92 protein-coding genes, 2 tRNA genes and 5 pseudogenes (1 of these 99 running past the window's edge) are annotated in these 102,232 nt (G+C 70.8%); 45 read left to right on the top strand and 54 right to left on the bottom strand.

Going from position 1 to position 102,232, the window contains the following annotated elements; all coding sequences use genetic code 11:
• Window positions 1–23 precede the first annotated feature (23 nt).
• From ACFP2V_RS07870 to ACFP2V_RS07810, 13 genes are all read right to left on the bottom strand, one after another.
• Entirely contained in the window at window positions 24–656 is a 633-nt protein-coding gene (locus ACFP2V_RS07870; protein WP_381207458.1) for a fumarylacetoacetate hydrolase family protein, read from the bottom strand.
• 254 nt (window positions 657–910) lie between these two features.
• Window positions 911–2,107 carry an acyl-CoA dehydrogenase family protein gene (locus ACFP2V_RS07865; protein WP_381207455.1) on the bottom strand — a complete coding sequence of 399 codons (1,197 nt, stop codon included), beginning with the start codon at window positions 2,105–2,107 and terminating at the stop codon, window positions 911–913.
• The gene (locus tag ACFP2V_RS07860; RefSeq protein ID WP_381207452.1) at window positions 2,104–2,700 is read right to left on the bottom strand and encodes a flavin reductase family protein; all 597 of its coding nucleotides are present in this window, start codon (window positions 2,698–2,700) and stop codon (window positions 2,104–2,106) included. The genes ACFP2V_RS07865 and ACFP2V_RS07860 overlap by 4 nt, the downstream gene beginning before the upstream one ends.
• Window positions 2,701–2,790: 90 nt before the next feature.
• On the bottom strand, window positions 2,791–4,164 hold the full coding sequence (locus ACFP2V_RS07855; protein WP_381207572.1) for a cytosine permease: 1,374 nt from the start codon (window positions 4,162–4,164) through the stop codon (window positions 2,791–2,793).
• A gap of 159 nt (window positions 4,165–4,323) precedes the next feature.
• A complete protein-coding gene (locus ACFP2V_RS07850) occupies window positions 4,324–4,725 on the bottom strand; it encodes a RidA family protein (RefSeq protein ID WP_381207450.1) in 402 nt (133 codons plus the stop codon).
• Window positions 4,726–4,736: 11 nt separating this feature from the next.
• Window positions 4,737–6,290 carry an aldehyde dehydrogenase family protein gene (locus tag ACFP2V_RS07845; RefSeq protein WP_381207447.1) on the bottom strand — a complete coding sequence of 518 codons (1,554 nt, stop codon included), beginning with the start codon at window positions 6,288–6,290 and terminating at the stop codon, window positions 4,737–4,739.
• Window positions 6,291–6,344: 54 nt separating this feature from the next.
• Entirely contained in the window at window positions 6,345–6,767 is a 423-nt protein-coding gene (locus tag ACFP2V_RS07840) for a cupin domain-containing protein (protein WP_381207444.1), read from the bottom strand.
• Window positions 6,768–6,770: 3 nt separating this feature from the next.
• A complete protein-coding gene (locus ACFP2V_RS07835; protein WP_381207441.1) occupies window positions 6,771–7,523 on the bottom strand; it encodes an RraA family protein in 753 nt (250 codons plus the stop codon).
• Window positions 7,520–8,455: a VOC family protein gene (locus ACFP2V_RS07830; protein ID WP_381207438.1), complete on the bottom strand. Its 936-nt coding sequence runs from the start codon at window positions 8,453–8,455 to the stop codon at window positions 7,520–7,522. The genes ACFP2V_RS07835 and ACFP2V_RS07830 overlap by 4 nt, the downstream gene beginning before the upstream one ends.
• Window positions 8,456–8,568: 113 nt before the next feature.
• Complete coding sequence (locus ACFP2V_RS07825; RefSeq protein ID WP_381207435.1) at window positions 8,569–10,134, bottom strand: 4-hydroxyphenylacetate 3-hydroxylase N-terminal domain-containing protein; 1,566 nt, start codon at window positions 10,132–10,134, stop codon at window positions 8,569–8,571.
• Window positions 10,135–10,572: 438 nt separating this feature from the next.
• A complete protein-coding gene (locus tag ACFP2V_RS07820) occupies window positions 10,573–11,478 on the bottom strand; it encodes a LysR family transcriptional regulator (protein WP_381207432.1) in 906 nt (301 codons plus the stop codon).
• Window positions 11,479–12,214: 736 nt separating this feature from the next.
• The gene (locus tag ACFP2V_RS07815) at window positions 12,215–14,785 is read right to left on the bottom strand and encodes an SUKH-4 family immunity protein (RefSeq protein ID WP_381207429.1); all 2,571 of its coding nucleotides are present in this window, start codon (window positions 14,783–14,785) and stop codon (window positions 12,215–12,217) included.
• Between the two features lie 9 nt (window positions 14,786–14,794).
• On the bottom strand, window positions 14,795–15,781 hold the full coding sequence (locus ACFP2V_RS07810) for an SMI1/KNR4 family protein (RefSeq protein ID WP_381207426.1): 987 nt from the start codon (window positions 15,779–15,781) through the stop codon (window positions 14,795–14,797).
• Between the two features lie 353 nt (window positions 15,782–16,134).
• On the opposite strand from ACFP2V_RS07810, the gene ACFP2V_RS07805 reads away from it, so the two are divergent.
• Together ACFP2V_RS07805 and ACFP2V_RS07800 are read left to right on the top strand one after the other, a co-directional pair.
• Window positions 16,135–16,653 carry a YwqJ-related putative deaminase gene (locus tag ACFP2V_RS07805; protein ID WP_381207423.1) on the top strand — a complete coding sequence of 173 codons (519 nt, stop codon included), beginning with the start codon at window positions 16,135–16,137 and terminating at the stop codon, window positions 16,651–16,653.
• A 125-nt stretch (window positions 16,654–16,778) separates the two neighbouring features.
• Complete coding sequence (locus ACFP2V_RS07800; RefSeq protein ID WP_381207420.1) at window positions 16,779–17,312, top strand: SUKH-3 domain-containing protein; 534 nt, start codon at window positions 16,779–16,781, stop codon at window positions 17,310–17,312.
• A gap of 138 nt (window positions 17,313–17,450) precedes the next feature.
• Here the strand turns inward: ACFP2V_RS07800 and ACFP2V_RS07795 are convergent, their stop codons facing one another.
• A complete protein-coding gene (locus tag ACFP2V_RS07795; RefSeq protein WP_381207417.1) occupies window positions 17,451–18,770 on the bottom strand; it encodes a sensor histidine kinase in 1,320 nt (439 codons plus the stop codon).
• A gap of 161 nt (window positions 18,771–18,931) precedes the next feature.
• Between ACFP2V_RS07795 and ACFP2V_RS07790 the strand changes: the two genes are divergently transcribed.
• The 7 genes from ACFP2V_RS07790 (at window position 18,932) to ACFP2V_RS07760 (ending at window position 24,727) form a co-directional block, all read left to right on the top strand.
• A complete protein-coding gene (locus tag ACFP2V_RS07790) occupies window positions 18,932–19,810 on the top strand; it encodes a hypothetical protein (protein ID WP_381207414.1) in 879 nt (292 codons plus the stop codon).
• Window positions 19,811–19,821: 11 nt separating this feature from the next.
• Window positions 19,822–19,892, top strand: a tRNA-Gln gene (locus ACFP2V_RS07785).
• Window positions 19,893–20,026: 134 nt separating this feature from the next.
• Window positions 20,027–21,475, top strand: a complete 1,449-nt coding sequence (gene glmU, locus ACFP2V_RS07780) for a bifunctional UDP-N-acetylglucosamine diphosphorylase/glucosamine-1-phosphate N-acetyltransferase GlmU (RefSeq protein ID WP_381207411.1) — start codon at window positions 20,027–20,029, stop codon at window positions 21,473–21,475.
• 144 nt (window positions 21,476–21,619) lie between these two features.
• Complete coding sequence (locus ACFP2V_RS07775) at window positions 21,620–22,600, top strand: ribose-phosphate diphosphokinase (protein ID WP_381207408.1); 981 nt, start codon at window positions 21,620–21,622, stop codon at window positions 22,598–22,600.
• Between the two features lie 240 nt (window positions 22,601–22,840).
• Complete coding sequence (locus ACFP2V_RS07770) at window positions 22,841–23,428, top strand: 50S ribosomal protein L25/general stress protein Ctc (protein WP_381207405.1); 588 nt, start codon at window positions 22,841–22,843, stop codon at window positions 23,426–23,428.
• 115 nt (window positions 23,429–23,543) lie between these two features.
• Window positions 23,544–24,140 (top strand): aminoacyl-tRNA hydrolase, encoded by a 597-nt coding sequence (pth, locus tag ACFP2V_RS07765; RefSeq protein ID WP_381207402.1) that lies wholly within the window; start codon window positions 23,544–23,546, stop codon window positions 24,138–24,140.
• 98 nt (window positions 24,141–24,238) lie between these two features.
• On the top strand, window positions 24,239–24,727 hold the full coding sequence (locus ACFP2V_RS07760; protein ID WP_381207399.1) for a hypothetical protein: 489 nt from the start codon (window positions 24,239–24,241) through the stop codon (window positions 24,725–24,727).
• A 95-nt stretch (window positions 24,728–24,822) separates the two neighbouring features.
• Here ACFP2V_RS07760 and ppc read toward each other — a convergent pair whose 3' ends face one another.
• On the bottom strand, window positions 24,823–27,564 hold the full coding sequence (gene ppc / locus ACFP2V_RS07755) for a phosphoenolpyruvate carboxylase (RefSeq protein WP_381207396.1): 2,742 nt from the start codon (window positions 27,562–27,564) through the stop codon (window positions 24,823–24,825).
• A gap of 289 nt (window positions 27,565–27,853) precedes the next feature.
• Here ppc and ACFP2V_RS07750 point away from each other — a divergent pair, with 289 nt between their 5' ends.
• The 4 genes from ACFP2V_RS07750 to ACFP2V_RS07735 are packed head-to-tail and all read left to right on the top strand — an operon-like array spanning window position 27,854 to window position 30,097.
• Window positions 27,854–28,885 carry an acyl-CoA desaturase gene (locus ACFP2V_RS07750; protein WP_381207393.1) on the top strand — a complete coding sequence of 344 codons (1,032 nt, stop codon included), beginning with the start codon at window positions 27,854–27,856 and terminating at the stop codon, window positions 28,883–28,885.
• The gene (locus tag ACFP2V_RS07745) at window positions 28,882–29,559 is read left to right on the top strand and encodes a TetR family transcriptional regulator (RefSeq protein ID WP_381207390.1); all 678 of its coding nucleotides are present in this window, start codon (window positions 28,882–28,884) and stop codon (window positions 29,557–29,559) included. Before ACFP2V_RS07750 ends, ACFP2V_RS07745 begins: the two co-directional genes overlap by 4 nt.
• 41 nt (window positions 29,560–29,600) lie before the next feature.
• Window positions 29,601–29,852 (top strand): type II toxin-antitoxin system Phd/YefM family antitoxin, encoded by a 252-nt coding sequence (locus ACFP2V_RS07740; protein WP_355890342.1) that lies wholly within the window; start codon window positions 29,601–29,603, stop codon window positions 29,850–29,852.
• The gene (locus tag ACFP2V_RS07735) at window positions 29,849–30,097 is read left to right on the top strand and encodes a type II toxin-antitoxin system RelE family toxin (RefSeq protein WP_381207386.1); all 249 of its coding nucleotides are present in this window, start codon (window positions 29,849–29,851) and stop codon (window positions 30,095–30,097) included. The genes ACFP2V_RS07740 and ACFP2V_RS07735 overlap by 4 nt, the downstream gene beginning before the upstream one ends.
• A 6-nt stretch (window positions 30,098–30,103) precedes the next feature.
• Here the strand turns inward: ACFP2V_RS07735 and ACFP2V_RS07730 are convergent, their stop codons facing one another.
• Window positions 30,104–30,931 carry a trans-aconitate 2-methyltransferase gene (locus ACFP2V_RS07730; protein ID WP_381207383.1) on the bottom strand — a complete coding sequence of 276 codons (828 nt, stop codon included), beginning with the start codon at window positions 30,929–30,931 and terminating at the stop codon, window positions 30,104–30,106.
• A gap of 148 nt (window positions 30,932–31,079) precedes the next feature.
• Between ACFP2V_RS07730 and ACFP2V_RS07725 the strand changes: the two genes are divergently transcribed.
• The gene (locus tag ACFP2V_RS07725; protein WP_381207380.1) at window positions 31,080–31,577 is read left to right on the top strand and encodes a MarR family winged helix-turn-helix transcriptional regulator; all 498 of its coding nucleotides are present in this window, start codon (window positions 31,080–31,082) and stop codon (window positions 31,575–31,577) included.
• Here the strand turns inward: ACFP2V_RS07725 and ACFP2V_RS07720 are convergent.
• Window positions 31,536–32,303, bottom strand: coding sequence for a response regulator transcription factor (locus ACFP2V_RS07720; RefSeq protein ID WP_381207376.1), 768 nt, complete (start codon window positions 32,301–32,303; stop codon window positions 31,536–31,538). The two genes, ACFP2V_RS07725 and ACFP2V_RS07720, sit on opposite strands and share 42 nt — an antisense overlap.
• Before the next feature lie 327 nt (window positions 32,304–32,630).
• On the opposite strand from ACFP2V_RS07720, the gene ACFP2V_RS07715 reads away from it, so the two are divergent.
• Entirely contained in the window at window positions 32,631–33,104 is a 474-nt protein-coding gene (locus ACFP2V_RS07715; RefSeq protein ID WP_381207373.1) for a GNAT family N-acetyltransferase, read from the top strand.
• Window positions 33,105–33,683: 579 nt separating this feature from the next.
• Window positions 33,684–33,974 (top strand): hypothetical protein, encoded by a 291-nt coding sequence (locus ACFP2V_RS07710; RefSeq protein ID WP_381207370.1) that lies wholly within the window; start codon window positions 33,684–33,686, stop codon window positions 33,972–33,974.
• Between the two features lie 348 nt (window positions 33,975–34,322).
• On the opposite strand, the gene galK is transcribed toward ACFP2V_RS07710, so the two are convergent.
• Genes galK through galT form a run of 3 tightly spaced genes read right to left on the bottom strand, consistent with a single transcriptional unit; the run spans window position 34,323 to window position 37,568 of the window.
• Window positions 34,323–35,501 (bottom strand): galactokinase, encoded by a 1,179-nt coding sequence (gene galK / locus ACFP2V_RS07705; protein ID WP_381207367.1) that lies wholly within the window; start codon window positions 35,499–35,501, stop codon window positions 34,323–34,325.
• A 37-nt stretch (window positions 35,502–35,538) separates the two neighbouring features.
• A complete protein-coding gene (gene galE / locus ACFP2V_RS07700) occupies window positions 35,539–36,510 on the bottom strand; it encodes a UDP-glucose 4-epimerase GalE (RefSeq protein ID WP_381207364.1) in 972 nt (323 codons plus the stop codon).
• Complete coding sequence (gene galT, locus ACFP2V_RS07695) at window positions 36,507–37,568, bottom strand: galactose-1-phosphate uridylyltransferase (protein WP_381207361.1); 1,062 nt, start codon at window positions 37,566–37,568, stop codon at window positions 36,507–36,509. The genes galE and galT overlap by 4 nt, the downstream gene beginning before the upstream one ends.
• Before the next feature lie 407 nt (window positions 37,569–37,975).
• Between galT and ACFP2V_RS07690 the strand changes: the two are divergent.
• A pseudogene (locus ACFP2V_RS07690) lies at window positions 37,976–38,193 on the top strand (Na+/galactose cotransporter); the annotation flags it as partial.
• Between the two features lie 68 nt (window positions 38,194–38,261).
• Here ACFP2V_RS07690 and ACFP2V_RS07685 read toward each other — a convergent pair.
• From ACFP2V_RS07685 to ACFP2V_RS07670, 4 genes are all read right to left on the bottom strand, one after another.
• Window positions 38,262–38,954: a response regulator transcription factor gene (locus ACFP2V_RS07685; protein ID WP_381207358.1), complete on the bottom strand. Its 693-nt coding sequence runs from the start codon at window positions 38,952–38,954 to the stop codon at window positions 38,262–38,264.
• Window positions 38,955–39,239: 285 nt separating this feature from the next.
• On the bottom strand, window positions 39,240–41,354 hold the full coding sequence (locus ACFP2V_RS07680; protein WP_381207355.1) for an outer membrane protein assembly factor BamB family protein: 2,115 nt from the start codon (window positions 41,352–41,354) through the stop codon (window positions 39,240–39,242).
• Window positions 41,355–41,466: 112 nt separating this feature from the next.
• Window positions 41,467–43,308 (bottom strand): outer membrane protein assembly factor BamB family protein, encoded by a 1,842-nt coding sequence (locus tag ACFP2V_RS07675; RefSeq protein ID WP_381207352.1) that lies wholly within the window; start codon window positions 43,306–43,308, stop codon window positions 41,467–41,469.
• A 347-nt stretch (window positions 43,309–43,655) separates the two neighbouring features.
• Window positions 43,656–45,476 (bottom strand): ABC-F family ATP-binding cassette domain-containing protein, encoded by a 1,821-nt coding sequence (locus ACFP2V_RS07670; protein ID WP_381207349.1) that lies wholly within the window; start codon window positions 45,474–45,476, stop codon window positions 43,656–43,658.
• Window positions 45,477–45,621: 145 nt separating this feature from the next.
• On the opposite strand from ACFP2V_RS07670, the gene ACFP2V_RS07665 reads away from it, so the two are divergent.
• Window positions 45,622–46,227 (top strand): Uma2 family endonuclease, encoded by a 606-nt coding sequence (locus ACFP2V_RS07665; protein WP_381207346.1) that lies wholly within the window; start codon window positions 45,622–45,624, stop codon window positions 46,225–46,227.
• An 8-nt stretch (window positions 46,228–46,235) separates the two neighbouring features.
• Here ACFP2V_RS07665 and ACFP2V_RS07660 read toward each other — a convergent pair whose 3' ends face one another.
• The 4 genes from ACFP2V_RS07660 to rsmI form a co-directional block, all read right to left on the bottom strand.
• On the bottom strand, window positions 46,236–47,132 hold the full coding sequence (locus ACFP2V_RS07660) for a 4-(cytidine 5'-diphospho)-2-C-methyl-D-erythritol kinase (protein WP_381207343.1): 897 nt from the start codon (window positions 47,130–47,132) through the stop codon (window positions 46,236–46,238).
• Window positions 47,129–48,079: a 16S rRNA (adenine(1518)-N(6)/adenine(1519)-N(6))-dimethyltransferase RsmA gene (gene rsmA, locus ACFP2V_RS07655; RefSeq protein WP_381207340.1), complete on the bottom strand. Its 951-nt coding sequence runs from the start codon at window positions 48,077–48,079 to the stop codon at window positions 47,129–47,131. The genes ACFP2V_RS07660 and rsmA overlap by 4 nt, the downstream gene beginning before the upstream one ends.
• A 33-nt stretch (window positions 48,080–48,112) precedes the next feature.
• Window positions 48,113–49,006 (bottom strand): TatD family hydrolase, encoded by an 894-nt coding sequence (locus ACFP2V_RS07650; protein WP_381207337.1) that lies wholly within the window; start codon window positions 49,004–49,006, stop codon window positions 48,113–48,115.
• 222 nt (window positions 49,007–49,228) lie between these two features.
• Window positions 49,229–50,077 (bottom strand): 16S rRNA (cytidine(1402)-2'-O)-methyltransferase, encoded by an 849-nt coding sequence (gene rsmI / locus ACFP2V_RS07645; RefSeq protein WP_381207334.1) that lies wholly within the window; start codon window positions 50,075–50,077, stop codon window positions 49,229–49,231.
• 133 nt (window positions 50,078–50,210) lie between these two features.
• On the opposite strand from rsmI, the gene ACFP2V_RS07640 reads away from it, so the two are divergent.
• The 4 genes from ACFP2V_RS07640 to ACFP2V_RS07625 all read left to right on the top strand — a co-directional run bounded on the left by ACFP2V_RS07640 (window position 50,211) and on the right by ACFP2V_RS07625 (window position 54,958).
• Window positions 50,211–51,953 carry a dolichyl-phosphate-mannose--protein mannosyltransferase gene (locus ACFP2V_RS07640; RefSeq protein ID WP_381207331.1) on the top strand — a complete coding sequence of 581 codons (1,743 nt, stop codon included), beginning with the start codon at window positions 50,211–50,213 and terminating at the stop codon, window positions 51,951–51,953.
• A 638-nt stretch (window positions 51,954–52,591) separates the two neighbouring features.
• Entirely contained in the window at window positions 52,592–52,948 is a 357-nt protein-coding gene (locus ACFP2V_RS07635; RefSeq protein ID WP_381207327.1) for a DUF805 domain-containing protein, read from the top strand.
• Window positions 52,949–53,317: 369 nt separating this feature from the next.
• A complete protein-coding gene (locus ACFP2V_RS07630; protein WP_381207324.1) occupies window positions 53,318–53,632 on the top strand; it encodes a hypothetical protein in 315 nt (104 codons plus the stop codon).
• A 633-nt stretch (window positions 53,633–54,265) separates the two neighbouring features.
• Window positions 54,266–54,958 (top strand): formylglycine-generating enzyme family protein, encoded by a 693-nt coding sequence (locus ACFP2V_RS07625; protein WP_381207321.1) that lies wholly within the window; start codon window positions 54,266–54,268, stop codon window positions 54,956–54,958.
• A 59-nt stretch (window positions 54,959–55,017) separates the two neighbouring features.
• Here the strand turns inward: ACFP2V_RS07625 and ACFP2V_RS07620 are convergent, their stop codons facing one another.
• A complete protein-coding gene (locus tag ACFP2V_RS07620) occupies window positions 55,018–55,467 on the bottom strand; it encodes a hypothetical protein (protein ID WP_381207318.1) in 450 nt (149 codons plus the stop codon).
• A gap of 534 nt (window positions 55,468–56,001) precedes the next feature.
• Between ACFP2V_RS07620 and ACFP2V_RS07615 the strand changes: the two genes are divergently transcribed.
• Together ACFP2V_RS07615 and ACFP2V_RS07610 are read left to right on the top strand one after the other, a co-directional pair.
• A complete protein-coding gene (locus ACFP2V_RS07615; protein ID WP_381207315.1) occupies window positions 56,002–57,654 on the top strand; it encodes a penicillin-binding transpeptidase domain-containing protein in 1,653 nt (550 codons plus the stop codon).
• A gap of 155 nt (window positions 57,655–57,809) precedes the next feature.
• The gene (locus tag ACFP2V_RS07610; protein ID WP_381207313.1) at window positions 57,810–59,480 is read left to right on the top strand and encodes a penicillin-binding transpeptidase domain-containing protein; all 1,671 of its coding nucleotides are present in this window, start codon (window positions 57,810–57,812) and stop codon (window positions 59,478–59,480) included.
• A 92-nt stretch (window positions 59,481–59,572) separates the two neighbouring features.
• Here ACFP2V_RS07610 and ACFP2V_RS07605 read toward each other — a convergent pair whose 3' ends face one another.
• Window positions 59,573–59,944: an SsgA family sporulation/cell division regulator gene (locus ACFP2V_RS07605; protein WP_381207310.1), complete on the bottom strand. Its 372-nt coding sequence runs from the start codon at window positions 59,942–59,944 to the stop codon at window positions 59,573–59,575.
• A gap of 167 nt (window positions 59,945–60,111) precedes the next feature.
• Between ACFP2V_RS07605 and ACFP2V_RS07600 the strand changes: the two genes are divergently transcribed.
• The 6 genes and pseudogenes from ACFP2V_RS07600 to ACFP2V_RS07575 all read left to right on the top strand — a co-directional run bounded on the left by ACFP2V_RS07600 (window position 60,112) and on the right by ACFP2V_RS07575 (window position 65,298).
• Window positions 60,112–61,200 (top strand): energy-coupling factor ABC transporter permease, encoded by a 1,089-nt coding sequence (locus tag ACFP2V_RS07600; protein ID WP_381207307.1) that lies wholly within the window; start codon window positions 60,112–60,114, stop codon window positions 61,198–61,200.
• Window position 61,201: 1 nt separating this feature from the next.
• The gene (gene cbiQ, locus ACFP2V_RS07595; RefSeq protein ID WP_381207304.1) at window positions 61,202–61,963 is read left to right on the top strand and encodes a cobalt ECF transporter T component CbiQ; all 762 of its coding nucleotides are present in this window, start codon (window positions 61,202–61,204) and stop codon (window positions 61,961–61,963) included.
• The gene (locus ACFP2V_RS07590) at window positions 61,951–62,718 is read left to right on the top strand and encodes an energy-coupling factor ABC transporter ATP-binding protein (protein WP_381207301.1); all 768 of its coding nucleotides are present in this window, start codon (window positions 61,951–61,953) and stop codon (window positions 62,716–62,718) included. The genes cbiQ and ACFP2V_RS07590 overlap by 13 nt, the downstream gene beginning before the upstream one ends.
• Before the next feature lie 299 nt (window positions 62,719–63,017).
• A complete protein-coding gene (locus ACFP2V_RS07585; RefSeq protein ID WP_381207298.1) occupies window positions 63,018–63,485 on the top strand; it encodes a MarR family winged helix-turn-helix transcriptional regulator in 468 nt (155 codons plus the stop codon).
• A 100-nt stretch (window positions 63,486–63,585) separates the two neighbouring features.
• The gene (locus ACFP2V_RS07580; protein WP_381207295.1) at window positions 63,586–64,038 is read left to right on the top strand and encodes an organic hydroperoxide resistance protein; all 453 of its coding nucleotides are present in this window, start codon (window positions 63,586–63,588) and stop codon (window positions 64,036–64,038) included.
• 80 nt (window positions 64,039–64,118) lie between these two features.
• Window positions 64,119–65,298: pseudogene (locus ACFP2V_RS07575) on the top strand (serine hydrolase domain-containing protein).
• A 129-nt stretch (window positions 65,299–65,427) separates the two neighbouring features.
• On the opposite strand, the gene ACFP2V_RS07570 reads toward ACFP2V_RS07575, so the two are convergent.
• From ACFP2V_RS07570 to ACFP2V_RS07550, 5 genes and pseudogenes are all read right to left on the bottom strand, one after another.
• Window positions 65,428–65,712 (bottom strand): DUF1876 domain-containing protein, encoded by a 285-nt coding sequence (locus ACFP2V_RS07570; RefSeq protein WP_381207292.1) that lies wholly within the window; start codon window positions 65,710–65,712, stop codon window positions 65,428–65,430.
• A gap of 202 nt (window positions 65,713–65,914) precedes the next feature.
• A pseudogene (locus ACFP2V_RS07565) lies at window positions 65,915–66,285 on the bottom strand (EamA family transporter); the annotation flags it as partial.
• 209 nt (window positions 66,286–66,494) lie between these two features.
• Window positions 66,495–66,623, bottom strand: a pseudogene (locus tag ACFP2V_RS07560) (EamA family transporter); the annotation flags it as partial.
• A 280-nt stretch (window positions 66,624–66,903) separates the two neighbouring features.
• The gene (locus ACFP2V_RS07555) at window positions 66,904–69,150 is read right to left on the bottom strand and encodes an MMPL family transporter (protein WP_381207289.1); all 2,247 of its coding nucleotides are present in this window, start codon (window positions 69,148–69,150) and stop codon (window positions 66,904–66,906) included.
• A gap of 165 nt (window positions 69,151–69,315) precedes the next feature.
• Window positions 69,316–69,912, bottom strand: a complete 597-nt coding sequence (locus ACFP2V_RS07550; protein WP_381207569.1) for a TetR/AcrR family transcriptional regulator — start codon at window positions 69,910–69,912, stop codon at window positions 69,316–69,318.
• Window positions 69,913–70,172: 260 nt separating this feature from the next.
• On the opposite strand from ACFP2V_RS07550, the gene ACFP2V_RS07545 reads away from it, so the two are divergent.
• Window positions 70,173–73,622 carry a S41 family peptidase gene (locus ACFP2V_RS07545; protein ID WP_381207286.1) on the top strand — a complete coding sequence of 1,150 codons (3,450 nt, stop codon included), beginning with the start codon at window positions 70,173–70,175 and terminating at the stop codon, window positions 73,620–73,622.
• A 58-nt stretch (window positions 73,623–73,680) separates the two neighbouring features.
• Here ACFP2V_RS07545 and ACFP2V_RS07540 read toward each other — a convergent pair whose 3' ends face one another.
• The 4 genes and pseudogenes from ACFP2V_RS07540 to ACFP2V_RS07525 all read right to left on the bottom strand — a co-directional run bounded on the left by ACFP2V_RS07540 (window position 73,681) and on the right by ACFP2V_RS07525 (window position 77,535).
• Entirely contained in the window at window positions 73,681–73,869 is a 189-nt protein-coding gene (locus tag ACFP2V_RS07540) for a hypothetical protein (RefSeq protein ID WP_381207283.1), read from the bottom strand.
• Between the two features lie 185 nt (window positions 73,870–74,054).
• Window positions 74,055–74,939: pseudogene (locus ACFP2V_RS07535) on the bottom strand (SDR family oxidoreductase); the annotation flags it as partial.
• Window positions 74,936–75,889 carry an alpha/beta fold hydrolase gene (locus ACFP2V_RS07530; RefSeq protein ID WP_381207280.1) on the bottom strand — a complete coding sequence of 318 codons (954 nt, stop codon included), beginning with the start codon at window positions 75,887–75,889 and terminating at the stop codon, window positions 74,936–74,938. The gene ACFP2V_RS07530 and the pseudogene ACFP2V_RS07535, both read right to left, overlap by 4 nt.
• Window positions 75,886–77,535 (bottom strand): flavin-containing monooxygenase, encoded by a 1,650-nt coding sequence (locus ACFP2V_RS07525; RefSeq protein ID WP_381207277.1) that lies wholly within the window; start codon window positions 77,533–77,535, stop codon window positions 75,886–75,888. The genes ACFP2V_RS07530 and ACFP2V_RS07525 overlap by 4 nt, the downstream gene beginning before the upstream one ends.
• Window positions 77,536–77,718: 183 nt before the next feature.
• On the opposite strand from ACFP2V_RS07525, the gene ACFP2V_RS07520 reads away from it, so the two are divergent.
• Entirely contained in the window at window positions 77,719–78,339 is a 621-nt protein-coding gene (locus ACFP2V_RS07520) for a MerR family transcriptional regulator (RefSeq protein WP_381207566.1), read from the top strand.
• 32 nt (window positions 78,340–78,371) lie between these two features.
• On the opposite strand, the gene ACFP2V_RS07515 is transcribed toward ACFP2V_RS07520, so the two are convergent.
• A complete protein-coding gene (locus ACFP2V_RS07515; protein WP_381207274.1) occupies window positions 78,372–78,863 on the bottom strand; it encodes a cupin domain-containing protein in 492 nt (163 codons plus the stop codon).
• A gap of 168 nt (window positions 78,864–79,031) precedes the next feature.
• Here ACFP2V_RS07515 and pdxR point away from each other — a divergent pair, with 168 nt between their 5' ends.
• A complete protein-coding gene (gene pdxR, locus ACFP2V_RS07510; RefSeq protein ID WP_381207271.1) occupies window positions 79,032–80,474 on the top strand; it encodes a MocR-like pyridoxine biosynthesis transcription factor PdxR in 1,443 nt (480 codons plus the stop codon).
• A gap of 147 nt (window positions 80,475–80,621) precedes the next feature.
• Here pdxR and ACFP2V_RS07505 read toward each other — a convergent pair whose 3' ends face one another.
• Window positions 80,622–81,431 (bottom strand): exodeoxyribonuclease III, encoded by an 810-nt coding sequence (locus tag ACFP2V_RS07505; RefSeq protein WP_381207268.1) that lies wholly within the window; start codon window positions 81,429–81,431, stop codon window positions 80,622–80,624.
• Between the two features lie 80 nt (window positions 81,432–81,511).
• Here ACFP2V_RS07505 and ACFP2V_RS07500 point away from each other — a divergent pair, with 80 nt between their 5' ends.
• A complete protein-coding gene (locus ACFP2V_RS07500; RefSeq protein ID WP_381207265.1) occupies window positions 81,512–81,988 on the top strand; it encodes a GNAT family N-acetyltransferase in 477 nt (158 codons plus the stop codon).
• Window positions 81,989–82,034: 46 nt separating this feature from the next.
• Here ACFP2V_RS07500 and ACFP2V_RS07495 read toward each other — a convergent pair whose 3' ends face one another.
• From ACFP2V_RS07495 to ACFP2V_RS07480, 4 genes are read right to left on the bottom strand one after another with little or no spacing between them, the layout of a single operon-like run.
• Window positions 82,035–82,361, bottom strand: coding sequence for a hypothetical protein (locus ACFP2V_RS07495; protein ID WP_381207262.1), 327 nt, complete (start codon window positions 82,359–82,361; stop codon window positions 82,035–82,037).
• Complete coding sequence (locus ACFP2V_RS07490; RefSeq protein WP_381207259.1) at window positions 82,358–82,834, bottom strand: hypothetical protein; 477 nt, start codon at window positions 82,832–82,834, stop codon at window positions 82,358–82,360. The genes ACFP2V_RS07495 and ACFP2V_RS07490 overlap by 4 nt, the downstream gene beginning before the upstream one ends.
• Window positions 82,831–83,163 (bottom strand): hypothetical protein, encoded by a 333-nt coding sequence (locus ACFP2V_RS07485; RefSeq protein WP_381207256.1) that lies wholly within the window; start codon window positions 83,161–83,163, stop codon window positions 82,831–82,833. The genes ACFP2V_RS07490 and ACFP2V_RS07485 overlap by 4 nt, the downstream gene beginning before the upstream one ends.
• Window positions 83,163–83,498: a hypothetical protein gene (locus tag ACFP2V_RS07480; RefSeq protein ID WP_381207253.1), complete on the bottom strand. Its 336-nt coding sequence runs from the start codon at window positions 83,496–83,498 to the stop codon at window positions 83,163–83,165. The genes ACFP2V_RS07485 and ACFP2V_RS07480 overlap by 1 nt, the downstream gene beginning before the upstream one ends.
• Window positions 83,499–83,681: 183 nt before the next feature.
• Between ACFP2V_RS07480 and ACFP2V_RS07475 the strand changes: the two genes are divergently transcribed.
• Genes ACFP2V_RS07475 through ACFP2V_RS07465 form a run of 3 tightly spaced genes read left to right on the top strand, consistent with a single transcriptional unit; the run spans window position 83,682 to window position 84,618 of the window.
• Complete coding sequence (locus tag ACFP2V_RS07475) at window positions 83,682–83,954, top strand: winged helix-turn-helix domain-containing protein (protein WP_381207250.1); 273 nt, start codon at window positions 83,682–83,684, stop codon at window positions 83,952–83,954.
• Between the two features lie 32 nt (window positions 83,955–83,986).
• Complete coding sequence (locus ACFP2V_RS07470; RefSeq protein ID WP_381207248.1) at window positions 83,987–84,331, top strand: hypothetical protein; 345 nt, start codon at window positions 83,987–83,989, stop codon at window positions 84,329–84,331.
• The gene (locus ACFP2V_RS07465) at window positions 84,274–84,618 is read left to right on the top strand and encodes a DUF1330 domain-containing protein (protein WP_381207245.1); all 345 of its coding nucleotides are present in this window, start codon (window positions 84,274–84,276) and stop codon (window positions 84,616–84,618) included. The genes ACFP2V_RS07470 and ACFP2V_RS07465 overlap by 58 nt, the downstream gene beginning before the upstream one ends.
• 597 nt (window positions 84,619–85,215) lie before the next feature.
• Here ACFP2V_RS07465 and ACFP2V_RS07460 read toward each other — a convergent pair.
• The 7 genes from ACFP2V_RS07460 to galU form a co-directional block, all read right to left on the bottom strand.
• Window positions 85,216–85,289 (bottom strand) — tRNA-Ala (locus ACFP2V_RS07460).
• An 82-nt stretch (window positions 85,290–85,371) separates the two neighbouring features.
• On the bottom strand, window positions 85,372–86,670 hold the full coding sequence (sepX, locus tag ACFP2V_RS07455; protein ID WP_381207242.1) for a divisome protein SepX/GlpR: 1,299 nt from the start codon (window positions 86,668–86,670) through the stop codon (window positions 85,372–85,374).
• Window positions 86,671–86,851: 181 nt separating this feature from the next.
• Complete coding sequence (locus tag ACFP2V_RS07450) at window positions 86,852–87,502, bottom strand: GNAT family N-acetyltransferase (RefSeq protein WP_381207239.1); 651 nt, start codon at window positions 87,500–87,502, stop codon at window positions 86,852–86,854.
• 17 nt (window positions 87,503–87,519) lie between these two features.
• Window positions 87,520–88,065, bottom strand: coding sequence for a MogA/MoaB family molybdenum cofactor biosynthesis protein (locus ACFP2V_RS07445; RefSeq protein ID WP_381207236.1), 546 nt, complete (start codon window positions 88,063–88,065; stop codon window positions 87,520–87,522).
• Entirely contained in the window at window positions 88,062–88,625 is a 564-nt protein-coding gene (moaC, locus tag ACFP2V_RS07440; RefSeq protein ID WP_381207233.1) for a cyclic pyranopterin monophosphate synthase MoaC, read from the bottom strand. The genes ACFP2V_RS07445 and moaC overlap by 4 nt, the downstream gene beginning before the upstream one ends.
• Before the next feature lie 84 nt (window positions 88,626–88,709).
• Window positions 88,710–90,032: a molybdotransferase-like divisome protein Glp gene (gene glp / locus ACFP2V_RS07435; RefSeq protein ID WP_381207230.1), complete on the bottom strand. Its 1,323-nt coding sequence runs from the start codon at window positions 90,030–90,032 to the stop codon at window positions 88,710–88,712.
• On the bottom strand, window positions 90,029–90,940 hold the full coding sequence (gene galU, locus ACFP2V_RS07430; RefSeq protein ID WP_381207227.1) for a UTP--glucose-1-phosphate uridylyltransferase GalU: 912 nt from the start codon (window positions 90,938–90,940) through the stop codon (window positions 90,029–90,031). Before galU ends, glp begins: the two co-directional genes overlap by 4 nt.
• Window positions 90,941–91,107: 167 nt before the next feature.
• On the opposite strand from galU, the gene ACFP2V_RS07425 reads away from it, so the two are divergent.
• On the top strand, window positions 91,108–91,650 hold the full coding sequence (locus ACFP2V_RS07425; RefSeq protein WP_381207224.1) for a 5-formyltetrahydrofolate cyclo-ligase: 543 nt from the start codon (window positions 91,108–91,110) through the stop codon (window positions 91,648–91,650).
• Window positions 91,651–91,754: 104 nt separating this feature from the next.
• Here the strand turns inward: ACFP2V_RS07425 and ACFP2V_RS07420 are convergent, their stop codons facing one another.
• Window positions 91,755–94,586: a penicillin acylase family protein gene (locus ACFP2V_RS07420; RefSeq protein WP_381207221.1), complete on the bottom strand. Its 2,832-nt coding sequence runs from the start codon at window positions 94,584–94,586 to the stop codon at window positions 91,755–91,757.
• Between the two features lie 246 nt (window positions 94,587–94,832).
• On the opposite strand from ACFP2V_RS07420, the gene ACFP2V_RS07415 reads away from it, so the two are divergent.
• From ACFP2V_RS07415 to mscL, 6 genes are all read left to right on the top strand, one after another.
• A complete protein-coding gene (locus tag ACFP2V_RS07415) occupies window positions 94,833–96,359 on the top strand; it encodes a potassium/proton antiporter (RefSeq protein ID WP_381207218.1) in 1,527 nt (508 codons plus the stop codon).
• A gap of 397 nt (window positions 96,360–96,756) precedes the next feature.
• Window positions 96,757–98,049 (top strand): MFS transporter, encoded by a 1,293-nt coding sequence (locus ACFP2V_RS07410; RefSeq protein ID WP_381207215.1) that lies wholly within the window; start codon window positions 96,757–96,759, stop codon window positions 98,047–98,049.
• A gap of 276 nt (window positions 98,050–98,325) precedes the next feature.
• A complete protein-coding gene (locus tag ACFP2V_RS07405) occupies window positions 98,326–98,685 on the top strand; it encodes an FmdB family zinc ribbon protein (RefSeq protein WP_381207212.1) in 360 nt (119 codons plus the stop codon).
• Between the two features lie 78 nt (window positions 98,686–98,763).
• Entirely contained in the window at window positions 98,764–99,606 is an 843-nt protein-coding gene (locus ACFP2V_RS07400) for an S-methyl-5'-thioadenosine phosphorylase (RefSeq protein WP_381207209.1), read from the top strand.
• 363 nt (window positions 99,607–99,969) lie between these two features.
• The gene (locus ACFP2V_RS07395; protein ID WP_381207206.1) at window positions 99,970–100,476 is read left to right on the top strand and encodes a hypothetical protein; all 507 of its coding nucleotides are present in this window, start codon (window positions 99,970–99,972) and stop codon (window positions 100,474–100,476) included.
• Between the two features lie 143 nt (window positions 100,477–100,619).
• Window positions 100,620–101,108: a large conductance mechanosensitive channel protein MscL gene (mscL, locus tag ACFP2V_RS07390; protein WP_381207203.1), complete on the top strand. Its 489-nt coding sequence runs from the start codon at window positions 100,620–100,622 to the stop codon at window positions 101,106–101,108.
• A 27-nt stretch (window positions 101,109–101,135) separates the two neighbouring features.
• Here mscL and ACFP2V_RS07385 read toward each other — a convergent pair whose 3' ends face one another.
• A complete protein-coding gene (locus ACFP2V_RS07385; protein WP_381207200.1) occupies window positions 101,136–101,312 on the bottom strand; it encodes a hypothetical protein in 177 nt (58 codons plus the stop codon).
• Window positions 101,313–101,409: 97 nt separating this feature from the next.
• On the opposite strand from ACFP2V_RS07385, the gene ACFP2V_RS07380 reads away from it, so the two are divergent.
• Window positions 101,410–102,232 carry the 5' portion of a P1 family peptidase gene (locus tag ACFP2V_RS07380; protein ID WP_381207197.1) on the top strand. The gene runs 203 nt beyond the window's last position, so the window shows 823 of its 1,026 coding nt (coding positions 1–823); its start codon is at window positions 101,410–101,412; its stop codon lies beyond the right edge, outside the window.

The raw sequence follows: 102,232 nt of genomic DNA, 5'->3' as shown, positions 1-102,232 counted from the left end.
CGCACGACGCCCCGGCCCAGCGCTCAGATGATCGGCGTCGACACCGCGCCGATACCGTCGATGGCCACCTCGACCAGGTCCCCGGGCTTCAGATACCGCTGCGGGGTACGAGCCCTCCCCACTCCTCCGGGGGTGCCGGTCAGGATCAGGTCTCCGGGGCGGAGCGGCAGCATGGTGGACACATACGCGACCAGGTGAGCAGGAGTGAACAACAGGTCCGCGATCCGGTGTTCCTGGACCGGATCGCCGTTGAGCGTCGTACGCAGAACGGCGGTTGCGGGATCGAATTCATCGGGAGTGGCCAGAACCGGGCCGACCGGGGTGGAACGCGCCCAGATCTTTCCCTGGAGCCACTCCGTCGAACGGTATTGCCACCCCCGCATCGAGATGTCGTTGGCCACCGTGTAGCCGGCGATGCACTCTCCCGCCTCCGCCTCACTCACCTTGTACGCGGTCCGCCCGACGACGACGGCGAGTTCACCCTCCCAGTCCATCTCCGGGTCCTCCGCCACGGCCGCGACCGCGTCGGTGGGGCCGGTCAGGGTGTCGGCGAACTTCGCGAAGAGAGTGGGGTACGCCGGGAGATCCCGGCCCATCTCCTGGATGTGGCTCGTGTAGTTGAGGCCGGTGCACAGCACCTTCGACGGGTTCGGCACGACTGTCCGGAGCTCGACATCGCCCCTGCGGTGCCGGGCCCCGGTGGCATTCCTCGCGATCCGTTGCCAGTCGTCGTTCGCCAGCAGAGAACCGACGTCGGCATGACCGGGGATCTCGGTGAGTTCCCCACCGTCCAGGCGGGCCGCGCTCGTCCCCCCCGGGGGGTACGCACGGTTGCCAGTTTCATGTCTCTCCTTTCCGGTTGCGCCGTCCCCCTTGCCTGCCGCCGGGTCCCGCGGTCGGACCCACCGCCTCAGGCACCGACGGCGGTCTGCTCGGGAACGACGAGATCGAAGAACCCCCAGTGCGATCCGGCGGGCAGAGTGCCCGACAGGATCCGGCCGCACTTCTGCGTCACGATGTGCGAGGAGCCCCGGTGCTGGCTTCCGGCATGGCTGTCGCGGAAGAAGCGTTGCAGCGCGCCGTCCCGCATGACCTGGGCCCCCGCGAAACGGTGCACGAGCTGACTGATCTCCAGCGCGGTCCGCGTGGCGAGGCTGCAGGCGAGCCGCGACATCGTCTCCTGCTCGTCGTTCAGTCGGGCCTGCGCCGCGAGCGTCGACTCGTTCTCGCACCAGGTCTCGCGCAGCAGTGCCATCGTGCCCCGGACGTGCGAGAAGTGCCGTGCGTACTCCGCGAAGAACTCGTCGCTGGTGACCGGGGACCCTGCGGCGGGATCCTTGCGCTGCGTCAGCTCGCGCAGTTCGTCGAGCATGCGCCGCCCGACCCCCTGCGACCAGGCCGCCTGGTGCAGGCCGGCCAGCAGAGCAGGACTCAGGCCGTGCAGGGAACGGCCCCGTCGGGCGTGCTCCGGGCCGGGGCGGAAGACGTAGGCGTCCTTGATCAGCAGGTCTTCGGCCCGGTAGTCGAGGCTCGCGGTCGCCCGCAGCCCGAGCATGTCCCAGTTGTCGCTGATCCGCAGGGCCGAGCGGGGAACCAGGCAGACCAGCCGCTCTCCCGTCCCGTGGACCGTCACCGCGAGATTGAGGTGCGTGGCCATGGACACCCCGGGCGCGAACTGCCAGGCCCCGTTCACCCGGTAGCCGCCGTCCTCCCGTACGGCCCGGCCGGTGAACGACGTGGACTGGCCCGCCACCAGGGGGAACGTGTCCTCGGTGAAGAGTTCGGCCACCGCCTCGTCGCCCAGGTACGTGGCCGCGACCGCCGTCTCGCTCGTCACGGCGCGCACCAGCCACCCCAGCGAGGCATCGGCGTGGGACAGCTTCTCCATCACCTGCAGGATCTGCAGGGGGGACGCCTCCATGCCGCCGAGTTCGGCCGGCACCATCAAGGTGAAGACTCCGCTGTCGCGGAGCACGTCCTGCACCACCGGAGTCGGACGCCGCAGGCGCTCGCCGTCCGCGGCCTCGCTCTGCAACAGGGGGTAGATCGCGTCCAGTTGCTTCAGCAGCCCGGAGAAGTCCTCGTTCACCTGGGTCTGGACCGTCATGACCGGCTCCTCTCCGACTGCGCACCGCCGCCGGCGGTTCCGCTCTCCTGGGCCAGTGCGCTCCACTGACCGCGGTAGAAGAGCAGGGGGTTGGTGTCGTCCTGCTGGCCGTAGGACATCACGCGCCCGAGGACCAGGACGTGGTCCCCGCCGTCGTAGCCCGCCCACGGAGTGCACTGGAAGTACGCCAGCGAACCGTTGATCCGCGGCGCGTTGTCGTCGTCGACCCACTCGATGAGGTGGGCGTCCTGCGGCTTGCCCGCGAAGTGGAGCGCGGTGTCGAGCTGGTTGTCGCCGAGCACGTTGACCGCGAAGGGCCGCTCGAGCAGATAGGTCAGGGCCCTCGAGTTCCGCTGCATCGAGACCAGCAGCAGCGGCGGATCCAGGGACACCGAGGTGAAGGAGTTCACGGTGACGCCGTAGTAGCTGTCGCCGGATCGGTACGTGAGCACGACGACGCCCGTGGCGAAGTTGCCCAGGGTGTTGCGAAGCAGGCGGGGATCGGCGAGCGAGGGGATCGCGGCGCTCGACGCAAGGGTCTTCGCGTCGGCGGCCTTCTCATAGATCTCGGAGTCCCACATGATGTCGGTCATCCCGAACCTCCTGGAAATCGTGGGTTCGGCCCCTGCGGGCCGGGGTGGGCCGGCGGCCACGTGCCGTGGAATCGTGGCCGCCGGCCGGGGTCAGACGGCCTCTTCGACGGCTTCCTCACCCGCGACGAACGTGGTGCCGGTGCCTTCGGGCAGCAGGCTCCGCAGGGCCGGGTAGGCGGCCAGGGCCAGTACGAACGACACCAGGAAGCCGAGGGCGAAGACGTCGGTGGCCATCAGGACCGTGCCGACGGCGGCGGACAGCACCAGCGTGATGACGCCGGCCCAGTTCCACTTCTCCACCCGGTGGGTGGCCCGGTCGTACCGCGCGCGCCGCACCAGGTAGTAGTCCGCGATCATCACGCCGCACATGCCGAGCGTCATGGAGCCCAGGTACGCCAGGTAGGCGGCGAACTGCTCCAGGATGCCGGCGGCGATCATCACCAGGGCGATGACGTTTCCGATCACCACCATCGCCGCCCGGCCCGGCTTCCACCCGGTGAGGGAGTCGATCAGGTTGACCAGCGACAGCGAGCCGGAGTAGGCGTTGATGGCCTGCGCCTTCGCCTGGGCGGCGTAGATGGTGATGAAGCCCATCCAGCCGGCGAAGATGACGAAGAAGGCACCCGTGTTCTCCATGACGTACGTGCTGCCCGCGGCGCCGGCCGCTTCCTCGCTCAGACCGGCGTCGTTGGCCATGAGGTGGTTGATCACCTCGGGCATGCCGCCGATGACGACGAGCGATCCCAGGACGGTCATGATGACGTTCTGGGTGATCGGGCCGGAGGCGGCCAGAACGGTGACATCGCGGCGCGTGCGGCAGTACCGGGCGAAGTCCGTCGTGACCAGGGCGATGGTTCCCGCCGTGGCGCCCATGACCCCTGTCGCGGCTTCGAACTTCGGCCAGAGACCGCCGGGGACGACACCGCTGTAGGTGAACACGTCCATCGGGTTGGCGCCCTGGATCACGTAGATGTGAATCAGCATGTAGAGCGTGACCAGGAGCGTGACGGCGGTCAGGGCGGCCGACGCCCGCAGCGCGAGCTTGAGGCCGAAGATGGCCAGAGTGATCCACGCCAGCGTCATGAGGCCGTAGATGAGGATGCGCACCGGCCAGGAATCAGGCAGGTCGAACATCAGCAGCGTGCCCTGGTAGAGGAGGGCGGACTCCATGGCCAGGAAGCCGAGGATCATGAACGCGAAGATGATCGAGCCGATCGACGAGCCCATGAAGCCGAACCCGAAGAACCGGGAGGTGATGGTGCTCGACATGCCGGTTTCGAAGGCCATCCGCCCGAGGGCCCTGCCGAGGGCCACGGCGAAGCCCGCGACGAGGACACCGACGATCATGCCCACCGCGAAACCGGCGAGCACGACCGTGAAGCCGGCGATGGCGAAGATGACGAGCGCGGTCGCGACGCTGATCGGACTGAGGGCGAGCTGATAGCCGCTCTTCCGCTCTGCCATCGGCACGCTGACCAGGGAATGGTCTTCTGCCGCAGCCGCCAGTGCCGAATCGGTGGATCTGGGATTTCTGGTTGGTGAGGACACAGTTCCTCTCCCTGAGGGATATGGCGCCCACGGCCACTTTTCACAGTGGGACGCGCGTCAAGTCGCTGAGAGCGCTCAGTCGACGCTGCAGCCGGCCACCGCGATGGCCTCGATTTCGAGCAGGATCTCCGGCTTGGCGAGAGCGGAGACCTCGACCAGGGAGCAGGCCGGGAAGTCGCCGGAGAAGAACTCCTGACGGGCCTTCCACACCCCGGCGTTGTCCCGCATGTCCGTGACGAAGATCGTCATCTTGACGATGTCGTCCATGACCGCGCCGGCCGCCTCGACCAGATCCCTGATCTTCTGGAAGACGACCTTGGCCTGGTCGTAGGCGGTGTCGCCGAGGACGCTCGCCCCGTCCTGCCCGCGCGCCGTCATTCCGGAGATCATGATCAGGTCGTCGATCCGCAGGCAGTTCGACCACATCTTGTCCGCCGGCTCACGCACGGCGTCGGAGAGGAAACGCTGCTTCTTCATGGCCGTGGTCCTCACAGGTCGATCCGGTTGTCCCAGGCGGAGGTCCCGCCCCAGTTCACGCAGACGCTCTGGCGGCGCATGAAGCCCTTCCAGGCGTCCGAGCCGGCGGTGCGGCCGCCCCCGGTCTCCTTCTCGCCGCCGAACGCGGAACCGACGTCGGCGCCCGTGGTGCCCATGTTGATCCGGACGATGCCGCAGTCACTGCCGCGGGCGGAGAGGAACGTCTCGATGTGGGTCAGGTTCGTGCTGTGCATGCCCGAGGCGAGACCCTGGGCGACGCCGTTGTGGATCTCGATGGCCTCGTCGAGATCGTCGTAGGTCAGCACGGAGACGATCGGCACGAAGGTCTCCGACTGGGCGATCTCGAAGTGCGGCTCGACACCCGTGACGATGGCCGGCTCGACGTACAGACCCGGGCGGTCGATCACGTTGCCGCCGTACGCCACGGTGGCTCCCTGGCGCTCGGCACCGGCGAGGACCTTCCGGTAGTCCTCCACCGCCTTCCGGTCGATCAGCGGGCCGACCACGGTGTCCGGGTCGCGGGGGTCCCCGACGGTGATCTGGTCGAAGGCCTTCTTCATCAGCTCGACCAGCTCGTCCGCGATGCTCGCGTGGGCGATGACGCGGCGGGTGCTCGTGCACCGCTGGCCGGTCGTACCGACCACGCCGAACGTCAGTGCCTTGGCTGCGAGTTCGAGGTCGGCGGTCTCGTCGACGATGCAGCCGTTGTTGCCCGAGCACTCCAGCTGGTACCGGCGGCCGAGCGTCGATCCGACGATCTCGGCGACCTTGCGCCCCACGGTCGTGGAGCCGGTGAACGAGATCATGGCGATGCGGGTGTCGGAGACCAGCTTCTCGGCGACGGCGTCGTCGTCGGGGATGAACAGGGAGAACACGCCCTCGCATCCCAGCTCCGCCGCCGCCTGGTTGACCAGCTTCTGCACGGCGACGGCGGTCAGCGGAACCTTGGGGCTCGGCTTCCAGACCACCGTGTTGCCGGCGATCGCGGAAAGGAACCCGTTCTGCGCCCAGACGGCGGCCGGGAAGTTGTACGCGCTGATGAGACCGACCACGCCCAGCGGCAGCCACTGGTCGTACATGCGGTGCTCGACCCGCTGGGACTGCTGGGTGTAGCCGTACATCATCCGCGCCTGACCGGCGGCCAGCGTCGCCATGTCGACCGCTTCGCGGAGCTCGCCCTTGGCCTCCATCGTCGACTTGCCGGTGTCCAGCGAGACGATCGCGGCCAGGCTGTCGATGTGCTCCTCGATCAGCAGGCCGATCCGGCGCACGAACTCCCCGCGGCGCGGCGGCGGCACCATCCGCCACCGCTTCTGGGTCTCGACGGCGGCGGCCACGATCGTCTCGTAGTCCTGTCCGTCCGAGGCCGCGATCCGGCCCACGACCTCACCGTCTGCGGGACACTGTGCCTCGATGACCGGCCGGCCCTCGACGGTCCCCCAGCCGATCGAGTCCCCGTAGGTACCGGAATGCACCTGGTCCAGGCCGAATTCGGCGAGCACCTCGTCGGTGTCGAACAAAGTCTTGACGGTTTCGCTCATCATCGCTTTCCCTCAACGTCGCGGGTTCGGCAGGAATACGTCGGACGGGCCGGCACCTCACTCCTTGGCAAGGAAGTCGCCGATCGTCTCGTCCGTGTGGTATTCGGGCTTCTCGTAGTAGTGCGGGCCGTCGTAGATCTCGATCAGCACGCTGCGCTCGTGCGCCAGGGTCGGGCCGTGGGGGTGGTCCTTCGGGTTCATGTAGAAGGAACCGGGACGCAGCCGGAGGCCGGAGTCGGTGTACTCGTAGTCGCCCTCGAGGCAGTACATGAACTGGTTCGAGGCGTGCGTGTGCCTGGTCGGGATGGTGCCGCCCTTGTCGTACTCGAGAAGGGCGATGCTGGCGCCGGTGTCCGGGTTCTTGTGGAGGAAGTACTGACGGAACCCGTAGTCGGGGTAGTCGATCCAGTCCTCGTCCTTGAGGTCGGCGGCATGGATCAGGATCTCGAGCGACTTCATGGCCGCGGGGTCGATGTCCACTGTTCACTCCCGTCCGGGGCGGCCGGCGGCCACCCACGTGTCGTATTCCTGGCGGCTCTCCGGTGTGGCCGGAAAGAGCCCGAAGAGGGACCGGCCGCGCTGGATTTCCAGCGCCGCGAATTCCTCGTAGGCGGCGGCGTCGGCGGCCTCCGCGGCGACTTCCGCGGCCAGGTCCTGGGGGATGACCACGACGCCGTCGCCGTCGCCCAGCACCACATCGCCCGGGTAGACCGCCACTCCGCCGCAGCCGACGGGTTCGTCCAGGGCGACCGGGTGCAGGGCGATGGGGGTCGCCTTGGGGGCGTTGTCCCGCTGGTAGCACGGCAGACCGGTCTCCCTGATGGCCGCCGAGTCCCGGTAACCGCCGTCGGTGACGACACCCGACACACCGCGGTGCTTCAGCCGCGCCGCCATCATGTCGCCCATGGACGCGGCGGCCGTGCTGCCGAACGCGTCGATCACGAGGACCGCGCCGGGCGGGCACTCCTCGATCGCCCGCCGGTGCAGGTTGTCGCTGCTCGAGTAGGTGGCGAGGGTGTCGAGATCCTCACGTGCGGGGATGAACCGCAGGGTGTGGGCCGTGCCCACCAGCGGCTGCTGGTCGGCTGCCAGCGGCCGGACGCCGGCCATGATCACGTTCCGCAGGCCGCGCCGGAGCAGCATGTTGGCCACGGTGGCCGAACCCGCGCCGATCAGCTGTGCGCGGACCGGCTCCGGCAGTGGTTCGGCGCGGTGCGCGCGCGCTGTGCCGCTCATTGGAAGAACTCCAGGGGCGGGCGGTTCCCCCACTGAGTGGTGTCACTGGCCGTACCGTTGAACTTGGTCGGCCGGTGGTTGCCGTCGACGATGTCGCCGTCGGTGTAGTGCTCGATGCGGAAGCCGAACGGGTCCTTCCAGTAGTCGAAGATCTGGCTGCCGAGCAGGTGGCGGCCGACTCCGACGTCGAGGGTGTACCCCTGCTGGATGAGGTAGTCGTGCGACGACATCACCGCGTCCATGTCGGTGACCTCGAAGGCGCTGTGGTGGACTCCCACCCAGTCCGACTGCAGGACGAGCATGAAGTGGTGGTCCACGAGCTGCTCGCCCAGGTCCAGCCGGACGAACGTGCCGACGACGGGGCCCTCCTCGCCCGGCGGGACGAAGTAGTCGGAGGGCAGGAAGTTGAAGCGCTCGTTGAGCCAGGCCATCGACTCGTCGTGGTTCTTCACGTGGAGCACGAAGTGACCCAGGCGTGCGATGGTGCACGGCGCGACGGGTTGGCGGACGGCCGCGTTCACCCGGTTCCTGTCGCGGACGTTGTTCATCACGAAGGGGTCCCGGTCCGGGATCGGCTCGGCCTTCTCCCGTCCCCAGATCGCCCGGATCCCGATGCCGTCGGGCATGGTCATCGAGACCTCGTGGCCGCCGCCGGGCTCCGTCGACTCCCGGACCGGGGAGGACCCCGGTTTCGCGGCGAGCTCGACAAGGTCGTCGTAGGTGGCGACCTCGATCGACGCACCGATGAAGCGCTGCTTGCCGGCCTTGCGGGTCACATGGATGTGATGCTGAGTGCCCGTTCCCCGCATGTACAGGGTCCGGTCGTCGCTGCCCTCGGCCTTCACCATGCCGAACGCGGTCAGGAACTTCTCCATCACCTCGAGATCCGGTGCCTCGTAGGTGACGTGGGCAGCATCGATTGCCGTAGCCACGGGTCCTCCTGTGGTGGATGAGAGCGCGGCGGCACGCACGGAGCCGTCGCCGCCGGATGGGCCGGGGGCTCCCGCTGGGCCGAAAGCCGGGCGGGCGGGAGCCTCGCGGACGGTCAGCCCTTGAGGATGCTGACGTCGTCCGGGCCCTTCAGGTCCGGCACGGTCCAGCCGTCCAGGTCGTACTCGTCCATGGCGCTCTGGGCGAAGTCCTTGCAGTAGTCGAGGAGACCGCTGCCCCGGGCGCCGAACAGGTTGGTCTGACGCGTCACGTCGTTGCTGCCGATGTAGTTGATCTCGTACAGCTCGTGGCGGGCCCCGAACTCCGTGCCGATGGAGTCCCAGAGCATCTTCATGACCTTGACGCGCTCCTCGGCGCCGATGCCCCCCGTACCGCGCAGGTAGGTGTCCAGGTAGCCGCGGATCTCGGGGGTCCTGAAGTCCTTCGCGTGGGAGTTGAGGTAGATCAGGCCGCTGGCCACGACCTGCTCGATGATGTTCTTGATCTTCGGCATGGCCAGCTGGTTCATCACGCGGTAGGCGCCGGCGAACTGCGGGTCGGGCTGGATCATGCCGCCCTTCCACGGCACCGCGCTCTTGGCCATCGCGTCCGACAGCGCCCAGAACGTGTTGCGCCAGGCGATGACCTCACCGAGCTGGGACATGACGCCGTGGAACTGGCCTGCTCCGGTGACGTCGAGGGCGCGGGCCAGCATGCCGACCAGGAAGTCCATCTTCACGGCGAACCGGGTGCAGCCGTGCAGGGAGGCGCGCTCCAGATAGCCGGAGTGGATGTTGTACTTGTTGGCCTGCTCCAGGTCGTTGTAGATGAACGCGTTCTCCCAGGGCACGAACACGTCGTCGAGGACCAGGATCGCGTCGTTCTCGTCCAGACGGCTCGACAGCGGGTAGTCGAACGGGCTGCCCAGCACGGCCGCGCGGTACTCGTTGGACGTACGGCAGATCAGCTTCACGCCGGGAGCGTTGGTGGGCGTGATGAACACCGGCGAGAAGGCCGGGTCCTGCACGGCGACCTGGCCCACGTGACCGACGAACGTGTAGTGCGTCAGGGCCGATCCGGTGGCCACCACCTTGGCGCCCTTGACGTAGAAGCCGGCGTCGGTCTCCCTGGTGACCCGGATGAAGACGTCCTTGCCCGCGTCCGCGCCCATACCGCGGTCCACCGGGGGGTTCATGATGGCGTGGTTGATGTACCACGTCTTCTCCTGGGCCTTGCGGTACCAGTTGCGCGCGTTGTCCTCGAACCCCCGGTAGAACTCGGCGTTGGCGCCGAGGGTGCCGAGGAAACAGCCCTTGTAGTCGGGGGAGCGGCCCATCCAGCCCCAGGCGATCTTCTGCCACTCGGCGATCGCGTCGCGGGAGGCCACCTGCTCCTCGACGCTCTTGGGCGCCTGGTAGAAGCGGTGGGTGAAGCCTCCCCCCTCCGTGGGCGCGGTGAGGATGTCCTTGCGCGCCGGGTCGTGCAGGGCGTCGTACATGCGAGCGATCATGCGGGCGGAGTTGCGGAAGGCGGGGTGCTCGGCGATGTTCTCCACCCGCTCCCCGTAAATCCAGACCTCGCGGCCGTCGTTGAGGCTCTCGAGATATTCATCTCCGGTAAAGGGGAGATGATCACGGCCGACAGGGCTGCTTGCCGACTGATTCGCGTTTCCCGTCGTCATTGACCGGACCCCTTCTCGTCATACACGGAGCCGGGACAAGCCATCGGTCCATGCAGTCAATACGTGAGCAGCGATCCCTCGAGGTGGTTTCCTCATCGATCCAAAACTGCCTACGCCGTCGAATTGCCGGGAAGACTGACACGGGCTATGACGCAGGACAAGAGAGTCAAGAAGGAGCCGTCAGGGCCCGGGCACATCGGCCGGCGATGCGCCCGTCGGCCGGCGCACCACTCGGACACCCCTCTGACCTGGACTTTCAAACATCGGCGCGGACGCCGAAACCAAGCGGATATCCAGTTGAAAGTGACGCACGTCACACCGATTCATCAAAGTTCACGGGCCCTCGATCTCGATTCCTTTTCCCCTTTCCATGCATGGCCCAGCAGAGGGGTACATAGTTTTTTGTATGGCCGGCCCGGCCCATACGACCGGATCCGCTCATGAGGCGAGTGCACGGCGATGCGCGGCGACAGTTCGAGTCGCCTGCAGCCAGCGCTCCATCAGCGGGGTGATCCCACCCTCGCGCTTCCACAGGAGGGTCGCCTGCATGGGCCTGAGCCATCGCGGGGGATCGAGGAGGGTCACCGCATCACGTTTGCCCGTGATGCGCTCGGTCACGGGGGCGACCCCGAGTCCGGCAGCCACGAAAGCGAGTGCCGTCTGCGGCGTGGAGACTTCGAGGACTTCGAAGGATTCGTCGTCCGACAGGGCTTTCTCCGCGACGTCGGGCATGCCCGAGAAAGCGGGAATCCGGGACGGCAGAATCCAGCGGCCCCACCCTTTTCCGTCGGGGTGTGATTCCTGTGCACGATACCGGGGCACGGCAAGCTTGAGACCGATGTCCATAATGGGATACCAGTCGCAGATCTCTGCGACGAATCCAGCGAATTGCGCAGGGCCGAACGGGACGCAGCCCATGTCCAGCTCGCCGCTCCGGATCTTCTGCACGATGACATCGGGAGTGACATCGGCCAGACTGACGCGTGCACTCGGGGCCTGTTCGAGGAACTCCGCCAGCACATCGGCGATGATCTCGTTGATGACCATGGGCTCCACGCCGACGCGCAGGTCTCCGACCGCGCCCTCGCCCATCAGCTTCAGCGTCTCCACGACTCGGTTCCGGTCGGCGATCAGACGCTCGCCCCTGGAGACCAGGTGAAGTCCGGCCTGGGTGGGGTGAACGCCCTTCGCCGTCCGCTCGAGCAGCCGCACTCCGAGCTCCAGCTCCAGCTTGGCGATGGCGTGGCTCACCGGCGGCTGCGTCATGTTCAGGTTCTTGGCGGCCTGTGAAACCGAGCCCGCCTCGACGACGGCTCTGAAGTACTCGAGTTGGCGAAAATCCATGCACCTTACATTTCAATCGTTCCCGAGGAATGTCAACATATGGACGATTGACCGGCGAGGGCCATAAGGGCCTGGTGAATCGCGGGTGGCATTCGGATGATGGCGTCCCACCGGGTGGTGCGGCCGGTCAAGGCGCCGGAATGCGCGGGGCGGGGACGGCGGCTCCGCCGGACCGGGTGGTCGCCCCGCCTCGACAGGACGCTTCGCGGGCTTCCGCCCCGCGGAGATCGCCAGGCGCCCCGGACCGGAACGTGGAGCCCGTGATCGCTTGTGCGCCCCTCGGCGGGACACGGCCGTTCGGATCGATCGAGCTCGTCGCGCCGGGAAGGGAAGCCATCGAAGACACCGCTTCCGACGGCCGTCACCTCGGCCCGGTGCCGTCCCGGTGACCACCGAGAAAGCTGCCGAGGCCCGCATCAAGGGCAGTCCTTCAAAGGCCCCGCTCTCCCACGACCTCGGGCTCACCTGTGAAGCCGTCCGGCGGCGGACAGGCGCACACGCCGGTCGACCTCGACAGGGCCGACGCCTTGGAAGCGGACGCGGGCGACGGTGCGCACCACGTCATCCACCCTCTCCACGCCCCCGTACGTTCGACACCATGGATCGGGGCGAGAGCTGCGACGACGATATGCCGACGCACTGCGGGGCGACCACGCGCGGCCGGGCCCGGTCGGGACACGCACGTCCGACCGGGCCCGGCTCCTCACGCCGCGTTCGCGTCAGCGGCGGGCGCTGCTCACAGCAGTCCGTCCCACATCTGCTCCAGCAGCACCGACCACCAGCTCTCCGGCGAACCGAGCGCCGCGGGATCCAGCGCCGCAAGCTGCATCTGGAAGTCGACGGTCCAACGGCCCGCCTGCTCCTGGTTCAGCCCGAACCGCAGCCGCCACATCCGCCCCAGCAACGCCAGGCAGCGCGCGAACTCCGGCAGCCCCGTGTTCACGAACTGCGGCGGTACGGGCGCACCGCCCGGCCCCGCCTCCACCGGCACCGCGACGATGTTCGCCGTGCCGTACTGCACACAGACCGCCTTGCCGAAGTCACTGCCCATGACGAGGTACGAGCCCGCGTCCGAGGCCGGCTGCACACCCCGCTCCGCGGCCAGCTCCGCCAGCGTCGGCACCGGACGGCCCGGCTGCGCCTGGGCCCAGAAGAACGGGCCCATGTCCAACGGCAGCCCGGCGGCCACCAGCGTGTGCGCCACGATCGGCGGCACACCCTGCCGGGACACCGCCTGCTGCTCGAACCGGAACACCCCCGTCCCGAACGCCCCCGCCAGCTCCTGCCCGATGGCCTCCGGCGGAACCGGCGGCGCCGGCTGCACCGGCGTCAGCGGCGCGCGCACCGGCGCCGGCCGGGCAGGCCCGTCCGCCACCTGATGCAACTCACCCTGATGAACGAGCAGCTGCCGCATGCCCTGCCGGCGGCTCGCATGATCGGTGCCGTACGGCGCGATGTTCGTGATCCGCGCCTGCGGCCACTGCTCCCGGATCATCCGCGCACAGTACGCACCCGGAAGCTCACACGACTCCAACTCCGTGTGCAGTTCCAGCACCTGATGCGGCGGCACGTTCATCGCACGCAGCTCGTGGAAGATCTGCCACTCCGGATGCGGCGTGCCCGGCGCCGAACGCCGGATCAGCTGCTGCTCGGAACCGTCCTGCGCGCGGTAGCGCAGCACGGCCTGATAGCCGGGGCCAACCGTCGGCTGCCCGGCCGGCTGCGGCGGATAGCCGTACATCGGCGGCCGGCCGGGTCCGGGCACGCCCGGCGGCACCGCACCCGGCATCCCACCGGACATCCCGGGCGGCGCGGGAGGCGGAGGCACACCCGGGCCACCGGGGGCCGACGGCGGCGGAGGCATACCGGGCCCACCGCCCGCGGGGCCCGCCAGCATGGTCTCCGCGTGATGCACGGGGCCACGCCCGCCCCCCGGGGCGCGAGGAGCACCAAGAGCACCCGGAGTACCAGGAACACCTGGAGCGCCAGGAACATGCGGAGCGCCAGGGGCACCCGGAGCACCGGGCGGGCCCGGAGGCGGGGGCGCACCGGCGCCCGGCCGGCCGGGGTCGGCGAACATCGTCTCCGCGTGATGGACACCGCCGGGTGGCGTGCCCGGCACAGGCGGAGTACCGGGCGGGGGCGTCGAGGCACCGGGCGGCTGCGGGCCGCCCGTCGAACTCCCCGGGCCTGTCGGGCCGTTGGAACCACTGAGGCCGTTGGACCCCAGGGACGACACCATCTGCGTCGGTACGTACCCGCCCGCCGGAGCACCCTGCGCGCCGGGACCGGACGGGGGCGACGACGCAGGCGCGGACGTGCCCCCCGGCCGCACGCCCGGCGTACCCGGGGCGCCCGGCGGAGGCGGCGTCGTCGGGCCCGAGGGGCGGCGCGGCGGAACCGCCTTGCTGGTCGCGGCGTCGGCGATGTCCGCGGCGCTCGGCGCCGCCGGCGCGCCCGGCGGAGTCGGCGCGCCCGCGCCCGCGTCCGGAAACGCCGGTGTCAGCGCCGTCGGCGGCAGCCGGCTGCCCCCCGACAGCAGCGCCGTCGGGGCGTTCGACGCCGACGCCGGTGGCGGCGGCGTGTCGTCGTCGGACCGACTCAGCGGCGGAGCGAAAACGGTGTCCGGAAGCGGCACCGAACCGTCCTCGCCGGCATCGGCGCTCGTGTCCGTACCGGCCCACGGGGTCACCTCGGCCGGTCCACCCGCAGTGCCCGCACCGGGCCCCGCCGGGGAGTCGCCCCCACCGGCAGCGGGCCAGGCAGCACCACTCCCGGGCGCCGCCGGCGCACCCGGCGCCGCGGCCCCGGAATCACCCGCACCGGACCCACCGGCCGTGCTGGACGCGCCCGCCGTCCCGGACCCACCGGGGGCGCCCGCCGTCCCGGCCGTACCCGCCGGAGCGCCCGACGTCTCCCCCCGCCGGTCCGGAATCCCCAGCCGGTCCGCCGCCTCCTGCAACCATTCCGGCGGACTCAGCAGGAACGACGTCTGATTCAGATCCACCCGCGCCGGAGCCGCCGGCGCCGGTTCGGCCGCCGCGTCCGTACGCGCGTACTCCTCCTCGTACCGGCGGATCACCTCGCCCACCGCCAGGGCGGGCCACAGCGTCGCCTCACCACTGTCCCGGGCGATCACCAGCCGCTGCGCACCGCCGTCCGAACGCGGCCCGTCCGCGCGGTCCTCCGCCCACACCACGAACCCGAGGCCGAACTCCCGTACCCGCACCTCACGGTGCTGATACGACGGCACATCGCCGTTGATCCACTCCTCCGCACGCTCCTGCGCCTGCGCGAACGTCACCATCGCCGGACCTCACTCCCCCGCAGCAACCGGAACGACCTGCGCGAAGCCGCCGTCCACCATCAGATTCGCCACCGTCTCCAGCTCCGGCGGCGACCCCGCCAGCCGGGCCAGGAACGCGTCGAAGTCGTCCCCGCACGGCAGCAGCAGCCGCTCCACCCGCTCCGCCGGCAGCCACGACGGATCCACGTCCCGCGCGTCGTCGTAGGCGCAGAACCACACCGAACCCGCCCGCTCGCCCCGCACCTTCACCGCCAGCAGACCGCCCTGGACGAAACCGACACCCAGATAGTCCTTGGTGAGGTGATCACGCAGACACTTGTTGACGTACACCAGGTCATTGACCGCGGCCTCGTCCCGCACCGTGAAGAACGGCTGGTCGACCAGCAGGCCCAGCTCGGCGTCCAGCGCCGTACCCATCGGCGCGCAACCGCCCGCCGCCTTCAGGAACGACCGGTACGCGCCGGGCAGCCGGTAGCCGAGGTCCTCCTCGACGTTCAGCACCTGAGCCTCGGTCACCGCGAGCCCCGACTTCGGCAGCCGGAAATGCGCCGGGCGCGTCTCCTGCAACGGCCGCGTGCCCCGCTTCTCCTGGTCCACGCCCGACGTCACCACACCACCGTGGTGCCGCAGCAGCGCCTTCACCTCGACCGGTACCAGCTCCAGCCGCCGCGACGCCGCCGCGTGATGCCACGTCCAGCCGTGCGGCGTCGCCACCGCCGGCACCGTGTCCCACAGCTCATGACCGGTCGCCGCGAGCGCCGCGTTCGCCGACACGTAGTCCGTCAGCCGCAGCTCGTCGACACCGAATCCCTCCGGCGGCTCCGCGATCTCCGCCGCCGCACGCGCGTACGGCGAGAAATCGGGGTACCCACGTTCGTCCACCCGTACCCCTCTCGGGTGACGGGCCGCCCGCACCGGATCCGGGAAGTGCACGACCTGCCCGGAATAGGCCGCATTCGGCGGCACGGCTCTCTGCCCGAGCCGACCTGTCGTCATGGCGGTTGCCCCCTGCGGCACTCTGGACGACCCGCACCGACCACCATCGTGTCGTTACGGAACGTATTCGACTGTCACGTCTGTTTCGACTGCTTACCGCCGCCGTTCCCCCGGCGCCCCGCACGTCGTTCGCACGGATCACCGCAGGAATCGCGACACCAACAGCCTATGCGGTACGACGGCACCGGTCACCGGGCACCGGCGGCTCGCCCACCCGGCTCCGTGACCAAACGTCACCCTCCCGTGACAGCATGCCCAAACCTGGGCGTGTCGCCCCGCCCCAGCTTCCCCATCAGCCACGCCATTTGGCACTCTGTGACCTTCCGGGGGATGCACAGGAGGGGAATGCGATCATGAACATGACTCAAACAGGGACACCGGCAGGGCACACCGCCGACCCCCGCACCGGCGACCCCCGCATCGGCTGGAGCAGCACCGACGCCGCCCGCACCCCCCTCCTCCACCACCGCCGCGACGGCATCCTGCCCACCATCGCCGCCGCCCTCTCCATCCGCGGCACCACCCTCACCGGCACCGCCGCCCGCGGCGACACACCCCCCGACCTGCACCCCCTCGTCCAGGACTTCCTCGACACCCTCACCAGCGGCCAACGCGACCGCTTCACCGGCCGCTGCGCCGAAACCATCCTCATCTCCCGGCACCTCACCACCGCCGACACCGCACGCAGCAAACGCGCCGCACGCAAACCCATGACCAACGGCGAAGCGCGCAAAGCACTCAAACAAGCCAAACTCACCGCCCGTCACATCCGCGAGGACGGCGACCCCCTCCACGGCAGATACGCCGCACCCTGCCGCGCCTGCACCGCCCTCGCCGCCCATTTCGGCGTCCGCGTCGTCGACCCCGGATGACCCGACCCGGTGAGTGATTCCGTACACCCCCTCCGTACCAACCCCTGACACACCCCCACCCCTCCACCACCATCCGGCCGGCCACCCCCCTCACCGGCCACACCACCACGACGAACGAACGGCAGATGCGCACCGACCGCACCCTCTCCCCCGACCACCCGGCCCCACCCGAGCCAGGGGGAACCTCACACCGCTTCCCCGACCCCGTCGCCACCGCCCTGCGCACCGCCGGCTGGCAACCGGGACGCTGGGACATCAAACAAGCCGAAGTCTGGGCCGACACCCTGCGCGACCACACCTCACCCGCAGGGCACCGCCACACCGTCTTCCCCGCCGCCGTCGAAGCCTGGGCCGAATTCGGCGGACTCCACATCACCCCCCCCCCCCCCCCCCCCCAACTCGCCCCCGCCACCCTCCACCTCGACCCCCTCCACGGCCTCCACATGGCCCGCACCCTCGGCGACCTCGGCCGCGCCCTCGACACCGACGTCTGCCCCATCGGCACCGAAACCGACACCGACACCCTCGTCGCCATCGACACCGAAGGCCGCGTCTACGCCCTCGACCACACCGGCGACTGGTACCTCGGCCACCACATCGACCAGGGCCTCACCGTCCTCATCACCGGCACCGAACCCGCCCGCCTCACCACAGGCTGACCGCACACCGACCGACCGCGCACCTGCCGACCGCACACCTGCCGACCGCAGACCGGGCACCGCACACCGGGCACGACTGGACCCCACACCCTCCGACCGCCCCGCCCGCGACCCCACCCCGCCGGACCTGCGACGGGCCTACGACGCCGGAATCACCGCCGACACCCGAAAACCCCCCGCATCCGTCGGCCCCGACACGAACACCCCACCCAGCGCCGACACCCGCTCCTTCATCCCCACCAAGCCGTTCCCACCCGACGGCAGCCGCGCCGACGACCCGGCCTCCGGCGGCGGCTCGTTCTCCACCTGCATCGCGAACTCCGACACCCGATGCGCCAGCCGCACATACGTCTTCGCCCCCGGCGCATGCTTGTGCACATTCGTCAGCGCCTCCTGCACCACCCGGTACGCCGTCGACTCCACCTCCCCCGCATACGGCCGGCCCTCCCCCTCCACCGACAGAGCCACCACCATCCCCGCAGCCGCCGACTGCCCCACCAGCTCATCGATCTCCGACAGACTCGGCCCCTCACCCCCGGCCCGCCGAGCCTCGTCCACCGCCCGCGACGCCGCCGCGGCCGCCGCCGCACCCACCGCCGCCAGCGGCACCGACGCACCCGCACTCCGCCCCGCGCCGCCCCCACCGGACCGCAGCACCCCGAGCATCTCCCGCAACTCCGTCAACGCCTGCCGGCCCATGTCCCCCACCAGCGCGGCATTCTTCACCGCCTTCTCCGGATCCTTCCGCGCCACCGCCTGCAATGCCGCCGCATGCACCACCATCAGACTCACCCGATGCGCGACCACGTCATGCATCTCCCGCGCGATCCGCGTCCGCTCCTCGTTACGCGCCCACTCGGCCCGCTCCTCGGCCCGCTCGGCCAGCAACTGAAGCTCCCGCTCCAGGCTGTCCGCCCGCTCCCGCAGACTCTCCATCAACCGCCGCCGCGCCCCCACGTACAGCCCCAGCAGCACCGGCGGCGCGGTAAGCCCCAACGACGTCGTGACCGACGCGAACGGAACGAACCAGTCCCCCAGGTCCAGCTCCCCCCGCGCCATGTCCTGCTGCACCCGCACCAACGTCACGATGAACGTCCCCACCAGAGACATCCCGGCGAGCGACGCGATGATCCGGCGCGGCAACTCCGACGCCGCCAGCGTGTACAGACCCACCAGGCCCATCAGGAAACCCATCTGGGCCGGCGTGATGGCGATCACCAGCAGCACCACGACGATCGGCCAGTGCCGCCGCACCAGCAGCACCGAACCCGCCAGCACCCCGAACACCACACCCGCGGCCACCGGAATCCCCGCGTCCCGCGCGAACGGAATCCCCTCCAGCCCGCACTCCAGCGCGGACACCACCGCGAGACTCACATCCAGCACGGCACCGCGCCGCCTGTCCCACCGCCACGGCCCTCCCCGGGCCCTCACATGGTCTTCCCCCGTCGTGGTCATGGCCCCAGCCTACGGGCGCCCGGTGCCGGTTTTCCGGGGACTTTCCCCGACTGAACCCCCACCACATTCCGTGACCGTTCGGATGCGATACGGCCCAAATCCCTCGAACTGCCGAACCGCACACCGTTCGACCCCGGAAGCAGGCATTCCGCCCGGACGGTATGCAGGTGACACATGCACCAGGCAAATACGCCGACTTCGAAGAACTGAGAGACCAGGCGGTGGCACTGCGGCGGGCAGGGCTGAGCCGACGCCAGATCCGCGACCGACTCCACGTCGACAACAACGACATCCTCAACCGCCTCCTCCAGGGCGAGCCCGCCCCCGAGTGGACGAAGCGCCCGAACGCCAAGGACGACCTGAGGGACAGGGCGCGGGAACTCCGCCTCCAGGGATGGACCTACGACCGGATCCAGGTGGAGCTGGGCTGCTCCAAGAGCTCGATCTCGCTGTGGGTGAGGGATCTTCCGAAGCCGGAGCGCAAACGGACCCTCGGAGAGTCCGCAGCGATCGCCCGGCGAGGCTGGGAAGCGAAGCTGCGCATCCGCGACGAGGAGCGGCAAAACACCAAGGAGGCCGCCAAACGTGCGGTCGGCAACCTGACATCGCGCGAGCTGTTCCTGGTGGGCGTCGGCCTCTACTGGGCCGAGGGGAGCAAGGACAAGCCCTACGACCGCCGGGAGAGAGTGACTTTCGTCAACAGCGATCCCGGCATGATCCACGTCTTCCTTGCCTGGCTGGACCTGCTGGGCGTCGAACGCGAACGCCTGCGGTTCACGGTAATGATCCACGAGAACGCCGACGTGACCGGCGCGGAACTGTACTGGGCCGACCTTGTCGATGCGGACCGTTCGGCGTTCCTCAAAACGACACTGAAGAAGCACAACCCCAAAACGGTCCGCAAGAACGTGGGCGACTCCTACCGGGGGTGCCTCGCGATCAAAGTCCTCAAGAGCGCCGACTTGTACCGTCGCATCGAAGGGTCCTGGTGCGGCATAGTAGGTGCGGCACGCGAAGCCGATCACCACAATCGGACATAGCGGCCAAACTATCCCGGATCGTCTAAAGGTAGGACAAACGGTTTTGGTCCGTTGAATGAGGGTTCGAATCCTTCTCCGGGAGCACACAGCAGCAACGTCCTCAGTTCGGGCCCTGACCGGCCAAACCCCCGGTCAGGGCCCGCGCTCATGTCCCCCCACCACCACCCCGGTATCCTGCGGATGTCCCCTCCCCACTTACAGCCGAAGGGCATCCTTGTGAGCGCCAATCGCCCGGCAGCCGTCGTCGTTCTCGCAGCGGGTGAGGGCACCCGTATGAAGTCGGCCACCCCGAAGGTCCTGCACGACATCTGCGGCCGTTCCCTGGTGGGTCATGTACTGGCCGCCTCCGGTGAGCTGGAGCCGGAGAACCTGGTCGTCGTCGTGGGTCACGCCCGCGAGCAGGTGACCGCGCACCTCGCCGAGGTCGCCCCGGGGGCCCGTACCGCGGTGCAGGCGGAGCAGAACGGCACCGGTCACGCGGTGCGGATGGGGCTGGAGGAGCTGGGTGGCTCCGTGGACGGGACCGTGGTCGTGGTCTGTGGTGACACCCCGCTGCTGACCGGTGAGACGCTGCGGCGGCTTTCGGCCACGCACGTGGCCGACGGGAACGCGGTGACGGTGCTGACGGCCGAGGTGCCGGACGCGACGGGGTACGGGCGGATCGTGCGCGACGCGGCCTCGGGTGCGGTGACGGCGATCGTGGAGCACAAGGACGCGTCCGAGGAGCAGCGGGCGATCCGGGAGATCAATTCGGGTGTGTTCGCGTTCGACGGTGCGTTGCTGGCGGGTGCGCTGAAGAGGGTGCGGACGGACAACAGTCAGGGTGAGGAGTACCTGACGGATGTCCTGGGGATTCTGCGGGAGGCGGGGCACCGGGTGGGTGCGTCGGTGGCAGTCGATCACCGGGAGATCGCGGGGATCAACAACCGGGTGCAGTTGTCCCAGGCGCGGCGGATCCTCAATGACCGGTTGCTGACCGCCGCCATGCTCTCGGGGGTCACCGTCATCGATCCCGCCACGACGTGGGTGGACGTCTCGGTGACGTTCGAGCAGGACGTGGTGGTGCATCCGGGGACGCAGCTGCAGGGTGCGACGCATCTCGCCGAGGGCTGTGAGGTGGGTCCGAATACGCGGCTGACGGATACGCGGGTGGGGGCCGGTGCGCGGGTGGACAACACGGTGGCGTCGGGTGCCGAGGTCGGGCCGGAGGCCACCGTGGGGCCGTATGCGTATCTGCGTCCGGGGACGCGGCTCGGGCGCAAGGGCAAGATCGGTACGTACGTGGAGACGAAGAACGCGTCGATCGGTGAGGGGACGAAGGTTCCGCATCTGTCGTATGTGGGGGATGCGACGATCGGCGACTTCTCGAACATCGGTGCGGCGAGTGTGTTCGTGAATTACGACGGACAGGACAAACATCACACGACGGTCGGGTCGCACTGCAAGACGGGGTCGGACAACATGTTTGTGGCACCCGTCACGGTCGGGGACGGTGCGTACACCGCTGCCGGCTCTGTGATCACGAAGGATGTGCCGCCCGGTTCGTTGGCTGTGGCCCGGGGCCAGCAGCGGAACATCGAGGGCTGGGTGGCCCGTAAACGTCCGGGGAGTGCTGCCGCGAAGGCCGCGGAGGAGGCTGCCCGGGGGTCGGTCGAGAAGGGTTGACCGGAAAGCGGTGCGCCGGAGTCGTCGTATCGTGATAAGTGCATATCCGCACCCCACCAGGTGAGATGACCTCTCGCGTGCCGTCCGAGAGGCTTCTCGCCTTCGAGCCGCGAGTTTCCGCGACACCTCTGAGGAGATAGTGCTGTGACCGGGATCAAGACGACCGGCCAGAAGAAGATGATGTTCTTCTCCGGCCGGGCCCACCCCGAGCTTGCCGAGGAGGTCGCCCACCAGCTGGGGGTCGGGGTCGTTCCGACCAAGGCCTTCGACTTCGCCAATGGTGAGATCTATGTGCGGTACGAGGAGTCGGCCCGTGGTGCCGACTGTTTCCTGATCCAGAGCCACACGGCGCCGATCAACAAGTGGATCATGGAGCAGCTGATCATGATCGACGCGTTGAAGCGTGCGTCGGCGAGGTCGATCACCGTCATCGTGCCGTTCTACGGTTACGCGCGACAGGACAAGAAGCACCGCGGGCGTGAACCGATTTCGGCGCGTCTGATCGCGGATCTGATGAAGACCGCGGGTGCGACCCGGGTGCTGACGGTGGATCTGCACACGGACCAGATCCAGGGTTTCTTCGACGGTCCGGTGGATCACCTGTTCGCGCTGCCGCTGCTGGCGGACTACGTGGGTGCGAAGGTGGACCGGGAGAAGCTGACGGTGGTGTCGCCGGACGCGGGTCGTGTGCGGGTGGCGGACCGTTGGTGCGACCGGCTGGGTGCGCCGCTGGCGATCGTGCACAAGCGGCGGGACAAGGATGTGGCGAACCAGGTCACGGTCCACGAGGTGGTCGGTGAGGTCAAGGGTCGCGTGTGCGTCCTGGTCGACGACATGATCGACACGGGTGGCACGATCTGTGCCGCGGCGGACGCGTTGTTCGCGCACGGCGCGGAGGACGTGATCGTGACGGCGACGCACGGTGTGCTGTCGGGTCCGGCGGCGGACCGGCTGAAGAACTCGCGGGTGAGCGAGTTCGTGTTCACGGACACGCTGCCGACTCCGGCTGAGCTGAGTGGCGATCTGGACAAGATCACGGTGCTGTCGATCGCGCCGACGATCGCGCGTGCGGTCCGTGAGGTGTTCGAGGACGGTTCGGTGACGAGCCTGTTCGACGAACAGTAAGGGTTCTGTTCCGGGTCCCGTCGGGGTCCCGGCTGATCGTTTTGGGTACGGCCTCCCTGTCCGAGTAGACTGCTGCAGTTGCTCGGCGAGGGAGGCCGTACCGCTTCGTGAGGGGTGGAGTACGGCGGTCCGTAATCGACGCGCTCTTCGTAGCAGGCCGTTCGTGGCCGGGTGACCTTCCCCAAGCTCCTCGGAGCGGGGGGTATCCCCAACGGTTTCTGACTTCGAGGAGTGGTGAGCATGGCCGACGTGAAGATTCACGCGGAGACGCGGAGTGAGTTCGGCAAGGGTGCGGCGCGTCGTATCCGTCGCGACGGCAAGGTTCCGGGCGTGGTGTACGAGCACGGTCTCGAGCCGCTGCACCTGACGCTGCCGGGCCACGAGCTGCTGCTGGCGCTGCGTACGCCGAACGTGCTGATCGATCTGGTCATCGACGGTGAGGGCAGCCAGCTGGCGATCCCGAAGGCCGTGCAGCGTGACGCGATCAAGGGTTTCCTGGAGCACGTCGACCTGCTGATGGTCAAGCGGGGCGAGCGGGTCACCGTCGAGATCCACGTGACCGCCGAGGGTGAGCTGGCTCCGGGCGGCAACCTGCTGGAGCACGTCATTCCGACGCTGCCGATCGAGGCCGAGGCGACGAACATCCCGGACGGCGTGAGCGTCTCGGTGCAGGGCCTGTCGGCCGGCGCCACGATTCTCGCCAAGGACCTGGTGCTGCCGGCCGGTGCGAAGCTGGCGGTGGACGAGGACACCGTGGTGCTGCAGGTGCTGGCCGCGCAGGCCGAGGAGGCCGCGGAGACCGAAGGGGACGAGGCCGCCCAGGCCTGATCCTTCTCGTAGTCTTCCTACGCGTCGGCCGCTGTTCCCGTGCGGGGGCAGCGGCCGACGTGTGTGTGTGGGGGGACGAGCACGGGACGTGGACGTGGACGAAGGAGACAGGGACGTGACGACCGATGCGGCGGCTGTCTGGCTGATCGTGGGGCTGGGCAATCCGGGGCCGGAGTACGCCGGGAACCGGCACAACGTGGGGTTCATGGTGGCGGATCTGCTGGCGGAGCGGATCTCGGGCCGGTTCAAGCGGGCCGGGAAGGCGCAGGCGCAGGTGGTGGAGGGGCGGATCGGTCCGCCGGGTCCGGCGGGCCGGCGGGTGATTCTGGCGAAGCCGATGTCGTTCATGAATCTGTCGGGCGGGCCGGTGAACGCGCTGCGGGAGTTCTACAAGGTGCCGGTGGCGCAGGTGGTGGCGGTCCATGACGAGCTGGACATCGACTACGGGACGCTGCGGCTGAAGCTGGGGGGCGGGGACAACGGCCACAACGGGCTGAAGTCGATGACGAAGGCGTTCGGTGCGGACTATCACCGGGTGCGGTTCGGGATCGGGCGGCCGCCGGGGCGGATGCAGGTGGCGGACTATGTGCTGCGGGACTTCTCGTCGGCGGAGCGCAAGGAGCTGGACTACTGCGTGGACCGGGCGGCGGACGCGGTGGAGTGTCTGGTGATCGACGGTCTGGAGCGGGCGCAGGGGACGTACAACTCCTGAGTGGGTATCCGCGGCTCCTGGGTGCGTACGTCTTCCGAGTGAGCGCGGATTCCGGACGGAGTTGACCGAGCGCAAGGGCATGGCCAAAGATCTCGGCCATGCCTTCAGCCGTCTCGTCCTCCCGGGGTTCGTCCGCCGCTCTGCGTTTCGGCCGGTTCGCGGTGATGGGCACGGTCGCCGTGCTGATCCTGATCGCGGGTGTGTGGGCGTCGTGGGGCACAGCGCAGTACGTGATGCTGACGAAGGGGCGGGAGCAGGGCGCGGTCGCGGTGACGTCCTGCGGTGAGCGGACCTGTACGGGGGCGTACACGCCGGTGTCGCCCGGGTCGCAGCCGCGGGCCGAGGTCGTGCTGGAGAACAACGCGGCCGTGGCGAAGGGGCGGACGTACACCGTCGTCATGAAGCCGGGCGGAGTCGTGGCGGTCCGTTCCGGTCCCGCCGGGATCCTCTACGCGTGGGTGCCGCTGGGCGGGGCGCTGATGCTGGCGTCGGTGGTGGTGGCGGGCGGACTGCTGCGGACCCGGCCGGCGTGGGTGATGGGGTTGTCGGGGCTGGCGCTGGTGACGGCGGCGTTCCTGGTGGTGTGACACCTGGTCCGTGCGGGTGTGGTGCGGAACGAGCGAGGGTGCCCCCGGGCCGGAGTACGGCTCGGGGGCACCCTTCGTCGTGGGCGGCTTCGGGGTCAGCCGGTGTTGCGCAGGCCCGCCGCGACGCCGTTGACGGTGAGGAGGAGGGCTCGGGCGAGCAGCGGGTCGGGCTCGTCGCCGGCCGCGGCGGCGTCGCGCTGGCGCTTGAGCAGGGCGACCTGGAGGTAGGAGATGGGGTCGAGGTAGGCGTCGCGGATGGTGAGGGTCTGCTTGAGGACCGGGTCCGCGTCCAGGAGTTCGCTCTCGCCGGTGACGCGGAGTACTTCGGCGACGGTGAGTTCGTGCTCGGCCCTGATCGCGTCGAAGACGTGCTTGAGCTCGTCGGGGACGAGGGTGTCGACGTAGTGCTGGGCGATTCTGAGGTCGGTCTTGGCGAGGGTCATCTCGACGTTGGAGATGAAGTTGCGGAAGAAGTGCCACTGCTCGTGCATCTCGTCGAGCACGGTGTCGAGGCCGGTCTCGCGCAGGGCCTTGAGGCCGGAGCCGACGCCGTACCAGCCGGGGACGATCTGGCGGGACTGGGTCCAGCCGAACACCCAGGGGATGGCGCGCAGGCCGTCCAGTCCGGCACCGGAGTCGGGGCGGCGGGAGGGCCGGGAGCCGAGGTGCAGGTCGGCGAGCTGGTCGACGGGGGTGGAGGCGAAGAAGTAGGCGGGGAGGTCGGGGTCCTCGACGAGCCGGCGGTAGGAGTCGTGGGCGGCGTCGGAGACGACGTCCATGGCGGCGTCCCAGCGGGCGAGCGCCTCGTCGGACTGGCGGGGTGCGGTGTGCAGGACGGATGCCTGGAGGGTGGCGGCGACCGTGAGTTCCAGGTTCTCCCTGGCGAGTGCGGGGATGAGGTACTTGTCGGAGATGACCTCGCCCTGTTCGGTGACCTTGATCTCGCCCTCGAGGGTGCCCCAGGGCTGGGCAAGGATGGCGTCGTGGGTGGGGCCGCCGCCGCGGCCGACGGTGCCGCCGCGGCCGTGGAAGAGGCGCAGGCGTACGCCGTAGCGGTGGGCGACGTCGCGCAGCCGGCGCTGGGCGCGGTGGATCTCCCACTGACTGGTGGTGATGCCACCGAACTTGGAGGAGTCGGAGTAGCCGAGCATGACTTCCTGGACGTCGCCCCGCAGCGCGACCAGGCGCCGGTAGGACGGGTCGGAGAGCATGTCCTCGAGGATGGTGTCGGCGGCCTTCAGTTCGTCCGTCGTCTCCAGCAGCGGGACGATGCCGATCTTCGCCCAGCCGGCGTGCAGGTCGATCAGCCCGGCCTCCCGCGCGAGGACGGTGGCGGCGAAGACGTCGTCGGCGCCCTGGCACATGGAGATGATGTAGGACTCGACGACTTCGGGGCCGAAGATCTCCAGGGCCCGCTTGACGGTCTGGAAGACGCCGAGGGTCTTCTCGCCGGCCGCGTCGACGGGGGCGGGGGTGGGGGCCAGCGGCCTGCGCGAGCGGAGTTCCTTGGCGAGGAGCTTGGTGCGGTAGTCGCGGGGCATGTCGGTGTAGCGCCAGGATTCCTCGCCGAGCCGGTCGAACAGCTGGCCGAGGGCGTGGTGGTGGGCGTCGGCGTGTTCGCGCACGTCCATGGTGGCGAGCTGGAGGCCGAAGGCGGCGAGGGTGCGGATGGTGCGGGCGAGGCGGCCGTCGGCGAAGAGGGCGCCGCGGTGCTCGCGCAGGGAGGTCTGGATGATCCGCAGGTCGGCGAGGAGTTCGCCGGTGCCGAGGTAGTCGCGGCCCCTCTGGTGGGGGGTGTCCTGGGCGAGGCGCTGCTTGGTGTTCTCGAGCTTCTGCCGGATGCAGGTGGCCTTGAGCCGGTAGGGCTCCTCGGCGTTGAGGCGCTTGTAGCGGGGGCTGATCTCGGGGAGGTTGTCGAGGTCGGCCTTCAGGGAGGTGAGGAGGTCGTCGGTGGCGCCGGCGTAGCGGATGGAGTTGGAGAGGAATCCGCGGAGTTCGTCGATCATCTCCAGGGCGTCGTTGATGCCGTGCTCGTGCTGGAGGATGAGGACGTCCCAGGTGACCTGGGGGGTGACGTTGGGGTTGCCGTCGCGGTCGCCGCCGATCCAGGTGCCGAAGGTGAGGGGGCGGGTGTCGTCGGGGAGGGTGACGCCGACGCGTTCGAGTTCGGCGGTGAGGTCCTCGAGGACGTCGCCGACGGCGCCCGCGTGCAGCTCGTCGAGGTAGTAGATGGCGTTACGGGCCTCGTCGGCGGGCTCGGGGCGGACGACGCGCAGTTCGTCGGTCTGCCAGACGAGGTCGATGTTCTCGGCGAGGCGGGTGTCGAGGCGGCGCCGGTCGCTCTCGATGACGGGGGTGTCGAGGAGGGCGGCGATGCGGCGCAGCTTGCCCAGGACGGAGCGGCGGGCGGCCTCGGTGGGGTGCGCGGTGAAGACCGGGCGGACGTTGAGGTGCCGCACGGTTTCGCGCAGGTGCTCGGGGTCGGCGTCCTTGAGGCGGTCGGCGGTGCGGGCGAGCAGTCCGCCTTCGGTGGCGCGGCGGGCGCGCAGTTCACGGCCGCGGTGCACCTGTTCGGTGACGTTCGCCAGGTGGAAGTAGGTGGAGAAGGCGCGGACCAGTTTGGCGGCGGTGCCGAGTTCGGTGCCGCGCAGCAGTTCGGCTGCGGCCTCGCCGTCCTCGCGGGTGAGTCGGCGGACCTTTTCGACGAGGTCGAGGAGTTCGGGGCCGTCCTGGCGGACGAGGGTCTCTCCGAGGAGATCACCCAGTCGGCGGATGTCGGCCCTCAGTTCGCTGCTCGTGGTCGCCGTGGACACGGCCTGGTCGTCGGCACTGCTCACAGGTGCGGCTCCTTGCAGTGTTGAAGCTGGTCTGGAGGGCCCGGACGACGTCTGTGGGCGGCTGGCGCCGCATACGGGCCGTGCATCCGGGAAGTAATCAGAGCGGACCGCGCTGTCCGACCGATTCCAAGGATAGGCGTCGGCCGGGGTGCGCAGGCTCGTGGGCTCTTGCCGCCGGGCCCCGCGCTGCCATACTTACGATGCCGTAGGTTACGGTCCCGTAGGAAATGCTGTTCGGTTCCGGCAGCCCGGCATCACCCTCCATCCTCATACCCCACAAGGGACACGCATGACCTCACGTCCTGATGTCATCGACGAAGCCTCGAAGAAGCCGCTGCCCTCCGGCGCCGGCACCGATACCCCAGCCGTTCCCTCCGCCACGCTGGGCGGGGAGCGCAAGCGTTCGATCGAGCAGATCGCGCTGCTGGTCTTCATCATCGTTCCGTTCCTGGCCGTGCTGGCGGCGGTGCCTCTGACCTGGGGCTGGGGGGTGAGCTGGCTGGATCTCGGCCTGCTGGTGTCCTTCTACTTCCTGGGCTGCCACGGCATCACCATCGGTTTCCACCGTCATTTCACGCATGGTTCGTTCAAGGCGAAGCGGCCGCTCAAGATCGCCCTGGCGGTGGCGGGTTCGATGGCGGTGGAGGGACCACTGGTGCGCTGGGTGGCGGACCACCGCAAGCATCACAAGTTCTCGGACGCGGAGGGCGACCCGCATTCGCCGTGGCGGTACGGGGAGTCGTTGCCGGCGCTGATGAAGGGCCTGTGGTGGGCTCATCTCGGCTGGATGTTCGACGAGGAGCAGACGCCGCAGGACAAGTACGCGCCGGATCTGATCAAGGACCGGACGCTGCGCGCGATTTCCCGCCAGTTCGTGCTGTGGGCGGGGGTGTCGCTGGCGCTGCCGGCGCTGATCGGCGGTCTGGTGACGATGTCCTGGTGGGGTGCGTTCACGGGCTTCTTCTGGGGGTCACTCGTTCGGGTGGCGTTGTTGCACCATGTGACGTGGTCGATCAACTCGATCTGCCATGCGGTGGGCAAGCGGCCGTTCAAGTCGCGGGACCGTTCGGGCAACGTGTGGTGGCTGGCGGTGCTGTCCTGCGGCGAGTCCTGGCACAACCTGCATCACGCCGACCCGACGTCCGCACGGCACGGGGTGGAGCGGGGGCAGATCGATTCGAGCGCCCGTCTGATCCGCTGGTTCGAGATACTGGGCTGGGCGTACGACGTGCGCTGGCCGTCACGCTCGCGTATCGATTCGCGCCGTGACACCGGGGGAGGCGGCTCCCGGAGCGGGCGGGAGACGGCCGAGGCGGCATGATGGTCGGCGTGGCGACCGACTCCAGCAGCACCTCGAGCAATGACAAGCCGCGGCGTGCCCGCCGCACCCGGATGACCGGCGCGGAGCGCCGTCAGCAGCTGTTGGAGATCGGCCGCACCTTGTTCGCCGAGAAGGGGTTCGAGGGCACCTCGGTGGAGGAGATCGCGGCGAAGGCCGGGGTCTCCAAGCCGGTGGTGTACGAGCACTTCGGCGGCAAGGAGGGCCTGTACGCGGTGGTCGTGGACCGCGAGATGCGGCGTCTGCTGGACATGGTGACGGGTTCACTGACCGCGGGTCATCCGCGGGAGCTGTGCGAGCAGGCGGCGTTCGCGCTGCTGGACTACATCGAGGAGTACACGGACGGGTTCCGCATCCTGGTCCGTGACTCCCCGATCCCCCAGTCGACGGGGTCCTTCGCCTCCCTCATCTCGGACATCGCCACGCAGGTGGAGGACATCCTGGGCCGCGAGTTCAAGAGCCGCGGGTTCGATCCCAAACTGGCTCCGCTGTACGCGCAGGCGCTGGTCGGGATGGTGGCGCTGACCGGCCAGTGGTGGCTGGACGTCCGCAAGCCGAGGAAGGCGGAGGTGGCCGCGCACCTGGTCAACCTGGCCTGGCACGGCCTGGACGGCCTGGAGCAGAAGCCGCGGCTGATCGGCCACCGGAAGAACTGAATCATGATGTCGAAAGATTAACCTTGTGCCACCATGTGGTCATGACCGAGATCACGATCAGTACAGCCCGCGCTCAGCTCGGCGACCTGGTCCGCCGCGCCGCCCACAGCCGCGAGACCATCGCCCTCACGGACCACGGACACGTGGCGGCTCTGCTCGTATCACCACACGTCATAGAGGATCTCGAAGACGCCCTGGCACTTTCCGAATACGAGCGGCGCAAGGCCGAAGGCACGCTCGGCGAGGGCGTCCCGCACGAAGAGGTCGGACGCATGCTGGGGCTGCGGCCGTGACCTACCGCATTATCTGGGAGCCGAACGCCACCAATGCGGCTGTGCGGTTCCTCCGGGACGACCCGGCCGGACTGGCCGCCGTATATGAAGCCGTCGACACCCTCGCCAAGGAGCCCCGCCCTGCCGACTCCGCCGCCTACGGGCCGACGGCCCGCCGCCTGCGGGTCGGCGACTACCGCGTGCTGTACCTCATCGACGACGACGTGATCCATATCCTCGTCACCCACCTGGGCCGCACGCCCTGAGCGGGGTCATCCAATCCTCCGTGCCACCGCGAAGATCCGGCGGAACGGGAACGGGGTGCCGTGCGGGCCCGCCGGGTAGGCGTCGCGCAGGGCGGTGCGGTACTCGTCCACGAAGGCGTCGCACACCTCGGGGTCGTCGGCGAGGGCGGTGAGGACGGGCCGCAGGCCGGTGCCCTTGACCCAGTCCAGGACGGGGTCCTCGCCCTGGAGGAGATGGACGTACGTCGTCTCCCACACGTCGGCGGTGCAGCCGAGGCCGGTCAGCCGCTCCAGGTACGCCTCCGGACGGAGCACGGCGTCGGCGTGCCGCAGGACGCCGTCGAGGCGGCCGGCCCAGCGCGGGGAGCGGGCGAGTTCGCGCAGGAGGACGTGGCTGGGGGCGTCGAAGTTGCCGGGCACCTGGAAGGCGAGGGTGCCGCCGGGGGTGAGTCCGGCGGTCCAGTCGGCGAACCGGTCCACATGACCGGGAATCCACTGCAGGGTGGCATTGCTGACGATCAGGTCGTACGGCCGCTCGGGCCCGGGCGTCCAGGTGCGGACGTCGGCGTGGGCGAAGTCGGTCCGGCCGCCGTCGGGGGTGGGGCCCTGGTGGTCGGCGCGGGCCCTGTCGAGCATCTCGGGCGAGTTGTCGTAGCCGGTGGTGCGGGCGCGCGGCCAGCGGTCGGCGATCAGCGCGGTGACGTTGCCCGCGCCGCAGCCGAGGTCGGCGATGCGGGGCGGGTCGCCGGGCAGCTCGGGGACCCGGGCGAGGAGATCGAGGGAGGGGCGGGTGCGGTGACCGGCGTGGCGCAGGTACTGAGCGGGGTCCCAGCGGGGATCGGTGGCCGTGGGCACGGGGCGCCTCCTGGTGAATCGGCAACCGGCGGACGGGCCGGCCGGCGAACGGGCTGACGGGTACCCACCGTCCCGCACAAACTTGCTCGACGTCAAGCATCTCGATATCAAGAGACTTCACATCGACACAACCACTACACTGATCGTCATGGAGGACGAGGTCGATCGGCTGGTCGCAGCATGGCGCCGGGAGCGCCCGGACCTCGACGTGGAACCGCTCGAGGTGCTCAGCCGGGTGAGCAGGCTCGCCCGGCACCTGGACCGGGCCCGCAGGCTGGCCTTCGCCGAGCACGGGCTGGAGCCCTGGGAGTTCGACGTCCTGACCGCGCTGCGCCGTGCGGGCGTCCCCTACCAGCTCTCGCCGGGGCAGCTCCTCACACAGACGCTGGTCACCTCGGGCACGATGACCAACCGCATCGACCGCCTGACCAAGAAGGGCCTGGTGGAGCGCCTGCCCGACCCCAGCGACCGGCGCGGGGTGCTGGTCCGCCTCACGGACGAGGGTCGTGACCGCGGCGACCAGGCGCTGGCCGGGCTGCTGACGCAGGAGCGGGCGATCCTCGCCGAGCTCTCCCGCACACAGCGTGGCGAACTGGCGGGCCTGCTACGCCGGCTGACTGCCCCGTTCGACAACATCCCCGGCTAGGTCGACCGGCCCGACACCCGCCCTGCGGGCCAGGGCGACGGCGGCGAGGGTGGAGTGCACGCCCAGCTTGCCGAGCACGTTCTGCATGTGCGTACGCACGGTGTGCGGGGACAGGTACAGGCGCTCGGCGACAGCTTTGCGCCCCAGGCCCGCGACCATGCACCGCAGTACCTCCCGCTCGCGCGGGGTCAGGGACTCCACGAGGCGTTCGCTTTCGGTGCGGTGCTTGCGGGCGGCGGTGAGTTCGCGCAGCACGCCGGTGAGCAGGGCGGGCGGCAGATGCGTCTCGTCGCGCAGCACCCCCCGGATGACGGTGAGCAGCCGGCTCAGCGAGCAGTCCTTGGCGACCCAGCCGCCTGCGCCGGCCTGGAGGGCGAGCGCGGCACGGCGCGGGTCGTCCTTCTCGGCGAGCACGACGATCCGTACCTGCGGGTGGACCGAGCGCACCCCGGTGACCAGGGACATCCCGTCGACGATGCCGTCCTCGTCGCCCGCGCGCACGGGCACGGCGGACGGGCCGGCCGGCGCTCTGCCGCCCAGGTCGGCGTCGACGAGCAGGACGTCGAACCGCCGCCCCTCGGCGACCGCCCGCTCCAGGCACCGCAGTGCGGCCGGGCCGCTGCCCGCCGCGGACACCTCGACGTCCGGCTCGGCGGCCAGGGCCGCGGCGAGCGACTCGGCGAAGATGCGATGGTCGTCGACGACCAGGACTCGGATACGTTGCACGAAACCCCCTTCCCCATGCTCTCTGCAGAGCAGGGGACTACCCCGTCGTCGGAAGACGACACCGACACACCGGCACGGGTACGACGCCGGAGCCCGGTTCCGGACCAACGGGACCCGACCGGAACCGGCGATCCCGGGGCGGGCCGCCCGGAGCCGCCCGGCCGCCGCCGCGCGTCACCACCGCCCCGCCCCGGATCGCGTACCCGAGTGTCTCGCCCCCTGAACGGCGCCGGCCCCCACCGGCGCTGTTCATCAGAGTACGGACGGGGGCCGGGAGGGGAAGGCTATTTGCAGAACTGGCGCTCCTGCGCGTTTATGGTGAGCCACATGTTTCGTCTTGAGACAGAAGTCGACAAGGCCCGACGTGATCTGCTTCGCAGGCGGTTGCGGGACACCAACACGGCGGTGTCACCGGTGCTGCGCGCCCTGCGCGGAACCCCGCAGGAACGCGAGTCCCCTTTGCACGTGTGGGCATCGGACCCGGCCGGTGATCTGGCGGGCGGCCTGGTCGGCCACACCTGGACGACCTGGCTGCACGTGACGTACCTGTGGGTGGACGAACGCCACCGCGGGGCGGGCCTCGGCACCCTCCTCCTGGCCGAGGCGGAACGCCTCGCCACAGCCCGCGGCTGCCGTTCCGCCCGCGTGGAGACCTGGGACTTCCAGGCCCCGAAGTTCTACCAGCGGCACGGCTACGAGGTGGTCTGCGTGATCCCGGACTACCCGCCGGGCATCACGGAGTACACGTTGACGAAACGCCTGGAGCCGGACACCGGAACCCGTCGAGCACATCCGAGGTGACGCCGCCCGGCAGACCGTCCCCCGAAAAACCTCTGCCGTCGTCCCTGTCCCGTCGTTACTGGTCCGACTGGTCCGTGTCGAGGAGCGGGCCCGCTGCGCGAGGGTCCATCAGGTTGGACCGGGCTTGTTCGGCGGGGAGGAGGTCCCGTTCCGGCAAGGCGTATCCGGGATACCAGCCGTCGGCCTCGCAGCGGGGAGGTTGCTCAGGATCAAGGTGGTGAGGTTCGGCGGAACTGAACCCGTGATGCTCACCGCGAGGTAAGTCTCGTGGCCGTCGTCGGCACGGACCTGAAGGCCGACGGTGAAGGTGTCGAAATCCACGGTGTGCTCCCGACCGTCCCGGAGGGTGGAACGGCTCAGGGTCGAAAGGGTGGTCCGGAGCCGTCGGACGAAGCGGACTCACGCTTCGGCGCGATAACGGACGTGGTCCTCGCGGGCGGGAAGTAAGCGGGCGGTGAGCTTCCCCTCGGACCAGAGGGCTGGGCAAGGCGAGCGGAAGCCCGAACGGGTGCTTCCCGGACACTGAGTGGAGCGCGTCGGTACCGTGAATTCGGCATCGCCCAAGGAGCCCCGATCGCCATGACCGCACAGCCGGCGGACTTCGGCCCGCCCCAGCTCCCGCCCATGCGCACCATCGGTGAGCTTCGCGCGGCCCTCACCATGGGTTACGGCTTCCCCACCGATGCCGACGACTTCGAGGCCGAACTCGCCCGCGAGATCAACCACGCCGATCCCGCCGATCTCAGCGGAGCAGCCCGTCTGGCCGAGGATTTCCGGGGGCGGGTCATCGCCCGCCAGGATCCCGGTTTCGACTCCGCGGTTGCCGCCGCCGTCGCCGACGTTCGGTCGGCCCGAGGGACCACTGGGTGACAGAGAACCAGCAGTCGGCCATCGCCGGGATCACGCAGGAGGCCCGTCTCCGCTGCCGGGCCATCGGCGAAGGGGCTCTTGAAGCCGTTGAGGCCCTGTGCGCCGAACTGGAGAAGACTCCGACCCTCGGTCGGCCGGCGCGCAGCATCGGAGGCATGGTGCTTTACGCGACACGACACGGCTCGAAGCCACGGATGCGCGTCCGGCTCTCACCGTCACATATGTCTACGACGCTCCGCCGCCCGAACCCGGGCTGGTCCGCATCGCCCTGGTGACGCCGGTCCGTTTCGCCGGGGGCGGCGCCGGGTTCTGAGCGGGCGGAGGTGGTGGCTTCCGGCAGCGGCCCCGTCAGGCCACCCGCCGTGCCCCCGCCGACGGCACCGCCTCGAAGACCCGGGGGGTTGTGAAGCCGGCCGTCGCGAAGGCTTCCTCCACCGCCTTGGTGAGGGCGTCCACGTCGGCTTCCTCGGCCAGGACGATGGCCGAGCCGCCGAAGCCGCCGCCGGTCATACGGGCGCCGAGGGCACCGGCGGTGACGGCGGTGTCGACGACCAGGTCGAGTTCGGGGCAGGAGACGCGGAAGTCGTCGCGCAGGGAGGCGTGGCCGGCGGTGAGGACGGGGCCGATGGCGCGGGTGTCGCCCGACTCCAGGAGGGCGACGACCCGGTCCACCCGTGCGTCCTCCGTCACCACGTGCCGGACCAGGCGGCGCACCTCCTCCTCGTCGCCCAGCCGCTCCAGCGCCGCGTCGAGGTCGGCGTAGGGGATGTCCCGCAGGGCGTCGACGCCCAGCAGGGCGGCGCCCTGCTCGCAGCCGACGCGGCGTTTGCCGTACTCGCCCTCGCTGTGGCTGTGCTTGACCCGGGTGTCGACCACCAGCAGACGCATGCCCTCGGCGGCCAGGTCGAAGGGGATCTGCCGCTGGGAGAGGTCGCGGGTGTCGAGGAACAGGGCGTGCCCGCTCTCGCAGCATGCGGACGCCGTCTGGTCCATGATGCCGACGGGGGCGCCGACGTACACGTTCTCCGCGCGCTGGCACAGGCGGGCCAGTTGCCAGCCGCGCAGGCCCAGTTCGTACAGGTCGTCGAGGGCCAGGGCGACGACGACCTCCAGGGCCGCCGAGGAGGACAGGCCGGCGCCGGCCGGGACCGTCGAGGCGAGGTGGATGTCGGCGCCGGTCACGGCGTGGCCGGCCTCGCGCAGGGCCCAGACGACGCCCGCCGGGTAGGCGGTCCAGTTCTTGTCCGTGCCGGGGGTGAGGGAGTCGAGCGTGACCTCCACGACGGGTGCGGCCACGTCGGCGGAGTGCAGGCGCAGGACTCCGTCGTCGCGCCGGGAGACCGCCGCGACCGCGGTGTGCGGCAGGGCGAACGGCATGACGCAGCCGTCGTTGTAGTCGGTGTGTTCACCGATGAGGTTGACCCGGCCCGGTGCCGCCCAGACGCCCTGCGGTCCGGCTCCGTACAGCTGCCGGAATCGCTCTTCGACCGCTCCCGCGACCGCCTCGCCGGCAATGGTCTCGCTCATGCCCTGCCCCTGACCCTTCGTCGTCCTGGATGTCCTGCTACTGCTTGCTCTGCTGCTGCCGCTGCGCGAACTCCCACGCGTCCGCGACGATTCCGGCGAGGTCCGAGCGGGACGGCTTCCAGCCCAGCTTCTCGTGGGCCGCGGCGGCCGACGCCACCAGGACCGCCGGATCGCCGCCCCGGCGGGGGGCCACGACCTCGGGGATCGGGTGGCCGGTGACCCGGCGGACCGTCTCGACGACCTCGCGGACCGAGAAGCCGTTGCCGTTGCCGAGGTTGCAGATGAGGTGTTCGCCCCCGGTCGCCGCGGTCAGGGCCAGCAGGTGGGCCTCGGCCAGGTCGGCGACGTGGATGTAGTCGCGTACGCAGGTGCCGTCCGGCGTCGGGTAGTCGTCGCCGTAGACGCTGATCGCGTCGCGGCGGCCCTGGGCGACCTGGAGGACGAGCGGGATCAGGTGGGACTCGGGGTCGTGCCGCTCGCCGCAGTGGCCGTACGCGCCGGCCACGTTGAAGTAGCGCAGGGAGACCGCGCCCAGGCCGTGGGCCGCCGCCTCGCCGGTGATCATGTGGTCGACGGCCAGCTTGGAGGCGCCGTAGGGGTTGGTGGGGCGGGTCGGGGCGGACTCGACGATCGGGACCTGCTCGGGCTCGCCGTAGGTGGCCGCGGTGGAGGAGAAGACCAGCCGGCGCACGCCCGCCTCGCGCATGGCGCCGAGCAGGGCCATGGTGCCGCCGACGTTGTTGTCCCAGTACTTCTCGGGCTTCACGACCGACTCGCCGACCTGGGAGAACGCGGCGAAGTGCAGGACGCCGTCGAAGGAGGCGTCGAGCCAGGCGGCGGCGTCCCGGATGTCGCCCTCGATGAAGGAAGCGCCGGCCGGGACGGCCTCGCGCACGCCGGTGGAGAGGTTGTCGAGGACGACGGCCTCGTGGCCCGCCTCCAGCAGATGCTGGGCGACGACGCTGCCGACATAACCCGCGCCGCCGGTGATCAGGTACTTCCCGCTCATGAACTCGCTACCTCTCGCAGTCGCTCGGCCGCGCGCTCGGGCGGCACGTCGTTGATGAACACGTTCATGCCGGACTCGGAGCCCGCGAGGAACTTCAGCTTGCCGGATGTGCGGCGAATGGTGAAAAGCTCGAGGTGGAGCGCGAAGTCGTCGCGGGTGACCCCGTCGAACTCCTCCAGCGTGCCGAACGGGGCCTGGTGCCAGGCCGCGATGTACGGGGTCGGTGGCTCGCCCTCGCCGAAGATCCGGTCGAACCGCCGCAACAGTTCCAGATAGACCTGGGGAAACTCTGTGCGTGCCGCCTCGTCGAGCCCGAGCAGGTCGGGCACCCGGCGCTTGGGATACAGGTGGACCTCGTAGGGCCAGTGCGCGGCGTACGGCACGTAGGCGACCCAGTGGGCACCCTCCAGGACGACCCGCTCCCCCGCCAGTTCCTCCGCCAGGATGGTGTCGAACAGGTTTACCCCACCGGTCGCCTCCTTGTGTGCGGCCACTTGGCGGAGCATCAGGGAGGTGCGGGGGGTGGTGAAGGGGTAGGCGTAGATCTGCCCGTGCGGGTGCTGGAGGGTGACGCCGATCTCGGTCCCCCGGTTCTCGAAGCAGAACACCTGTTCAACTGAGGGGAGATGGGACAACTCCGACGTCCTGTCCGTCCACACGTCCAGGACCAGGCGCGCCTGCTCCTCGCTCAGGGAGCCGAAGGAGGCGTGGTGGTCGGAGGTGAAGCAGACGACCTCGCAGCGGCCGGAGTCACCGGCCAGGGAGGGGAAGCGGTTCTCGAAGGCCACGACGTCGTACGAGGAGTCCGGGATCTCGCTGAGCCGGTCGCCCTCGGAGGGGCACAGGGGGCATTCGTCGGCCGGCGGGTGGTAGGTGCGGCCCTGGCGGTGGGAGGCGACGGCCACGGAGTCGCCGAGCAGCGGATCGCGGCGGATCTCCGACGTCGTGACGGTGGCGTCCAGCGGACGGCGGTCGGCCGCGTCGCGCACGGTGGCGTCACTGAGGTCGTAGTAGATGAGTTCGCGACCGTCGGCCAGTCGGGTCGAGGTCTTCTTCACGCCGGACGCTCCATTCGGGCCGTTCACTGCACGGTCTTCGCTGCACGGTCTTCACAGCACCGTCTTCGCAGCACCGTCTTCGCACTGTTCCAACATAACCCAACACATCAAAACGTCCTTCACCCCGACCGCCCCCATCACAATCAAACAAAGAGCATCAGCGGAAGCGTTCAATCAGTGAACGCGGAGGTGTAGGTTCCGCGACGTATCGGTTCGCGCAACGAAGCGAGTACTCCATGCGGACCCCCACACATCTGCCTGCACCCTTCACCCCCGCCTCACTCCCCCCCACCGGTCCCACCGGTCCCACCGCTCTCCTCGGTCCCACCGGTCTCACCGCTCTCCTCGGTCCCACCGCTCTCCTCGGCCCCACCGACCCCACCGGCCCGCTCCACCTCGCTGCCGAGCTGCGGCTCCCCACCAACTGGCTCGACTACCTGATCCTCGGGATCTACCTCGTCGTCGTCCTCGGCATCGGCTTCGCGGCCCGCCGGTCGGTGAAGACCAGCCTCGCCTTCTTCCTCTCCGGCCGCTCCCTGCCCGCCTGGGTCACCGGTCTGTGTTCATCGCCGCCAACCTGGGCGCCGCCGAGATCCTGGGCATGGCCGCCAACAGCGCGCAGTACCCAGCGGCACCGGCAAGCACGAGTGTCGGCAGCACCGGCACCGCGAGCGTCCTGCCCCGCGAGCGCCCTCACTCCTCGGGCGGCAACGTCCCCCGCACCGGGCCCGCGCGGTCCAGCAGCCCCGTCCGGGCAGCCAGCGCCGCAGCCTCCAGCCGGGAGCCCACGCCGAGTTTCATCAGGACGCGCTGCACATGCGTCCGCGCCGTGGACGGTGCTATGCCCATGCCCGCCGCGATCAGCCGGGTGTCCTCGCCCTCGGTGACCCGGACCAGGACCTCCACCTCCCGCGGGGTCAGTATCCGCAGCAGCCGCTGGCCTTCGTCGTCCGGCTGGAGCGCCGGGTTCAGCAGTTCGCCGAACGCGCTCTGCAGCAGTTGCGGCGCCACCGCGGCCTCCCCCGCCCGCGCCTTCATGATCGCCCGTTCGACGCCCTCGATGCGTTCGTCGTGCCGCACATAGCCGGACGCGCCCGCCGCGAACGCCGCCGCGATCCCGCGGGGGCTGGGCACCGGACCCAGCACCAGCACCGCCACCTGCGGCCGTTCCCGCTTGATCTTCACCACCGGGTCGAAGATCCCGGGCTCCGCCGGTAACGCCGTCCCCAGCAGGCACACCTCCGGCGCTCTGCTGATCACCAGATCAGCCGCCCCCACCACCGGTGCCGCCGCGGCCAGCACCCGGTGCCCCCGCAGCTTCAACGCCGAGGCCAACGCCTCCGCGAGCAGCCGGTGGTCGTCGACCACCATCAACCGCACGCCCATCGATCATCCCCCCAAACCGCGAGCGCACCCCCGTGCGCCGCCTCCCCGTCCGGTCCCGGAAGCTACACGCTTGTTCGACGTCGCGCTCCCCCTACCGGCGAGAATCGCCCCGGATCGCCGAAATTCTCGTATTCGTCGGCCCTGGGCATCCGATGAACGGTACGCACACGGCCCCGCCCCTGAGCAGGGGCGGGGCCGTGCGAACGGGCCTCACGAGCGGACCGGGGAACGCGCCGGAAGCAGACCGGAGCGGGCTGAAGCAGACCGGAGCGGACCGAAGAACGATCAGCCGGTACCGAAAGCGATCACCAGGTACTCCTTGTCGCCCGAGGACAACTCGCTGGCGTACACGTCCGACATGTACAGGCGGCCCTGCGAGTACAGGAGCTCGGAGTACTCGGGCGACATCCGCGTCTCCACGCGCCGCACGGACTCCGTCGCCGGGTTCTCCAGCAGCTTCGTCTCCTTGAAGGAGCCGCCGTCGATGCTCACGATCTGCCCGCCCTGGTCGTAGGGCGGACGCTTGTACGCGATGACGCTGCCGCCGTCCATCCGCAGCGGGACGCTCACGTAGCCGTCGCCCGCGTCGGCGCGCTGGCCGGTCTGCTTGCCGGTGGACAGGTCGAAGGCGACGATCTCGTTGCTCCGGCCGTACTTGCCCGAGCTCTCGCCTTCCTCGGTCGCGATGTACAGGCGGTCGTTGCCGACGGTCACTCCGCTGCAGTGCTCGATTTTCATGATGCCGTCGCAGCGGGCCGCGAACTCCTCGCTGGGCGCGGAGATGCGGGTCCGCAGCTCGCCGCTCTTGTTGTCGATGGAGAAGAAGTCCGAGACGCCGCTGCCGTCACCGGCGGAGTCGCCGACGTCGGCCGCCACGACCAGCGGGTCGGTGGACACCACGGCCGCGTAGTCGATGCCCTCGGACATCTTGTACTCCGAGATCACCTTCCCGTCCTTCGGGTCGATGGTCTGGATGTGCAGCTGCCGCTGGTCGTACGAACCGCACTTGCGCACCGCGACCATCTTCGGGCCGCCGCCGTACCCGGAGTCGTAGCAGGCGTCGGACGCCTTGGGTGCCCACAGGGGCTTGCCGGACGTGATGTCCCAGGCGGCGCCGCCGCTGGTGCTGCCCGCCGCGACGGTGTTCCCGCTGAGGGTGACGTTGTTGAAGCTGATCTCCTGGGTGCCGGACTTGGCCGTCTCGGACCACAGCTTCTCGCCGGTGGCGAGGTCGAAGGCCGCGACCTGCGTGCAGCTCTGCGGATCGGTCTTGGTCGGCATCGCCGGCTTGTAGATGATCGCCGTCCTGCCGTCCTCGGTGGCGTGGTCGCTGGCCTCGCACACCGGTCCGGGCAGGTCGAGCGTCCACAGCTCGCTGCCCTTGACGGCGTCGTAGCCGACGACCTCGGCGACGCCGCTCTTGGCGTACACCTTGTCGGTCATCCAGGAGCCGGAGGTGACGATGGTCCTGGCGTCCTTCGGGACCTTCGGCGCCGGCACCTGGAAGAGGACCTTGGCGGAGGGGTCGGCCGGGGCCTTCTCGTCGCCGCCGGTGGTGTCACCACCGGCGCCACCGCCCTCGGCGCCCTTCGTGCCGCCTCTCTCGCCCGAGTTCGCGGTGTTCTTCTTCTCGTCGTCACCGCTGGACGAGGAGTACCAGACCCCGGCGCCGACGATCAGGGCGATGGCCACGACCGCGGCGACGATGATCGCCGACGTCGCGTTGGCCTTCCGTCCGCCGCCGGGCCGGCTGGGCTGCGTCTGCATCGGCACGGTCGGGTACGGATAGCCGCCGTAGCCGGGCTGGCCGTAGGGCTGCTGCGGCTGGCCGTACGCACCGGGCTGGCCATAGGGCTGCTGACCGTACGGCTGCTGCGGCTGGCCCGGGTATCCGTAGCCGGCCGGAGGCTGCTGCGGCTGGCCCGGGTATCCGTAGCCGGCCGGAGGCTGCTGCGGCTGGCCCGGGTATCCGTAGCCGGCCGGAGGCTGCTGCGGATAGCCGTACCCGGGCGGCGTCTGCGGACCGCCCGGCACCGGAGCGGCCGGCGGCGGGGTCTGCGGGGCCGCCTGGGGCGACTGCTGCGGGGGCTGGGGAGCCTGCGGGTAGCCGTAGCCCGGCTCCGGGGTCTTGCTGAGGTCGGGGCCGCCCGGTGCGGACGGTGGTTGCTGCGCCGGCGGCTGCGACGACTCGGGCGGCGGACCGAAGCCCGGCTGAGCCTGCGCGGCCGCGGGGGCCTGCTGCGGCTGTGCGGGCTGGGACGGCTCGGGCGAGGGACCGAAGCCCGGCTCCGGGGTCTTGCTGAGGTCGGGGCCGCCCGGTGCGGACGGTGGTTGCTGCGCCGGCGGCTGCGACGACTCGGGCGGGGGACCGAAGCCCGGCTGGTTGGGCGGCTGCGTCATGACGTGAGTACCTCGAAGAACTCGAAGACGGGGACGGGCGGCGGGGAAGAGACCTGATGGGGCGGGGGCGCCGGCCGGCGGGGGCCGGCGCACCTCACCGCTGCTGCGCGCCTCACTTGCCGTAGGCGAGCATCAGCTTTTCCTTCGTGTCGTCATTGCCGGTCAGCCGGGTGGTCGAGATGTAGAAGCGGCCGTCGACCCAGTCGATCGACTTGCTGAAGAAGCCGTTCTCGATGGCTGCGGTGCCCTGCGGGTTCTGCAGCAGCGTGGCCGGCTTGTGGCTGCTGCCGGTGGCCGGAATGGACACGACCCGGCCACCCCCGTCGTACGACGGCTCCACGTAGGCGATGAGCTTGCCGTCCTCAGCCTTCATGGGCACCATCGAGTCCGACACGGGGGACTTCACCCGCCACTTCTCCTTGCCGGTGGCGAGGCTGATCGCGACGATCTCGTTGGCCCCGGTGGTCGCCCTGGTGGGCAGGTAGAGGGTGTCCCCCTCGACGACGACGCCCTCACAGCCCTGGAGGTCACGGGCGAGGATGGCCCAGCCGCACTCGGCGGAGAAGTCCTCGTCGACGGAGACCTGGGAGCGGATCGAGCCGCCGGAGCCCAGCGTGGAGATGTTCCACGCCTCCTTGTCCTTGTTGGTGCTGTAGACGACCACCGGGTCGACGGAGTAGGCGCGCTCGACGCGCCAGCCCTTGTCGAACTTCTGGGTCCACTTGACCTTGCCGGTCTTCGGGTCGAGCTCCTGGACCTCGTCGTGCTCGTTGTTGCCGCCCGCGCCGCAGGACGCGACCTGGACCAGCCGCTCGCCGCCCGCGAACCCCGCCGGGAAGCAGGCCTCGCCGTACTTCCTCTTGTCGTACATCTTGTCGCCGGACCTCACGTCGAACGCGGTGCCGGACTGCGAGCGGCCCACCATCAGCGTGCCTCCGCTGAGGGTCATCTCGATGGAGATCGCGGAGTCGAACAGCGCGCCGTCGTCGACCTTCTGCGTCCACCCCTTCTTGCCGGTGTTGAGGTCGACGAGCTGGAGCTGGTTGCACTTGGCGCGGTCGCTGCCGCCGCTCATGTACGCGATGACGACCTTGTCGTCGGACGTCTTCTCCGAGGTGACCGCGCAGATCTTCTGCGGGAGGACGATGGGCTCCCAGGCCAGCTTGCCGTCGGCGACGTTGTAGGCGGAGAGCTCCTTGTAGGCCGCCTTCACCGCCGTCCTGTCGGTGATCCACATGCCGGGGGCGTCGGCTCCGGAACCGGGCGCGTCGGGCGCCTCCTTGTACCAGAGCACCTTGGACTCGCCGGACTTGCGGCCCTCGTTGAGGTCCTCGGGGCCGGAGTCGCCGTCGCCGCTGCCGTCGCCCGGGTTGACCGGGGCCCCGGAGGACCGGGGCTTGGGATCGTCGCTCTGCTGGGCGACGGGCTTCTTGTCCTTCTCCTCGTCGCCGCCGGAGACCGCCCACACGGTGCCGCCGATGGCGAGCAGCACCGCCACCGCACCGCTGATGATCATGACGGGCTTGCCCTTGAAGGGGTTGCGGGAGCCGGGCCCCGGCGGCGGGGTGCCGGGCGCGCCCGGGAACTGCGGCTGCGGGTAGCCGTACCCCGGCTGCTGCCCGTACGGGCCGGGCTGCTGCGGCCCGCCGCCGTAGGGGCCGGAAGCGTAGGGGCCGGAGGTGTACGGCCCGGAGGCGTACGGTCCCGGCTGCTGTCCGTACGGTCCCGGCTGGGGCTGCCCGTACGGTCCCGGCTGCTGCGGAGGCGGGGTCTGCTGCGGGTAGCCGTACCCAGGCTGGGGCGGTCCGGACGGCGGGCCCTGCGGGGAAGGCGGCGTCTGGGGCACGCCCTGCGGGGGCGGCGGGGTCGGAGCCCCGAAACCACCACCCGACGCGGACGGGTCCTGCGGTGCTCCGAAGCCACCCTGCGGCGGCTGACTGGGCGGCTGAGCCATCAGCGTGTCCCCCCTCGCTCACTGATTTTTAGCCACACCCTGAGGTACGCGATGTTCCCAGAGTCGTATTCACACGGTTCCTACTGTTCTCGGACGGGGTCTTTCTATCACCCGGTACCGACAGGTCACCGGGCCCCGTCCACCCCTGTTCCCAAGGGAGGACCGGCCCGTGATGCCCTCGTTACGCGCCTCCACGCCCCCTTCACGCCACGCACGCCCCTTGCACGAACCCCGCCGGGTCCGGACCTGCACTCGGGGTGCGGGCAGGCCGTGCGTGGCACCTGCGCGGGGCGTGCACAGCGGTGTGCGGGGGCGCGGGAGGGAGAGGGGTGCGGCGCGGCCGGGGGTCAGGCGTCCTCGGCGAGTTCCAGCCACCGCAGTTCGAGCGCGTCCCGCTGACCGGCCGTCTCCCGCAGCTCGGCGTCGAGCTGGGCCACCTTGGCGAAGTCCGTGGCGTTCTCGGCGATCGCGGCGTGCAGCTTGGCCTCCTTCTCGGAGACCTTGTCGAGCTGCCGTTCGATCTTCTGCAGTTCCTTCTTGGCGGCGCGCACGTCGGCGGCGCTCTTCTCGGGGACGACGTCCGCGGCCGGCTTCGCCGACGAAGGCGGGGTGGCGGACGTGGCGACCGCCTCCTCCATCTTCTTGCGCCGCTCCAGGTACTCGTCGATACCGCGCGGCAGCATCCGCAGGGCGCCGTCGCCGAGCAGGGCGAACACCCGGTCGGTGGTGCGCTCGACGAAGAACCGGTCGTGGGAGATGACGATCATCGAGCCGGGCCAGCCGTCGAGGACGTCCTCGAGCTGGGTGAGGGTCTCGATGTCGAGGTCGTTGGTGGGCTCGTCGAGGAAGAGGACGTTGGGTTCGTCCATGAGCAGCCGCAGCAGCTGGAGCCGCCGCCGCTCACCGCCGGACAGGTCGCCGACGGGCGTCCACTGCTTGTCCTTGTTGAAGCCGAACATCTCGCACAGCTGCCCGGCGGTCATCTCGCGCCCCTTGCCGAGGTCGACGCGCTCCCGGACCGCCTGCACGGCCTGGAGCACCCGCCAGGTGGGGTCGAGTTCGGCGACCTCCTGGGAGAGGTAGGCGAGTTTGACCGTCTTGCCGACGTGGATCCGTCCCGCCGTGGGCTGGGTCTCTCCCTCGCTGCGGGCGGCCTCGGTCAGGGCCCGCAGCAGGGACGTCTTCCCGGCGCCGTTGACGCCGACCAGGCCGATCCGGTCGCCGGGACCGAGCTGCCAGGTGAGGTGCTTGATCAGCACCTTGGGTCCTGCCTGGACGGTGACGTCCTTCAGGTCGAAGACCGTCTTGCCGAGCCGGGAGGAGGCGAACTTCATCAGCTCGCTGCTGTCCCGGGGCGGCGGGACGTCCTTGATCAGCTCGTTGGCGGCCTCGACGCGGAAGCGTGGCTTGGACGTCCGCGCGGGTGCCCCGCGGCGCAGCCAGGCCAGCTCCTTGCGGACCAGGTTCTGCCGCTTGACCTCCTCGGTGGCGGCGATGCGCTCCCGTTCGGCGCGGGCGAAGACGTAGTCGGAGTAGCCGCCCTCGTACTCGTACACGTCACCGCGCTGCACGTCCCACATGCGGGTGCAGACCTGGTCGAGGAACCAGCGGTCGTGGGTGACGCAGACGAGTGCGGAGCGCCGCTCCCGCAGGTGCCGGGCGAGCCAGGCGATGCCCTCGACGTCGAGGTGGTTGGTGGGCTCGTCGAGGACGACCAGGTCCTGGTCGTCGATGAGCAGCTTGGCGAGCGCGATCCGGCGCCGCTCGCCACCGGACAGCGGTCCGATGACGGTGTCCAGGCCCTTGGGGAATCCCGGCAGGTCCAGGCCGCCGAACAGCCCCGTCAGGACGTCCCTGACCTTGGCGTTGCCCGCCCACTCGTGGTCGGCCATGTCACCGATGACCTCGTGCCGGACCGTGGCCTTCGGGTCGAGGGAGTCGTGCTGGGTCAGCACGCCGAGGCGCAGCCCGCCGGAGTGCGTGACCCGCCCGGTGTCCGCCTCCTCCAGTTTGGCGAGCATCCGGATCAGGGTGGTCTTGCCGTCGCCGTTGCGTCCGACGACACCGATGCGGTCCCCCTCCGAGACGCCCAGGGAGATGCCGTCGAGCAGGGCACGGGTGCCGTACACCTTGCTGACGTTCTCGACATTGACCAGATTGACGGCCATTTCTCTCCTGCCTGGGGGGATCGATCGACTTTCCAGCGTAGGGCGTCCCCGAGGGCGGCCGGGGCGCGAGGGGACAGTCACTCTTTGTGATGACGTGATCGGAAACGGGCGGCTACCTTGGAGGGCAGGCCGCAGGATCCCGTCCATGGGAGGAACCATGACCGCCGAGTCCGTAGAGCACCGCCCCCACTGGCCGGTGCCGCCCGTGGACGGCTACACCGTGGACGACCTGTTCACACTGCCGGATCTCCCGCCGCACACCGAGCTGATCGACGGGAGTCTGGTTTTCGTGAGTCCGCAGCGCCGCTTCCATTTCCTTGTGATCGACCTGTTGGTCCAGGGCCTGCGCAGCTCTCTCGGCCCGGAGTTCAGCGTCGAGCGGGAGATGACAGTCATCCTTGACGACCGCAACGGTCCCGAACCCGATGTCAGCGTGGTCCGAGCCGACGCGGTCACCGGGCTGGACCAGACCAGATTCCGGGCCGAGGACGTCCTTCTCGCTGTGGAAGTCGTCTCCCCTGACTCGGAATCCCGCGACCGTACGACCAAACCGCAGAAATATGCCGCCGCGGGAATCCCGAACTACTGGCGCGTGGAGCAGAACGGGACCACCAGCGGGCTCGTCATCCATGTCTATGAGCTCGACCCGCTCACGAAGTCCTACGTGCACATGGGCATGCACCGCGAAAAGATCAAGGTCGACAGGCCCTACGCCATCGACATCGATCTGCCCCCGATCGACGGGATCTGAACCGGCCCTCACATCACCGTCGCGCCCGGTACCGGTCCCGCCGCCGTGCGGACCGTCCGGCAGGTGCCCGAGGTGCGCAGCACCGCCGCCACCTCGGCCGCCGACTCGGCGTCGGCGGCCAGGAACGCGGTGGTCGGCCCGGATCCCGAGACCAGGGCGGTCAGCGCGCCCGCCGCCCTGCCCGCCGCGAGGGTGTCGGAGAGCTCGGGGAAGAGGGAGAGGGCGGCGGGCTGGAGGTCGTTGGAGACCGAGGCGGCGAGGGCGACGGGGTCGCCCTTGGCCAGGGCGTCGAGCAGGGGCTGCGCGGCCACGGGCTCGGGGATGTCCCGGCCCTCGGCGAGCCGGTCGAACTCCCGGAAGACCGCCGGGGTGGACAGTCCTCGCCGTGCCATCGCGAACACCCAGTGGAAGGTGCCGCCGACCTCCAGTTCCGTCAGTCTCTCGCCCCGCCCGGTGCCCAGCGCCGCCCTGCCCACCAGCGCGAACGGCACGTCGCTGCCCAGCTCGGCGCAGATGTCGAGGAGTTCCTGCCGCGAGGCGCCGGTCCCCCACAGCGCGTCGCAGGCCAGCAGGGCGCCGGCGCCGTCGGCGCTGCCGCCCGCCATGCCGCCGGCGACGGGGATGTCCTTGGTGATGTGGAGGTGCACGTCGGCGTCCCGGCCGTACCGCTCGGCGAGCGCGAGGGCCGCGCGGGCGGCGAGGTTCGTACGGTCCAGGGGCACCTCGGCGGCGTCCGGGCCCTCGCAGGTGACGCGCAGGCCGCCGGCGGAGGGCGTGACGGTGACCTCGTCGTGGAGGCCGACCGCGAGGAAGACGTTGGCCAGGTCGTGGAAGCCGTCGGGGCGGGCCGCGCCGACCGCGAGCTGGACGTTGACCTTGGCGGGCACGCGGACGGTGACGCTCACGCGACGGGCTCCTCGGGTGACTGCTCCGGTTCCCGCTGCTTCGGTTCCCGCTGTCCTCTCGGCCCCCGCCGTTCCTCGGGCTCGGCCTGCCCCTTGTGCTCGGCGATGCGCGCGAACTCCTCGACGGTCAGGGACTCGCCGCGGGCCTGCGGCGACACCCCGGCGGCGACCAGTGCGGCCTCCGCCGCCGCGGCCGAGCCCGCCCATCCGGCGAGGGCGGCCCGCAGGGTCTTGCGGCGCTGGGCGAAGGCCGCGTCGACGACGGCGAAGACCTCGCGCCGGGTGGCGGTGGTCTTCAGCGGCTCGTCGCGGCGGACGAGGGAGACCAGGCCGCTGTCGACGTTGGGCGCCGGCCAGAACACCCTCCGCCCGATGGCGCCGGCCCGCTTGACCTCGGCGTACCAGTTGGCCTTGACCGAGGGCACGCCGTACACCTTCGAGCCGGGCGGGGCGGCGAGCCGGTCGGCGACCTCGGCCTGGACCATGACGAGGGTGCGTTCGATGCTCGGGAAGGTCTCGAGCATGTGCAGCAGCACCGGGACGGCCACGTTGTAGGGCAGGTTGGCGACCAGCGCGGTCGGGGCGGGGCCGGGCAGCTCGGTGACCCGCATCGCGTCGGAGTGGACCAGCGCGAACCGGCCGGCACGCTCCGGCATCCGGGCCGCGACGGTCGCGGGCAGCGCGGCGGCGAGGACGTCGTCGATCTCGACGGTGGTGACCCGGTCGGCGGCCTCCAGCAGCGCCAGGGTGAGCGAGCCGAGCCCCGGTCCGACCTCGACGACCACGTCGTCGGGGCGGACCCCGGCGGTGCGAACGATACGGCGGACCGTGTTCGCGTCGATCACGAAGTTCTGGCCGCGCTGCTTGGTGGGCCGTACGCCGAGCGCGGCCGCGAGTTCGCGGATGTCGGCGGGGCCCAGGAGGGCGTCGGGGGTGGGGCTGGTCACGGGACAAGGGTACGGGGCGCTGGACCCCGCAGGTCACGCCTGTGGATAACCGAAGGCCCGGGCCGTGTTCGCCGCGAGGGCCGTGGCGAGGGTGTCCTCGTCGGTACCGCGTACGGCCGCCATGGCGCGCACGGTGACCGGCACCAGGTACGGGGCGCCTGGCCGGCCGCGGTAGGGCACCGGCGTCAGGAACGGGGCGTCGGTCTCCACCAGGACGAGCTCCAGCGGGGCGACGGCGAGGGCGTCGCGCAGGTTCTGGGCGTTCTTGAAGGTGACGTTGCCGGCGAACGACATGAAGTAGCCGGCGCGGGCGCAGATCTCCGCCATCCCGGCGTCCCCCGAGTAGCAGTGGAAGACGGTGCGTTCCGGCGCGCCCTCCTCCTTGAGGACGCGCAGCACGTCGGCGTGGGCGTCGCGGTCGTGGATCACCAGGGCCTTGCCGTGCCGCTTGGCGATCTCGATGTGGGCGCGGAAGGACCGCTCCTGAGCCTCCTTGCCCTCGGGTCCGGTGCGGAAGTAGTCCAGTCCGGTCTCGCCGACGCCCTTGACCTGGGGCAGCGCGGCCAGCCGGTCGATCTCGGCGAGCGCCTCGTCCAGGGCCGCGTCGCCGCCCGGCTCCCGCGCGCCCTGCCGCGACCCCCCTCCCCCAGGATCGCCGTGCACGATGCGCGGGGCCTCGTTCGGGTGCAGTGCGACGGTCGCGTGCACGCTGTCGTACGCGGCGGCCGTCTCGGCGGCCCAGCGCGAGCCCGCGAGGTCGCAGCCGACCTGCACCACGGTCGTCACCCCCACGGACGCGGCCTTGGCGAGCCCCTCCTCCACCGTGCCGGACTGCATGTCGAGGTGGGTGTGCGAGTCCGCGACCGGCACCCGCAGCGGCTCCGGGAGCGGCGGGGCGGCGTTCTTGTCGGGGGCGTTCGAAGACATGCCCCCGATCCTACGGAAGGCCGGGAACGCACCGTCCGCGCCCGCAGGGGCGCGGGACCGTGCGGGACCGTGCGGGACCGTATCGATCCTCGGTCTGCGGCTCCGCCGCGCGGGTGCGCCCGGCCCGCCGCCCGCCTGCGGCCCGCGCGACGAACCGCTCCCCGCAGGCTCCCCCACGGCACTCCCCGAAGCCGGTTCACCCCGCGGAGCGCTTCGCCCCGCTCACCCCGTGGAGCGCTTCGCCGCGACCACCGCGTCGAAGACCTCCCGCTTGGGCACCCCCGCCTCCACGGCGACCGCCGCGATGGCCTCCTTGCGCCGCTCCCCCGCCTCCTCGCGCACCCGTACCCGGCGCACCAGCTCGGCTGCGTCCACCTCTTCGGGCCCGTGGTCCGGGGCGCCCTCGACGACGACGGTGATCTCGCCGCGTACGCCCTCGGCCGCCCATGCGGCCAGCTCGGCCAGCGGGCCGCGCCTGACCTCCTCGTACGTCTTGGTCAGCTCACGGCAGACGGCGGCGCGACGCTCCGTGCCGAACACCTCGGCCATCGCGGCGAGCGTGGCGTCGAGCCGGTGCGGGGACTCGAAGTAGACGAGGGTGCGCCGCTCCCCGGCGACCTCCCGCAGCCGCCCCAGCCGCTCCCCGGCCTTGCGGGGCGGGAACCCCTCGAAGCAGAACCGGTCGACGGGGAGCCCGGACAGGGCGAGCGCGGTGAGCACGGCGGACGGTCCGGGCACGGCGGTGACCTTGATGTCCCGCTCGACGGCGGCGGCGACCAGCCGGTATCCGGGGTCGGACACCGAGGGCATCCCGGCGTCCGTCACCAGGAGCACGCGGGCACCGCCCGCCAGCTCCTCGACCAGTTCGGGCGTCCGGGCGGACTCGTTGCCCTCGAAGTAGGAGACCACCCGTCCCTTGGGGGTGACGCCGAGCGCCTGGGTCAGCCGCCGCAGCCGCCGGGTGTCCTCGGCGGCGACGACGTCGGCGCCCGCCAGCTCCTCGGCGAGCCGGGGCGGGGCGTCGGAGACGTCGCCGATGGGGGTGCCTGCGAGTACGAGGATTCCGGTCACCCCCTCATCCTCCCAGGGCCACGGCCTCCACGAGGACGGACCGTGCCCGCCCCCGGGGCGGCGGAGTCGGGCATACCGGGCCCATACCTCCCATGCGCGGGACTCGCACAGCGCCGTTCCCTACGATGGCGCGGTGACGAGTACCGCGTCCTCCACGGACACCCGGCAGGAACAGCCGCCGCAGGACCAGCAACCGTCGTGGCAGCAGCGGCTCCGCCGTTTCGGCTACACGGCGCGGCCCGGGGGCGACGTCCGCGACCGCCTGGTCCCGCCGTACACGAAGCCGTCCGGCAGACTGTGGACGGCGCTCGGAGTGCCGCCGTCGCTCGGCGAAAGGATCACGCGTTGGTCGGGCTGGGGCGGTCCGCTGCTGGTCACGCTGCTGGCGGGGGTGCTGCGCTTCTGGGACCTGGGCAGCCCCAGAAAGGTGATATTCGACGAGACGTACTACGCGAAGGACGCGTGGGCGCTGGTCCACCGCGGCTTCGAGGTCGACTGGGACAAGGCCGCGGACAAGCTGATCCTCTCCTCCGGCGGGGACGTGTCCGTCCCGATCGAAGCGGCGTATGTGGTGCATCCGCCGGTCGGGAAGTACGTCATCGGGCTGGGCGAGCTGTTGTTCGGGTTCGACCCGTTCGGCTGGCGGTTCATGACGGCCCTGCTCGGCACGCTCTCGGTCCTGATGCTGTGCCGGATCGGCCGGCGCCTGTTCCGCTCGACGTTCCTCGGCTGCCTGGCGGGCGTGCTGATGGCGGTGGACGGCCTGCACTTCGTGATGAGCCGCACCGCGCTGCTCGACGGGGTGCTGATGTTCTTCGTCCTGGCGGCCTTCGGCTGCCTGGTCGTCGACCGGGACCGGGCGCGGGAGAAGCTCGCGGCCGCGCTGCCCGTGGGCACCGACGGCAGGATTTTGCCCCACGCGCGCATCGCCGAGACCGCGCGGCTGGGCCTGCGGCCGTGGCGGCCGGCGGCGGGGCTGATGCTGGGCCTGGCGTTCGCCACGAAGTGGAGCGGCCTGTACATCATGGCCGCGTTCTGTGTGATGGCGGTGCTGTGGGACGTCGGCGCCCGCCGGACCGCCGGCGCCCGCGGCCCCGTCCGGGCCGTGGTGAGGCGCGACCTCGGCTGGGCGTTCCTGTCCACGGTGCCGGTCGCCCTGGCGACGTACCTCGCCTCCTGGATCGGCTGGTTCCGCTCCCCGGACGACGGCAGCGGCGGCTACTACCGCGAGTGGGCCGTGAACGACGGCAAGGACAGCGCCTGGTCGTGGCTGTTCCCCGACTGGTGGCGCAGCTTCTGGCACTACGAGAACCAGGTGTACGAGTTCCACGTCGGCCTGTCCTCGCCGCACCCCTACGAGTCCAACCCGTGGAGCTGGATCGTCGTGGGCCGCCCGGTCTCGTTCTTCTACGAGTCCCCGGCACCCGGCACGGCGGGCTGCCCGGCCGACACGGCCGAGAAGTGCGCCCGCGAGGTGCTGGCCCTGGGCACGCCCCTGCTGTGGTGGGTGGGCTGCTTCGCGCTCCTCTACGTCCTGTGGCGCTGGTTCTTCCGCCGCGACTGGCGGGCGGGCGCCATCGCCTGCGGCATCGCGGCCGGCTATCTGCCCTGGTTCTTCTACCAGGAGCGCACGATCTTCTTCTTCTACTCCGTCGTCTTCCTCCCCTTCCTGTGCCTGGCGGTGGCGATGCTCCTGGGGGCGCTCATCGGCCCGCCCCGCGCCGGCGACACCCGCCGCGTGGCGGGCGCCACGGCCGCAGGCGTCCTGACCCTCCTGATCGTCTGGAACTTCATCTACTTCTGGCCCATCTACACCGGCACCGCCATCCCGATCGACGACTGGCGGGCCCGGATGTGGCTGGACACGTGGGTCTAGCTGGGCAGACACCTCGTGAGGGCGCGGCAGTGAGTCGCGCCCTCACGGTCATTGTTGGTCGTTACTGGCTGTCGTTGGTTACCGTCAGACGGCCCCGAGACGGCCCCACGGCAGATTTACAGCGGGATCCATTCACCCACTGCGGCCTGCGGGTTTCCGCGCTCTTGGCGCTGTTGGGGGACGCCTGGGGGAAGCGGGGAAGCGCCTCTCGGTGGAGCTTCGACGCAAGGCCCGGCAGACCCTGTGTCGATCACGTGGGACCTGATGCGGCAGGGCGAGGTGCTGCGGTAGGGGGTGCTGCGCCTCTGACCGCCCCGTTCCTCCTGTTTCGGGCAACGATTGACCATCACTTCCATGCCGGAACGGTATAACCCAGGCAACGGATCGCCTTCGATTCGATGGCGGACGAGAGTCGGCGCCGGAAACGTTCGGGACCGCCCGGAGAACCCCCGATGATGATCTCCGCACCTGTCCTGAAATAGCCGGTCAGTGGTCAGGGTGCGCGGCGCCCGAGCCGACCCCGCACGTCTCGTGAGCAGCGTGACCGTGTGCATTGACATGCCCCGTTCCACATGTAAACGTTCTGCGGCTGTCCCGATCCATCTGGGCAGATAACGTCGATCCCAGAGGGGGACGCCATGAACTGGTATGTCGAAGTCCTCAAAAAGTACGCGGTGTTCAACGGGCGGGCGCGCCGCAAGGAGTACTGGATGTTCACGCTGTTCAGCGTGATCGCCTCCATCGTGCTCGCCATTGTGGACGCCGTCACCGGAATCCGGGTACTGGAATTTATCTACGCTGTCGCGGTCCTGCTGCCGACTCTCGCTGTGGCGGTTCGCCGCCTGCACGACACCAACCGCTCCGGCTGGTGGGTCCTCATCGGGCTCGTCCCTTTCGTCGGCTTCATCGTGATGCTGGTGTTCCTGGCCACCGAGGGCACTCCGGGGGAGAACAAGTACGGCGCGAACCCGAAGGAGCCCTTGGCGCACATCTGACATCAATCGCGCTGGAACAGGTCGGCGGAACCGACGCGCACGGCAGAGCCCCGGCCTCGGCCGGGGCTCTTTCGCGGTTGCTGCCGGCCCCGCAGACCGCCCGGGGCACAGCCAGCCCACTTCCAGCGGGCTCCCCTCAACCCCTCTCACCTGCGACTTCTCCATTGCTAGGCACCCCTGGGGAACACCTGAGGGAAGAGGCCCCGAGAACACCGCTTTAGGAGTTCGATCGCTCCTCGGCGTTGCCGGGGAACCACCCGGTCACACTGGCCGCGTCGGACCGCCCAGGAGTGTTGGCGTCCGGCGTCGTTGATGTCACTCGTAGATGTCAGAGCGGAGCAACCGCGCGCTCGCTGGCACGATGATCCCGTGGTTGACCTGGAGCGCATCAAGGCAGAGACCGTGGCGTACTTCCGGGCACTCGATGAGAACGCCACTCTGCGGCACCACTTCCGCGGCACTGACGAGGAGGGCGGCTTGTGGTACTTCGAGGCCGTACCCGACCGCGGCGAGTTGATCGCCGTCAAGCAAGCCGAGCTGACTCCGTCCGGCCAACTCCACCGGTACAGCTGGAAGCACCTGGAGGACGAGTACGGCTTCCTGACAGACCAAGCGATCGACCCTGGAGAGGACCTGCTGGAGACCATCCCGGCCGAGGAGTTCCAGCGGGTGTGGACTCGGTGAGCGGGCTGGACAACCACTTTAGGAGAGAGGCTAAATGATCTCGCTTCTGAGCTGCGGTTTCACCGGGCGAGGAAGCGGGCGGGTACTCGACCATTAAGACACCGGTGTTGACCGTGGCTGACCCCTGCATCTGGCACGGTTGTGGCACGAACCTCAACCGTCGACAGTCAGCCACGATGGCGGGTGCGTCAACTGATCAGGCGCGCGTATGCCTCACTGCACCCCCACCGGTCTCCACCACGCTGCCAGTGCCGTCGACGAGAGCAAGCCACGACGGCCGGCACGTGCTGACTGGTGTCTGAGCCCTCAGCTTGGGAAGCTGCGGTCATTCGCGGACGGTTCGAGCGCTGAACTGGGCGAACGTACGGTCCGCGCTCCTTCTGGGCTCGACCGTCCTCACCGTGGTTCCCCGCTGTTCCCCGCTCGATCTGGTGCGGTAGTGGTGCAGCGCTGCGGCGTCGAGGAGGTGATCAGTCGACCACGCTCCATTCCTGGATCCCCTTCTCCATCCGGGATGCCCGGCTGTTAGCGTCCGGCACCATGTGGGCTCAAGAGATCGTGGCCGGCCGACCGGCTTGGCGGCACACCCCCTCCGGAGTGGTCTTCCGGGCCGTTCCCGGTGGAACGTTCCGGATGGGCCTGTCCGACGCGGAACTGGACGCCGTTCGTGCCATCGAGCGGGCCGACGGCGCCGATGACGATCTCGAAGCGTTCTTCGCCGGTGCTGTCCAAGCCCGGCCGGCGCGAGAAGTGCGGGTCGAGCCGTTCCTGATCGCCCGGCATCCGCTCACGGTGGCGCAAGTACGGCACTGGCTGCCCGAGTACGAGGACGGCTTCGCCGACTCGGCTTCGAGCACGGCCCGGTTCGAGGACGACTTGGACGAGCTGCTGGAGACGTTGCCGTTCCGGCTGCCCAGCGAGGCGGAGTGGGAGTATGCGGCCCGGGCGGGCACGACCACCCTGACCTTCCGCGGGAACGGGAGGCCGGACGAGGACCAGGTGCTCGACGACTTCGCCGACGAGGAGCGCACTGCCGCGACCGAGAACGCCTTCGGGCTGGCGGCGATGGGGTCGGCGAACGAAATCTGCGCCGACGTGTGGATCCCGCATTTCACGGACGCGCCGGTGGACGCACGCCCCCGCACCGGGGACGGGCCACGGGTGGTGCGCGGAGGCGCCGGCGACCTCTCTCCGTGGCAGGGCTGCGACGAGTGGCTGCTGTTGCTCTCCGCCACCCGCTACGAGTTCCAGGACTTCACCGCGGTCCGTCCGGTGGCACCTGTGCCAACCAGTCAGGGGCGTGCCGAGCACCGAGGCAACGCGTAGTCAGGACGCGCGCCGGAAACGCGCCGGCACGCAAGTGGCCGCCAGTGGCGGAGGAAGGGTCAGAGGTCGGCGCAGATTCCGCGGGCCTTGGCCAGCTCCTTCTTCACCTCGGCGTCGACCTCGAAGACCTGGAGGCGACGGTTGCTCGCCCGGCTGATGGCCTCCGCGAGCGGCTCGTAGGAGGAGTCGCCCGCGGCGGCGGCCGCGGACAGGCCGAAGGCGCCCGCGAAGCGGTGCATAGCCAGTTCGCCCGCCTTGCCCTCCGTCGAGAACTTCGACTCGTCCACACCGGCCAGCGCGTCGCACGCTCCTCGGGCGTCGTCCCCGGCACTGCCGTCCGCGCCCGACGGGCCACCGGTCAGCGCCCAGGCCGCGCCCACGCCTGCGCCACCCACCAGCAGTCCGACCAGGAGAGCGGCCACCAGCAGACCCCGGCTGCGGGCCGGCGCGGTGAGCGGGGCGGGCGGGGGCGGCGGGACGGGGGCCTGATAGGGCTGCTGTGGCTGCATGTACACGACCGTAGACGACCAACGGACCCGGATGCGGCCGGACCTGCATGTCTGACACGGTTGCCCCCGGAGGTAAAGCTGTGGCAGTGGCACCGTTGAATCCCGAGGACCTGCTCCCCGGCGAATGACTCGTCCTGCGCAAGAACGCCAACGCGGTCGTCGGCCTCCTCACCCGCGCCACCGGCCCACACCCGCCGCGGTCCTGACCCGCCGATGGGCTTGCCGACGCCGACGCCGATGCCTGCGACCGGCTCACCGGCCCGGCTGCGCGCGGCACTCGGTGGGAAGCCGGAACGGGCCGACCGGGGAAGCGGTACGAGGCGGGGCATACGGCGCACCCCGGGGTGGAACTCTCCGTCTGCCGTTCGAGGTTGAGCCGGCCGTGAGGGGTGGCGGTCGGGCTCGATCTCCTTTCGGACAACAAAGGGAAACAGTCGCCCCTGCCGTCACTCCTTGTGCGTAGAGTGCTCACTCGCCGAACTTTCTGAACACGTTCAGAAGGCGTGGGAAGTCCGGCGGGGAGGGAAGCGCCCGATGGGCAAGGGGGTCAAGACCGCCGTCATCGGTGGTGTGTTCGCGGTGATGGTGGGCGGAGCCGGGTACGGGGTCTACACCATCGTGTCGGCGGTGAACGGCGACGTGGGCGGCGGCGGTTCGGACACGGCCGTGACGAAGAAGTCCGGGCCGCCGGACAAGGGGGAGGTCGAGAAGGCGAGCGGGACGTTCTTCGCGGCCTGGGAGAAGGGGGAGGCGGCACAGGCGGCGTCGTACACGAACAACGCCGAGGGCGCCGGCCCGCTGCTGGCGGCCTACGGCGAGGAGGCCCGCATAGCCGACGTCGAGATCACGCCCGGGACCCCCGTCGGCACCACCGTGCCGTTCAGCGTGAAGGCGACCGTCTCGTACAAGGGGAAGTCCGAACCGCTCTCCTACAAGAGCGAGTTGACCGTCGTGCGCGGGCAGACCACCGGGCGGGCGCTGGTCGACTGGGAGCCGTCCGTCGTCCATCCGGACCTCAAGGACGGCGACACCCTCGTCACCGGGGAGGCCGCGCAGCCGCCGATCGAGGCCGTGGACCGCGACGGCACGGTGCTGACGGAGGAGGCGTACCCCTCGCTCGGCCCGATCCTGGACACCCTGCGCGAGAAGTACGGCGACAAGGCGGGCGGCAGCCCCGGCGTCGAGCTGACGATCCAGCATGCCGAAGGTGCCGCAGGCGAGGCGGGCGCGGCCGACTCCACGCTGGTGACGCTCGCGAAGGGCGAGCCCGGCACACTGCGTACGACGCTCAGCGCCGGGGTGCAGGCCGCCGCCGAGAAGGCGGTGAAGGAGTTCGCCGAGTCGTCGGTGGTGGCCGTGCAGCCGAGCACCGGCGAGGTGCTGGCCGTGGCCAACCACCGCGAGGACGGGTTCGACGCGGCGCTCCAGGGCCGGGTCGCCCCCGGCTCCACCATGAAGATCATCACCGCGGCCATGCTCATCGACAACGGTGTCGCCTCGATGAACGGCCCGGCCCCCTGCCCGCCCACCGCGACCTGGCAGAGCCAGACCTTCAAGAACCTCACCGGCATGGAGCCGAACGAGGGCGCCACCCTCGCCAACAGCTTCCTGCGCTCCTGCAACACGGCCTTCATCAAGCTCATCGACGAGGAGCCGCTGACCGACGCCTCGCTCACCCAGGAGGTGCAGGAGCGGTTCGGGCTCGGCCGGGACGACTGGGCGACCGGCGTCGTCTCCTTCGACGGCAGCGTCCCCGCCGTCAGCGGCCCGGACCGCGCGGCGAACGCCATCGGCCAGGGCCAGGTGCAGATGAACCCGCTGAACATGGCGTCGGTGACGGCCACCGCCATCACCGGTACCTTCCGTCAGCCGTACCTCGTCTCCCCGGAGCTCGACGGCCGGCAGCTGGCGCAGGCGAAGGGCCTGCCGGCGGGCACCGCGAGCCAGTTGAAGCAGATGATGCGCCTGACGGCCACCCAGGGCACCGCCGCGCAGGCCATGTCCGGTCTCGGCGGCGACATCGGCGCGAAGACCGGCTCCGCCGAGGTCGACGGCAACGCCACCTCCGACAGCTGGTTCACCGGCTTCCGGGGCGACGTCGCGGCGGCGGCCATGACCCAGCAGGGCGGCCACGGTGGCGACGCGGCCGGTCCGATTGTCGCAGCTGTGCTACGAGCGGGCGGCTGACCGCGACGCGCGGAAGACGGGACTCTAGGCTGGTGGCCGTCATTGACCTGGGGCACCGGACGACCATCGGTCTGGTATGACCATATGACGACACGCTATAACAGCACGACAGTGCGGCCGGCGGCCCGGCGGACTTTGCGGAGGATCGGACAGCTGTGGGCAACAGAAGGCGCGTCGCCGAGCGACGGAAGACCAACCCCGCCGTGCTCGGCGGGGTGATCGCCGTCGTCGTCGGGGGTGCCGGATTCGGTGCCTACGCGCTCTTCGGGGGCGGGTCCGGAACCGGGGGCGACCCCCGGACATCGGCCACCCAGCAGGCCAAGGCCAAGAGCGGCCCGCTGTCCGCCGCCGAGGTCACCGCCGCGGCCGACCGCTTCCTCACCGCCTGGCAGCAGGGCAGGGTGAGCGAGGCCGCCGACGCCACCGACGACCCGGAGGCGGCCACCGCCCTGCTCACCGGCTACGCCAAGGACGCCCGCGTCGAGGACGTCGCCCTCACCGCCGGCGCCCGCACCGGCGACAAGGTCCCGTTCTCCGTCAAGGGCACGGTGGCGTACGAGGAGATCACCGAGCCGCTGGCGTACGACAGCAAGCTGACCGTCGTACGCCGGGACGGGGACGGCGAGCCGCGGGTCGCGTGGCAGCCCGCGGTCGTGCACCCCGACCTCAAGGACGGCGACAAGCTGGTCACGGGCGAAACGGACACCCCGCCGATCAAGGCGCTGGACCGGGACGGCGGCGCGCTGACCACCAAGGCCTACCCGTCCCTGGGTCCGGTCCTCGACGGGCTGCGCGAGAAGTACGGGAAGACGGCGGGCGGCGAGGCAGGCATCGAGCTGCGGGTCGTGCGCGGCAAGGAGTCCGAGAAGGCGGAGATATCCGACAAGACCGTGCTGGAGCTGAGCGAGGGCACCCCCGGCACGGTGAGGACCACGCTGGACCCCAAGCTCCAGGCGGCGGCCGAGGAGCAGGTGGCCGAGAAGGCCAAGTCGTCGGTGGTGGTGATGCGTGCGTCGACCGGTGAGATCCTCGCCGCCGCGAACGCCTCGCGCGGGTTCAACACCGCGTTCCAGGGTTCGCTGGCCCCGGGTTCGACGATGAAGGTGCTCACCGCCTCGCTGCTGATCGAGAAGGGCCTCGCGTCCATCGACGAGAAGCACCCGTGCCCGAAGTACTCCAGCTACGGCGGCTGGAAGTTCCAGAACCTCGACAAGTTCGAGATCAAGGGCGGTACGTTCCGCGACAGCTTCGGCGCCTCCTGCAACACCGCCTTCATCAGCCAGGCGCCCGAGCTGAAGGACGACGACCTGACCCGGCAGGCCCAGCAGGTCTTCGGGCTCTCGCGCGACGACTGGCAGATCGGGGTCTCGTCCTTCGACGGCTCGGTGCCGGTGCAGAAGGACGCCCCCATGGCCGCTTCCCTGATCGGCCAGGGCGGCGTGCGGATGAACCCGCTGAACATGGCGTCGGTGTCGGCGACCGTCAAGGCGGGCGAGTTCCACCAGCCGTACCTGGTGTCGCCGGAGGTGGACGGCCGGAAGCTGGCCACCGCCTCGCGCACCATGTCGGCCCAGACCGTGACGCAGTTGCGGCAGCTGATGTCGTACACGGCGACCAGCGGCACCGCGGCGAAGGCGATGGCGGGGGTCAGCGGCGACAAGGGCGCGAAGACCGGCTCGGCCGAGGTCGACGGGCAGAAGAAGCCCAACGGCTGGTTCACCGCGTACCGCGGGGACCTCGCCGCGGCGGGCGTCGTCCAGGAAGGCGGCCACGGCGGCTCCACGGCGGGCCCGATCGTGGCGAGCCTGCTGAAGCTCGGCGACTGATCGACGACCGATCAGCAACCGATCCGGGGGGCCGGCTCCCGGATCTCTCCCGGATCCCTCCCGGATCTCTCCCGGATCAGCGGGGCCGTCCGTCAGTGCGGGACCGGTTCGACGGCTGCCGCGGCCACGTATGTACGCCGCAGGAACCGCGTCAGTGCCTTCGTCTCGAACTGCACCACCGACACCCCCTGCGCCGAGTGGAACTCCACGACCGTCTGCACCCGGCCGCACGGCCACACCTGCACGTCACCGCTGCCCACGGGGGCGCGCAGCCCGTGTTCGAGCAGGTCACGGGGGAGGGTCCACTCGCGAGCGGGGGCACCGGTCAGCCTCACCCGCACGGTCCGGGGGTCGCGCTCGGGGTCGTAACTCAGCCTGACCGGCACCGCTCCCCGGTCCATGGCCCGGGGGGCGTCCGCGTCCGTGACGATCTGGGCGCGTGCGTACTGCTCGACTACGTTCATGAGTGGCCCCTTACGGTGCGCTACCTGTACGAAAGCCGTGTACCCGCCCCTGCTCCAATGTCGCACGGATTCCGGAATCCCACTCTCCGTAGGGAACCTGCCACGCATGCGACAAGGCGGCATACGCGCTCTTGCAAGTCTGTTGCAGGAGCGAGCATCATCGGACAGTGCATGTTCCTGACGGCTTCATCAACGCTCCCGTGTCCGCCGCCACCGCCGTGGTCGCCGCCGGCGCCGTGGCGGTCAGCCTGCGCGGCGCGCGCCGCGAGCTCGGGGGCGAACGGGCGGCGCCGCTGGCCGGCCTGGTGGCGGCGTTCATCTTCGCCGTGCAGATGCTGAACTTCCCCGTAGCGGGAGGCACCAGCGGCCATCTGCTCGGCGGCGCGCTCGCCGCGATACTCGTGGGCCCCTGGGCAGGGGTCCTGTGTGTCTCCGTCGTCCTCCTGACGCAGGCGATCCTCTTCGCCGACGGTGGCCTGACCGCGCTCGGCGTGAACATCACCTGCATGGCGATCGTCACGACGGCCGTCGCGTACACGCTGTTCCGCGGGCTGGTGAAGGTGCTGCCGCGCACTCGCCGGTCGGTGACCGCGGCGTCCTTCGTCGCCGCCCTGGTCTCGGTCCCGGCCTCCGCGCTCGCCTTCACCCTGATCTACGCGATCGGAGGCACCACCGATGTCGCGATCGGCAGGGTCGCCACCGCCATGGTGGGCGTCCACCTCCTGATCGGCCTCGGCGAGGCCGTGATCACGGCCATGACCGTCAGTGCCGTCCTCGCCGTCCGCCCGGACCTGGTGTACGGGGCGCGCGGACTGGAGCGGAGGCTCCAGCTGCGGGTGGACGGCGCACTGGTCGACGCCCCGGCAGCCGGACCCGAAGCCGAACCGCGGCGGGCCCCGACCGCCGCGCGATCCCCGCGCAGGGTCTGGATCGGCGGTCTGGTCACCTCCCTGGTTCTCGCCGGATTCGTCAGCTTCTACGCATCCGCCGACCCGGACGGTCTGGAGAGGGTCGCCACCGACCACGGCATCGACAAGAAGGCCGAGGAGCACGACGCCGCCGGCTCCCCGCTCGCCGACTACGGCGTCAAGGACGTCGACGACGCCCGGATCTCCGGCGGACTCGCGGGCGTGATCGGCGTCGGTGTCACGGTCGTCGCGGGCACCGGCGTCTTCTGGGTGGTCCGCAGGCGGCGCGCGGGCGAGGAGGCCGACGCGACCTCGCCGGCGAACACGAACACCGACACGAGCGCCTGACATGGGCGCCGGCCACACCCACCGGCTGTACCGGCACGGACACTCCCCCGTGCACGCCCTGCCACCGCACGCCAAGCTCGCCGCGGTCCTCGCCTTCGTGGTGGTCGTGGTGTCCACCCCGCGCGAGGCGATGTGGGCGTTCGGGGTGTACGCCGTGCTGCTCGGCCTTGTCGCGTACGCAGCCCGCGTTCCGGCCGGGTTCGTCCTCGGACGGCTGCTGATCGAGGTGCCGTTCGTCGCCTTCGCGGTGCTCATGCCGTTCGTGGCGGAGGGCGAGCGGATCGACGTGCTCGGACTGTCGCTGAGCGTCAACGGGCTCTGGGGCGCCTGGAACGTGCTGGCCAAGGGCACCCTGGGCGTCGCCGCCTCCGTCCTGCTGGCCGCGACGACCGAGCTGCGCGAGCTGCTCCTCGGCCTGCAGCACCTGCGGCTGCCGCCGCTGCTGGTACAGATCGCCTCGTTCATGATCCGGTACGGCGACGTGATCACCGACGAGATGCGGCGCATGCGGATCGCCCGTGAGTCCCGCGGATTCGAGACGCGCGGTGTCCGGCACTGGGGTGTGCTGGCGAAGTCGGCGGGCGCACTGTTCATCCGCTCCTACGAACGCGGCGAGCGGGTGCACCTGGCCATGATCAGCCGCGGCTACTCCGGTTCGATGCCGGTCATCGACGAAGTGACCGGGTCCCGGGCACAGTGGTCGTACGCGCTGGCCCTCCCGTCCGCCGCCCTCGTCGTCTGCGTACTGGGATGGATGCTGTGACAGTTTCTCTGGAGGTCTCCGGCCTCGCCTTCGCCTACCCGGACGGCCACCAGGCCCTGTTCGGCGTCGGCTTCTCGATCGCGCGCGGCGAGCGGGTCGCGCTGCTCGGCCCGAACGGCGCCGGCAAGACGACCCTGGTGCTGCACCTCAACGGCATCCTGACCGGCGGAACCGGCACCGTCACCGTCGCCGGACTGCCCGTCGGCAAGCGGCACATGGCCGAGATCCGGCGCCGGGTCGGCATCGTCTTCCAGGACCCGGACGACCAGCTCTTCATGCCGACCGTGCGGGAGGACGTGGCGTTCGGTCCGGCGGCGGCCGGGCTCAGGGGCACAGAGCTGGAGGAGCGGGTCGACCGGGCACTGGCCCTGGTCGGCATGGCCGGGTTCAAGGACCGGCCCCCGCACCACCTCTCCTTCGGCCAGCGCCGGCGGGTGGCCGTGGCGACGGTGCTGGCGATGGAGCCGGAGATCCTGGTCCTGGACGAGCCGTCCTCCAACCTGGACCCCGCCTCCCGCCGCGAACTGGCCGACATCCTGCGCTCGCTGGACGTGACCGTCCTGATGGTCACCCACGATCTGCCGTACGCCCTGGAACTGTGCCCGCGCGCCCTGATCCTCAGCGACGGCGTCATCGCCGCGGACGGCCCCACCGCCGGCCTGCTCGCCGACGACGCCCTGATGCGCGCACACCGCCTGGAACTGCCCTTCGGTTTCGACCCACGGTCGGTGGCGGCCACGCCCGGCCGGCCGTGACACGCGGCCGTCCGCGACGCCCGGCCATCCTCGACGCCCGGGCGTCCGTGCCTCCAGGCCGTCCGTGCCTCCAGGCCGTCCTTGACGCCCGGCCGTCCGTGCCTCCAGGCCGTCCTTGACGCCCGGCCGTCCGTGCCTCCAGGCCGTCCTTGACGCCCGGCCGTCCGTGCCTCCAGGCCGTCCGTGCCTCCAGGCCGTCCGTGCCTCCAGGCCGTCCGTGCCTCCAGGCCGTCCTTGACGCCCGGCCGTCCTTGACGCCCGGCCGTCCGTGCCTCCAGGCCGTCCGTGACAATGGGCGCGTGACGAACGAGGAGACCGAGGGCTCGCTGCTGCTGGACGAACAGTTGTGCTTCGCGCTGTACGCCGCCCAGCGCACGGTGACAGCCGCGTACCGCCCGCTCCTCGACGAGCTGGGCCTGACGTATCCGCAGTATCTGGTGCTGCTGGTGCTGTGGGAGCGGGGTGAGGCGACGGTCAAGGAGCTGGCGTCGGCCCTGCGTCTCGACTACGGCACGATGTCACCCCTGCTGAAACGGCTGGAGGGCGCGGGTCTGGTCCGCCGAGAGCGGGCGGCGCACGACGAGCGCTCGGTGCTGATCGCGTGCACCGGACGCGCGGAGGAACTGCGGGAGCGCGCGGCCCGGGTGCCCGGCGCGTTGCTCGCGGCGACCGGGCTCAAGGGTGCCGAGGCCGTGAGACTGCGTGAGGAGCTGCGGCAACTGGCCCGGCGGGCGGAGGCGGCGGCGGAGCGGTCCCGCCGACCATGAGTTACCTCCGGTAACTACCCCCTGACGGCAGCGACTTACTACCGGCCAGTACCTTGTGCACGATGCATTTGCGCACACCTGATCCGGGGAAGGCCCAGCCATGACTGACGACACCGCTGTCGCCACCGACACCCGCCCGACGAAGATCATGTACGTCGCCGAGGCCACCGCGCACGGCGGCCGGAACGGCTATGTCACCAGCCAGGACGGCCACCTCGCCCTGAAGGTCGCGATGCCCCCCGTGCTGGGCGGCGACGGCAACGGCACCAACCCGGAGCAGCTGTTCGCGGCCGGTTTCAGCTCCTGCTTCCACAACGCGCTCATCCTCGTGGGCAACCGCGCCGGCTACGACCTCACCGGCTCCACCGTCGCCGCGAAGGTCGGCATCGGCCCCAACAAGCAGCGCGGCTACGGCCTCGCGGTCGCCCTGAGCGTCTCCCTCCCGGTTCTCGACCCCGACCTCGCGACCAAGCTGGTGGACGCGGCCCATCGGGCCTGCCCGTACTCCAACGCCACGCGCGGCAACATCGACGTAACGATCGTGCTCGGCTAGCACGGCCCAGGAATCGCAGGCGGACGGCGGCGGTTGCACCCACTGTTGCAGGCGCGTGGAAGGGACCGACGGACGTGGGCGTGGATGTGCACGGCACAGTGGCCGAGGGCTTCGAACCGGTCCGGGAAGCGTTCGTCCGGAACTTCGAGACGCTCGGGGACCGGGGCGCGGCCGTCACCGTGTACCGGGACGGGCAGCGGGTCGTCGACCTGTGGGCCGGCACGAAGGACGTCGACGGCGGTGCCGACGGCGCCGGCGCCGAGCCGTGGCAGCGGGGCACGGCGCAGGTCGTCCGCTCCGCGACCAAGGGCGTCGCCGCCGCCGTGCCCCTGCTGCTGCACCAGTACGGAGAGCTGGACCTGGACGCGCCCGTCGGCCACTACTGGCCCGAGTTCAAGGCCCGGGGCAAGGAACGGGTGCTGGTCCGGCACCTACTGAACCACCGGGCCGGGCTTCCTCTCCTCGACCGCCCGCTGACCCCGCGGGAGGTGCTCGACCCGCTGCGGGGCGCCGAGGCCGTCGCCGCCCAGGCACCCGTGTGGGAGCCGGGCACGGACCACGGCTACCACGCCCTCACCTACGGCTGGCTGCTGGACGAGCTGGTACGACGGGTGTCGGGCCGGGGCGCCGGCGAGTGGATCGCGGAGCGGATCGCCGCTCCCCTCGGGCTGGACTTCTGGCTGGGCCTGCCGGACGCGGAGGCCGGCCGGGTGGGCAGGGTCGGCCCGGTCGAGGGGCCCGAGCCGTCCGGCGCGCTGCGCGCCCGCCCCAAGCGCTCGGTCACCGAGGCCTACGACGACCCCGCCTCCGTCACCCGCCGGACCTTCGCCGCGATCGACCCGTTCCCGGACCACAACGACCCGGAGTTCCGCGCGGTGCCCCACCCCGCGGCCAACGGCATCGCGACGGCGGACGGACTGGCCCGCTTCTACGCCTCGCTCATCGGGCGGGTCGACGGCGTACGCCTCTTCGACCCGGCCACCGTCGAACGCGGCCCGCGCCGAGGAGTCGGCGGGCCCGGACCGCGTCCTGATCGTCGGCACCCGCTTCGGCCTCGGCTACATGCTGCACGGCAGCGCGTCGCCCTTCCTGGCCCCGGGCTCCTTCGGCCACCCCGGCCGCGGCGGCTCCCTCGGCTTCGCCGACCCGGAGGCGGGCATCGCCTTCGGCTACGTCACCAACGGCTTCCGCACGAGCGTGACGTCGGACCCCCGGGCCCAGGCCCTGGTACGGGCGGTGCGCTCGGTCGTCCTCGGCTAGCTCGTAAATCGCCGCCCGTACGGGACCGCGCGTACCTCGTCCCACTCACGCGGCCATCACCCGTGCGAAGTCGCTCACGCGCCGTCGCGCGTACCGGGTCGCTCATGTCTCGTCGCCGGTTCGGGACGCTCACACATGGATCGGGTGCGAGGTCCGGCCCGAGCTCGCGTCGATCTCGTCGTGCGCCTTGGTCAGCAGCTGCATCGCCAGCTCGTTGAGCGCCCTGGCACCGGCGACCTCCTCCCCGACCCTGGGCTGGTTCTCGTCGACCCGGTGCCGGCTCGCGTGCCCGTGGCCCCGCACCTCGGTCCCGTCGGGCAGGCGCACCAGCGCCGCCGCCCGCGTGTGCTGGCCGTCCTCCATGAACTCCATCTCGACGTGCCACCCCACGGTGGTGCGCATGGTGTGCGTCATGACAGTCACCTCCGGAAAGTCCTGATTCCAGGGTGCTCCTCCCTCTGCCCGACCGCACCCGGCCGTTGCCCGCCGCATCCCGCGCGCCGCGGCGTGGCCTCTCCCTGGAAACCGTGAGCACTTCTCCGGAAAGTGCTCACGGCCCGCTCGTTTGAGGCCACTCCGGACAACATGACCGCCCATGCTCACGCCGCCGCCCCTGTCCCGAGCGCAGCATCAACCCGCTCCCGACGACCAGCAGCCCGGCCCCCGCGAGACGCGGAACACCGAACCGCTCCCGGAAGAACAGCGCCCCGATGCCGGCTCCCGCGATGACCGAGGACTCCCGCAGGGCGGCGAACGGGGCGAGGGCGGCGCGGGTCTGGACCAGCAGGACGAGGGCGTACGCGGCGACGGAAAGGGCGGCGCCGAGGAGTCCGGGGCGGCGTGCTGGCGCAGCAGCGCGGCCGTTTCGCCTCGCCGGTTCCGAAGCGCGTACGCCGGGATCACCGTGCCCTGGACGGCCGTCAACCAGGCGACGCAGCCGGGGGAGGAGCCAAAGGCGCGCACGCCGAGGGCGTCGACGACCGTGTGTCTCCGCCGGGAAGTTCCGGCCCCGCCGAAACGGTGAGAAGTGGCTCTGCCGGGTGTGCGAGCGGCGGGCCGGTGGGTGGTCCGCGCACCAGCGCGGCCGGCGAGAAGGGGCCGTCGGGGGTCCGGGTGACCGGTCGTCCGACCGTTCGCGGGGTGGGGCCGCTTCTGCCCGTTCCCCGGGGTCGGCGAACCCCGTTCAAGACAACCGTGTACGCGGCGATGGCCGGCCCGGTCGCCGGCACCGCCCCGGTCGCCGCCCGGTCGGGCCGGTGCCCGTGCGGCCCCCACAGGGCGACACCGGTCAGTCCCGCGCACGACAGGGCGCTCCCGGCGGCGGCCTCCGTGGCGGTGCGGGCCCCGTCGGGGAAGCGTCGGACCTGACCGATGACCGACCGATGACGTCCGCGAGCCCCCTCTCCCGCAGGACGTCGGCGAAGCGGGGAGGCGCTGTGGAGCCGTCGGAGTCTGGGGTCGCTGTCGTCATGCGGGGCGCGGTGACGGCCTGGATGCGGGGCGGGCGGCCCCATCGGCCCGGCCGGTGGGCACACGGGGAAGCCGGTGAGGGCTCCCCGTCCCCACGGGGCCCTCACCGGCTGGTTCTGCGGTGTGGTGCGGCTGTCAGACGCGGACCAGGTCCCGGTCGTCGTCCGGGCTGCCGCCCTTCTTCCCGGCGTCGGCGTCGGTGCGCAGACCCTCGCCCTCGACGTCCACGTTGGGCAGGGCGCGGTCCAGCCACTTCGGGAGCCACCAGGCCTTGTTGCCCAGCAGGGCCAGTACCGCCGGCACGATCGCCATGCGGACGACGAACGCGTCGAAGAAGACGGCGATGGCGAGGCCGAAGCCGATCATCTTGACCATCGACTCGCTGGAACCGATGAAGCCGGCGAAGACCGCCATCATGATCACCGCAGCCGCGCTCACCACACGGGCGCTGTGCTGGAAGCCGGTCACCACGGCCTGGCCCGGCTTCTCGCCGTGGACGTAGGCCTCCCGCATCCGGGTCACGAGGAACACCTCGTAGTCCATGGCCAGTCCGAAGACCACGCCGACCATGAAGATCGGCATCATCGACATGACCGGGCCGGTCTCCTCCACGCCCGTCAGGCCGGACAGCCAGCCCCACTGGAAGACCGCGACCACGGCGCCCAGCGCGGCCATCACCGAGAGGAGGAATCCGAGGGCCGCCTTGAGCGGGACCAGGATCGACCGGAAGACCACGATCAGCAGCAGGAACGCCAGCCCGACGACCAGGGTCAGGTACGGGAGGAGCGCGTCGTTGAGCTTCTGCGACACGTCGATGTTCATCGCCGTGGCACCGGTGACCAGGACCTCCGCTCCGGTGTCGGCCTTGATGTCCGCCCCGGCGTCCCGGATGTCGTGGACCAGGTCCTCGGTCGCCACGGACGAGGGCTTGGATTCCGGGACGACGGTGATCGTCGCCGTGTCACCGGCCTTGTTGGGTGCCGCGGGGCTCACCGAGACGACGTCGTCGAGCGCCTTGATGTCGTCGCCGGTCTGCCGGAAGACGGCGTCCGGGTCGTCGCTGTCCTTGGCGTCGACCACGACGACGAGCGGGCCGTTGAATCCGGGGCCGAAGCCTTCGGAGAGCAGGTCGTAGGCGCGGCGCTGGGTGGTGGACGTCGGCTGCGAGCCGTCGTCGGGCAGGCCCAGTTCCAGGGAGGACGCCGGTATGGCCGCCGCGCCGAGGCCGACGACGCCGAGCAGGAGGACGGCCACGGGGCGCCGCACGACGAAGCTCGCCCAGCGGGTGCCCATGTTCGGGCGTTGCGCGTTCTCCTTCGCCGTCCCGTCCCCCTTCTCCTCGTCCTTGCGCCCGCGCGGCTTGCCCTTCTCGCCGACCGCGCGGACCCTGCGGCCCGCGTACCCGAGCAGCGCCGGGACCATGGTGAGGGCGATCAGGACGGCGATGGCGACCGTGCCGGCGGCGGCGATGCCCATCTTGGTGAGCATCGGGATGTTGACGACCGACAGGCCGACGAGAGCGATGACGACCGTGAGGCCGGCGAAGACGACGGCGGAGCCCGCGGTGCCGACGGCGCGCCCCGCCGCGTCCTCGCGTTCCCGGCCCTCGGCCAGTTCGGCGCGGTAGCGGGAGACGATGAACAGTGCGTAGTCGATGCCGACGGCGAGGCCGATCATCGTGGCCAGGATGGACGTGGTGGAGCCGAGTTCGAGCGTCGAGGCCAGCGCGGTGATGCTCGCGACGCCGATGCCGACCCCGATGAGTGCGGTGAGCAGGGGCAGACCGGCCGCGACCAGCGAGCCGAAGGTGATGACCAGGACGACCGCGGCTACACCGATACCGATGATCTCGGTGGCACCGGTCTCCGGGACGGCCTGGAGCGCGTCACCGCCGATCTCCACGGTCAGGCCGGCGTCGCGGGCCCCCTCGGCGGCGGCCTCGAGGGAGTCGCGCGAGGAGTCCTCCAGCTCCATGCCGGAGACCTGGTAGCTCACCGAGGCGTAGGCGACGGTGCCGTCCTTGCTGACGCCTCCGCCCTGGTACGGGTCGGTGACGCGGGCGACCTCGGAGCCGTCGGAGAGTTCCTCGACGGTGTCCTGGACGATCGCCCTGTTGCCGGCGTCGGTCATCTTCTCGCCGGCGGGCGCCTTGAAGACGACGCGTGCGGTCGCTCCGTCGGCACGGGCGCCGGGGAAACGTTCTTCCAGCACGTCGAAGGCTTTCTGGGCCTCGGTGCCGGGGATGGAGAACGAGGTGTTGCCGGCGGCGGGTGCGCCGGCCGCGCCGACGCCCGCGAGCGCCAGCAGCGCCACCCAGAACAGGGCTACGAAGTGCCGTCGCCTGAAGGCGAAACGGCCGAGTCGGTAGAGCAAAGTGGCCACGAGGGAGTACTCCCGGTCAGGTCGTGGATTCTTCAGGGCAGGGGAGGTCAGCCCGACGACGTGAGCGGTGGCGTCCGTCAGGTGGGGTGGTGGGAAGGGTGGTGCCGAGGTGGGGGGTGGGACAGGTGGTGCGGGTGGTGATCGCCGACCGCCGGGTTGCGCCGGTCAGCGAGGGGACACGCCGAGGGCGGGGAGCACCACGGCGTCGATGTACGAGGTGAGGAACTCCCGCGTGGGCGGCTGGTCGTCGATCAGCGCCCGTGTGGCGAACGCACCGACGAGCATGTGCACCATGTAGTCCAACGCCGGGTTGTCCGCCGGGACCTCGCCGCGCTCGACCGCGCGCCGGACGATCCCCTGGAACTCCGCGACCTCGGGCTCCACGAGCAGGGCCTTGAACGCCCGCCGCAGGTCGTCGTTCGTGTGCACTGCCATGGCGAGCGCCCGCATCAGGGCGGCGTTCTGCTCCATGGCACAGTCGTCCTGGCCGATGAGGCTGTGCAGGTCGCCCTGGAGGGAACCGGTGTCGATGTCACTGATGACACCGGGCTTCTGAGCCCGCATGGCTCTCACCACCAGCTCGGCCTTGCCGCCCCACTGGCGGTAGAGGGTGGCCTTGCTGGACCGGGTGCGGGCGGCCACGGCGTCCATGGTGAGGGCGTCGTACCCGACCTCGCGGAGCAGGTCGAGCACGGCCGCGTACAGCTCGGCCTCGCGCTCGGGGGTGATCCGGCTGCGCCGCACGGTCGCGACCTCGGTCATCCCGCTCACCTCCCGCTCCTTCGTGTCCCCGTCAGGGGTATCGCCGCGTCACACGACACGCGTCCGTACACATGGTGCCGTACGTCTGCCGTCGCGTACGCGGTTTCGTACGCGACCTCGTGCGCGGATTCGTACATGACGAATGTACCCGAGACTCTATGAGAACGAAACCGTTTCGTACGTGCACTGGGTCACGTCCGAGGATTCGTCGCGGCTTCGCACGAGTTGCTGCGGTCCGCCCCCCGGAAAAGCATGGAATGGTGAGCTATCTACGCCTGCCCCACCTCAACGGTGACCTGCTGTGCTTCGTGGCCGAGGACGACCTCTGGCTCGCCCCGCTCGACGTCCCGGGCGGCCGGGCCTGGCGGCTCACCGTCGACCGCGCCAAACTCGGCCACCCCCGCTTCTCCCCCGACGGCCGCCACATCGCGTACACGAGCTGGCGCAGCCTCGCCCCCGAGGTCCACCTGGTCCCGGTGGACGGCGGCCCCGGACGCCGGCTCACCTACTGGGGCACCGCCGACACCCGGGTCTGCGGCTGGGCCCCCTCGAACGGGGACGTGGACGCCGAGATCCTCGCCGTCGCCTCGCACGGCGAGCCGTTCTCGTACTTCACCTGGGCCTACAAGCTCTCCCCCGACGGCAGTCCGGGCCGCAAACTGCCCTGGGGCCCGGTGACCGACCTCCAGGTCGCCGACGTCGGCGGGGAACGGCAGACCCTGCTGCTCACCGGCACCCCGCCGCACGAACCGGCCTCCTGGAAGCGCTACCGGGGCGGGGCGACGGGCAGGCTGTGGCTGCACGGACGGCGGCTGCTCGGCGGAACGGCGGACGGAACGGCGAACGGAACGGAAGAGGCCGTCGAGGGGGCCGGCGGGACCGGTGGCATCGACGGGCATCTGCACTCCCCGATGTTCGTCGGCGGCCGGGTCGCCTTCCTCTCCGACCACGAGGGCGTCGGCAACCTGTACTCCGTGGCGTACGACGGCTCCGACCTGCGCCGTCACACCGATCACGACGCGTTCTACGCCCGCCACGCGTCCAGCGACGGCACCCGGGTCGTCTACCAGTGCGCCGGTGACCTGTGGATCGTCGACGACCTGTCCCCGGGCTCCGTGCCGCGCCGGCTCGACGTCAGGCTGAGCGGGCCGCGTGCGGGGCGGCGACGCTACCAGGTGCCCGCCGCCCACCACCTGAACGGCATCTCCGTGGACGAGACGGGCCGGGCCAGCGCCGTCGTCGTACGCGGCAGCCTGTACTGGCTCACCCACCGCGACGGCCCCGCCCGCACCCTCACGGACACCCCGGGCGTACGGGTACGGCTGCCGGAGATGCTCGGCGCGGGCGGCCAAGTGGCGTACGTGACGGACGCCGACGACGAGGACGCCATCGAGATCGCCTCCCTGCCCCGGGCGAGCGGTCAGCGCCCCGCACGGCGGCTGGCCTCGGGGAGGCTGGGCCGGGTACTGGAGATGGTCGCCGACCCGGACGGCGGGCGGCTGGCCGTCGCCTCCCACGACGGGCGCCTGCTCCTCGTCGACACCGGCGAGGGGATCGAGGCGGAGATCGAGGCGGAGGCCGAGACCGAGGCGGAGGCCGAGACCGGGAACTCCGAGGGCGGGAACTCCGAGGGCGGTGACGGCGGTGGCTCCGGCGAAGGTTCCGACGGCGGGGCGGCCCCCGACAACCAGGTCACCGAGCTGATCCGGTCCATCAACGGCCCTGTGCGCGACCTCGCGTTCTCGCCCGACGGCGGATGGCTCACCTGGTCGCATCCCGGCATCGGGCGGTCGCTGCGGCAGATCAAACTGGCCCGGATGAAGGACCGGCTGGTCATCGACGTCACCAACGGCCGCTTCGAGGACGAGAATCCGGTCTTCACCCGGGACGGCCGCTACCTGGCCTTCCTGTCCTGGCGCGGCTTCGACCCGGTGTACGACGTGCACACCGGCGACCTGTCCTTCCCGCTGGGGTGCCGCCCGTACCTGGTGCCGCTGTCCTCGGCGACCCCCTCCCCCTTCGCTCTCAGCCCCGAGGGCCGGCCGGCCGCCGGGGGCCTCGACCCGGTGGAGGCCGACGACACCGAGGACATCGGCGACAGCGGCGCGGTGGCCGTCGAGACCGAGGGCCTGGAGAACAGGGTCACCCCCTTCCCGGTCGCCGCCTCCAAGTACTCGGCGCTGCACCCGGTCGCGGGCGGCGGGCTGGTCTGGCTGCGCTGGCCGATCTCGGGCGCGCTCGGCGAGACCTTCGCCAACCCGGACGACACCAGCGGCCGGCCGACGCTGGAGCACTTCAACATCAGCAGGGCGAAGAAGTCCGAACTCGTCGAGCACCTCGACTTCTTCGCGGTCAGCGGCGACGGCACCCGGCTGGTCGTCGCGGACGAGGGCGAGCCGCGCGCGGTGCCCGCGACCGAGCCGGGCGACAGCGACTCCACCGTGTGGATCGACGTCCGCCGCATCCTGCACGAGGCCGACCCGGGAGCCGAGTGGCGGCAGGCGTACGAGGAGGCCGGGCGGCTGATCCGGTCCTACTTCTGGGACCCCGGTATGTGCGGCATCGACTGGGACGCGGTGCTCGCCCAGTACCGCCCGCTGGTCGAACGGGTCGCCTCCCCCGACGAGTTCGCGGACCTTCTGCGCGAACTCCTCGGCGAGCTCGGTACCTCCCACGCCTACGTCACCGCCGCCCGCCGCAACGAGGGCCCGCCGCACTACCAGCGCCGCCAAGGCTTCCTCGGCGCCAACCTCGTGCCGCGCGAGCATGGTTGGACGATCCGGCGGATCCTGCCCGGCGACTCCTCGGACTCAAGGGCCCGTTCCCCGCTGGCCGGCACCGGCATCCGCGAGGGCGCCGTCCTCACCCATGTCGACGGCCGCCCGGTGGACCCGCTCACCGGGCCCTACCCGCTGCTCGCGGGGGCGGGCGGTACGACGGTGGAACTGACGTTCACCCCGGCCGAGGGCGCGGGCCCGCCCCGCAGGGTCGCCGTGGTCCCGCTGATCGACGAGCGCCCGCTGCGCTACCAGGACTGGGTGGCCAAACGGCGTCTCGTGGTGCGGGAGTTGAGCGGCGGCCGGTGCGGCTATCTGCACATCCCCGACATGGGCGGCTCGGGCTGGGCCCAGTTCAACCGCGACCTGCGCATGGAGGTGTCCCGCCCGGCCCTGCTCGTGGACGTGCGGGGCAACGCCGGCGGCCACATCAGCGAACTCGTCGTGGAGACACTGACCCGCACCATCCTCGGCTGGGACCTCACCCGCGACGCCCAGCCCGTGTCGTACGCGGCCAACGCCCCGCGCGGGCCGGTGGTGGCCCTCGCGGACGAGGCGACCAGCTCCGACGGCGACATGATCACGGCCGCGTTCAAGCTGCTGAGGCTGGGGCCGGTGGTCGGGCAGCGCACCTGGGGCGGGGTGGTCGGCATGACCGGCCGGCACCAGCTGGTGGACGGCACGGTGATCACGGTGCCGATGAACGCGGCCTGGTTCGACGCGTACGGCTGGTCGGTGGAGAACAAGGGCGTCACCCCCGACCTGGAGGCACTGCGCACCCCGCTGGACTGGGCGGAGGGCCGGCACGCCGTACTGGACGACGCGGTCCGACTGGCCCTGCAACTCCTGGAGTCCGAGCCCCCGGCCACTCCCCCGACCTACAGCGACGTCCCCGACCGCTCCCGCCCGAAGCTGCCGCCGAGGGCGACATGAGAGGGGACGCCTCCCATGGAGGCGCCCCCTTCCCGCTTCAGTACGTCACGACGTCACGTCAGGCGTCGTAGTCCTGGTGACGGCGCTCCTCGGACTCCTGCTGCCGCCGGCGCTGCTGCGGGTTGCCCGAGTCCTCCTCACGGCCGCGGCCGCGCTTTTGGGACTGCTCCCCTGCCTCGCCCATCTTCTTCTTGGCCTGCTCCTTCATCTGCTCGGCCTTGTCCTGGAACTGGTCCTTCATACCCATGTGGGTTCACTCCCGTTGGGGTGTGGGGGCTGTTGCTCGACCAGATTCACACGGGCGGTCACCCTGCGCATGTCGATCACTCACGCAGCGTGTTCGGGGATCGTTCCCGCAGGTCCCGGCGTTGTTCCCGGCGTTGCTCCCGCTCCCGGCGCTGTTCCCGCACGGTCCGGCGCCGTTCCGAGCCCGGTCCGGTGCTGTTCGTCGGCGTTGCCGCCGGCTCCGACCAGCCCCGTCCGCATGCCGGCGAACCGGTCCGCGAACCGCCGCACCTCCCACTGTCCGGCGGTGCCGATCACGCCGGGCAGGTAACCGCGTACGCCCTGCATCCCCCGCAGCCACCACTGCCCGTACACATGGCTGGAGCGCCGCTCGATCCCGGCCACCATCCGGTCCACCGCGGGGCCCAGCGGGTACGTCTTGTTCGTCGGCCACGGCAGCCGCTGCCTGAGCTCCCGCATCACCGCGTCCTGGTCGGCCCCGCGCACCATGTCCGTGTCGGTCCACGACAGATAGCCGACGCCGACCCGCACACCCAGGTGTCCGACCTCGGCCCGCAGACTGTGCGCGTACGCCTCCACACCGGACTTGGACGCGCAGTACGCGGTCATCATCGGGGCCGGGGTGATCGCGGCGAGCGAGGCGATCTGGAGCAGGTAGCCGCGGCTCTCGGTCAGCAGCGGCAGGAACGCGCGGGCGGTGACCGCCGATCCGATCAGGTTGACCTCGATGACGCGCCGCCAGGACTCCGGGTCGGAGTCGGCGAACGGACCGCCGTTCGCCACACCGGCGTTGGCGATCACGGTGTCGACCCGCCCGAACCGCTCCTTCACCTCCGCCGCGACCAGGGTCATCGCCTCGTGGTCGGTGACGTCGGCGTGCCAGTGGTCGCTGTCGCAGTACAACCGCGCCGACACCTGCTTGAGCGCGTCCGGTTCCAGCCCGACCAGTGCCACCTTCACCCCGCGCGCGGAGAGCTTGCGGGCGAGCAACTCCCCCACCCCGCGGGCCGCTCCGGTGACGACGGCGACCTGTCCTTCGAGACGGCCCCTGCTCGTGCGCTGTCCACTCATGCGCGCTCCTCGGCGGGTGTGACGGGTACCGCGGGTGCGGCAGGTGCCGCGGGTATGTGGGCGGCGACGAGTTCCCGGATCCGCCCGGTGACCGGTCCGGGCGCCTCCACGGGCGTCATGTGGCCGATGCCGGGCAGTTCCGTGAGCCCGAGACAGTGCGGCAGTCGGGAGGCGATCGTCCGCGCGTGCACCGGCGGGGTGAGCCGGTCCGCGGTACCGACGACGACGGCCGTCGGTACCCGCAACTCCCCCACCCTGTGGTCGAGATCGAGCAGACCGAGCACGTGCGACCAGGACCGGCGGACCGTGCGCGGGCAGGCGTGCACGATACGGGCGCACGCCTCGACCATGTGCGGCGCCGAACCGGGGCCCATCGTGGCGTACTTGAGGATGCGGCTGCCGAGTGGCGTGACGGGTCCGAGCGGGGCTCGGGAGCCGAGGACACGCCGGACCAGCCAGGTCCGTACTCGCCCCGGCGGGATCGGGAGCACCGTCGACTCGTCGACCAGCCGCGAACTGCCGGTGCTGCACAGCAGTACGGCCCCCGCGTGCTCGACGAAGGCGGGTCGGCCGGACGCGGCCATCACCGTCATGCCGCCCATGGAGTGCCCGGCGATCACGGCCTGTTCGCCGGGGGCGAGCGTGGCGGTCAGGACGGCTTCCAGGTCGTCGGCGAGCGCGTCGGTACTGCAGCTCCCGCTCGCGGGGGTGCGTCCGTGGCCGCGTTGGTCGTAGGCGATCACCCGGTGGTCGGCGGCGAGTTCGCGGATCTGGGCCGCCCAGAAGGCGGTCGAGCAGGTCCAGCCGTGGGCGAGGACGACCGCGGGCGCCCCGTCGGGCCCGTGCAGCTCGACATGCAGCCGGGTGCCGTCGGCGGAGACGGCGGTGAGTTCGCGGGCGGGGACGGGCGGGGCATAGGGCCCGGCGGAGACATGCCCCGGCCGGCTCACGCGGAGACCTCCGTGGTGCCCTGGGCGGCGGCGCCCTGAGTGGCGGTGTCCCGGACAGTGGCGCCCCGGACAGTGGCGCCCGGGGCAGTGGTGTCCTGGGCGGTGTTCCTGGTGTCGGCGGTGTTCCTGGTGTCGGCGGTGTTCCTGGTGCCGGCGGTCTTCTTGCCGGAGGGCGCCCGCAGGATGGCGTACTCGGCGAGGTCCACGCGCCGGGTGGCCCGCCGGAACTCGCCGGTCGTGCCCGGCCAGACGGTGGTGTTGCGGCCGCCTGCGTCCAGGTACCAGCTGGTGCAGCCGCCGGTGTTCCACACCGTGCGCTTCATCCGCTCCTGCACCCGGTGGTTCCAGACGCGGACGGCGCTCCTGCGGGCGTCGAGGGCGACCCGGCCGCCGAGGACGTCGAGTTGGCGGAGGTAGTCGGCCAGGTAGTTCAGCTGGGACTCGATCATGAGGATCATGGAGGAGTTCCCGAGGCCGGTGTTGGGCCCGATGAGCGTCATGAAGTTGGGGAACCCGGCGGCCGAGGCACCGCGCAGCGCCTCCATGCCGCCCGTCCAGGTCTCGGCGAGGGTCTTTCCCTCCACGCCGACGACCCGCTCGGCGATGGGCATGTCGGTCACGTGGAACCCGGTCCCGAACACGATGACGTCGACCTCGGCCTCGGTCCCGTCGGCCGCCACGACCGTCGACCCCCGGACCTCGCTCAGTCCACCGTCGACGACCTCGACGTTGGGCTGCGCGAGCGCCGGATAGTACGTGCTGGACAGCAGGATGCGTTTGCAGCCGATGCGGTAGTCGGGGGTGAGCCGGGCGCGCAGGGCGGGGTCCTTGATGGCGCGGGCCATGTTGCGCTTGGCCAACCGCTCCACGAAGCCCAGCTCGCCCGGGTGCTTGGTGAACGCCTGGACCTGCAGTTCCCGTACGCCCCACAGCAGTCCGCGGCGCAGCCGGGTGGTGAAGGGCAGCGCCCGGTGCACGGCCCGCTCGGCGCCGCCGATGGCCCGGTCGAGGCGGGGCAGGACCCAGGGCGGGGTGCGCTGGAAGAGGGTCAGCCGGGAGACGAGCGGCTGGACGGACGGCACGATCTGGATGGCCGACGCGCCCGTGCCGACCATGGCGACCCGCTTGCCGCGCAGGTCGTGGTCGTGGTCCCAGCGGGCGGAGTGGAAGACCTTGCCGGGGAAGGTGTCGAGCCCCGGGATGTCCGGGGTCTTCGGATCGGACAGCGGGCCGGTGGCGGAGACGACCACATCCGCGCTGAAACTGCCGCTGCTGGTCTCGATGTCCCAGCGCAGCCGCTCCGGGTCCCACAGCATCCGCTTCACCTCCGAGTCGAAGCGGATGTGCGGGCGCAGCCCGAAGACGTCGGTGACGTGCTCGAGGTAGGCGCGGATGTGCTCCTGCCCGGAGAAGGAACGCGGCCACTCGGGGTGGGGCGCGAAGGAGAACGAGTACAGATGGGACGGCACGTCGCACGCGCACCCCGGATAACTGTTGTCCCGCCAGGTCCCGCCGACGCTGCCGGCCCGCTCCAGGACGACGAAGTCGGTGATCCCCTCGCGCCTCAGCCGTACGGCGGCCCCCAGTCCGCCGAACCCGGCCCCCACCACCGCGACCCGTATGTGCTCGTGTTCGTGCTCGGCCATCCCGAAGCCTCCAGCCCTTGCCGCCGCCGAGAACCTCGCCAGTGACCACTGGCGCAATGGGGAGAGTAGGACAGTCACCTACTGATGGGTAGGGGGTACGCAAGGAAAGTTACCGCCGGTACGCCCTAGGCTGCTGCCGTGGCAGAGGAAGCGGAACCCAGGGGCGAGCGGCGCGAGTACCGCATGGAGGAGCTGGCCCGGCTGGCCGGCATCACGGTGCGCACGCTGCGCTTCTACCGCGAGCGCAAGCTGATACCGTCGCCCCGCCGCGAGGGCCGCATAGCGTGGTACGACGACCACCACCTGGCCCGGCTGAACACGATCACGGCGCTGCTGGAACGCGGCCACACCCTGAACGGCATAGCGGAACTGGCCGAGGCCTTCGACCACGGCCGCGACGTCGGGGAGCTCCTCGGCATGGACACCCCCACCGAGGAGACCCCGGTCCGCCTCACCCCCGAGGAACTCGCCGACCATTTCACCGGCGAGGTCACCCCGGAGAACCTCGCCGCCGCGATGGACCTCGGTTACCTCGGCACCGACGGCGAGGAGATCGTCCACATCAGCCGCCGCCTGCTGGACGTCTCGTCCGCCCTGGTCCGCGAGGGCATCCCGCTCGCGGAGGTGCTGCGCGCGGGCCGGGAGGTTCGCACCCACACCGATGCCATGGCCGACCTCTTCGCCGAACTGATCCTGCGCCACGCCCCCGAGGAGGCCGTGCACCGCCTGCGCCCCCTGGCCCGCAGCGTGGTCGACGCGGAACTCTCCCTGGCGATGGACCGCCGCCTGCGCAAGCAGGACTGACGGCTGGCAGCCGGCCGCCGGCCAGTCGCCGGTCAGTCGCCGGCCAGCTCTGCCTCCCAGAGGGAACTGGCGTAGTAATGGTTGTCGTACTGCTCGGAACTGGCCTTGATGTCCTCGACGGTGGCCTCCCCCTGGTGGACCCGCTCCAGCAGACGGTAGTAGTCGAAGCGGTCCATACCGGGGGTGAAGGCGACCAGCACGTCGGCCTCCTCGCCCCGGGCCGGAGCGAAAGCGTGCGGCAGCCGCGGCGGCACCGTCACGAAGTCGCCGGTTTCCAGGGTGACGATCCGGTCGCCCAGCAGCACCCGCAGGCTGCCGCCGAGCACGAAGAACATCTCGGTCGCCTTGGTGTGGAAGTGGGCGGGAGCGCCCGGCGACCCCTTGCGCAGACCGGCCCGGTTGGCCGTCAACGCCCCCTGGGTCCGGTCGGAGTCGGCGAGCAGCGTGATGAGACTGGTGGCCCCGTCCTGCAACGTCTCGGCGGAACCGGCACGGACGAGGACGGGTCGGGCGGACGCGTTCATGAGGTTCTCCTCGGATGCGGTCGGTCGGTGAACTGCGGGAAGCGGGTCCGCCCGGGTCGCCCCCGGGCCGTGTCCGGGCCGTGTCCGGATCCCGGCCTCACGCCGGCCCCCCGTCCCTCATGACCACCACGCTACGCACCCGAAAGACCCTGTGTAGGGTGCATTCCCGTGGCTGATTCATGGGTCAATCCAGCCGAACGCATCGGCAGCGACCTGCACTTGGACCTGAACCCGGACATGACCGGAGGCGGTGGCCGCCGTGCCGCGCTCGGTCGCGCGCTGCGCGAGGCGATAGGGGACGGACGGCTGGCCCCGGGCGCCCGGCTCCCTCCCTACCGGTCGCTCGCCGCCGACCTCGGTCTGGCCCGCAACACCGTCGCCGAGGCCTACGCCGAACTCGTCGCCGAGGGCTGGCTGGTCGCCCGCCAGGGGTCGGGGACACGGGTGGCCCCCAGAGCGAAGCCGGTCGGTTCCCCGCGGTTGCCCCACCCGTCGCCGGCACGTCCGGAGCCGCCCGCCCACAACCTGCGGCAAGGCCTGCCGGACGCCGCGTCCTTCCCCCGTACGGCCTGGCTGGCTGCCGCGCGGCGGGCGCTGAACGCGGCGCCCCACGAGGCGTTCGGGCCCGGTGACCCCCGCGGCCGGCCCGAGTTGCGACGCGCCCTCGCCGAGTACCTGGCACGCGCGCGAGGCGTGCGCACCAGCCCCGAGACCATCGTCGTCTGCTCCGGTTTCGCACCCGCCCTACGGCTTCTCTTCGACGGGAAGGTGCTGCGCGGCCCCCTGGCGGTGGAGTCCTACGGGCTGCCCTTCCACCGGTCGGTCCTGCAGGCCGCGCGCGTCCGGACCGTGCCTCTGACGCTGGACGAACACGGGGCGCGCACCACGGAGCTGTCCGCGCTGAAGGGCGTACGGACGGCGCTGCTCACCCCCGCCCACCAGTTCCCGACGGGAGGGCCGCTCCACTCCGAGCGGCGGGCCGCCGCGGTGGACTGGGCGCGCGGGAGCGGGGGCCTGCTGCTGGAGGACGACTACGACGGGGAGTTCCGCTACGACCGGGAGCCGGTGGGTGCCGTCCAGGGTCTCGATCCGCAGCGTGTCGTGTACCTGGGCTCGCTCAGCAAGAGCCTCTCCCCCGCACTGAGGCTGGGGTGGATGGTCCTGCCGGACCACCTGGTGGAGCCCGTCCTGCGCGTCAAGGGCGAGCGCGAGGCGTGGGCCGGTGTCACGGACCAGTTGACGCTCGCCGATTTCATCGAGTCGGGCCACTACGACCGGCACATCCGCCGGACCCGGCAGCGTTACCGGGACCGCAGGGACCGTCTCGTCGACCTTCTCGCCCACTGCGCGCCGCACATCGCCCTCACGGGCGTCGCCGCCGGGCTGCACGCGGTGCTGGGCCTGCCGCCCGGCACCGAGCGGTCGGTGACCGGGGCCGCGGCCCGGGAGCGCATCGCCGTGGACGGGCTCGCCGGCTTCCGGCATCCGGCCGCCACCATGCCCGCGCACGACGGCCTGGTCGTCGGCTATGCCGCCCCTCCCGACCACGGCTTCGGGGCGGCGCTCGACGCCCTCTGCCGCATCCTGCCCCCACCGCCCGACGGAAGCTGACCACCACGGCGGGCCGGCGCCCGGGGCCCCGGCAGCGGCCGGGACCCGGTGGCACTCCGCCCGCGAGGCGTGCCCGCGGCACACCACCCCACCGGGCGTCAGCCCCGAGGCCGGAACACCGGCGCACCACCCCACCGGGCTGGCGCCTCAGTCCCGGGGCCGGAACACCACCGTCACCGGCGCGTGGTCCGACCAGCGTTCGGCGTGCGTGGCCGCGCGTTCCACGTGGCCCTCGACCGCGCGGGCGGCGAGCCCGGGCGTGGCCACGGCGAGGTCGATGCGCCAGCCCGCGTCGTTGTCGAAGGCCCGCCCCCGGTACGACCACCACGAGTACGGCCCGTCGACACCCGGATGCAGCGCCCGGACGACGTCCACGTACCCGCCCTCGGCCGGATCGAGGACGCGAGAGAGCCACTCCCGTTCCTCCGGCAGGAACCCGGAGTTCTTGGTGTTGCCGCGCCAGTTCTTCAGGTCGGCCTGCTGGTGCGCGATGTTCCAGTCCCCGCACACCACGACCTCCCGGCCGTCGGCGGCGGCCCGCTCCCGCAGGCCCTTCAGATAGGCGAGGAACTCCCCCATGAAGCGGATCTTCTCGTCCTGCCGCTCGGTGCCGACCTCACCGGAGGGCAGGTAGAGCGAGGCGACGGTGACCCCGGGCAGGTCCACCTCCACGTACCGCCCGCTGCCGTCGAACTCGGCCGACCCGAAGCCGACCTGGACGCGATCGGGCGCACGCCGCGTGTACAGCGAGACCCCCGCGCGCCCCTTCGCCGCGGCGGGCGCGTGCACCACATGCCACCCCTCGGGCTCGCGGACGTGCTCGGGCAGCTGCTGCGGCTCCGCGCGCACCTCCTGCAGACACACCACATCGGCGGAGGTCTGCTCCAGCCACTCCACGAAGCCCTTCTTCGCGGCGGCACGCAGTCCGTTGACGTTGACGGAAGTCACAGTGAGCATCAGGGCACGATACCGGCACACTGGACGGGGTCCGAAAAACGGATCCTCCACCCCTCCCGGATTGATATACTTTACTGCGCATGAATATCCGCCGCGTCTCCTACGACCACCCCGACGCCGTCAAGCTGAACGACGAGGTCCAGGCCGAGTACCACGTCCGCTACGGCGACGGCGGCGACGCCACCCCCATGGACCCCGCGGACTTCCGCCCACCGAACGGCGTCTACCTGCTCGCCTACGACGAGAACGACACCCCCGTCGCCTCCGGCGGCTGGCGCGTCCAGAACACCAACGGCGAGGGCAACCGCGACGGGGACGCCGAGCTGAAGCGGATGTACGTGGCCGAGGGGATGCGCGGCCGGGGCCTGGCCCGCCGCATACTGGCCGTCCTGGAGGAGGACGCCCGCGCGGCCGGCCGCCTCCGCATGGTCCTGGAGACCGGCACCCAGCAACCGGAGGCCGTCGCCCTCTACACCTCCAGCGGCTACGAGCCCTGCGAGAAGTTCGGCTACTACCGCTTCCACGACAGCAGCCTCTGCTACGCGAAGCCGCTGTAGTAGATCGACTACGGTCCCAGAACGACTGACCCCAGATCATCACCGATCATTGCCAGAAAACCTCTTCCACAATGATCTGCGGGTCTTCGGTGCGCCGGACAAAGGTGTAGTGCAGCCAGCCGTGTCCGTGGTCGAAGAGGAAGACACGACTGCCCTTGGGAAGGTCGGACCGCACAGGCTGGACCTTCATACCTTCGGGAAGGTCCACATCTGTGTCGACACCCCGGAAATAGGGGTCCTTCGCCGTAACCAGTTCGGCGCGCACGGCATCGATCGTCTTTCGCACATGCTCCGGCAGCGCATCGCGGACAGCCTGAGCCTTGAGTGTCCAGTCCATCCGCCAGGGCGGGCCCATGAACCCGTCGCCGGTCACTGACCGGGCTCCAGCCGCTGCACCTCGTGCCGGATGTGGGAGGCCTCTTCCAGGAGCGCCTTGGCTTCGGCGATGTCGGTGGATTCTGCCGCGCGGTGGTGGAGATTCGCCATGTGAGCGTCGAGTTTCGGATCTCGGGCGATCGCGAACTCACCCCACCAGCGGGCCATGAAGGCGGGCACGGTACTGATGTCGTAGGCGTCTGCCACGGCCCACTTCCAGTGCTCGTCAAAGTTGGGAAGGAGCTGCGGGGCGTGCTGGGCGATGGCAGCACGCAGCGCTTTCGGGTTCCGCTCGGGCATGGGCGGAACGACCGGCGTGGGTTCTGCGGCGTGTGCGGTCATGACCGGATGTACTCCTTCGTGCTCCTTCGGCGCACCGTGACTCCGACGATAGCCCGCCTCGATGACGTGGGTGAGCCGCTCGTTGCCGGGGTTCTGGCGCCGGGCCGGGTACGCGGCGCGAGGGATCACGCCGGCGCTCCCGGGGCGTGGGCATCGGTTCCGTGGCTGTCACCTGCGCCACAGGGCTCGTCGGTGTCGTCCGGCGAGGGCAGGCGTCGCCCGCGGGCTTCCGCGACGCGCAGTGCGTCAGCGAGGCACTCAGTGAGGCGGACACCGGCGTACCGCACCTCGACGTACGGGGACATCGGGTCCTCCAGCACCAGTCGGGCGCGACGGAGCACGTCCAGGCCGTCGGCCAGCCGCGAGACATATCCGCCCTCACCGCCGTCGGCGAGGAAGCAGGGCTTGCCGTCCGGCGAGGACCAGGGCAGCAGCCGGAGCGAGGGGTACGACTCCATCACGCGGCCACCTTCCCCGCGCCGATGGTGTGCTGGTCGAGGTCGATCCCGAAGTCGGCGGCGAGGACGAGGGCGACCCTGCGACGCCGCTGACGTGCCGCCCGCTCCTGTTCATGGGCGGCGAGGTAGGGGCGGACGAGCCGGGAGTCGGTGCCGTCAAGGGGGAGGTGCAGGCAGTACGGGGAATGGTGCGGGGGGAGGCAGACGGAGTCGGCGGCGGACGCGGGACCGGCGGCGAGGTGCGCGGGGCGGGGGCCGCCCGCACGGTGGGCTCCGGTGCCGGGGCCGAGGAGAAGGCCCAGCCAATGGGCGAGGCGGCGGATAAGGTCATGCATGTCGACGCTCCTATGCGGCGTTGGCCGTGCCCCGGGAGGTCTGGCCACCTCGCCGGGGTCTTGTCGTTCTCGACTTTACCGTTAACCGCGTCCCCCTGCACCCTTCCCCTCTCTACCGCGTCCCACCGCGGTATACCGCGTTTCGCCTCCGCGCTGTGCGTCCCGGTGCACCAGCGTGGAGGCATGACTGACCTCCCGCGCTACGAATACGTGAAGCTTGCGGATGCCATCGCCGCCGACATCGCGTCCGGCAAGCTGCCGCAGGGCGCAGCTCTGCCAGGCGAGCGGGCCATGACGGATGTGTACGGCGTGAGCATCGGAACGGTGCGACGCGCCATTGTCGAGCTGCGAAAGCGCGGTCTCGTCGCAACGCTCCCCGCAAAGGGGACGTACGTCATCGGGACCCCTGAGTCCGCCCCCGACTCACCGGGCAATGAGAACGGAACCGCCGACTGACACTCCCGCCACACCGAGGGAAAGGAGTGAGCATGACGGCCAGGACACCGGCCGAGCAGGCGCTCGCCCGTTCGTACACGACCGGTGACGGCAGTATGAGGTTCGCCATCGCCGATCTGTCGGTGGAGCACCGTCCGGGCGGCGCCGCCGTGCTGGAATACCGGATCACGGTGGAGCGCCCGGGACGACAGGGCGAACGCTGGGCGGTCACACTCCCCTGGGACGACAGCTCCTTCGTCGACGTCCTCGTCTCGCCGGCCCCGGACCCCGACCGGCTCGAGCAACTGGTGCACATCGTCCGCGCGTTGCTGGAGGAGTGGTGGGACACGAAGGGCCACAACCGCCAGTCGGCGAAGATGGGGCACCGCCTCCCCTGAGTACTCCGTGGCCAGTTCCCGCAAAGCCGCGAGGAGCAGGTAACCCAACGGGATCCACACCACGTCCATTCGTTCCGCCGACCGCTCGGCCACACCCGACAGTTCGGCGCCCCGAACCCGAGGGAGCGGGGGCGCGGGCCTGGTGGGACTCACCCGCGTACCGGGAGATCGCACCGCTGCGCTCACGGCACATCGAGGGCGACATCATCCTGGTCGAAGGCGTGCCCGAGGGGTACGAACCGACCGGCGTCAACAAGGCGATGCGGGAAGCCCTTCCCGCCGATTAGCCCCGCACGCTTCGGACAGGGCGGGACCGTCCACTCGGACAGGCCGTGCGCCGCGGAGATCCACTCCGACCCTGAGCTGCCGGCCGCGCCGACCGCAGACCGCGGCGAGGGCCACGGGCCCGTGCCCGACCCGGGGGATGCCGCGTCACAGCGGGCCGTGGCGACCGAGCCGCCCCTCCGGCGCCGGAGGGAGACGGGGAAGTCCGCTGCGCCGACGCCGCCTCGGCCAAGGGCTGGGAGAGTCTCATCCGGCAGGCCCGCGAGACACTTACCGCGCCTGGATCACCCTGCGTACCGCGCCCGAGCCGACCACGGAGACGCCCCGGCACCACCGGCTCAAGGGCAGCCCGGCGCATGGCACCCACCGCGGGCAGACCTGCGAACAGTGGCAGATCGAAGTCACCGGTGGAGGCCGCATCCGGTACCTCGTCGACACCGCGCGGGCGACCTGCTGGATCACCTTCGCAAGCCCCGGGCACCCGCGGGCCACGGACCGCTGACGAGGGCGGCGTGACACCCGCCACAGGAACAGGAGGGTTGCTCGCGTCGACACGAAGAAGCCCCCGCCGGTTTCCCGGCGGGGGCTTTCAGCTGCGGTGGACCTGTGGGGATTTGAACCCCAGACCCCCTCGATGCGAACGAGGTGCGCTACCAGACTGCGCCACAGGCCCTTGCAACGAGTGAAACCTTAGCATCCCGATCGGGGTGCTCAAAAATCCGTTGCGGGTGGGGGGTCACCTGCGGTTTCGGGGGTCATTCGTTGGCTGCCCGGGGGCGGTCGCCGTCCTCGTACTGGTCGAAGAGCGGGGTGCGGCCGCGCTCGCGCGCCCGGCGGGCCGAGGCCGCCGTGGGGGTCGTCCCCCCGCGCGAGCGCCTTCGAGCGTGGGGGAGGGCGTCGGTGCGGCCGTCGCCGTCCAGGCGGTCGTCGTGGTCGCTCTCCGCGCCCGCGTCATGAGGTTCGGCGTCGTCGGACGCGGCGGCCTCCTCCGGGCCCGGGGCCATGGAGCTCGAACGGGCCGAGCTCCAGGTGTCCGGGGCACCGAGGTCCACGTCGCTGGTGGCGCGCGGGGCGACCGGGGCGGTCACGTACGTGGGCAGCGGGACCGGGACCGGGTCCCAGCTGTCGCCGCCCTGGCCGGGGCGCCGCTGGCGCTCGCGCTGCTGGTCGACCCACTCGGCGTGATCGGTCTGCTCCACGAGCGCCCGCCGGTCGGCGGCGAGCGCCAGAAGGCCGGGGTCGGTCTCCTGCTCCGGTTCGACGGCCGGCTCGAAGCCCTGCCCGGGTCCCTCCGGTGCGTCGGTGTCCGCGTCGCCGACGGACGGGCGACGGCGCGGCCGGCGCTCGCGCTCACGCAGCCGCTGCGCCGCGACCTCCGCCTGGCGGCGGTCCATCTGGTACGCGAACCGGCGGTGCTCCTGGGAGCGCAGGTACGCGATGTAGACGCTCAGCAGGACGGCCGGCACTCCGGGCGCCCACAGGAACGCGAGTCCGCCGACCGCCGCGACGACCGCGCCGAGCGTGAAGGCGACGAAGAGCAGGGTGGTGGTGCGCCGACGGCGCGCGAGCACCTTCGAGCGCCGGGCGCGTGCCGCGGAGGCCTGCGCCGACCGGGACTGCTGGGCGGTGGACCGGTCCGGTCCGGCGGGCTGCGCCCGTCGGGGGTCCCGTTCACGGCGGGCGGACGGGACGCGCTCGCGCGCGGGACCGGGTTCCGGGCTCCGCCGGTCCGGTCGCTGCGCGGGCTGCTCCCGTACGGGTGCCTGTATCTGCGGACGGGTCTGGGACACGGCGAAGGCCCGGACGTCCACCGAATCGGTGACCGCGTCCGGGTCGTGGGCGCTCCGCTCCTCCTCGTCGGTGGAGCGCGCCCGCAGGTCCTTGGCGTACCGGCGCTCCATTCCCGCCCGTCCGGACAACAATCGGATGGCGGTGCTGAAGCGTTCCGTCGGACGGGCTTCGTTCAGCTCGTCCTGCCTACGGAGCCACATCGGCACCAAGTAGGCGGCCCAGGCCCCGACAATGACTGCGTAGATGAGGCCGCTGCTGCTCACGCCTCACACGGTAGAGGGGTTTAGGTGGGGCCATCCGCCAATTGAGCCGGTGTGTCGCACGATCCGGCTGATATCTCGAACTTTTTTTGGATCGATGCGATCAGCAGACCACTCGAGGCGCGAAATTCCCCGCCTTCACGGACTTCGGACGGCCATCAAGCGATCAAATTCGAACATTTATTCAATTACCGGGGCTGTGCGGGATTCCGGGATTACGCCGCTCGCCCTCCGGCCGCTCACGCCGGGAGCGTTCCCGCTGCCAGCGGCTGAGCAACCCCTCGGGCACTTCCTCCGCTGTGAGCGCGAAGACGAGATGGTCGCGCCAGGCTCCGTCGATGTGCAGATAACTCGGGCGCAGCCCCTCCGCGCGGAACCCGAGTTTCTCCACCACTCGCCGGCTGGGTCCGTTCTCGGGGCGAATGCACACCTCGACACGGTGCAGCCCGACCGTACGGAAACAGTGGTCCACGGCCATCGCCACGGCTGTCGGCATCACTCCGCGGCCGGCCACCGCCTCGTCCACCCAGTAACCGACGTGACCCGAGCACATCGAGCCCCAGGTGATCCCCGCGACCGTCAACTGGCCGACCAGACGCCCCTGGTACTCGATGACGAACGGCAGCATCCGGCCCGCGTGCGCCTCGGCCCTCAGATGACGGACCATCTGGCGGTAGGTCGGCCGGTGCACGACCGGACCGGCGGGGGTGGGCGGCGGGATGGTCGCCTCCCAGGGCCGCAGCCAGTCACGGTTGCGGCGGTTGACCTCGCGCCAGGCCCGCTGGTCGCGCAGCTTTATGGGCCTCAGGACGACATCGCCGACCGCCAGCTCCACGGGCCAGGCCGAGCCGTTCAGCTCGCACCCCCGCCGCTGGCCCCCGGTCCGGGGTGGTCACCGCCGCGCAACTGGTCGACCGCGTGCTTCAGCAGCGGCTCCAGGACGGCGAGACCGTCCTTCACCCCGCCCCTGGACCCCGGCAGGTTGACGATCAGGGTCCCGACGCCCGCGACCCCCGCGACGCCCCGGGAGAGGGCGGCCGTCGGCACCTTGTCCCGGCCGTACGCCCGGATGGCCTCCGCGATGCCGGGCACCTCGTGGCCGATCACCGCGCGGGTCGCCTCGGGAGTGCGGTCGGTGGGCGAGATGCCGGTGCCGCCGGTGGTCACGATGACGTCGTACCCGGCCTCCGTACCCGCGCGCAGCGCGGCCTCCACCGGGTCGCCGTCCGGGACCACCCGGGGGCCGTCGACGGTGAAGCCGAAGCGCCGCAGGCCCTCGGCGACCAGCGGGCCGCCCGTGTCCTGGTAGACGCCGGCGGCGGCCCGGTTGGAGGCGGTGACCACCAGGGCGCTGTACGGCGCGAGAAGTGCGCCGTCACCGGATGCGTCGCGTGTCATGCCCTGCTCCAGTCGCCCGACGTGCCGCCCGTCTTCTCCTCCACCTGCACGTCCGTGATGACCGCCTTCTTGTCGACCGCCTTCACCATGTCGATCACGGTGAGCGCGGCGACCGAGACCGCGGTGAGCGCCTCCATCTCGACGCCCGTACGGTCCGTGGTCCGCACGGTGGCCGTGATCTCCACGGCGTCGTCCGCGACCGACAGGTCCATTTTCACCCCGGAGAGGGCGAGAGGGTGGCACAGCGGGATCAGGTCGGGGGTGCGTTTGGCACCCATGATGCCCGCGATCCGCGCGGTGGCCAGGGCGTCCCCCTTGGGGACCCCCTCGCCGCGCAGCAGTTCGATCACACGGGGCGAGACCAGGACACGGCCGGTGGCGCGGGCGGTGCGCGCGGTCACGTCCTTGCCGGAGACGTCGACCATACGAGCCGCGCCCGTCTCGTCGAGATGCGTCAGACGGTCCTGCGTACGGCCCCGCGTGCGGTCCTGGGTTCCGTCCTGCGTACGGTCGTCCTGCGCTGGAGGTCCGGGGGTCTCCCCCCGGGAAGGCACGGTCATGAGTGTGGCGCTCCCGGTCCGGGCCCGCCGCGGTGCGGCGCACGGGCCTGCTGTGCGCGACACGGTACCGCCAACCCGCGCGGGTCAGCCGAGCAGGATCACCTCGACGTCGGTGCCGGAGGCGATGGACTCGACGTCCTCGGGGACGACGATCAGCGCGTTCGCCTGGGCGAGGGCGGCCACCAGGTGGGATCCGGCACCGCCGACCGGGGTCACCTCGCCGTCGGCGTACCGGCCGCGCAGGAACTGGCGGCGGCCCTTCGGCGAGGTCAGCGCCCCGCCCGCGGTGAGGGTGGCGCGCCTTCTCGGCCGGTGGACGTCCGTGAGGCCCATCAGGGTGCGGATGGCGGGGCGGGCGAACAGCTCGAAGGAGACGTACGAGGAGACCGGGTTGCCGGGGAGGGCCAGCAGCGGGGTGTGATCGGGGCCGATGGAGCCGAAGCCCTGCGGCTTGCCCGGCTGCATGGCGAGCTTGCGGAAGTCGATGCCGCTGCCCGGCTCGTCCTCGTCGCCGACGGACGACAGCGCCTCCCTGACGACGTCGTACGCCCCGACGCTGACGCCGCCGGTGGTGACCATCAGGTCGGCGCGCACCAGCTGGTCCTCGATGGTGTCGCGCAGGGTGTCGGCATCGTCGGCGACGGCGCCCACGCGGTAGGCGATGGCGCCGGCGTCGCGGGCGCAGGCGGTGAGGGAGAAGCTGTTGGAGTCGTAGATCTGACCGGCGCGCAGCTCCTCGTCGGGCTGGACGAGTTCACTGCCGGTGGAGAGCACGACCACGCGCGGGCGCGGGTGCACCCGTACGGAGCCGCGGCCGATCGCGGCCAGGAGGGAGATCTGGGGCGGGCCGAGGACCGTACCGGCTTCCAGTGCGCGGTCGCCGGCCCGTACGTCGCTGCCCTTGGCGCGCACGTGCGCGCGTGCCCCGGCCGGGCGGTACACGAGCACCTGCCCGGTGGCGCCCTCGGGGGCCAGGCTGCGGGCCGGCATCCCGGTGACCGGGCCCTCGCCGAGCCCGCCGTCGGTCCACTCGACGGGGACGACGGTCTCGGCGCCGGGCGGGAGCGGGGCGCCGGTCATGATGCGTACCGCCTGGCCGGGACCGACCTGGAACAGGTCGGCCTGGCCGGCCGCGACGTCACCGACGACCTCGAGGGCCGCCGGGTACTGCTCGCTCGCGCCCGCGACATCCGCGACCCGTACCGCGTACCCGTCCATGGAGCTGTTGTCGAACGGCGGCAGTGACACCGGCACCGTGACGTCCTCGACCAGGACGCAGCCCTGGGCGTCGAGGAGCTGCAGCTCGATGGGTTCCAGGGGGCGGACGGTGGCGAGGATGTCGTCCAGGTGCTCGTCCACCGACCAGAGGTGGTCCGGGCCTGCGGTGCGGGGCGCGGCGGTGCTCAAGGCTGCTGCATCTCCTCGGTGACGTAACGGCGGAGCCAGGTCCGGAAGTCCGGGCCCAGGTCATCACGTTCGCACGCGAGTCGGACAATGGCACGCAGGTAGTCGCCTCGGTCGCCGGTGTCATAGCGGCGGCCCTTGAAGACCACGCCGTGCACCGGGCCGCCGACCTTCTCGTCGGCCGCGAGCTGCTGGAGGGCGTCGGTGAGCTGGATCTCGCCGCCGCGGCCCGGCTCGGTCTTCCGCAGTATGTCGAAGACGTGCGGGTCGAGGACGTAGCGGCCGATGATGGCGTAGTTGGAGGGGGCGTCGGTGGGGTCGGGTTTCTCGACCAGGCCGCTGACCCGGACGACGTCGGAGTCCGTGGTGGTCTCGACGGCGGCGGACCCGTAGAGGTGGATCTGCTCCGGGGCGACCTCCATGAGCGCGACGACGCTGCCGCCGTGCTGCTCCTGGACCTCGATCATGCGCTGGAGCAGGGGGTCGCGGGGGTCGATCAGGTCGTCGCCGAGGAGGACGGCGAAGGGTTCGTCGCCGACGTGCGGGGCGGCGCACAGAACGGCGTGGCCGAGGCCTTTGGGGTCGCCCTGGCGGACGTAGTGCATCGTCGCGAGGTCGCTGGATTCCTGGACCTTGGCGAGGCGGGCGGCGTCGCCCTTCCTGTTGAGGGCGGACTCCAGTTCGTAATTGCGGTCGAAATGGTCCTCCAGGGGGCGCTTGTTACGGCCCGTCACCATGAGAACGTCGTCAAGACCGGCGGCGGCGGCCTCTTCGACCACGTACTGGATCGCCGGCTTGTCGACGACCGGCAGCATCTCTTTGGGAGTGGCCTTGGTGGCCGGCAGGAACCGGGTACCGAGGCCCGCTGCGGGGATGACAGCCTTGCTGATCCGAGGGTGCGACTGAATCATGTCCGCCACCATATCCGCTGCCTTCGCAGGGAATCTGGTGCTCCGCACATTTAAAGATCATATGAGCATATTGGAACGATACGGGGACAGAGTTGAGACAGAACGAACGTGCGGACGATCATGCCAAGCGGGCGTTGCGACGGGAAATCCTCCTGGCGAGGGGAAGGTTGACGGCGGATGACGTGCGGGAGTCCGCGACCGCGCTGGCCGGCCGCGCGCTCGGACTGCCCGAACTGTCGCACGCGCGCACGGTGGCGGCGTACGTCTCCGTGGGGAGCGAACCCGGCACGCCCGCGCTCCTCGACGCGCTGCGCGCGCGAGGCGTACACGTGCTGCTGCCGGCCCTGCTCCCCGACAACGACCTGGACTGGGGCCCGTACACCGGCGAGGAGTCCCTCGCACACGTGCGGCACGGCGGCGGGCGGATGACACTGCTCGAGCCGTCCGGGGAACGCCTCGGGCCGGACGCCGTGACCGGGGCGGACGTGGTGCTGCTGCCGGGCCTGGCCGTCGACGCGCGCGGGATGCGGCTGGGGCGCGGCGGGGGCTCGTACGACCGGGTACTGGCCCGGCTGGAACGCGCGGGCGCGCACCCGGCGCTGGTGGTGCTGCTGTACGACACGGAGGTCGTCGAGCGGGTTCCCGAGGAGCCCCACGACCATCCGGTGCACGCGGTGGTGACGCCGTCGGGGGTGCGGCGGTTCGGCTGAGCCGGCCCACGGGAAGCGGCCTCCACGCGTGTGCGTGGAGGCCGCTTCCGTATCTTTTCTTCCGTATCGGATGGGCGGCTCGCTCAGAGCCGCTCAGAGCCCGCTCACGGCTTGAGCAGCAGGGTGTCCTCGGTGCTCTTCTCGACCGCCTTCTCCGAGTGGGCCCACTCGAGTAGTTCGCCGTCGGCCCACTTGTCCGTCTGGTCGACGTAGTGGGCGCTGTAGGCGTGGCCGGAGGCACCGGTGAGGTTGATCCACCGCGACTTGTCGAGGTCGCCCAGGTTGACCACCATGCGCATCGACGGCACCCACACCACGCCGTAGCCGCCGGCGGCGTTCCAGCCGGTCGCGTTGACCGTGGCCTCGCCGCCGCCGAGCTTCCAGGGGCCGCGGTTGAGGGCGTACTGCACGAAGCCGGGGCCGGCGGTGCCCAGGGTCTGGTTCTTCAGGAACAGGCGGTGCAGCCTGCCCCAGCTCCAGGTGTCGATGTCCTTGCCGAGCTTGGCGGTGAGCTCCCAGCGGGCGTCGATCAGGGCGCGCTCGAACAGCTCGTCACGGTTGTCCGCGGCGGGGCGGGTGCCCGACTTCGGGGTCGTCCACCAGTCGCTGTCCTTGTCCTCCATCAGCGTGCGGACCACCTCGAACCAGCGGTCGCCGCCGTCGGGCTGGGCCTGGTCCGCCTCGCGCAGACCGCACTCGCGGACCTTGACGCGCTCCTCGGCGGGCCCGGTCGGGTCGACCGGGTCGACCCACAGGCACTGGCCCTTGACCCGCAGCTCCTTGGGCAGCTTGTGACCGAAGCCGAGCTTGAGGATGTTGCGCCAGACGGAGTTGAAGTAGGCGGCCGCGGCCGAGTCGGCGGCCTGGGTGTAGTCCCAGCCCTCCAGCAGCTTCTGCGCCTCGCGTACGTCCGGGTCGTCGACGTCGACCTTGAGCAGCTCGGGCACCAGCAGCTTGGCGATGGCGCTGCTGTTGTCGAGCTGCATCTGCCGCATGTCGTCGGTGGAGATCTTGCCGCCGTCCTTGATCTTCGACTGGATCAGATCGTTGATCCGCTGGCTGCGGGCGCCGTAGCCCCAGTCGGTGGTCAGGGTGTACGGGTACGCGTCGGGATCGACGACGGCCTGGTTGGCGGTGACGATGTAGCCGCGGTCGGGGTCGAACTCGTAGGGCAGTTCGTCCTGCTCGATCCAGCCGGTCCACTCGTACCTGGGGTTCCAGCCGGGTGCCGGGATGGAACCGTCGTGGTCCTTCGCGCGGGTGGGGATCCTTCCGGGCAGCGTGTAGCCGATGTGACCCTCGGTGTCCGCGTAGACGAGGTTCTGCGAGGGCACCTCGAACAGGGTGGCCGCCTCGCGGAAGTCGCCCCAGTCCTTCGCGCGGTTGATCGCGAAGACGGAGTCCATGGTGCGGCCGGCGTCCAGCGCGGTCCAGCGCAGGGAGACGCCGTAGCCGTCGCCCCGGTCGGGTGCGGCCGAGTCGACGGTGGCCTTCTTGCCGGTCCGCACCAGGTCCTTGGACCGGTCGGAGAGCAGCGGGCCGTTGTTGGTCTCCCGGACGACGATCTTCCGGGAGGCGCCGCCGGCGACCTTGATGGTCTCCTCACGGGACGTGAACGGCACCACCTTGCCGCCGTACTGGTAGCCCTCGCCGGTGATCTTCTCCAGGTAGAGGTCGGTGACGTCGACCCCGGAGTTGGTCAGGCCCCAGGCGATGTCCGCGTTGTGGCCGATTATCACGCCGGGCAGGCCCGCGAAGGTGTAGCCGGAGACGTCGTACTGGCACGTGGCGGAGACGCTGCGGCAGTGCAGGCCCATCTGGTACCAGACGGACGGCAACGCGGGCGACAGGTGCGGGTCGTTGGCCAGGAGCGGCTCACCGGTGATGGTGTGCTCCCCGGAGACGACCCAGGAGTTCGAGCCGATGCCGTCGCCGTTGACGCCGACGGCGGTCGGGAGGTCCTGCAGGACCTGCTGGAGACCCGCGAGCTGGCCCTCCAGGCCGCTCGCGGTGCCCGCGGTGCCGTCCGCGGTACCTGATCCGGACGCGCCCTCCACGCCGGTGCCGGGGTCCACCGTGCCCGTGCCCGTGCCCGTGCCCGGGTCGGTGCCGGTGCCGTCACCCGTGCCGCTCCCGCTCTCACCGCCGCCCGACTCGTAGGTACCGGTGAGTTCGTTGTACTGGCCCTCCTGCACCACCGGCTTGTTCCGGCTGTACGGGTACGCCGGGTACAGGTCGGCGATCTGCTCCGGGCCGAGGCGGCTGGTCATCAGGGCGCGGTCGATCTCGTCCTGCATGTTGCCGCGCAGGTCCCAGGCCATCGCCTTCAGCCAGGCCAGGGAGTCCACCGGCGTCCACGCGCCGGGCTTGTAGTCGTTGGTGAAGCCCAGCGCCGCGTACTCCAGGGAGACGTCGGCGCCGTCCTTGCCCTCCAGGTACGCGTTGACGCCCTTGGCGTAGGCGTCGAGGTACTTCTTCGTCGCCGGGGAGAGCTTCTTCTCGTACTCCTCCTTCGCGACCCGGTCCCAGCCCAGGGTGCGCAGGAATTCGTCGGTCTCGACCTGGCTCTCGCCGAACATCTCCGACAGGCGCCCGGAGGTCATGTGCCGGCGGACGTCCATCTCGTAGAACCGGTCCTGCGCCTGGACGTAGCCCTGCGCCATGAACAGGTCCTCGTCGGAGGAGGCGTAGATCTGTGGGATTCCGTAGCCGTCACGCTTGACGTCGACGGTGCCCGACAGGCCTTCGAGGGTGATCGAGCCCTTGGTCTGCGGCAAGGAGGCACGCACGGTGCTGACCGACCAGTACGCCCCGTAGGCGACACCGCCGATCAGTGCCAGCACCAGGACGAACACGACCAGACGGGCTTTGCGCCCCTTTTTCCTGCCGGACTTGCCGGGCTGCTGACCCGTGGAGGCGGTGGTATTGGGGGGCATCGCTGTCCTTGCTGTCCTTACGCGAGCGGCAGGGCGGGCTGTGCTTTTAACTGAGCGCTGGGGCAACGATAGGCGCAGGGCCCTCCGCCACTTGACGCGGAGTCGAGTACCAGCACGGACGGACGTTCGATGATGCCAGGGGTACGCGTCAAGAAAGCGTCAAGAGTTAGGTAAGGTAACGAAGCAGTTCGCCGTGAACGCACCGGCCACCCGGGCCCCGGACAAGAGCTCGGGCACACCGCGCGGGTGCCAGGGAAGGGAACGGCCACGACTGTCCACCACCTCAACCAGCTCCTGCTCGTCTGCTCGCTGGTCCTGCTCGTCGCCGTCGCGGCGGTCCGGATCTCCTCGCGCAGCGGGCTCCCCAGCCTGCTCGTCTATCTGGGCATCGGCGTCGCCATGGGCCAGGACGGCATCGGCGACGTCCAGTTCAACAACGCCGAGCTGACGCAGGTCATCGGATACGCGGCCCTGGTCGTCATCCTGGCCGAGGGCGGTCTGGGCACCAAGTGGACGGAGATCAAACCCGTCCTGCCCGCCTCCGCCGCCCTCGCGACCGTGGGTGTCGCGGCGAGCGTCGGTGTCACCGCGACGGCCGCGCATTTCCTGATCGGGCTGGAGTGGCGGCAGGCGCTGATCATCGGCGCGGTGGTGTCCTCGACCGACGCGGCGGCCGTCTTCTCCGTGCTGCGGCGCATCCCGCTCCCCTCGCGGGTGACGGGCACGCTGGAGGCCGAGTCCGGCTTCAACGACGCCCCCGTGGTCATTCTGGTACTCGCCTTCTCCACGGCCGGTCCGATCGAGCACTGGTACGTCCTGCTCGGCGAGATCACCCTGGAACTGGCCATCGGCGCCGTCATCGGACTCGCGTTGGGCTGGCTGGGTTCCCTGGGGCTCAGGCACGTGGCGCTGCCGGCCTCCGGTCTCTACCCGATCGCCGTCATGGCCATCGCCGTCACCGCGTACGCGGCGGGCGCCATGGCCCACGGCAGCGGCTTCCTCGCCGTCTATCTCGCCGCGATGGTGCTGGGCAACACCAAGCTGCCGCACTGGCCCGCCACGCGCGGGTTCGCCGAGGGACTCGGCTGGCTCGCGCAGATCGGCATGTTCGTCCTGCTCGGCCTGCTGGTCTCCCCGCACGAACTGGGCGTCGACATCGTGCCCGCACTGATCATCGGGCTGGTGCTGACCGTGGTGGCCCGCCCGCTGAGCGTCGTGCTGAGTCTGGTGCCGTTCCGGGTGCCCTGGCAGGAGCAGGCTCTGATGTCGTGGGCGGGGCTGCGCGGCGCCGTGCCCATCATCCTGGCGACGATTCCGATGGTGCAGGGCGTCCCCGGCAGCCGGTCGATCTTCAACATCGTCTTCATCCTGGTCGTCGTCTACACCCTCGTCCAAGGGCCGACGCTGCCCTGGCTGGCCCACAAACTGCGCCTCGGCGAGGACACGGAGGCCGCCGACCTGGGCATCGAGTCGGCACCCCTGGAGCGGCTGCGCGGACACCTGCTGTCGGTCGGCATCCCGGAGGAGTCGAGGATGCACGGCGTGGAGGTCGGCGAACTGCGGCTGCCGAAGGGGGCGGCCGTCACGCTCGTCGTGCGCGGGGGTGCCTCGTTCGTTCCGGGGCCGACGACGATGCTGCGGCACGGGGACGAACTCCTCGTCGTCGCCACCGACCCGGTCCGGGACGCCGCCGAACGCCGCCTCCGCGCGGTGGGCCGCGGCGGCAAACTGGCCGGCTGGCTGGGGACGGACGGGGCGAGGCCCGGGGGCTGACCGGACGGGCAGGCGGAGCCGGAGGCCGAGACGCCGCTTCCGGCGTCGTTCGCGCCGCCTCTCGCACTGTGGCGTGCGGGCCGGGTCGGGCTGGGTTGGGTTGGGCTGAGCTGGGCTGGGCCATAACCCGTCATTCACAGGGCCAGGGCCTCTCGGTGCTCGCTTTCACAGGATCACAAGCACCTGGAGCCTGTGTACACCTGGAACCGCCTGTACCATGCAAACGGTACCCAGATCGAACCAACTCTGCCTGACGCAGAGCTGGCGCGACCGTATGGCGGCCGGCACGCCCTGAGCTGTGGCACCGGCATCTACCGCAGTCAGCGCAAGAGGACAGCTCTCGGCGCGCCCGACACCAGGGGCCCACGCGCCACCAGGCGGCAGAAAGGCACGGGCCGTGGCATCCACGGTCACCACGTCGAAGGACTCTGCGGCCACCTCCCGTCCGGGATACGGTCGACTGCTGCGCACGCGCGGCGCCTGGACGTTCCTGCTCCCCGGCTTCGCGGCACGCCAGCCCTTCGCGATGCTCACCCTCTCCATCGTGCTGCTGGTGCAGCACACCACCGGTTCGTACGGCGCGGCCGGCGCCGTCGCGGCGGTCACCGGCGTATCCATGGCAGTGTTCGCGCCGTACAGCGGACGCCTCGCCGACCGCTACGGGCAGCGCGCCGTCCTCGTCCCCGGCGTGCTGGTGCACACGGTGTCCGGGCTGACCCTGACCGCGCTGGCACTGAACGGCGCCCCGCTGTGGGCGCTGTTCGCCGCCGCTGTGCCCACCGGCGCCTCGGTGCCCCAGATCGGGCCCATGGTGCGCGCCCGCTGGGGCGTGAAGCTCAAGAACTCCCCGCTGATGACCACGGCTGCGGCCTTCGAGTCCGTCACCGACGAGCTGACCTTCGTCGTCGGACCGCTGCTGGCCACCGCCCTGTGCACGGCCGTGGACCCGGCGGCGGGCCTGGTGACCGAGGCCGCGCTGACCCTGATCGGCGGTCTGCTGTTCGCCGCGCAGAAGGGCACACAACCCGAGGTGGCCGCTCGCGGGCACGCGCGCGTGGAACACGTTTCCGCACTCCGCGTCCCCGGGGTACGCGTCCTGATCGTCATCTTCCTGGGCATCGGGTCCGTCTTCGGCGGTATGCAGGTGTCGCTGGCCGCGTACACCGAGTCGATCGGCGAGCCCGGACTGAACGGCATCCTGTACGGCGTCTTCGCCGCGGGAAACATGCTCTCCGGCATCGCCTGCGGCGCCATCGCCTGGAAGGCCGCCCCGCAGCGGCGCCTGGTCATCGGGTACGTGGCGCTCGCGGTGACCGCCTCCGCCCTGTGGACCGCCCACTCGGCGCTGTTCCTCGCCGGGCTCGGCCTCCTGGTCGGCATGTGCATCGCGCCCGCCCTGATCACCGGGTACACCCTGGTGGACGACCTGGTCCCGGCCGGTGCCCGCACCGAGGCCTTCACCTGGCTGACCGGCGCGGTGGCACTCGGCCAGGCGGCCGCGGTCACGGTCTCCGGGCAGCTGGAGGACAACCTCTGGACCGGCGCCGGGTTCCTGGTGCCGATGGGCGGCACGGTGCTCGCCCTGGTGACGCTGCTGGTCCTGCGATCACGGCTGGTACCGCCCCGGGTGACCCGCGAGGTCACACGCGGCGCGGCCCGGCGCGATCCCGTCGCGATCAGTGAGATGTGACGCACTCGCAGGCCGCCGCACAGGCCCCCGCCAGGTTTGCCCGCGCACACGCGCGGGGCCATGGCGACGCCGCGGACATGGCTTCCCGCCTGGGAAGCCGTACCGCGAAGCGCGTCCGGAACACGCGCTGAGCACGTACGGAGGCCCGTCCCCATGACGGTCGCGCTCCGACCGCCGCCCGTGGCGGGGTGACGCGCGTTACGCCGATCACTTGCGGCACGGGTTACCATTGACGATCGTTAGCACTCATCGAGTGAGAGTGCCAGGAGGAAGACAGTGCCCACCTATCAGTACCAGTGCACCGAGTGCGGCGAGGGCCTCGAGGCGGTGCAGAAGTTCACCGATGACGCTCTTACCGAGTGCCCGAACTGCCAGGGGCGCCTGAAGAAGGTGTTCTCGGCGGTCGGCATTGTCTTCAAGGGCTCCGGCTTCTACCGCAACGACAGCCGCGGTTCTTCGTCGAGCAGCACTTCGGCGTCGAAGACGTCCGATTCGTCGACGAGCTCGTCTTCGTCTTCGTCCTCTTCGTCTTCTTCCTCGTCCTCATCCTCTTCGGGCTCCGGATCTTCTTCTGGCTCCGGCTCGTCGTCCGGGTCCGGCAGCTCCAGCAGCACCGCGGGCAGCACCGCCGCCTGAGGCCGAATCCTCACGGGACCCCGTCGTCGTCCGACGACGGGGTCCTCGGCGTTTCCGGGGCCGGTTAGGGTGCGGAACATGGCGAACAAGGCGAACGTCGAGATCGGCGTGATCGGCGGCTCCGGTTTCTACTCCTTCCTCGACGACGTGACCGAGGTCCAGGTGGACACCCCGTACGGGGCGCCCAGCGACTCCCTCTTCCTCGGCGAACTGGCCGGTCGGAGGGTCGCCTTCCTCCCCCGGCACGGACGCGGCCACCATCTGCCGCCGCACCGGATCAACTACCGGGCCAACCTGTGGGCACTCAGGTCGGTCGGCGCGCGCCAGGTGCTCGGGCCGTGCGCGGTGGGCGGGCTGCGGCCCGAGTACGGGCCGGGGACGCTGCTGGTCCCGGACCAGTTCGTGGACCGTACGAAGTCCCGGGCGGGCACCTATTTCGACGGACTGCCGCGGCCCGACGGCATCGTCCCGAACGTCGTGCACGTGTCGCTGGCCGACCCCTACTGCCCCGCCGGCCGGGCCGCCGCCCTGAAGTCGGCGCGTGGGCGGGACTGGGAACCGGTGGACGGCGGCACGCTGGTCGTGCTCGAGGGGCCGCGCTTCTCCACCCGCGCCGAGTCGTTGTGGCACCGGGCGCAGGGCTGGTCGGTGGTGGGCATGACCGGCCACCCCGAGGCGGCGCTCGCCCGTGAGCTGGAGCTCTGCTACACGTCCCTGACCCTGGTCACCGACCTCGACGCCGGTGCCGAGAGCGGCGAGGGCGTCTCGCACGACGAGGTGCTGCGGGTGTTCGCGGACAACGTGGACCGACTGCGGAACGTGCTCTTCGACACGGTGGCGGCGCTGCCGACGACCCGGGAACGGGGCTGCCTGTGCGCCTCGGCGCTGGGCGGAATGGATCCGGGGTTCGCGCTGCCGTAGGACTGCCGGCGCGGGGCTCGTGGCGCACGGTCGGGTCGCGGAGCACGGTCGGGTGAGAGGGTTTTCCACAGGCCGTGGTCTGTCCACAGGCTCCGGCGGAGAACGGCGGGAAGCCCCATCGTGGGATCCGCAAGCCGATCCCTCGTCGCAGGTGGTGGTCCCGTGTCATTCCCGCCCTCGTCCCCTCCCCCGTTCCCTCCGTCGTCTCTGCGTCAGTCCTCGCTCCGGTCCCCCTACCCCTCCCGGTCCGCCTCCCCTTACTCCTCCCGGTCCCCCTCCCCCTCGTCGGCTGTCTCGACTCCTTCCTCCCGCCCCGCCGTAGTCCCGCACCCGCCCGGGGTCGGGGTCCCTCCACATTGCGAGGTGCCGCACTTCGCGCCGGTGCGGGTGCGTGCCGGGCTGCTGGGGTCGGCTCGGCTGGTCCGGCACCGGAGGCGGGCGGCGGCGGTCGGTCTCGCCGTCACGGCGGTGGCGCTGGTGGCGGCGGGCGGCCCCCGGGAGGCAGACCGGTCGCGCGGGCGTCCCGAGGCCGCTTCGAGCGCACATGCCGGGCCGGCGTCCACGGGAGACCGTGTCGCACGGGCACGGCGCGCGGGAGCGCGTGTCACGGCGCCGGTGCGGATCGCCGACGCCGCCACCGTGCGGCTGCTGCGGCCGGGCGACCGGGTCGATGTCATCGCCGCCGAGGAGCGGGTGACAGGCGGTGAGGCCCGCGTGGTCGCGCGTGGGGCGCGGGTCACCGAGGTGCCGAAGCCATCGGAGGACACGGGCGCGGGCGGGGCCCTGGTGATGCTGTCGGTTCCGCGCGCCGCCGCGGCCGACCTCGCCGGCGCGAGCGCCACGGCACGGCTGGCGGTGACCCTGTGGTGAGCGGGTCCCTCTCGGCCGATGGCGCGGGTGTCGTGTCTCTCGTCTCTTGCTCGAGGGACCCGAGTGGACGGTTCGGCGGGGCGCTGACATAGGTTGCGGAGCGTTTGATCTCCCATGTCACACATACAAGATGGAGCCCTGGGGTGAGCGAGAGGAACGAAACCAGCATCTGGCAGGGCTTCAAGGCCTTCCTGATGCGTGGGAACGTCATCGACCTGGCCGTGGCCGTGGTCATCGGCGCCGCCTTCACCAACATAGTCAACGCGGTGGTGAAGGGTGTGATCAATCCGCTGGTCGGCGCCTTCGGCACGCAGAACCTGGACACTTACAGCTCGTGCCTGAAGGACCCCTGCAAGGGCACCGGCGATGCCGCGACGGGCGTCAGGATCCTGTGGGGTTCGGTCCTCGGCGCGACGCTCCAGTTCGTGATCACGGCTGCGGTCGTCTACTTCCTGATGGTGATGCCGATGACCCGGTATCTGGCCCGGGTCGAGGCCCGCAGGAAGGCGAAGGAAGGCACGCAGGAACTCGTCGAGCTCTCCGAGCTCGAGGTGCTCAAGGAGATCCGCGACGAGCTGGTCGCGCAGCGCGGCTCGGGTCGCAGCGAGGGCCCGGAGTACAGCGAGCGATAGCCGGCACCGGCCCGCACGGCACCCGGGTCAGATGTGGTGGGGCGGCTTCTCGTCGAGGAAGCGCTTCAGGTCCGACGCGCTGTCGCCGGACGGGCGGTCGCCCCACCCCCGGTCCGTGTCGTCCGCGGACTGCTGGTCCAGCGGATCGTCGAAGACCAGCGCGGGCTTCGGCTCGCGCGGCCGGGGATCGGAGGGAGTGCTCATACGACCAGAATACGGCCCCGGCGGAACCTTCCCCCGACGGCGATCGCTCCCTGGGGGCGGCTCCCTGCTCCGGCGGTGACCGCGCGAGACTGGCGCCATGACTGTTGACGCTCTGACCGATGTGGCCGGTGTGCGCGTGGGACACGCGACCCGTACCGGAGACGGCCTGCTCACCGGTGCCACGGTGGTGCTCGCGCCCGAGGGCGGGGCCGTGGCCGCCGTGGACGTGCGGGGCGGCGGTCCGGGTACGAAGGAGACCGACGCGCTCGATCCCCGCAACCTCGTGCAGCGGGTCGAGGCGGTCGTCCTGGCCGGCGGCAGTGCCTATGGACTCGACGCGGCGTCCGGGGTGATGGCCTGGCTGGAGGAGCGGGGGCGCGGGGTACGCGTCGGCCCGGATCCCGCGCACGTGGTGCCGGTGGTGCCGGCCGCCTGTGTCTTCGATCTGGGCCGGGGCGGGGACTTCCGGGCCCGGCCGGACGCGGCCACCGGGCGCGCGGCGGTCGAGGCGGCAGCGGCGACCGCGCCGGGGGCGCGGGTACCGGAGGGATGCGTGGGCGCCGGTACGGGGGCCGTGGTCGGAGCGGTGAAGGGCGGGATCGGCACCGCGAGCACGGTGCTGGACTCGGGAATCACGGTGGCCGCGCTGGTGGTGGCCAACGCGGCGGGGTCGGCGCTGGACCCGGAAACGGGGACGCTGTACGGCGAGTTGTTCCGGGGCGGCCGGGTGCGTCATCCCGACGCGGAGGTGCACGCGGCAGCGCTCCGGCGGCTCGCCGGCATCGCGGAGCGGAACGGGCCGCAGCCGCTCAACACCACGCTCGCGGTGGTCGCCACCGACGCGGACCTGTCCAAGGCGCAGGCGCAGAAGCTGGCCGGCACCGCGCACGACGGCATCGCGCGGGCGGTGCGGCCGGTGC

This window comes from Streptomyces incanus, from assembly GCF_042656345.1.
In the GTDB taxonomy this organism is placed as follows: Bacteria; Actinomycetota; Actinomycetes; order Streptomycetales; family Streptomycetaceae; genus Streptomyces; species Streptomyces incanus.
This window is presented reverse-complemented; position numbering and strand designations above follow the sequence as displayed.

What these genes read in the sequence shown, in the direction of transcription:
- ACFP2V_RS07850 (WP_381207450.1), bottom strand. Translation starts at nt 4,725, where the DNA reads ATGAAGAAGCAGCGTTTCCTCTCCGACGCCGTGCGTGAGCCGGCGGAC.
- ACFP2V_RS07795 (WP_381207417.1), bottom strand. Translation starts at nt 18,770, where the DNA reads ATGACCACGACGGGGGAAGACCATGTGAGGGCCCGGGGAGGGCCGTGG.
- ACFP2V_RS07675 (WP_381207352.1), bottom strand. Translation starts at nt 43,308, where the DNA reads ATGGCTCAGCCGCCCAGTCAGCCGCCGCAGGGTGGCTTCGGAGCACCG.
- ACFP2V_RS07820 (WP_381207432.1), bottom strand. Translation starts at nt 11,478, where the DNA reads ATGGATTTTCGCCAACTCGAGTACTTCAGAGCCGTCGTCGAGGCGGGC.
- ACFP2V_RS07540 (WP_381207283.1), bottom strand. Translation starts at nt 73,869, where the DNA reads ATGGGTATGAAGGACCAGTTCCAGGACAAGGCCGAGCAGATGAAGGAG.
- ACFP2V_RS07760 (WP_381207399.1), top strand. Translation starts at nt 24,239, where the DNA reads ATGCCTTCAGCCGTCTCGTCCTCCCGGGGTTCGTCCGCCGCTCTGCGT.
- ACFP2V_RS07825 (WP_381207435.1), bottom strand. Translation starts at nt 10,134, where the DNA reads ATGACGACGGGAAACGCGAATCAGTCGGCAAGCAGCCCTGTCGGCCGT.
- ACFP2V_RS07725 (WP_381207380.1), top strand. Translation starts at nt 31,080, where the DNA reads ATGGAGGACGAGGTCGATCGGCTGGTCGCAGCATGGCGCCGGGAGCGC.
- galK (WP_381207367.1), bottom strand. Translation starts at nt 35,501, where the DNA reads ATGAGCGAGACCATTGCCGGCGAGGCGGTCGCGGGAGCGGTCGAAGAG.
- ACFP2V_RS07715 (WP_381207373.1), top strand. Translation starts at nt 32,631, where the DNA reads ATGTTTCGTCTTGAGACAGAAGTCGACAAGGCCCGACGTGATCTGCTT.
- ACFP2V_RS07710 (WP_381207370.1), top strand. Translation starts at nt 33,684, where the DNA reads ATGACCGCACAGCCGGCGGACTTCGGCCCGCCCCAGCTCCCGCCCATG.
- ACFP2V_RS07665 (WP_381207346.1), top strand. Translation starts at nt 45,622, where the DNA reads ATGGGAGGAACCATGACCGCCGAGTCCGTAGAGCACCGCCCCCACTGG.
- ACFP2V_RS07865 (WP_381207455.1), bottom strand. Translation starts at nt 2,107, where the DNA reads ATGACGGTCCAGACCCAGGTGAACGAGGACTTCTCCGGGCTGCTGAAG.
- ACFP2V_RS07845 (WP_381207447.1), bottom strand. Translation starts at nt 6,290, where the DNA reads ATGATGAGCGAAACCGTCAAGACTTTGTTCGACACCGACGAGGTGCTC.
- galE (WP_381207364.1), bottom strand. Translation starts at nt 36,510, where the DNA reads ATGAGCGGGAAGTACCTGATCACCGGCGGCGCGGGTTATGTCGGCAGC.
- ACFP2V_RS07385 (WP_381207200.1), bottom strand. Translation starts at nt 101,312, where the DNA reads ATGAGCACTCCCTCCGATCCCCGGCCGCGCGAGCCGAAGCCCGCGCTG.
- ACFP2V_RS07745 (WP_381207390.1), top strand. Translation starts at nt 28,882, where the DNA reads ATGATGGTCGGCGTGGCGACCGACTCCAGCAGCACCTCGAGCAATGAC.
- ACFP2V_RS07615 (WP_381207315.1), top strand. Translation starts at nt 56,002, where the DNA reads ATGGGCAAGGGGGTCAAGACCGCCGTCATCGGTGGTGTGTTCGCGGTG.
- ACFP2V_RS07485 (WP_381207256.1), bottom strand. Translation starts at nt 83,163, where the DNA reads ATGGAGTCGTACCCCTCGCTCCGGCTGCTGCCCTGGTCCTCGCCGGAC.
- ACFP2V_RS07680 (WP_381207355.1), bottom strand. Translation starts at nt 41,354, where the DNA reads ATGACGCAGCCGCCCAACCAGCCGGGCTTCGGTCCCCCGCCCGAGTCG.
- galU (WP_381207227.1), bottom strand. Translation starts at nt 90,940, where the DNA reads ATGATTCAGTCGCACCCTCGGATCAGCAAGGCTGTCATCCCCGCAGCG.
- ACFP2V_RS07750 (WP_381207393.1), top strand. Translation starts at nt 27,854, where the DNA reads ATGACCTCACGTCCTGATGTCATCGACGAAGCCTCGAAGAAGCCGCTG.
- ACFP2V_RS07480 (WP_381207253.1), bottom strand. Translation starts at nt 83,498, where the DNA reads ATGCATGACCTTATCCGCCGCCTCGCCCATTGGCTGGGCCTTCTCCTC.
- ACFP2V_RS07445 (WP_381207236.1), bottom strand. Translation starts at nt 88,065, where the DNA reads ATGACACGCGACGCATCCGGTGACGGCGCACTTCTCGCGCCGTACAGC.
- ACFP2V_RS07800 (WP_381207420.1), top strand. Translation starts at nt 16,779, where the DNA reads ATGCGCACCGACCGCACCCTCTCCCCCGACCACCCGGCCCCACCCGAG.
- ACFP2V_RS07685 (WP_381207358.1), bottom strand. Translation starts at nt 38,954, where the DNA reads ATGGGCGTGCGGTTGATGGTGGTCGACGACCACCGGCTGCTCGCGGAG.
- ACFP2V_RS07525 (WP_381207277.1), bottom strand. Translation starts at nt 77,535, where the DNA reads ATGGCCGAGCACGAACACGAGCACATACGGGTCGCGGTGGTGGGGGCC.
- ACFP2V_RS07860 (WP_381207452.1), bottom strand. Translation starts at nt 2,700, where the DNA reads ATGACCGACATCATGTGGGACTCCGAGATCTATGAGAAGGCCGCCGAC.
- ACFP2V_RS07400 (WP_381207209.1), top strand. Translation starts at nt 98,764, where the DNA reads ATGGCGAACAAGGCGAACGTCGAGATCGGCGTGATCGGCGGCTCCGGT.
- ACFP2V_RS07835 (WP_381207441.1), bottom strand. Translation starts at nt 7,523, where the DNA reads ATGAGCGGCACAGCGCGCGCGCACCGCGCCGAACCACTGCCGGAGCCG.
- ACFP2V_RS07475 (WP_381207250.1), top strand. Translation starts at nt 83,682, where the DNA reads ATGACTGACCTCCCGCGCTACGAATACGTGAAGCTTGCGGATGCCATC.
- ACFP2V_RS07770 (WP_381207405.1), top strand. Translation starts at nt 22,841, where the DNA reads ATGGCCGACGTGAAGATTCACGCGGAGACGCGGAGTGAGTTCGGCAAG.
- ACFP2V_RS07590 (WP_381207301.1), top strand. Translation starts at nt 61,951, where the DNA reads ATGGATGCTGTGACAGTTTCTCTGGAGGTCTCCGGCCTCGCCTTCGCC.
- ACFP2V_RS07625 (WP_381207321.1), top strand. Translation starts at nt 54,266, where the DNA reads ATGGGCCTGTCCGACGCGGAACTGGACGCCGTTCGTGCCATCGAGCGG.
- ACFP2V_RS07420 (WP_381207221.1), bottom strand. Translation starts at nt 94,586, where the DNA reads ATGCCCCCCAATACCACCGCCTCCACGGGTCAGCAGCCCGGCAAGTCC.
- ACFP2V_RS07470 (WP_381207248.1), top strand. Translation starts at nt 83,987, where the DNA reads ATGACGGCCAGGACACCGGCCGAGCAGGCGCTCGCCCGTTCGTACACG.
- ACFP2V_RS07740 (WP_355890342.1), top strand. Translation starts at nt 29,601, where the DNA reads ATGACCGAGATCACGATCAGTACAGCCCGCGCTCAGCTCGGCGACCTG.
- ACFP2V_RS07805 (WP_381207423.1), top strand. Translation starts at nt 16,135, where the DNA reads ATGAACATGACTCAAACAGGGACACCGGCAGGGCACACCGCCGACCCC.
- ACFP2V_RS07855 (WP_381207572.1), bottom strand. Translation starts at nt 4,164, where the DNA reads ATGGCAGAGCGGAAGAGCGGCTATCAGCTCGCCCTCAGTCCGATCAGC.
- ACFP2V_RS07570 (WP_381207292.1), bottom strand. Translation starts at nt 65,712, where the DNA reads ATGACGCACACCATGCGCACCACCGTGGGGTGGCACGTCGAGATGGAG.
- ACFP2V_RS07505 (WP_381207268.1), bottom strand. Translation starts at nt 81,431, where the DNA reads ATGCTCACTGTGACTTCCGTCAACGTCAACGGACTGCGTGCCGCCGCG.
- ACFP2V_RS07810 (WP_381207426.1), bottom strand. Translation starts at nt 15,781, where the DNA reads ATGACGACAGGTCGGCTCGGGCAGAGAGCCGTGCCGCCGAATGCGGCC.
- ACFP2V_RS07650 (WP_381207337.1), bottom strand. Translation starts at nt 49,006, where the DNA reads ATGTCTTCGAACGCCCCCGACAAGAACGCCGCCCCGCCGCTCCCGGAG.
- ACFP2V_RS07550 (WP_381207569.1), bottom strand. Translation starts at nt 69,912, where the DNA reads ATGACCGAGGTCGCGACCGTGCGGCGCAGCCGGATCACCCCCGAGCGC.
- ACFP2V_RS07580 (WP_381207295.1), top strand. Translation starts at nt 63,586, where the DNA reads ATGACTGACGACACCGCTGTCGCCACCGACACCCGCCCGACGAAGATC.
- ACFP2V_RS07515 (WP_381207274.1), bottom strand. Translation starts at nt 78,863, where the DNA reads ATGAACGCGTCCGCCCGACCCGTCCTCGTCCGTGCCGGTTCCGCCGAG.
- ACFP2V_RS07520 (WP_381207566.1), top strand. Translation starts at nt 77,719, where the DNA reads ATGGAGGAGCTGGCCCGGCTGGCCGGCATCACGGTGCGCACGCTGCGC.
- ACFP2V_RS07500 (WP_381207265.1), top strand. Translation starts at nt 81,512, where the DNA reads ATGAATATCCGCCGCGTCTCCTACGACCACCCCGACGCCGTCAAGCTG.
- cbiQ (WP_381207304.1), top strand. Translation starts at nt 61,202, where the DNA reads ATGGGCGCCGGCCACACCCACCGGCTGTACCGGCACGGACACTCCCCC.
- ACFP2V_RS07635 (WP_381207327.1), top strand. Translation starts at nt 52,592, where the DNA reads ATGAACTGGTATGTCGAAGTCCTCAAAAAGTACGCGGTGTTCAACGGG.
- ACFP2V_RS07620 (WP_381207318.1), bottom strand. Translation starts at nt 55,467, where the DNA reads ATGCAGCCACAGCAGCCCTATCAGGCCCCCGTCCCGCCGCCCCCGCCC.
- ACFP2V_RS07790 (WP_381207414.1), top strand. Translation starts at nt 18,932, where the DNA reads ATGCAGGTGACACATGCACCAGGCAAATACGCCGACTTCGAAGAACTG.
- ACFP2V_RS07815 (WP_381207429.1), bottom strand. Translation starts at nt 14,785, where the DNA reads ATGGTGACGTTCGCGCAGGCGCAGGAGCGTGCGGAGGAGTGGATCAAC.
- ACFP2V_RS07605 (WP_381207310.1), bottom strand. Translation starts at nt 59,944, where the DNA reads ATGAACGTAGTCGAGCAGTACGCACGCGCCCAGATCGTCACGGACGCG.
- ACFP2V_RS07670 (WP_381207349.1), bottom strand. Translation starts at nt 45,476, where the DNA reads ATGGCCGTCAATCTGGTCAATGTCGAGAACGTCAGCAAGGTGTACGGC.
- moaC (WP_381207233.1), bottom strand. Translation starts at nt 88,625, where the DNA reads ATGACCGTGCCTTCCCGGGGGGAGACCCCCGGACCTCCAGCGCAGGAC.